The organism is Pseudomonas sp. P105 (assembly GCF_032614175.1).
Taxonomy (GTDB): domain Bacteria; phylum Pseudomonadota; class Gammaproteobacteria; order Pseudomonadales; family Pseudomonadaceae; genus Aquipseudomonas; species Aquipseudomonas rhizophila.
Genome location: NZ_CP126693.1, coordinates 1,738,681 through 1,854,023 on the forward strand (window position 1 = coordinate 1,738,681; position 115,343 = coordinate 1,854,023).

The following is a 115,343-nucleotide window of genomic DNA, read 5'->3' on the forward strand; positions in this document are numbered from 1 at the left end:
CGGCAAGACTAACGTGTCAGTGAACTTGTCCCTGGCTCTGGCAGAGCTTGGCCGACGGGTCATGCTGCTGGACGCCGACCTGGGCCTGGCGAACGTCGACGTGCTGCTGGGGCTCACGCCCAAGCGCACGCTGGCGGACGTGATAGAGGGCCGCTGCGAACTGCGCGACGTGCTGCTGCAAGGGCCGGGCGGGATTCGCATCGTGCCGGCTGCCTCGGGCACCCAGAGCATGGTTCACCTGACCCCGGCTCAACACGCCGGCCTGATCCAGGCCTTCAGCGACATCGGTGACAACCTCGATGTGCTGGTGATCGACACCGCTGCCGGTATCGGTGATTCGGTCGTCAGTTTCGTACGCGCTGCCCAGGAAGTCTTGCTGGTGGTCTGCGACGAACCGACGTCCATCACCGACGCCTATGCCCTGATCAAGTTATTGAACCGTGACTACGGCATGAACCGCTTCCGCGTCCTGGCCAACATGGCCCAGAGCCCGCAGGAAGGTCGCAATCTGTTCGCCAAGTTGACAAAGGTCACGGATCGTTTCCTGGACGTCGCCCTACAATACGTCGGCGCTGTGCCCTACGACGAAAGCGTACGCAAGGCCGTCCAGAAGCAACGTGCGGTTTATGAAGCCTTTCCCCGTTCCAAATGCGCACTGGCGTTCAAGGCTATTGCCCAGAAGGTTGATACCTGGCCACTGCCAGCCAACCCTCGCGGGCATCTGGAGTTTTTCGTCGAGCGTCTCGTGCAACAAACAGCAGGGCCCGTGTTATGACAGCCAGCGGTTACAACCATCTCTACAAGAAATCGGCACGGGACGCCCAGTACGAATTGATTGAGCGATACGCGCCTCTGGTCAAGCGTATCGCCTATCACTTGCTGGCGCGGTTGCCGGCCAGTGTCCAGGTTGAAGACCTGATCCAGGCGGGCATGATCGGCCTGCTCGAAGTGTCGAACAAATACGACGCGAGCAAGGGCGCCAGTTTCGAGACCTATGCCGGTATTCGCATTCGCGGGGCGATGCTCGATGAAGTCCGTAAGGGTGATTGGGCGCCGCGTTCGGTGCATCGCAATACCCGCATGGTCAGTGACGCCATTCGCGCCATTGAAGCTAAAACCGGGCGTGACGCTAAAGATCACGAGGTTGCGGCCGAACTCCAATTGAGTCTCGATGATTATTACGGGATTTTGAACGATACCTTGGGCAGTCGCCTGTTCAGTTTCGACGACCTGCTGCAGGACGGCGAACACGAAGGGCTGCACGAGGACGGCGCGAGTGCTCACATGGAGCCATCGCGTGACCTGGAAGATGAGCGTTTCCAGAGCGCGCTGGCGGATGCGATTGCCAATTTGCCGGAGCGTGAGCGACTGGTCTTGGCGCTGTACTACGACGAAGAGCTGAACCTCAAGGAAATCGGTGAGGTCCTGGGTGTCAGCGAATCGCGGGTCAGCCAGTTACACAGCCAGTGCGCGGCCCGTTTGCGGGGGCGTTTGGGGGAGTGGCGAGCGCGCTGACAGCAGTGTGGGGACACTGCGAACGAGGCTGGCCTGGCATGTGCTGAGCCAGTCTTTCTCTGTTGTCCTCCAGACCGTTGTCGAGTGTTGTGCCGGATTGATTGAAATGGCGCGTTCAGGTGCTGGGCGCGTTTAAGACTGCTTGGAGGTCGAATTGGACAAGAACATGAAAATCCTCATCGTTGATGACTTCTCAACGATGCGGCGGATCATAAAAAACCTGTTGCGTGACCTTGGGTTCACCAACACGGTCGAGGCCGACGATGGCACCACTGCCATTCCGGTTCTCAACAGCGGAAGCATCGACTTTCTGGTGACTGACTGGAACATGCCCGGCATGACCGGTATCGACTTGCTGCGCCATGTGCGCGCCGACGAAAAACTCAAGCACCTTCCGGTGCTGATGGTCACTGCCGAAGCCAAGCGCGAGCAGATCATCGAAGCGGCCCAGGCCGGTGTGAACGGCTACGTGGTCAAACCCTTCACGGCCCAGGCGTTGAAAGAGAAGATCGAAAAAATCTTCGAACGCATCGGTTAACGGCGCCACGGGGGAGCTATGGATAACGAATCTTCAATGGGTGATTTCGAATCGACCCTGAAAAAACATGCCCGCGAACTGGTCGACAGCCTTGAGAAAGGCCGCTTTGGCGATGCGGTTCAAATGATCCATGAGCTCAACCAGACCCGTGACCGCGGTCTGTATCAGGAAGTGGGCAAGCTCACGCGTGAACTGCACAGCGCGATTGTCAATTTTCAGATCGATCCGAACATGCCGCAGGCCGAGGAGGTCTCGCAGATCACCGACGCGACCGAGCGTCTGGGTTATGTGGTCAAGCTGACCGAGGCCGCGGCCAACCGCACCATGGACCTGGTGGAGAACGCAACGCCGCTGGTCAATGGCCTGAGCGATGAAGCCCAGGCCTTGAGCACCGACTGGGGTCGCTTCATGCGGCGCGAAGTCGGGGCTGAAGAGTTTCGCGAGCTGGCCCGTCGGGTCGACGGTTTCCTTACGCGCAGTAGCGCCGAGAACCGCGCCGTGGCGAGCAACCTCAACGACATTCTGCTGGCTCAGGACTATCAAGACCTGACCGGCCAGGTGATCAAGCGGGTGACCCAACTGGTCACCGAAGTGGAAAGCAACCTGCTCAAACTGGTGTTGATGGCCAGCCAGGTAGACCGCTTTGCAGGCATCGAACACGACCGTGAAGCGATGCTCGCTGAAAAAGATCCACAAAAACATCTCTCTCAGGGTGAAGGTCCGCAAATTCATGCCGATAAAAGAGAAGACGTTGTGTCCGGTCAGGACGATGTGGACGATTTGCTGTCCAGCCTTGGATTTTAGGTTTTAGACCTCTAGGAGCACCCATTAATGAGCTTCGGCGCCGATGAAGAGATCCTTCAGGATTTCCTGGTTGAGGCCGGCGAGATTCTAGAGCAACTGTCCGAACAGCTGGTCGAGCTGGAAAGCCGACCTGATGATGCGGATCTGCTCAATGCAATTTTTCGCGGTTTCCACACTGTAAAAGGAGGCGCCGGCTTCCTCCAGCTCAATGAGCTGGTGGAGTGCTGTCACATTGCCGAAAACGTGTTCGACATCCTGCGCAAGGGTGAGCGTCGCGTTGACTCGGAATTGATGGACGTGGTGCTCGAAGCGCTGGATGCGGTCAACAGCATGTTCAGTGAAGTGCGCGAGCGCTCACCGATCACCGCTGCTACGCCTGAGCTGCTCGCCGCGCTGTCGCGCCTGGCCGAGCCGCAGTCGGCTGACGAAGCTGCACCGGTAGCCGCGCCAGTGGTTGAGGAACCGGTCGCCGAGGAATCAGGCGACATCACCGATAACGAATTCGAACAACTGCTGGACTCGCTGAACGCCGTCAAGGCTCAAGCCCAGGCTCCGGCAGCGCCTGCTGCCTCGGCTGCGCCGGCCGCCGATGCCGCCGCCAGCGATGAAATCACCGACGCCGAGTTCGAGTCGCTGCTCGATCAGCTTCACGGCAAGGGCCAGTTCGCCGTGGATGCCGTCGCCCCCCCGAGTGCCCCGGCCGCCCCGAAAGCGGCGGGCGACAACTCCGATATCACCGACGATGAGTTCGAGGCTTTGCTCGATCAGTTGCACGGCAAGGGTAACTTCGCCGTGGACGCACTGGATTCGGCTATCGCCTCCGCGCCGACCCCAGCCAAGCCTGCCGCCGCCGCAGCGGGCAGCGACCTGATCAGCGATCACGAATTCGAATCACTGCTCGACGAACTGCACGGCAAGGGCAAGTTCAGCGAAGTCGGCACCGCCTCAACAGCCACTGCGCCTGCCGCCACTGCCACAGCGGCTGCGCCAGCGGAGAAGGCCGCGGTCAAACCCGCCGCCAAGGCACCGGAACCGAAGGCTGAGACACCCAAGCCTGCTGCCGCCGCCCCGGCGCCAGCCCGCGCACCGGCGGCCGCGCCGGCGGAAAAGCCGGCCAGCGAAGCCGAGACCACTGTTCGGGTCGACACCGCTCGCCTGGACGAGATCATGAACATGGTCGGCGAACTGGTGCTGGTGCGTAACCGCCTGGTGCGCCTGGGCCTCAACAGCCAGGACGAAGCCATGGCCAAGGCCGTGTCGAACCTGGACGTGGTCACGGCTGACTTGCAGACGGCGGTCATGAAGACCCGGATGCAGCCGATCAAGAAAGTCTTCGGGCGCTTCCCGCGCCTGGTTCGCGACCTGGCACGCCAGCTCAAGAAAGAAATCAACCTGGAACTGGTGGGCGAAGAGACCGACCTGGACAAGAACCTGGTCGAGGCTCTGGCCGATCCGCTGGTCCACTTGGTGCGCAACGCGGTCGACCACGGTATCGAGTCGCCGCAAGAGCGCGAAGAGTCAGGCAAGCCCCGCAGCGGCAAGGTGGTATTGGCCGCCGAGCAGGAAGGCGACCACATCCTGCTGTCGATCTCCGACGACGGCAAAGGCATGGACCCGAACGTACTGCGCTCCATCGCGGTGAAGCGCGGTGTGATGGACAAGGATGCCGCCGACCGCCTGAGCGACACCGAGTGCTACAACCTGATCTTCGCCCCGGGGTTCTCGACCAAGACCGAGATTTCCGACGTGTCGGGCCGTGGCGTGGGCATGGACGTGGTGAAAACCAAGATTTCCCAGCTCAACGGTTCGATCAACATCTACTCGACCAAAGGCCAGGGCTCGAAAATCGTCATCAAGGTCCCGCTGACCCTGGCGATCATGCCGACCCTGATGGTGATGCTGGGCAACCAGGCATTCGCCTTCCCGCTGGTCAATGTCAACGAAATCTTCCACCTCGACCTGTCGCGCACCAACGTGGTGGACGGCCAGGAAGTGGTGATCGTGCGGGACAAGGCACTGCCGCTGTTCTACCTCAAGCGCTGGCTGGTCAGCTCCGCCGCTCATGTCGAGCAGGGTGAAGGCCATGTGGTGATCCTTTCGGTGGGCACCCAGCGGATCGGCTTCGTCGTCGATCAGTTGGTGGGCCAGGAAGAAGTGGTCATCAAGCCGCTAGGCAAGATGCTCCAGGGCACCCCGGGCATGTCCGGCGCCACCATCACCGGCGACGGTCGCATCGCGTTGATTCTCGATGTGCCAAGCATGCTCAAGCGTTACGCCGCACGGCGTATTTGATTCTGGAGGGGCGCGGCCCGCAGCCGCGTCTCGTCTAACGGAGTGTTTATGGTAGTTAAAGTCCTGGTGGTGGACGATTCGGGGTTTTTCCGCCGCCGCGTCTCGGAAATTCTCTCGGCGGACCCGAGTATTCAGGTCGTCGGTACGGCGACCAACGGCAAAGAGGCAATCGATCAGGCGCTGGCGCTCAAGCCGGACGTGATCACCATGGACTACGAGATGCCGATGATGGATGGCATCACGGCGGTGCGGCATATCATGCAGCGCTGCCCGACCCCAGTATTGATGTTCTCCTCCCTGACCCATGAAGGCGCCCGGGTGACCCTCGATGCGCTGGACGCCGGGGCGGTGGATTTCCTGCCGAAAAATTTCGAAGACATTTCGCGCAACCCCGACAAGGTTCGGCAGTTGCTGTGCGAGAAGGTCCACAGTATTTCCCGCAGCAACCGGCGTGTCGGTGCCTATAGCACACCTGCGCCAGCCCCGGCTTCATCGGGCAGCTTCAATCCGGCCCCAGCGCGCAGTGCCCCGGCCCCAGCGCCAGCTCGTTCCGCGCCCGCCAGTACGTCATCGTCGCCGGCCCCCAAGCGCAAAGCCTACAAACTGGTCGCTATTGGTACGTCCACCGGCGGCCCGGTGGCGTTGCAGCGGGTCCTGACCCAGTTGCCGGCCAACTTTCCGGCGCCGATCGTGCTGATCCAGCATATGCCCGCGGCCTTCACCAAGGCGTTCGCCGAGCGTCTGGACAAGCTGTGTCGTATCAGCGTCAAGGAGGCCGAGGATGGCGACATCCTGCGTCCGGGCCTGGCGCTGTTGGCGCCAGGCGGCAAGCAGATGATGATCGATGGTCGCGGCGCGGTGAAAATCCTGCCCGGCGATGAGCGGCTCAATTACAAACCGTGTGTGGACATCACTTTCGGCTCCGCCGCTAAATCCTACGGCGACAAAGTTCTGGCGGTGGTGCTCACCGGCATGGGCGCCGACGGTCGCGAGGGCGCGCGCCTGCTCAAGCAGGGCGGTAGCGCCATTTGGGCCCAGGATGAAGCCAGTTGCGTGATCTATGGCATGCCGATGGCGATTGTCAAAGCGGATCTGGCCGACGCGGTGTACGGGCTGGACGACATCGGTAGACACCTGGTCGAGGCGTGCCTGTAATGGATGTGCTCAGCCTGATCGGCATCATCATGGCGTTCGTCGCCATTATTGGTGGCAATTACCTGGAAGGCGGTCACCTGGGGGCCTTGGCCAACGGCCCGGCGGCGTTGATCGTGATCGGCGGCACCGTGGGCGCGGCGCTGTTGCAATCGCCCATGAGCGCCTTCAAGCGCGCCATGCAGGTGCTCATCTGGATTCTGTTCCCGCCGCGCGTCGACCTGGCCGGGGGCATCGACCGCGTGGTGAACTGGAGCCTGACCGCCCGCAAGGAAGGTTTGCTGGGCCTGGAAGGGGTGGCCGACGCCGAACCCGACAACTATTCGCGCAAAGGCCTGCAACTGTTGGTGGACGGCGCTGAGCCGGAAGCCATCCGCAGCATCCTGGAAGTGGATTTCTACACCCAGGAAAGCCGTGACATCGAAGCGGCCAAAGTCTTTGAAAGCATGGGTGGCTATGCGCCGACCATCGGCATCATCGGTGCGGTGATGGGCCTGATCCACGTGATGGGCAACTTGGCCGATCCGTCGCAACTGGGCAGTGGTATCGCCGTGGCTTTCGTCGCGACCATTTATGGTGTGGCCAGTGCCAACCTGGTGCTGCTGCCGATCGCCGCCAAGCTCAAGTCCATTGCGTTGCGCCAGTCGCGTTATCGCGAAATGTTGCTGGAAGGGATCCTGTCGATCGCCGAAGGTGAAAACCCGCGTTCCATTGAGTTGAAGCTTCAGGGCTTCATGGACTGATGGGAGACATGGAAAATGGCACGTCGCAGGCATCGTGAAGAACACGTCAACCATGAACGCTGGCTCGTCTCTTACGCCGACTTCATCACGCTGCTGTTCGCTTTTTTCGTGGTCATGTATTCGATCTCGTCGGTCAACGAAGGCAAGTACAAGGTTATTTCCGAGGCGCTGATCGGCGTGTTTACCGACTCCGATCGTGCCCTCAAGCCCATCCCCATCGGTGATGAGCGGCCCAAGACCACCACGCCGGCCAAACCGCTGGTCAGGGACTCCGAGCAGGTCGATGCCGGTATCGCTGGCGGCAGCGATCCGTTGAAAAGCATTGCCGATGACATCAGCGCGGCGTTTGGTGATCTGATCAGCTCCAATCAGATGACCGTGCGCGGCAACGAGTTGTGGGTTGAGATCGAACTCAATTCCAGCCTGTTGTTTGGCAGCGGCGATGCCATGCCCAGCGACATGGCGTTCAACATCATCGATAAAGTGGCCGCGATCCTCAGGCCTTTCGACAACCCGATCCACGTAGAAGGCTTCACTGACGACCAGCCGATTCGCACTGCGCAGTACCCGACCAACTGGGAACTGTCCTCGGCGCGTTCGGCGAGCATCGTGCGCATGCTCGCGATGCAGGGCGTAAACCCCGGCCGGCTGGCGTCGGTGGGCTATGGTGAATTCCAGCCGGTGGCCAACAATGCCACCGCCGAGGGGAGGGCGCGCAACCGGCGAGTGGTGTTGGTGGTGTCGCGCAACCTTGAGGTGCGCCGCAGCCTGACCGGGACCGGTACGGCCCATGCAACACCGGATGCGGCATTGAAGCGTGCTGGCACACAAACTGCACCGACCCAGCCCAAGTCGCCGGGAAGACAGAGCGCCGTCAATTCTCCGTCACCCGCTTTATAACCGAGCTATTTCTCGGTCGAGCCTTTATCGACCGGGAGGAACAATCCGAATGAGAGTCTGGGCAGTCGCCAATCAAAAAGGTGGTGTGGGTAAAACCACATCTTCCATCGCTTTAGCCGGATTGCTGGCCGAGGCGGGCAAGCGCGTGGTCATGGTCGATCTGGACCCCCACGGCTCGATGACCAGCTACTTTGGTTACGATCCCGACAGTCTGGAGCACAGCAACTACGACCTGTTCCTGCACAAGGGCGGTGTGCCCGAAGGCCTGCCGGGGCAGTTGCTGCTGTCCACCAGCGATGAGCGGATTTCCCTGTTGCCATCCAGCACCGCCCTGGCGACCCTGGAACGGCAGTCCCCGGGACAAAGCGGTCTGGGCCTGGTGATCGCCAAGAGTCTGGCGCAACTGTGGCAGGATTTCGATTACGCGATCATCGACAGCCCGCCGCTGCTGGGCGTGCTGATGGTCAACGCCTTGGCGGCCAGCCAGCAACTAGTTATCCCGGTGCAGACCGAGCATCTGGCAGTCAAGGGCCTGGAGCGCATGGTCAATACCCTGGCGATGATCAACCGCTCACGCAAGCAATCGTTGGCCTTCAACATCGTGCCGACCCTGTTTGATCGTCGCACCCAGGCGTCCCTGGGCACCCTGCGCGTGCTACGGGACATGTACCCGGATGACATCTGGCAAGGCTACATTCCGGTCGACACGCGTTTGCGTGACGCCAGCCGTGCCGGTGTGACCCCTTCGCAATTCGATGGCAAGAGCCGCGGCGTGCTGGCCTACCGGGCGCTGCTCAAGCACCTGCTGGCCCAGCAGCTCGTTTCGCAGCAGGTGGCTTAAGGTGACGAGGCTTACCAAAGGCATTGCACACGCTTGTGAGCGCTCAAGTCCTGGCGCATACATGCCGATAACCTTTTCAAGTGGCGCACTGTTCCCATGAGCCGCCCGATAAAGACAACCTCGCGTCCGCAACTGGCCCTGCAGTCTTATCTGGATGGGCTGCTGCAGGAAGCAACCGAAGAACTGCCAGCGCAACCGAGCGTGATCGAGGCGTTGCCCGAGACCGTCGAAGCCGAAGGTGGACTGGATGAATTTCAGGCGGCCGTGCTCGAAGAGCAGGCCCGTGATGCACACAAAACAGTGATTGCCGCGGCAGTCGAGGCTCCGTTCATCAAGCCTCAGGTGGCAGTGATGCAAGCGCCTGCGCCGATCCTGGCGCCGGTCTCGACCGTTGCACCGTTGCTGCAGGGCCTGGTGACGCCGGTGGTGGAAGTTCATCTGCCACCAAGCAGCCCACCGCCGCCGGTGCCGACCGACGACCGTCCGGCCTGGGCCGCCGAGCCGTTCGAGTGTTTGTTGTTCGATGTGGCCGGGTTGACCCTGGCGGTGCCGCTGGTATGCCTGGGATCGATATATTCCCTGGCCGGGCAGGAACTGACGCCTTTGTTCGGTCAGCCGGAATGGTTCCTGGGGATCCTGCCGAGCCAGGCCGGCAACCTGAAGGTGCTGGATACCGCGCGCTGGGTGATGCCGGACCGTTATCGCGATGATTTTCGCCAGGGCCTGCAATACGTGATTTCGGTGCAAGGGTATGAATGGGGTTTGGCGGTGCATCAGGTCAGTCGCTCGCTGCGCCTGGACCCGAACGAGATCAAGTGGCGCAGCCATCGAGGCCAACGGCCATGGCTGGCCGGTACGGTGATCGAGCACATGTGCGCCTTGCTGGACGTTTCCGAGCTGGCCGAATTGATCGCCAGTGGCGGGGCAAAACACCTGGGCGGCGCCAAGCCGGTTCAGAAACCGAAATAAGACAACCCGTGGCGCACCACGTCACGGGGCAGAACACACACCGCCACAGGCGGTTTTTCGAGGGGTCAGGGTATGAATGATAAGGCGTCGTCTCTCAAGGGTTCCGAAGATCCGATTTTGCAATGGGTGACCTTCAAGCTCGATAACGAAACCTACGGCATCAACGTGATGCGCGTTCAGGAAGTGCTGCGCTATACCGAGATCGCCCCGGTTCCCGGTGCGCCAAGCTACGTGCTGGGCATCATCAACCTGCGCGGTAACGTGGTCACGGTGATTGACACTCGCCAGCGGTTTGGCCTGAACTCCACCGAGGTCAACGACAACACCCGTATCGTGATCATCGAGGCCGACAAGCAAGTGGTCGGCATCCTCGTCGACAGCGTTGCCGAAGTGGTTTACTTGCGTCAGTCGGAGATCGAAACCGCGCCTAACGTCGGTAACGAAGAGTCGGCCAAGTTCATCCAGGGCGTGTGCAACAAGAACAACGAGTTGCTGATCCTGGTCGAGCTGGAGAAGATGATGAGCGAAGAGGAATGGTCGGAACTGGAGAGTATCTGATTTGATTCTTGAGGTAGCAGTCATTGTCCTGTTCCTTTTCTGGGCAGGCACGCTGGCGATGTTTGTCGCGTACATACGCGGCCAGCGGCAGATCGCCGCTCAGCAGGCCCAGGGCGATGCGTTGCGTGATCAACGCATCCGCGACCTGGCCAAACGCGTCGACGATTACCAGAACGGCACCGTGCGCATGGGCGAAGCCCTGCACGAGCTACGCGCCGTGGTCGCTCCGTTGCCGGACAAACTGGCCCAGTTGGAGCAGCGCGACCCCTCCAGCCTGTCCTTCGCCCAGGCCGCTCGCCTGGTGGGCATGGGCGCCAGCGTCGACGAACTGACCCAAGCCTGCGGCCTGACCCAGGCCGAGGCGGAGTTGATGAGCAAGTTGCATAAGGGCGGCTGATAGTTTCAAGCGGCAAGCTGCAAGAAAGATCAAGAGATCGCAGCCTTTGGCAGCGTCTACAGGGTTCACATTCCCCTGTAGGCGTTGCTGAAGGCTGCGATTTTTTTTGGGGTGCGCTTTTGTGGCGAGGGGATTTATCCCCGCTGGATCGCGAAGCGGTCCTGAATCTGGGCGATCCGGCGAGTCAGAGAAAATGAGTCGCTTTTTTTGGGGTTGCTACGCAACCCAGCGGGGATAAATCCCCTCGCCACAGGAACAGCATCGCAGTGATCAATAATCGTCGCCGCGATCGGTCACATCCTTCTCGACACTTGGCGCGTTCGGGTCATAGCCCTGGGGGAATTTGCCTTTCAAGTTCCAGGCAAAGGCAATGATTTCGGCAATGGTGCGATACAACTCTTCCGGGATGCTGTCGCCCAGTTCCATCCGCGCCAACAGCTTCACCAATTCAGCGTTTTCATAGATCGGCACTTCGCTTTCGCGGGCGATCCGCAGGATTTCCTCGGCCAGGGCTTCGTCGCCCTTGGCGGTGAGGGTCGGGGCGTGGAGGCCGTCGTACTTGAGGGCGATGGCCTGGCGTGGTGCGGTGTCGGTTGTCATGCGGTTTCGTCCACCCAGCGTTGTTCCAGTCGCGTCTTGGGGCCTTGGGGCGGGGTGCCGAGGTGGCAATCCAGGTCGCCAACGTTCAGGCCGCAGGTCACCAGGCGTTCACGCAGCGCGGTCAGATTGTTTTCGATCAGGCTGGCGGTGTACGGCCGCTCTGCCCATAGCTGGCTCGACAGGCTGCCGCTGAGCAACTGGGCCTGAATCTGCAGCGGCCCCAGTGGCTCCATGTCGAACGCCAGCTCGACCCGCCAGAGCTGCTGTTTCGGCTCGCGTTCTTCACGGCGTTCCGGTGACTCCTCCCGGGGCGGGGTTTCCTCGCGCTGGAACTTGACCTGCAGCGGCACGATGTCCTGCAGGTTGCGCATGGGGATTTCCAACTGCCAGGTGCTCATCAGCCGACCGTCGTCGGTCAGGCCCGTCTGTTCCAGGCTCGACAATTGATGGCTTTGCAGGCGCGACACGGCAGCGGCGGCCAGGCGCAACAGCTGTTCCAGATCGCCTTCATCGTCCTGGCCTTTCAACAGGCGCGAGGGCAGGGGGAAACTGGTGGGTTGCGGCTTGACGCTGACCTGGCCGAGGGTGCCGAGGGCGTTACGCACGAAGCTGGGCAGCGCCTGGGCCAAGGTGTTGGCGGCGATGATGGCGGCGAGGTTGGTTGAGGCGGGCAGGGCCGGGGTCAGTTGGGCGATCAGTTTCAGCAGATCGCCCTTCATGTCTGGCGCCAGGCTCGGTACTTGCCCGGCCAGCAGTTTGCTTTCCAGGAACGCGCCGCTGGCGGCCATGGCCTGGGCCAGGCCCTTGGGTGTACTCAGTTGCTGGATGTCCGGCAGGCCCGCCAACAGGCGTGTCACCGCAGCGCGCAACTCGACGCCAGTGTCGTCGCTGGCCGGAAGCTTTTGCAGCGCAGTGTTTTGCAGCGCGGTGACCAGGCTGTCCAACGAGCCCTGGCGGCTCATCTGCGTGACCAGTTGCTGACTCACCGCCAGTTGTTCCTGGCGGTTGCTCAAGGGGACAAATTTCAAGGTTTGGGCATCTTGTACCTGAGCGCTCAATAGCGTGCCGATGCGCAGCGGTTGCGGGCTGTCGATGTCCAGGGTACTTCCGGCCTGGGCGGTGTTGAGCAGGCTCACCAGCGACCGGTACACCGCGGGTTGCCCCGGCAACTGCGGCAACGCCTGGCTGGTCAGTACCTTGCCTTGCAGCAGCGTGCCGACCGGCATCTGTGCCGTGTTGATACGGGTCAGGGTGGCGACGCTCGAGGCGATGGCCTGCTGCACGGTAATCGCCAGGTTGCTGGCGGACGGCTGAGTCACGGCCAAGCTGGTGCCTTGGGGCAATGGCTGGGTGCTGGTGGCTTGCACGGTGGTTTGGCGACCGCTCTCCAGGGTGACCTTGAGCAACAGCTGGAAGGTCTGTTCCGCCTGCTTGAGCGACAACACCTCGGCCTTGGCGGTCTGGCCCGCACCGATAAGGCCTTCGACCGGCGTCAGCAATTTGAGCAGCTCGCCCGTGACCGCCGGCATACGGGTTGTTGCCGAGGCCTGAGGCAACGGCGGGATGTTCATGTCGCCTGTCATCTGCGGTCTTACCTTGGGAAACTAATTGAGCACGCCCCCTGGGGCATGACATGTATAATGCCGCCGGTCTTTCAGGGAGTGGCGAAAACCTTGCAATTGTTTGACGCAGCTCTGTGGAACCGGCCGCCAAAGCATCTATGCTGCACCTCTTTAACGGCCGCTGCATTGCCGACTTGAACCGTATAAGGCCCGCTATCCCTTGACCAGTCCTCTCCTGCAAACCGTTGGCCTCGCCTGTGAGCGAGATTTGCGGCAGCTTTTCGAGAATCTCCAATTGAGACTCTTGCCTGGCGATATGGTGCAGATCAGCGGCCCCAACGGCAGTGGCAAGACCAGCCTGTTGCGCCTGTTGGCCGGGTTGATGCAGCCGACCGCCGGCCAAGTGCTGCTCAATGGCCAGCCGTTGCACAGCCAGCGCAGCGAACTGGCCCGCAATCTGCTCTGGATCGGCCATGCCGCCGGCATCAAGGATTTGCTGACGCCTGAAGAAAACCTCAGTTGGCTCTGCGCGTTGCATCGACCGGCCGGGCGCGAGGCGATCTGGCAGGCGCTGGCGACGGTGGGCCTGCGCGGCTTCGAAGACGTGCCGTGCCACACCCTGTCCGCCGGCCAGCAGCGCCGCGTGGCCCTGGCCCGGTTATATCTCGACAGCCCGCCGCTGTGGATTCTCGACGAGCCGTTCACCGCTCTGGACAAGCAGGGCGTGGCGCAGCTTGAGGAGCACCTGGCCGGGCACTGCGAGAGGGGCGGCATGGTGCTGTTGACCACCCACCACACATTGGCGCGGATGCCATCCGGTTATCGCAACATCGATCTTGGGAACTGGGCTGTATGAGTGTGTTTGGCCTGCTGCTTGCCCGCGAGGCGCGCCTGTTGTTCCGCCGTCCGGCCGAACTGGCCAATCCGCTGGTGTTCTTCGCGATTGTCATCGCACTGTTCCCGCTGGCGGTCGGTCCCGGGACTCAATTGTTGCAAACCTTGTCGCCGGGGCTGGTCTGGGTGGCGGCCCTTTTATCGGTCCTGCTCTCGCTGGACGGGCTTTTCCGCAGTGATTTCGAGGACGGATCCCTGGAACAGTGGGTCCTTTCGTCGCACCCCCTGGCCCTTCTGGTTTTGGCCAAGGTACTGGCACACTGGGTTTTTTCCGGCCTGGCACTGGTGCTGCTCTCGCCGCTGCTGGCAATGATGCTGGGCTTGCCCGCTGCCTGCATGCCGGTATTGTTGGTATCGCTGTTGCTGGGCACGCCGGTGTTGAGCCTGCTCGGCGCAGTCGGCGCGGCATTGACGGTGGGGTTGAAGCGCGGCGGCCTGTTGTTGGCGCTGCTGATCCTGCCGCTGTATATCCCGGTGTTGATCCTCGGCAGTGGCGCCTTGCAAGCCGCGCTGCAAGGCATGCCGGCAACCGGTTATCTGCTGTGGCTTGGGAGCCTGACCGCCCTGGCGATAACCCTGACACCCTTTGCAATAGCCGCTGGCCTGAAAATCAGCGTCGGCGAATAATAATGAGGCCTGGTCAAGAACTGACCACTTCTTTTGAAGTAAAGGCAGACCTGGCGACTCGTAATGACGAGTCGCAACCGTGATGGAAACAGCAATGAACTGGACCTGGTTTCATAAGCTCGGCTCACCCAAGTGGTTCTACGGCATCAGCGGCAAACTGCTGCCCTGGTTGAGCATCGCCGCACTGCTGCTGATCGGCATCGGCGTGGTCTGGGGCCTGGCCTTCGCACCGCCGGACTACCAGCAGGGCAACAGCTTTCGCATCATCTACATTCACGTTCCCACGGCGCTGTTGGCCCAGTCCATCTACGTGATGCTGGCGGTGTGTGGCGTGGTCGGGCTGGTGTGGAAGATGAAACTGGCGGACGTGGCCCTGCAATGCGCCGCGCCGATCGGTGCCTGGATGACCGCCGTAGCGCTGGTCACCGGGGCGATCTGGGGCAAGCCGACCTGGGGCTCATGGTGGGTCTGGGATGCCCGACTGACGTCGATGCTGATCCTGCTGTTTCTGTACTTCGGTCTTATTGCGCTGGGCAACGCCATCAGCAATCGTGACAGCGCCGCCAAGGCCTGCGCGGTACTGGCGATTGTCGGCGTGATCAACATCCCGATCATCAAGTACTCGGTGGACTGGTGGAACACCCTGCACCAGGGCGCGACCTTCACCCTCACCGAAAAACCGGCGATGCCTGTGCAAATGTGGCTGCCGCTGTTGCTCACCGTGCTGGGTTTCTACTGTTTCTTCGGCGCGGTGCTGCTGCTGCGCATGCGCCTGGAAGTGCTCAAGCGCGAGTCCCGGGCCAGTTGGGTGAAGGCCGAAGTACAGAACAGCCTGGAGGCCGCTCGATGAGTTTTGCATCATTCGGCGATTTTCTCGCCATGGGCCATCACGGCCTGTATGTCTGGTCCGCCTATGGCATCTGCCTGGCGGTGCTGGCCCTCAACGTGGCGGCGCCGATCCTGGCCCGCAAGCGGTATCTGCAACAAGAGGCGCGTCGTCTGCGCCGGGAGAATGGTCAGTGAATCCGCTGCGCAAAAAACGTCTTGTCATCATTCTTGCCATCCTGGTGGGGGTCGGCGCCGCAGTCGGCCTGGCCTTGAGCGCCTTGCAACAGAACATCAACCTGTTCTACACCCCGACCCAGATTGCCAACGGCGAAGCACCCAAGGACACGCGCATTCGTGCCGGCGGCATGGTGGAGGAGGGGTCCCTGGAGCGTTCCGGGGATTCGCTGGACGTGAAATTCAACGTCACCGATTTCAACAAGACCGTGACCATCACCTATCGTGGCATCCTGCCGGACCTGTTTCGCGAAGGGCAGGGCATCGTCGCCCTGGGTAAGCTCAATGCCGAAGGCGTGGTGGTGGCCGATGAAGTCCTGGCCAAGCACGACGAAAAATACATGCCGCCGGAAGTGACCAAGGCTTTGAAAGACAGCGGCCAGTCGGCGCCCGCTCCCGTGAAGGAGGGTTGATCGATGACCGGTCTGTTTATTCCCGAGCTGGGTCACCTGGCGATGATCCTGGCCTTGTGTTTCTCCATCGTTCAGGCGGTGGTGCCTTTACTCGGTGCCTGGCGTGGCGATCGTTTGTGGATGAGCCTGGCCCAGCCGGCGGCTTGGGGGCAGTTCGCCTTCATGTTGTTCGCCTTCGGTTGCCTGACCTACGCGTTCATGGCTGATGATTTCTCCGTGGCCTACGTTGCCGGTAACTCCAACAGCGCCTTGCCTTGGTACTACAAGTTCAGCGCGGTGTGGGGCGCCCATGAAGGGTCTCTGTTGCTCTGGGCGTTGATCCTCGCCGGCTGGACCTTCGCGGTCTCGGTGTTCTCCCGGCAGTTGCCCCAGGTAATGCTGGCCCGGGTGCTGGCGGTGATGGGGATGATCAGCATCGGTTTCCTGTTGTTCCTGATCGTTACCTCCAATCCGTTCGAGCGCATCCTGCCCCAGGTGCCGATGGACGGTCGCGACCTCAATCCGTTGCTGCAGGACATCGGCCTGATCGTTCACCCGCCGATGCTCTACATGGGCTACGTTGGATTCTCCGTGGCCTTCGCCTTCGCCATCGCCGCGTTGCTGGGCGGTCGTCTCGATGCCGCCTGGGCGCGCTGGTCGCGTCCCTGGACCATCGTCGCCTGGGCCTTCCTGGGCATTGGCATCACCCTGGGTTCGTGGTGGGCCTACTACGAACTGGGCTGGGGTGGCTGGTGGTTCTGGGACCCGGTGGAAAACGCCTCCTTCATGCCCTGGCTGGTGGGCACCGCGCTGATCCACTCCCTGGCCGTCACAGAAAAACGTGGCGTGTTCAAGAGCTGGACCGTGCTGCTGGCCATCGCCGCATTCTCCCTGAGCCTGCTGGGAACCTTCCTGGTGCGTTCCGGCGTACTGACTTCGGTGCATGCCTTTGCCTCTGACCCTGAGCGTGGCGTGTTCATCCTGATGTTCCTGCTGTTCGTGGTCGGCGGCTCGCTGACGCTGTTCGCTGTGCGCGCACCGGTGGTGAAAAGCCAGGTCGGCTTCAACCTCTGGTCCCGGGAAACCCTGCTGCTGGGCAACAACCTGGTGCTGGTGGTTGCCGCGTCGATGATCCTGCTGGGCACGCTGTACCCGTTGGTGCTCGACGCGCTGACCGGCGCCAAGCTGTCGGTCGGCCCGCCGTACTTCAATGCTCTGTTCATTCCGCTGATGGCGATCCTGATGGTGGTGATGGCTGTCGGCATGCTGGTGCGCTGGAAAGACACACCGGTCAAATGGCTGATGGGCATGCTGACGCCCGTGCTGCTGGGCACTGCTGCCCTGGCCGTCATCGCCGGGATCGCGTATGGCGATTTCAACTGGGCGGTGCTGGCGACCTTCGTGCTGGCGGCCTGGGTGTTGCTGGCCGGGGTCAGGGATATCTTCGACAAGACCCGCCACAAGGGCTTGATCAAGGGCCTGCCAACCCTGACCCGCAGCTACTGGGGCATGCAGCTCGCCCACCTGGGTATCGCGGTCTGTGCCTTGGGCGTGGTGCTGTCCAGCCAGAACAGCGCCGAGCGCGACCTGCGCCTGGCGCCCGGAGAGTCCATGGATCTGGGTGGCTATCAGTTTGTCTTCGAGGGTGCCAAACATTACGAAGGCCCGAACTTCACTTCGGACAAAGGCACCGTGCGGGTGCTCCGCGACGGCCAGGAAGTGACCGTGCTGCATCCGGAAAAGCGCCTCTATACCGTGCAGAATTCGGTGATGACCGAAGCCGGGATCGATGCCGGTTTCACCCGCGACCTCTACGTAGCGCTGGGTGAGTCCCTGGGCGATGGCGCGTGGGCTGTGCGGGTCCACGTCAAGCCGTTCGTGCGCTGGATCTGGTTCGGCGGCTTGCTGACCGGCCTGGGTGGCGTGCTGGCGGCCTTGGATCGTCGTTATCGGGTCAAGGTAAAAACCCGGGTGCGTGAAACCCTGGGCATGACGGGAGCCCCTGCATGAAACGTTGGTTGATGCTGTTGCCGCTGGCGCTGTTTTTGTTGATGGCGGTGTTTTTGTACCGGGGGCTCTACCTGAACCCGGCCGAATTGCCCTCGGCGATGATCGGCAAGCCGTTCCCTGAGTTTTCCCTGCCGTCGGTGCAGGGCGACAAGACACTGACGCGGGCGGACCTGTTGGGTAAACCGGCACTGGTCAATGTCTGGGGCACCTGGTGCATTTCCTGCCGGGTTGAACATCCGGTATTGAACAAACTGGCCCAGAACGGCGTGGTGATCTACGGCGTCAATTACAAGGACGTCAACGCCGATGCCTTGAAGTGGCTGGCCGAATTCCACAACCCGTATCAACTGGATATCCGCGATGAAGAGGGCTCCCTGGGCCTGAACCTGGGCGTCTACGGGGCGCCGGAAACTTTTTTCATCGACGCCAAGGGTGTCATCCGCGACAAGTTCGTCGGCGTGATCGACGAACAGGTCTGGCGCGAGAAGCTGGCCGCCAAGTATCAGGCGCTGGTCGACGAGGCCAAGCCATGAAGCGCTGGTTAGCAGCCCTCATCCTCGGGGTGAGCCTGGCTGGCGTGGCCCACGCCGCCATCGATACCTATGAATTCGCCAACGAGGGCGAGCGCGAGCGGTTTCGTGAATTGACCAAGGAGCTGCGCTGCCCCAAGTGTCAGAACCAGGACATCGCCGATTCCAACGCACCGATTGCCGCCGACCTGCGCAAGGAAATTTTCCGCATGCTCGGCGAAGGCAAGGACAACCAGCAGATCATCGATTTCATGGTGGACCGCTACGGGGAGTTCGTACGCTACAACCCGGCCTTGACCTCCAAGACCGCGCTGCTCTGGTTTGGCCCCGCCGGCTTGTTGCTCGGTGGTTTCGTTGTCATCGCGGTGATTGTGCGCCGCCGCCGGGTCCAGCGCACGGCTGCCCCGGACACGCTTTCTGTCGAAGAGCGCCAGCGCCTCGACCAACTGTTGGATAAAACCAAGCATGATTGATTTTTGGCTCGCCGCAGGTCTGCTTCTCCTGGTTGCCCTGAGTTTTCTGTTGATCCCTGTATTGCGCGGTCGCCGCGCCCAGCGCGAAGAGGACCGCACCGCGCTCAACGTGGCGCTGTACCAGGAGCGTGTCGCCGAGTTGCAGGCCGAGCAGGAAGAGGGCGTGCTGAACGCCGCGCAACTGGACACCGGCCGCGCCGAAGCCGCGCGTGAACTGCTCGCCGACACCGAAGGTGCCGATGCGCCGCGCGAGTCTCGCTTGGGGAAACCGTTGCCGTTACTCGCCGCCGTGCTGGTGCCGGTGTTGGGCCTGGGGTTGTATCTGCATTTCGGCGCCAGCGACAAGGTCGAGCTGACCCGTGAGTTCGCCCAGGCACCGCAGTCGATGGAAGAAATGACCCTGCGCCTGGAGCGCGCAGTGGCCGCGCAACCGGATAACGCCGAGGGCTTGTATTTCCTCGGTCGCACCTACATGGCCCAGGACCGACCGGCGGATGCGGCGAAGATCTTCGAGCGCACCGTGGTGGTGGCCGGCCGGCAACCCGAGCTGCTCGGGCAATGGGCTCAGGCGCAGTATTTCGCCGATGGCAAGAAATGGTCGGACAAGGTCCAGGCCCTGACCGACGAAGCGCTCAAGCTCGATCCCAAGGAAGTCACCAGCCTGGGCCTGCTGGGAATCGCCGCGTTCGAAGGCGAGCGCTATCAGCAAGCCATTGATTATTGGGGCCGCCTGCTCGCGCAACTGCCGGAAGGCGACAAGTCCCGTGAGGCGCTGCAGGGCGGTATCAACCGCGCCACCGAGAAGCTTGAGGCCAGCGGCGGCAAGGTCGCCCAAGCGCCAGTGAGCAAGGCTGCGGCATTGCTCAAGGTGCGCGTCGAGCTGGCGCCAGCGCTCAAGGCCAAGGTGCAGCCGGGCGACAGCGTGTTCATCTTTGCCCGCGCCGCTTCCGGCCCGCCGGCGCCGCTGGCGGCCAAGCGCCTGACCGTCGCTGATCTGCCTGTTACCGTGGAACTGGGCGACGCGGACGCCATGATGCCGCAACTGAAACTGTCGAACTTCCCTGAAGTCCAACTGGTGGCGCGCATTTCCCGGGCCGGTCAACCGACCGCCGGTGAATGGATCGGCCGCAGCAAGCCTCTGGCGAGCAGCACCACGGCGCAGCAACAACTGACTATCGACAGCCCGGATAAATAACAGGAATTCGCACCATGACCGCCATCGCTCGTATCACCCTGCTCACGCTCGTCCTGGGCCTGAGTGCTTGTGCGGTCCAGCGTCCGCCGCAGCCGTCGGCGCCGCTGCCTCCCATCCCGTCTTCAGGCCCGGCCACCAAGCCGGGGCCGTCGACCGCCCCAAGCAAGCCCGTCACGCCGAACACACCGGCCAAGCCGTTGCCTCGTACTTCCGCCAGCTTCGCCCCACCACCCGGCGGCAATAGCCACTGGGACGCCAAACTTGGGGTCTATGTGCTGGACAACCACACCAACACCTTCTATCGCCAGCGCACCTATTACCGCTGGAGCAACGGCTGGAGCCGCTCCATCAGCCCGAACGGGCCGTGGGAAGAAACCACCATCGAAGGCGTTCCGGCGGGGTTGGGGCGTCAATTCCACTAAGAGAGACCAGCCTGTGGCGAACCGGCTCGCCCCGGCTGGGCTCGACAGCTGCTACGCAGTTTGGCCGGTGATGAGTTCAAGGTTCGACCTGTCATGCCCGGCGTCGTAGAATGCGCGCCTTTGCGAGCCTTCACCGGCCAACCGCGTATTTATCGGAGCACCTGACCATGACGACTACCCCGACCGGCGACTACCTGGAAACCCTCTACGAAGGCTACGGCCAGCGTTTTCGGATGGACAAGCTGCTGCACGAAGTGCGCACCGAGCACCAGCACCTGGTGATTTTCGAGAACCCGCGCATGGGCCGGGTGATGGCGCTGGATGGCGTGATCCAGACCACCGAAGCCGATGAATTCATCTACCACGAAATGCTGACCCATGTACCGATCCTCGCCCACGGCGCGGCCAAACGCGTGCTGATCATCGGCGGTGGCGACGGCGGCATGTTGCGTGAAGTGACCAAGCACCTGGGCGTTGAGCACATCACCATGGTGGAAATCGACGGCACCGTGGTGGACATGTGCAAGGCGTTCCTGCCCAACCACTCCAAGGGCGCCTACGACGACCCGCGCCTGAACCTGGTGATCGATGACGGCATGCGTTTCGTCTCCACCACCCAGGAGAAGTTCGACGTCATCATCTCCGACTCCACCGACCCGATCGGCCCGGGTGAAGTGCTGTTTTCGGAAAACTTCTACCAGGCCTGTCATCGCTGCCTGAACGAAGGCGGCATTCTGGTGACCCAGAACGGCACGCCGTTCATGCAACTGGGCGAAGTACAAACCACTGCCGGGCGTCTGCGTGGCCTGTTTGCCGACTGGCATTTCTACCAGGCCGCCGTGCCGACCTACATTGGTGGCGCCATGACTTTCGCCTGGGGCTCGACGGATACTGGCTATCGCAAGCTGACCCGCGAGACCCTGCGTGAGCGCTTCATTGGCAGCGGCATTGTTACCCGCTACTACAACCCTGAAGTTCACATCGGCGCGTTCGCCATGCCGCAGTACGTCTTGCAGGCGATCAACAAGCCAAGCAACGACTGATCAGGACTCACAAGCTGTGGCGGGGGTTATATCCCCTGACCACAGAGAGGTTCGACACAGACTCATCGGGCAATCCGGAGTTTTTTGTGTTTACTAATAGCTATTGAACAAATTTTTCACAGGACCTTGCGGACAATCCCGGGCGCCTGTTGCCGTCGGTGAATGAATGGCGATGCTCAGCCATTCATTCAACGCTCGCGCACTCGCGCAGACCCAGGGACCCGGGTGATGGTCGGCATAGGACGCGCCGTTGTTCTATTCGCCCTCAACCCCATTAGGTCCTTACACGACATGGCAATCCCGGACGCCCTGAGTCAGCAACGCACCACGCATCGCCTGCTGCAACCGACCGTCAAATCTCACCTGGCCTACACGTTGCTCTGTGCCCTGGTCATGATGATCATGTTCAGCCTGTTGCGCGTTGCGCTACTGGTCTACAACCGCGAAATGATCCTCGACACCCCGGCCTCGACCTTCGTCGAGGCGTTCGTCAACGGTCTGCGTTTTGACCTGCGTCTGGTGGTCTATCTGTGTATTCCGCTGCTGCTGGCCTTGTTCAGCGCGCGGGCCATGGCGGCTCGTGGTTTTTTTCGTTTCTGGCTGACCGTGACCGCCAGCATCGCGCTGTTCCTCGGTCTGATGGAGATGGACTTCTACCGCGAGTTTCACCAGCGTCTCAACGGCCTGGTCTTCCAGTATGTGCAGGAAGACCCGAAAACCGTGATGAGCATGCTCTGGTATGGGTTCCCGGTGGTGCGCTACCTGTTGGCGTGGGTCGTGGGCACGCTGATCCTCACGATGGCGTTCAAGGGCGCCGACCGCGCGACTCGACCGCGCGGGCCGTTCAGTGGCGGCACCATTGGCACACGCCAGGTGGCTCCGTGGTACGGGCGTGTCGCGGTGTTCATGGTCTGCTTGGTCGTGGCCGTGGGCGCCGCCCGGGGCACCTTGCGCCAGGGGCCGCCGCTGCGCTGGGGTGACGTCTACACCACCGATTCGAACTTTGCCAACCAGTTGGGCCTTAATGGCACGTTGTCACTGGTGGCCGCGGCCAAGAGCCGGATGTCCGAACACCGCGACAACATCTGGAAAGCCACCCTCGAGCAACCGCTGGCCCAGCAGACGGTGCGGGACATGCTGGTGATGCCCGACGACAAACTGGTCGATGCAGACACCGCCGCCGTACGTCGCGACTACACGCCACCGGCCGACAAGACTTTGCCGATCAAGAACGTGGTAGTGATTCTCATGGAAAGCATGGCGGGGCACTCGGTAGGCGCCCTGGGCGCGCCGGGCAATATCACGCCTTATCTGGACAAACTTTCCAAGGAAGGTCTGCTGTTTGACCGCTTCTTCTCCAATGGTACCCACACCCATCAGGGCATGTTCGCCACCATGGCCTGCTTCCCGAACCTGCCGGGCTTCGAGTACCTGATGCAGACACCTGAAGGCAGCCACAAGTTTTCGGGGCTGCCGCAACTGCTCAGTGCCCGCAACTACGACGACGTGTATGTCTACAACGGTGATTTCGCCTGGGACAACCAGTCGGGTTTCTTCAGCGGCCAAGGTATGACCACGTTCATCGGGCGCAATGATTATGTGAACCCGGTGTTCTCCGACCCCACCTGGGGCGTGTCCGACCAGGATATGTTCGACCGCAGCCTGATCGAACTCAAGGCACGGGAAAACGGCAAACCGTTCTATGCGTTGCTGCAGACCCTGTCCAACCACACGCCGTATGCGCTGCCGACACCGTTGCCGGTGGAACCGGTCACTGACCGTGGCAGCCTGAATGCGCACCTGACTGCCATGCGTTATTCCGATTGGGCCTTGGGTCAGTTCTTCGAAAAGGCCCGCAAGGAGCCTTATTTCAAGGAGACGCTGTTTGTCATCGTCGGAGACCACGGCTTTGGTAACGAGCGCCAGATTACCGAAATGGACTTGGGCCGTTTCAACGTACCGATGCTGTTGATCGGCCCGGGTATCCAGGAAAAGTTCGGCCAGCGCAACCACACCGTGGGCACGCAGGTCGATATCGTCCCGACCATCATGGGCCGGATCGGCGGGCAAGTGCGTAACCAGTGCTGGGGCCGCGATCTGTTGAACCTGCCGCCAGGCGACAGCGGATTTGGCGTGATCAAACCGTCGGGCAGTGATCAGACCACGGCGATCATCCGCGACGACAAAATTCTGGTACTGCCAAGGGAAAAGGAGATGGCGCCGAAGCTGTATCGCTACCAACTGGGTACTCAGCCACGCGCGGATGTCATTTCCGACGCGCCGCAGGCTGCCGAAATGAAACTCAAGCTGGAGGCGTTTCTGCAAACCGCCACCAAGAGCCTGCTGGATAACACTGCCGGCGTGACACATGGTGTTCCAGACTGAGAAGTTCCGCCCATAAAAAAGAGGCCTTAACGGGCCTCTTTTTTTTGTCACTTAGTGGTTCATATCTTGCCCAGTAATAGCAGGATCAACAGCACTACCAGTACGACACCGATGATTCCGGACGGACCGTAACCCCAACTTCTAGAGTGCGGGAAGACCGGCAGGCCACCGATCAGCAGGAGGATCAGGATAATGATGAGTATTGTGCCCATTGTTGATTTCCTTATTGGTCAGTTCTGGAGTGATGCAACTTTCAACTACCAGCACGCATGCGTTAAATCCGGGCGGCTTAATAAGTACGACCGTAACGTCCTGTAAAAAATTCAAAGTCTTTTTGAGGCGTGAAAGAACCCGTCTTCGGGAGCAAAGCGGGCTCGCGCTGCAAACGACACCATCTTCCAGAACTGCGTCGCGCCGATCGTGAGCAAGCTTTGCTCCCGCAGGCGGTTCCACTGGGTTGTTCCCCTCAAAACCTATTAAGGTTTGCCCTCGCCATTCAGCACTCTGATGGAGCGTGGGTGCGGCGGGGTCCTTCGCTACACTCGGCGCATCTCTCCCGGAACAACAAGGCTGTTTCCTATGCAAAATCGCATGATGATTACCGGTGCCGGTTCTGGCCTGGGTCGCGAAATCGCGCTGCGCTGGGCCCGCGAAGGCTGGCGCCTGGCCTTGTCGGATGTCAGTGAGCCGGGCCTTCAGGAAACCCTCAGGCTGGTGCGTGACGCGGGCGGCGACGGTTTTGTCCAGCGCTGCGACGTGCGCGACTACAGCCAACTGACGGCGTTTGCCCAGGCCTGCGAAGAGAAGCTCGGTGGCATCGACATCATCGTCAACAATGCCGGTGTGGCCTCGGGTGGGTTCTTCAGTGAACTGTCCCTGGAGGATTGGGACTGGCAGATCGCGATCAACCTGATGGGCGTGGTCAAGGGTTGCAAGGCGTTCTTGCCGTTGCTGGAAAAAAGCCGCGGTAAGATCATCAACATCGCCTCCATGGCCGCCCTGATGCAAGGCCCGGCCATGAGCAACTACAACGTGGCCAAGGCTGGCGTGGTGGCGCTGTCGGAAAGCCTGTTGATCGAGCTGGCACAGCAGGAAATCGGTGTGCATGTGGTGTGCCCGTCGTTTTTCCAGACCAACCTGCTGGACTCCTTCCGCGGCCCGACTCCGGCGATGAAAGCCCAGGTTGGCAAGTTGCTGGAAAGCTCGCCGATTAGCGCTGCCGAGATTGCCGATTACATCTATGAACAGGTCGCCCAGGGCCAGTTCATGATCCTGCCCCACGAGCAAGGGCGCATGGCCTGGGCCATCAAGCAGAAGAATCCGCAATTGCTGTACGACGAAATGACCGTCATGGCCGACAAGATGCGCGCCAAGGCTCGACAGAACCCGAGTTGACCTGAGTGTCCGGCGTCCTCAGGATGGCCGCATTCGGCCCTCCTGATGGACGCTCACATGCTCAACTATTTTTGGTTCTTTCTCGCCGCGCTGTTTGAAATCGCCGGCTGTTACGCGTTCTGGATGTGGCTACGCCAGGGCAAGAGCGCCTGGTGGATTGTGCCGGCCCTGTTGAGTCTTACGCTGTTCGCCCTGTTGCTGACCCGCATCGAAGCGACCTACGCCGGTCGTGCCTACGCCGCTTATGGCGGTATCTATATCATCGCCTCGATCGGCTGGCTGGCCGTGGTGGAGCGAGCGCGGCCGCTGACTTCCGACTGGGTGGGGGTGGCGCTCTGCGTGTTGGGGGCGAGTGTGATTCTGTTCGGTCCGCGGTTTTCCGCCTCTTGAATAAGCCCGCTAGCTGACAGGGTTTTGCAGGACGTTTCCTTCAGTTGCCAGAGTGTTGCTTGTAGGGCGTTACTGAATTCTTGAAGGTGGCTTGAGAACCTCAGGCGGGGCGGGCATGGTCAAGGTCCAGATATTCTTAAGGACAAGAACCATGCTCGTACTTAGCCGCGCTGTGGGTGAACTGATTTCCATCGGTGATGATATTTCCGTCCGAGTGCTCTCGGTCAACGGCACCACTGTTCGTTTTGGCGTGGAAGCGCCACGGCACATCGACGTTCATCGCTCCGAGATATACGAAAAGATTCAGAAAAAAAGGGCCCTGGCCAGTCGCAAGGTCTGCTCAGTCGAATAGATGCTTGGGCACGTCGTGCTTGAGCATCAACTGGCACTGTTCGCTTTCCGGGTCGAAGACGATCATCGCCTGGCCTTTGGTCAAGGCCTGCCGGACCCGCAATACGCGGGTCTCCAGCGGCGTGTCATCGCCATTGTCGGTGCCGTCGCGGGTCACGAAATCTTCGATCAGGCGAGTGAGCGTGTCGACTTCGAGTTGGTCGTAAGGGATCAGCATGGGGTACCTCGGCTAGACAATGTCGCGATGCTACGACCAAAGGGCTTTTGCGGCTAGCCTGGCTTGGGGCTTGCGGTGTCTGTTGCGGCGCTATCGCGAGCAGGCTCGCTCCCACAGTGGGCCTGCGTCGGGCACGAACTTTATGCTCACGAAGGTCTCCTTGTGGGAGCGAGCCTGCTCGCGATGGCGTCATGACGGGCACTGAGATTCTGGAACTGTGCTCAGTTATCCGACCGCTGCCCAATCAAACTATCCACCGACGGCACCCGGGTATCGCTTTCCATCTGCGCATCGTGTTCGAGCTGATGGCTGAAGCGGTCCAGCGAACCCTGGGCCGGTTGGGCGTCGCTGGCGAATACCGGTGGGCTGAGGATGTAGGCGCCCAGCAGGCGGCTCAGGGCGGCCAGGCTGTCGATGTGGGTGCGTTCGTAGCCATGGGTGGCGTCGCAGCCGAAGGCCAGCAGGGCGGTGCGGATATCGTGGCCGGCGGTGACGGCGGAATGGGCATCGCTGAAGTAATAACGGAACAGGTCGCGGCGCGCCGGCAGTTCGTTTTCCCTGGCCAGCTTCAGCAAGTGCCGTGACAGGTGATAGTCGTAAGGGCCCCCGGAATCCTGCATCGCCACGCTCACTGCGTGTTCGCTCGAGTGCTGGCCCGGTGCGACCGGCGCGATGTCGATGCCGACGAACTCGCTGACATCCCAAGGCAGCGCAGCCGCCGCGCCGCTGCCGGTTTCTTCGGTAATCGTGAACAGCGGGTGGCAGTCGATCAGCAGTTCTTCGCCACTGTCGACAATCGCCTTGAGCGCCGCCAGCAGCGCCGCGACCCCGGCTTTATCGTCCAGGTGCCGAGCACTGATATGGCCACTCTCGGTGAACTCCGGCAAAGGATCGAACGCCACATAGTCGCCAATGCCCACCCCCAGTGTTTCGCAATCGGCGCGGGTGGTGCAGTAGGCGTCCAGGCGCAGTTCGATGTGATCCCAACTGATGGGCATTTCGTCCACGGCGGTGTTGAATGCATGCCCGGACGCCATCAGCGGCAGTACGCTGCCTCGGATCACCCCCGTGTCCGTAAACAGGCTGACGCGACTGCCCTCGGCAAAGCGGCTGGACCAGCAACCCACCGGAGCCAGGGTCAGGCGCCCGTTGTCCTTGATGGCGCGCACCGACGCGCCGATGGTGTCTAGGTGAGCCGACACGGCCCGATCGGGGCTGCTCTTGCGGCCCTTGAGGGTGGCGCGGATCGTGCCGCGCCGGGTCATTTCAAACTCGATACCCAACTCTTCGAGCCGCTCGGCGACGTAGCGCACGATGGTGTCGGTGAAGCCGGTGGGGCTGGGAATGGCGAGCATTTCCAGCAGGACTTTTTGCAGGTACTCGAGATCCGGTTCGGGAATTTTGCTAATCATGGAAACTCCTCCAGGAAGGTTTAAGTAAGGGAACCTGTGGCGAGGGAGCTTGCTCCCGCTCGACCGCGAAGCGGTCGCCGTTCAGATTTCCGGCCTGTCCCACAAACCCGGTTATAGATGGAGGGGGCTGCTTTGCAGCCCAGCGGGAGCAAGCTCCCTCGCCACAGAGAAAAGACCTAGGCCACCGCCTGACTATGGGGAAACAATAAATCCACAAAGCGTTCGGCAGTGGGTTGCGGTTCGTGGTTGGCCAGGCCGGCGCGTTCGTTGGCTTCAATGAACACGTATTCGGGCTGATCGGCCGCTGGCACTAACAGGTCGAGGCCAACCATGGGAATATCCAGGGCCCGCGCGGCGCGTACCGCAGCTTCGGTCAGGGTCGGATGGAGGATGCCCGTGACATCTTCCAGCACGCCGCCGGTATGAAGGTTCGCCGTACGCCGTACGAACAGGTGTTTGCCAGCGGGCAGCACACTGTCGTAGTCATAACCTGCCGCGCTCAATGTGCGTTGGGTCTCGGCGTCCATGGGAATCTTGCTTTCACCTCCCGTGGCCGCTTGTCGGCGGCGGCTTTGGGCTTCGATCAGCGCGCCGATGGTGTGCCGACCGTCGCCGATCACCTCCGCCGGCCGCCGGATCGCCGCTGCCACCACTTCAAAGCCAATCACTAGCACGCGCAGGTCCAGGCCTTCGTGGAAGCTTTCCAACAGCACCCGAGTGTCAAACTGGCGGGCCGTTTCAATCGCGCTCTGCACCTCTTCAATCGTGCGCAGATCCACCGCCACACCCTGGCCCTGCTCACCGTCCAGAGGCTTGACCACTACCCGTTCGTGCTCATCGAGAAAGGCCAGGTTGTCATCGGCGTTGCCAGCCAACTGTTGGGCCGGCAAGTTCAAGCCGGCGTTTTTCAGCACCTTGTGGGTCAGGCTTTTGTTCTGGCACAGGGTCATGCTGATAGCGCTGGTCAGGTCGCTGAGGGATTCACGGCAGCGGATCCGGCGGCTGCCGTGGACCAGGGTAAACAATCCACTTTCGGCGTCGTCCACCTGGACTTCGATGCCCCGGCGGTGAGCCTCTTCGACAATGATGCGCGCATAAGGATTGAACTGCGCCTCGGGGCCCGGCCCCAGGAACAACGGCTGATTGATGCAGTTCTTGCGTTTGATGGCGAACGTCGAAAGATTGCGGAACCCGAGCTTGGCGTAGAGACTTTTCGCCAGGCGATTGTCGTGCAGCACCGAAAGGTCCAGGTAACTCAGGCCCCGGCTCATGAAGTGCTCGATGAGGTGGCGCACCAGGACCTCACCGACACCGGGCCGCGAACACTGCGGATCCACGGCCAGGCACCAGAGGCTGCTGCCGTTTTCCGGGTCGTTGAAGGCTTTCTGGTGATTCAGGCCCATGACGCTGCCGATCACCGCGCCGGTGTCATCATCTTCGGCCAGCCAGTAGACCGGCCCGCCCTCATGGCGCGGCGTGAGTCGTTGCGGATCGATGGGCAACATGCCCCGGGCCTGATAGAGCAGGTTGATCGCCTGCCAGTCGGCGTCGCTCTGGGCCCGGCGAATCCGGAAACCGCGAAATACCCGGGTGGCCTGGCGATAGTCGCTGAACCACAGGCGCAAGGTGTCGGATGGATCGAGAAACAGCTGCGCCGGTTCCAGCCCGAGTATTTGCTGGGGGGCGGCGACGTACAAGGCAATGTCGCGCTCACCCGATTGCTCATTGAGCAGCTCTTGGGCCAGGCTTGCCGGGTCCGGGAAGGTGTGGCCGATCAGCAATCGGCCCCACCCGCAGTGCACCGCGATCGGGTCGGCGCCCAGTTCGCTGCCGTCTTCGGCCAGTCGCGCCTGCAGGCGTTCGTAGGAGGGCGCCTGGCCCCGCAGCAGGCGTTGATTGTGGGGTTTCATCGATCAGATTCCTTGCTCGCTGAGCCACAGGTTCAGCGCCGCCAATTGCCACAGCCTTGAGCCGCGCAACGGGGTGAGCTGGCCGTTGGGGTCGGTCAGCAGTCGATCAAGCATCGCCGGGTTGAACAGGCCGCGATCCTGGCTCGGGTCCAGCAGCAGTTCGCGGACCCAGGCCAAGGTGTTGCCTTCCAGATGCTTGAGACCGGGTACAGGGAAATAGCCTTTTTTGCGGTCGATGACCTCGCCGGGGATCACCCGTCGAGCGGCTTCCTTCAGGACCTGTTTGCCGCCGTCGGGCAGCTTGAATTTCGCCGGGACCCGTGCCGAGAGTTCCACCAGTCGGTAATCCAGGAATGGCGTGCGCGCTTCCAGGCCCCAAGCCATGGTCATGTTGTCGACGCGCTTGACCGGGTCGTCCACCAGCATCACCGTGCTGTCCAGGCGCAGGGCCTTGTCCACCGCGGCATCGGCGCCCGGCTGGGCGAAGTGTTCCTTGACGAAATCACCGGCCGCGTCATGGGCCGTCAGCCATTTGGGCTGCACGGTAGCGGCATATTCTTCGTAGCTGCGATCAAAGAATGCAGCGCGATAGGCCGCGTATGGGTCACTGGCGCCGTCCACTTGTGGATACCAGTGGTAACCGGCGAATAGCTCATCGGCGCCCTGGCCGCTTTGCACCACTTTGCAATGCTTGGACACTTCCCGCGACAGCAGGTAGAAGGCGATACAGTCGTGACTGACCATCGGCTCGCTCATGGCCCGAAACGCCGCCGGCAGTTGCTCGATGATTTCTTTTTCGTCGATGCGTAACTGGTGGTGATGAGTGCCGTAGTGCTTGGCGATCAGGTCCGAATACTGGAACTCGTCACCGCGCTCGCCACCGGCATCCTGGAAGCCGATGGAAAATGTGGAAAGGTTTTCCACACCGACTTCCCGCAGCAGGCCCACCAGCATGCTGGAGTCCACGCCGCCGGAAAGCAGCACGCCGACATCCACGGCGGCACGCTGACGAATGGCGACCGCTTCACGGGTGCTGTCGAGCACGCGGTCGATCCAGTCTTGCAGATTCAGGTGCTGTTCGTCGGCCCGGGGACCGTAGGGCAGGGTCCACCAGGTTTTCTGCTCGGTGGAGCCGTCGGCTTCGACCCGCATCCAGGTGGCAGGCGGCAGCTTTTCGACGCCGGCCAGCAGGGTGCGGGGCGCCGGGACCACGGCATGGAAGTTCAGGTAATGGTTCAGCGCCACCGGGTCGAGCATCGGACTGATGTCGCCGCCCTTGAGCAGCGCCGGCAACGCCGAGGCAAAGCGCAGGCGCTGGCCGGTGCGCGACAGGTACAGCGGTTTGACACCGAGACGGTCGCGGGCGATGAACAGCCGCTTGGCGTCGCGTTCCCAGATGGCGAAGGCGAACATGCCGTTGAGCTTGGGCAACAGTGCTTCGCCCCAGGCGTGGTAGCCCTTGAGCAGCACTTCGGTGTCGCCACCGGAATAGAAGGCGTAGCCCAGGCCTTCCAGCTCGGCGCGCAATTCAGGGTAGTTGTAGATCGCGCCGTTGAAGGCCAGGGACAGGCCCAGTTGATTGTCGATCATCGGCTGGGCCGAACCGTCGGACAAGTCCATGATTTTCAGGCGCCGATGGCCCAGGGCAATGGGGCCCTGACTGTGGAAACCCCACGCGTCGGGGCCGCGAGGAGCCAGGTGATGGGTGATTCGCTCTACGGCCGCAAGGTCCGCAGGTTGTTGATCGAAACGTAACTCTCCAGCTAATCCGCACATAAGTCCTTACCGGTTTTTCCGTTGGGGAGGGGTCAAACACCATACGCCAAAATGGCGGGTACTTTGAAACTGACCGGTGGGATTGGTGTGAGTTTTAGATCAATGCGTTATAAGCAGCTGAAGTAGGGGCGCTCGGGCGGCTGAAAAACCACGGCAAAACATCAACCTGTGGGAGCGAGCCTGCTCGCGATCGCGGTGTGCCAGTCACTTGGATGCCAGATGATCTGGCGCAATCGCGAGCAGGCTCGCTCCCACAGGTTTTTGTGGCATACCGGCAATCTGCATTAGGCCTTGCCCCGAACCAGCGCCCGCAACGCAAACCGGTTCGGATGGCAGGCCTCGGCCACGCTTCGGGGCAGGGGCAAAGGTTCGTTGTCCAGCCAGGCGGCAATCAACTCGCCCGACAATGGCGCGGTGATCAGGCCCCGGGAGCCGTGGCCGCTGTTGATGTACAAGCCATCGAGCCAGGGGCATGGGCAGTCCGGCACCTGGCGGGCGTCCTTGCTCAGCGCCGAGTATGCCTGGGTGAAGGCCTGACTCTCGGCCAAGGGGCCGACAATCGGCAGATAGTCCGGACTGGTGCAACGGAACGCCGCACGGCCCTGGAGGTGTGCCGGGTCCAGGGTGCTGGCGTCCAGGCGTTCCACCAGATCAGCGGAGATTTGCTCCAGCATCTGCAGGTTGCCGGCGTGCTCGGCGGCGGTAGGGGTCAGGTCGTCGTTCTTGAAATCGAAACTGGCACCCAGGGTGTGCTCGCCCAACCGTGCCGGAGCCACGTAGCCTTCGGCGCAGACCACCGTGCGCAGCGCCTGGCTGTGGGCGGTTTGCGACAGACGGGTGATTTGCCCGCGAATGCGCTTGAGGGGCAAGTCGGCGGCCGCATCGAAGCGTTTGATCTCGGCGGCGCTGGCGAGGATCACTACCTGTGCGCTGGCCAGGCAACGTTCACCGTCCCAGGCCTGCCACTGACCGTCGACGCGGCGCAGCTCGAGGACTTCATGGTGGGTTTGCACCTCAATCTTGAGGGCGGATGCCTGCCAGCGGCACAGTGCGGGCGGATGCACCCAACCGCCTTGCGGGTAATACAAGCCGCCACAGGCCAGGCCGATACCGGACCGCGCCTCGGCCTGGGATTGATCCAGGACATGCAGCAAATCCTCGGCAAAGGCCTCGGCCAATTGCGTCTGGCGCTCGGCTTCCTTGTCGCTGAACGCCAGTTGCAAGACACCGCAGCCGTCCCAGTCCACACCTCGCTGCAGATGTTCGAGCAGGCGCCGGGTGTAACCGAAACCGCTGAGGATCATCTGCGACAGCGCCGTGCCATGGGCCGAAAGCTTGAGATACAACACGCCCTGCGGGTTACCGGACGCTTCTTCGGCCAACCCGGCATGCCGTTCCAGCAGCGTCACCTGCCAGCCACGGGCCGCCAGGCTGGACGCGCTGGCGCAACCGGCCAGGCCGCCACCGATCACCAGTGCTCGACGCTCGCCGCTGTGCGCCGTGGGGCGGGCGTACCAGGGTTTTACCGGGGGCGGTGCGGGTGCCAGTTGCGGCCAGCCGAGAAACACCCCGCGAAGGATTTCCCATTTATGGCCGATGCCCGGCGTGCGCTTCATCTTGAAGCCGGCCGCGTTCAATAACCGTCGCACCCAGCCGGTGCTGGTGAAGGTGCTGAGGGTCGCGCCGGGGGCAGCCAAGCGTGCCAGTTCGGCAAACAGCTCGGCGGTCCACATCTCGGGATTTTTCGCCGGCGCGAAACCGTCCAGGAACCAGGCATCGATTTGCGCATCCAGCTGCGGTAATTGCTCCAGGGCGTCGCCGATCAACAAAGTCAGGGTCACCCGGCCGTCTCCCAACGTCAGGCGCTGGAAGCCCTGATGGATGGCGACGTACTGCGCAAGCAATTGATCCGCCTGAAGCTTGAGTTGCGGCCACAAATCCAGTGCCCGGCGCAGGTCGGGGGGGCTCAAGGGGAATTTCTCGACACTGACAAAATGCAGCCGCGCCCCGGCCGGTGCGCACTGCTCGAACAACTGCCAGGCGCAGAGAAAATTCAGCCCGGTGCCAAACCCGGTCTCGCCGATCACCAGCCGCCCGTCGTCCGGCAGCGCGGCAAAACGCTCGGTCAGGTTGTTCTGTTCAAGGAACACATAGCGGGTTTCTTCCAGGCCCGACTGGTCGGAAAAATACACATCGTCGAACACCCGCGAGCGCGGGCGACCCTGATCGTCCCAGTCGAGTTGGGCGTGGTGCTGTACGGGTGTCATGGCAGGCTCGGTCAAAACTGGGAGGCCATTCTAGCCGATCGGTATGGGCTTGCTTGACCCATCGCAATACCGCGTTCGTCTGGATGGAATCTGCTGCACCGGCCCGCGTCCAATCCGCTAGTCTTGCCCCATTCCCTGGAAGGAGCTGTCCATGTTCGAATCCGCTGAAATCGGTCACGCCGTCGATAAAGACACCTATGACGCCGAAGTGCCGGCACTGCGTGAAGCGTTGCTCGAAGCCCAGTACGAGCTACACCAGCAGAGCCGTTTTCCGGTCATCGTGCTGATCAACGGCATCGAAGGCGCCGGCAAGGGCGAAACGGTGAAATTGCTCAATGAGTGGATGGACCCGCGGCTGATCGAAGTGCGTACCTTCGATCAGCAGACCGACGAGGAGCTGGCGCGGCCACCGGCCTGGCGTTATTGGCGGATGCTGCCGGCCAAGGGACGCATGGGGATTTTCTTTGGCAACTGGTACAGCCAGATGCTGCAGGGGCGCGTTCATGGCCAGATCAAGGACCCACGACTCGACCAGGCCATCAATGGCGCTGAACGGTTGGAGAAAATGCTCTGCGATGAAGGCGCGCTGATCTTCAAGTTCTGGTTTCACCTGTCCAAGAAACAGATGAAAGCCCGGCTCAAGGGGCTCAAGGACGACCCGCTGCACAGCTGGCGCATCAGCCCGCTGGACTGGCAGCAGTCCCAGACCTACGACAAGTTCGTCAAATACGGTGAGCGGGTCCTGCGCCGCACCAGTCGAGACTACGCCCCGTGGCATGTGATCGAAGGCATGGACAGTTATTATCGAAGCCTTACGGTCGGACGGATCCTGCTTGACGGGATGCGCCAGGCCTTGCACCGCTCGAGGATCAAAGCGGAAAAGGTCAATGTGGCGCCACTGCCGCCGCTGGACGACCAGGTCACGCTGCTGGACAGCCTGGACATGACCCTGCGTCTGGACAAGGCCGATTACGAAGAACAACTGATCGCCGAGCAGGCGCGTTTTTCCGGCCTGTTGCGCGATAAACGCATGCGCCGCCATGCCCTGGTGGCCGTGTTTGAAGGCAACGATGCGGCGGGCAAGGGTGGGGCGATCCGGCGGGTCGCGGCAGCGCTCGACCCGCGCCAGTACAGCATCGTACCGATTGCCGCACCCACCGAGGAAGAGCGCGCCCATCCCTACATGTGGCGGTTCTGGCGGCATATCCCGGCGCGGGGCAAGTTCACCGTGTTCGATCGCTCCTGGTACGGCCGGGTGCTGGTGGAGCGGGTCGAAGGTTTTTGCAGCAAGGCCGACTGGCTGCGGGCCTACGGCGAGATCAACGATTTCGAGGAGCAGATTGCCGACGCCGGAGTCGTGGTCGTCAAGTTCTGGCTGGCCATCGACAAGGAGACTCAACTGGAGCGCTTCCAGGAACGCGAGGAAATTCCTTTCAAACGTTTCAAGATCACCGAGGACGACTGGCGCAACCGTGACAAATGGGATGCCTACCGGGCGGCGGTGTGCGACATGGTCGACCGCACCAGCACCGAGATTTCTCCCTGGACCCTGGTGGAGGCCAACGACAAGCGCTGGGCGCGGGTCAAGGTGTTGCGCACGCTTAATGAAGCGCTGGAGGAGGCCTTCGAGCGCTCGGCAAAGCAGGCTCGCAAGGCGAGCAAGGGCAAATAGTGGGCGATGGGAACGCATACGCGGGGTGAATGATCGTCGCGGTCGGTTATGCAGTGGATTTATGCTCAATTGACTCCTAACCGACAATAACAATTGAGGTACAGCCATGCGTGAAGTGGTGATCGTCGACAGCGTGCGGACCGGCCTGGCCAAGTCTTTTCGCGGCAAGTTCAACATGACCCGTCCGGACGACATGGCGGCTCATTGTGTCGATGCATTGTTGGCGCGCAACGGGATCGATCCGGCCAGCGTCGAGGACTGCATCGTCGGCGCCGGTTCGAACGAGGGCGCCCAGGGCTATAACATCGGCCGTAACGTGGCGGTGCTTTCGCAATTGGGCATCGGCACCGCCGGCATGACCCTCAACCGCTTCTGCTCCTCGGGCCTGCAAGCCATCGCCATCGCCGCCAACCAGATCGCCTCCGGTTGCAGCGAGATCATTGTTGCCGGTGGCGTGGAATCCATCAGCCTGACAATGAAAAGCGTCAATACCGATCACCTGATCAACCCGCTGCTCAAGGAGCAAGTGCCGGGGATTTATTTCCCCATGGGCCAGACCGCCGAGATCGTCGCCCGCCGTTATCAGGTCAGCCGTGAAGAACAGGACCGCTACGCCTTACAGAGCCAGCAGCGTACTGCCCAGGCCCAGGCGGCCGGGCTGTTCGACGACGAGATCGTGCCGATGGCGGTCAAGTACAAGGTCGAGGACAAGAACACCGGTGCGGTGCAGATTCTCGACGGCGTGGTTGATCGCGACGATTGCAACCGCCCCGACACCACCTATGAAAGTCTGGCGGGCTTGAAGCCGGTGTTCGCCGAAGACGGCTCGGTGACGGCAGGCAACTCGTCACAGTTGTCCGACGGGGCTTCGATGACCCTGGTGATGAGCCTGGAAAAAGCCCTGGCCCTGGGACTCAAGCCCAAGGCGTTTTTCCGTGGCTTTACCGTGGCCGGTTGCGCGCCGGACGAAATGGGCATCGGTCCGGTGTTTTCGGTGCCCAAACTGCTCAAGGCCAAGGGCTTGCATATCGATGATATCGACTTGTGGGAACTCAACGAAGCCTTCGCATCCCAGTGTCTCTACAGTCGTAACCGGCTGGAAATCGATAACGAGAAGTACAACGTCAACGGCGGTTCGATTTCCATTGGCCACCCGTTCGGCATGACCGGTTCGCGCCAGGTCGGCCATCTGGTGCGCGAACTGCAACGGCGCAGCCTGCGCTACGGCATCGTGACGATGTGCGTGGGCGGCGGGATGGGGGCGACGGGGTTGTTTGAGGCGGTGAGATAACCGGGCGCTGACAGTTAGCGAGATGATTACTTGTGGCGAGGGGATTTATCCCCGCTGGGTTGCGCAGCAACCCTAAAATCTACAACCGAGGTATATCAGGCTGACAGAGTGGTTTGCTTTGGGGCTGCTTTGCAGCCCAGCGGGGATAAATCCCCTCGCCACAAGGGGGGCTGCTTTGCAGCCCAGCGGGGATAAATCCCCTCGCCACAAGGGGGGCTGCGTCAGCTGCGCTAGCTGGCAACCTGGGTCAGTTGCTGCATCCGCGCGATATACGCTTTTATCTCCCGTTCTGCCGCCTCGCGGCTGGCGAACGGGCCTTCCTGCGTGCCTTCTCGGGTATTGAAATAAAACTCGCCGTTTACCCGGCAGATCCGGTCGCTGCGAAAAATCGTCGTAGGGGCGGGATCCTGGGCGCGTTTGCCAAACATGGCGGTCTCCAAAGGCAGCGGGGCAATGTCATTTGAGCTTATGCGCAGTCCTTGATTTGCGCCTGGCCAGGCGATCGACGGCAACGACCCGTACAGTCCCATGGACGTCCACGGCCTAACTGTCCCTGTGTCCTGAAGCGATCCGCGCCTAGAATGGGGGCTCTTTGTCTTGAGCTGCGAGGGTTGCATGCACATATCGTCCGGTCGCTGGGTCTACGGCCTGTTCCTTGCCCTGCTGACCGCCCTGCTGTGGGGCATCCTGCCGATCAAGCTCAAGCAAGTGCTGCAGGTGATGGATCCGGTCACCGTGACCTGGTTTCGCTTGCTGGTGTCCGGTGGCTTGCTGTTCATCTACCTGACGGCCACTGGCCGTTTGCCCAGTCGCAAGGTGTTGGGCCCCCGGGGCGGCTGGCTGGTGGCGATGGCGGTGTTGGGGCTGGTCGGCAACTACGTGCTGTACCTGATGGGCCTCAATCGCTTGAGCCCCGGCACCGCGCAACTGGTGGTGCAGATGGGGCCGATCATGTTGCTGGTGGCCAGCCTGTTTGTGTTCAAGGAGCGTTTCAGTGTAGGGCAGGGCATCGGCCTGCTGGTGTTGTTGATCGGCTTCACGCTGTTTTTCAACCAGCGCCTCGGCGAGCTGCTGACTTCCCTGAGCGACTACACCGCCGGGGTCTTGATGGTGTTGCTGGCGTCGACGGTCTGGACCTTCTATGCCCTGGGCCAGAAGCAACTGCTGACGGTGTGGAATTCGTTGCAGGTGATGATGGTGATCTACCTGTTCTGCGCGCTGCTGCTCACGCCCTGGGTACATCCGCTGGAGGCGCTGCAACTGAGCCCGTTGCAAGGCTGGCTACTGCTTGCTTGCTGCCTCAATACCCTGATTGCCTACGGCGCCTTTGCCGAGGCCCTGGCTCACTGGGAAGCGTCGCGGGTCAGCGCGACCCTGGCGATCACGCCGTTGGTGACCTTCGCCGCGGTGGCGTTGGCAGCCTGGTGGTGGCCTGACTACGTGCATGCCGAGCAGATCAATCTGTTGGGGTATGGCGGGGCGGTGCTGGTGGTATTGGGATCGGCATTGGTTGCCCTCGGGCCGTCGCTGATTGCCGGGCTCAGGGCCCGGCGTGAGCGACTGGCTGTCGGGCGATGACCGCGACCACAAAAAGAACCGCTCTTTTGTGGGAGCGAGCCTGCTCGCGATAGCGGTCTGGTCGTCGATAATGTCGAGCCGACCGGCCTCATCGCGAGCAGGCTCGCTCCCACAGGTGGGTTGTGTTGAGCGCACGCTTTGCGTCCAACCAAGCACACATCTCAACCCTGGCTTCCGGCCTCCAGCATATTCTCCGGCCGCACCCAGGCATCGAACTCTTCGTCGGTCAGATACCCCAACTGCAAGGCCGCTTCGCGCAGGGTCAGCCCTTCGCCGTAGGCTTTCTTGGCGATTTCGGCGGATTTGTCATAGCCGATGTGTGTGTTCAGGGCGGTGACCAGCATCAAGCCACGTTCCAGATGCGCCGCCATCTGCTCGGCATCCGGTTCGAGCCCGGCGATGCAGTGCTGCTGGAAATTGCTGCAGCCATCGGCCAGCAGACGGATCGACTGCAACAGGTTGTGAATGATCACCGGCTTGAACACGTTCAATTGCAAATGACCCTGGCTGGCGGCGAAACCGATGGTCACGTCGTTGCCCATGACCTGGCAGGCCAGCATCGACAAGGCCTCGCACTGGGTCGGGTTGACCTTGCCGGGCATGATGGAGCTGCCCGGTTCATTGGCCGGCAACTTCACTTCGGCGAAGCCGGCCCGTGGCCCGGAACCCAGCAGGCGCAGGTCATTGGCAATCTTCATCAGGGTCACAGCCAGGGTTTTCAGCGCGCCGGACAAGGTGGTCAGGGGCTCATGGCCGGCCAACGCCGCGAACTTGTTTGGCGCGGTGACGAAGGGCAGGCCAGACAGCGCCGCCAGTTCAGCGGCGATCGCCTCACCGAAGCCGTGGGGCGAATTGAGCCCGGTGCCCACTGCCGTACCGCCCTGGGCAAGTTCGCAAACCGCCGGTAGAGCCGCACGGATCGCCCGTTCGGCGTAATCGAGTTGAGCGATGAAGGCTGACAACTCTTGGCCGAAGGTGATCGGCGTGGCATCCATCATGTGGGTGCGGCCGGTCTTGACCAGTTTCATGTGGCGCGCCGCCAATTCCGCCAGTGCGCCGGACAACTCGGCGATCGCCGGCAGCAATTGCTGATGGACCGCCTGGATGGCGGCGATGTGCATGGCGGTGGGGAAGCAGTCGTTGGAGCTCTGGGAGCGGTTGACGTGATCGTTCGGGTGCACCGGGCTCTTGCCGCCGCGGGGATTGCCCGCCAGCTCGTTGGAGCGCCCGGCGATCACTTCGTTGACGTTCATGTTGCTCTGGGTTCCGCTGCCGGTCTGCCAGACCACCAGCGGGAATTGGTCGTCATGCTGGCCGGCCAGGACTTCGTCGGCGGCCTGTTCGATCAGGCGCGCGATGTCGGCAGGCAAGTCGCCATTGCGGTCATTGACCCGCGCGGCGGCTTTCTTGATCAGCGCCAGGGCGTGCAGCACCGACAGCGGCATGCGTTCGTTGCCAATGGCAAAGTTGATCAGGGAGCGCTGCGTCTGGGCGCCCCAGTAGGCTTCATCCGGGACTTCAACCTGGCCAAGGCTGTCGGTTTCGATACGGCTCATCGGGTCAAACTCCTGTAGGTCTGAATGCGCAGTTTAGGCCCTGAAGGGCGACACGGGTTCCCTCAATCATTTTTCGATCGTTTCGGCCCGTCAATCGGACGCGCAGAGCAATGGGGTTGAGGGCCGGCGTTTATTAGGCGCAGAATGATCGCCCTTGGGGTTTTACCTCGCCTGTAGAAAAGGAAACTCGATGACCCGTCTTCGTGCCATCTGTACCGCAGTTGCTCTGGTGTGTGCCAGCAGTCCTGTTTTTGCCGATACCGCCAGCCACAACGCAAGTGCCGAAGAGTTCCTGACCCTGGCGCACGCCGACAAACTGGGTACCCCGGTGTACATGCAAGTGCAGCAGATGTTTGCCCAGCGCTTTGAGCAGACCAAGGCTCCCGAGTCGAAAAAAGCCACCCTCGAAACCTACCAGGCCAAGGCCAACGCCGCACTGGACCAGGCCATCGGCTGGAAGAAGCTCAAGCCGGACATGGTCAAGCTTTACACCTCCAACTTCAGCGAGCCGGAACTCAAGGAACTGGTGTCCTTCTACCGTTCGCCCCTGGGCAAGAAAGTCCTGGAAAAAATGCCCCAGCTGACCCAGCAATCGGCCCAGTTGACCCAGGCCAAGCTGGAAAGCGCGGTGCCGGTGGTCAACAAGCTGCTGGCGGACATGACCGCCGAGCTTGAGCCCAAAGCCGCCCCTGCCAAGAAAAAGCCGTAAGCGGAGCCCGGTATGAGCATGCAACAACGCATCGAATCGACGCTCGGGCTGTTGCAGCCCGAGCACCTGCAAGTGCTGGATGAAAGCCACATGCACAGCCGTGGGTTACAGACCCACTTCAAGGCCGTGGTGGTCAGCCATCAGTTCGAGGGGCTCAATCGCGTCAAGCGTCATCAGAAGGTCTACGGCACGCTGGGCGAGCTGATGGGTGAGTTCCATGCGTTGGCGCTGCACACCTATACCCCCGAGGAATGGGCGCAGATCGATACAGCCCCGGCTTCGCCCACTTGTGCCGGTGGCAGCAAGCACTGATCTGCAGAGAATGACTGCTGTTGTGACTGCACTCCTGCAACCCCCCTGTTTTTTGTTAGAATCCCCAACGCGCCTCACAGGGCGCGTTTTTTTTCGTATCCGGTTCACCCTTTGCGAGGGTAGCCACCTGGAGAAATACCCATGACACCATCCATTGTCGTGGCGGCACTGTATAAGTTCGTCACCCTTGAAGATTACGTCGAGCTGCGTGAGCCATTGCTCAAGGCCATGCTCGACAACGGCATCAAAGGCACGCTGCTGATCGCCGAAGAAGGCATCAACGGCACCGTTTCCGGCACTCGCGAAGGCATCGACGGATTGCTGGCCTGGCTCAAGAACGACCCGCGCATGATCGACATCGACCACAAAGAGTCGTACTGCGATGAGCAGCCGTTCTATCGCACCAAGGTCAAGCTCAAGAAGGAAATCGTCACCCTCGGCGTCGAAGGCGTGGATCCCAACAAACAGGTTGGCACGTATGTCGAACCGCAGGACTGGAACGCACTGATCAGCGATCCGGAAGTCTTGCTGATCGACACGCGCAACGACTACGAAGTGTCCATCGGCACCTTTGAAGGCGCGATCGACCCCAAGACCACCAGCTTTCGCGAGTTCCCCGAGTACATCAAAGCCAACTTCGACCCGGCCAGGCACAAGAAAGTCGCGATGTTCTGCACCGGTGGCATTCGCTGCGAAAAAGCTTCCAGCTACATGCTCGGCCAGGGTTTCGACGAGGTCTATCACCTCAAGGGCGGCATCCTGAAGTACCTTGAAGAGGTGCCTCAGGAAGAAACCAAATGGCGCGGCGACTGCTTCGTGTTCGATAACCGCGTGACCGTTCGCCATGACCTTAGCGAAGGCGACTACGATCAGTGTCATGCCTGTCGTACACCGGTGAGCGTAGAGGACCGTGCTTCGGAGCACTACGTGCCAGGCATCAGTTGCCCGCATTGCTGGGACAAGCTGAGCGAGAAGACCCGGCGCAGCGCCATCGACCGGCAAAAGCAAATCGAACTGGCCAAGGCCCGCAACATGCCGCATCCGATCGGCTACAACTATAAGCAATCACCTTCCGAGGCTTGAACCATGGCGCCACGCCTGCTCTATGTGATGGACCCGATGTGTTCCTGGTGCTGGGGTTTTGCGCCGGTTGCCGAGGCACTGGTCGAGCAGGCGCAGGCCGCCGGGGTAGAACTGCACCTGGTGGTGGGCGGTTTGCGCACCGGCAGCGGTTCGGCCCTGGAGCCGACCACCCGACGCTACATCCTCGAGCATTGGCAGGCCGTCACCCAGGCCACCGGCCAGACGTTCAAGCTTGAAGGGGCGCTGCCGGACGGTTTTGTCTATGACACCGAACCGGCCTGCCGGGCACTGGTGACGGCCCGTGGCCTGGCGCCGGACCTGGCCTGGAAACTGTTGAAGCTGATCCAGCAGGCGTTTTATGTCGAGGGTCGTGATGTGACCCACGCCAGCGTCCTGGTGGAACTGGCCGAACAGGCTGGACTGCCACGCATCGAGTTCGCCGCAGCCTTTGACCGCGCCGAGCAACATGCGGCCACTGCCGCGGATTTCACCTGGGTGCAGGATCTTGGCATCGCGGGTTTTCCTACGCTGCTGGCCGAGCGTGACGGTCAATTGGCCTTGCTTACCAACGGCTACCAGCCCCTGAGCCAGTTGTCTCCACTGTTGGGCCGCTGGCTGGAGCGCGCGGCCTGTGCCTGACCGGGCGGATGACGCATCCCCTGGGCAGCGCGTCGACCGCTTGAGCTGGGCAGAAATCCGCCGTCTTGCCCTTAAACACAAGAAAGCCCTGTGGATCGCCAACGGCGTGGCCGTGCTGGCGACGCTGTGCAGCGTACCGATCCCGCTGTTGCTGCCGCTTTTAGTGGACGAAGTGCTGCTGGGCCAGGGCGACGCGGCGTTGAAGGTCATGAACCATGCGTTGCCCAGCGGCTGGCAAAGCGCGGCCGGTTATATTGGCCTGATGCTGGTGGTGACCCTGGTCCTGCGATGCGGCGCTTTGCTGTTCAACGTGCTGCAGGCGCGATTGTTCGCCAGGCTGGCCAAGGACATCGTCTATCGCATTCGCGTCCGATTGATCGAACGGCTCAAACGTATTTCCCTGGGCGAGTACGAAAGCCTGGGCAGCGGTACCGTGACCACACACCTGGTCACCGACCTGGACACCCTGGACAAATTCGTCGGCGAAACCCTCAGTCGTTTCCTGGTGGCGATGCTGACACTGGTGGGCACTGCCGGCATTCTGGTGTGGATGCACTGGCAACTGGCGCTGCTGATCCTGTTGTTCAACCCGTTGGTGATCTACGCCACGGTCCAGTTGGGCAAACGGGTCAAGCACCTCAAGAAGCTGGAGAATGACAGCACCTCGCGCTTCACCCAGGCCCTGACCGAAACCCTGGATGCCATCCAGGAGGTGCGTGCCGGTAACCGCCAGGGTTATTTCCTGGGTCGATTGGGGACACGGGCCAGGGAGGTCCGTGATTACGCAGTGAGTTCACAGTGGAAAACCGATGCCTCGAACCGCGCCAGCGGTTTGCTGTTTCAGTTTGGTATCGATATTTTCCGCGCAGCGGCGATGCTCACCGTACTGTTCTCCGACCTCTCCATCGGCCAGATGCTGGCGGTGTTCAGCTACCTGTGGTTCATGATCGGACCGGTGGAGCAACTGCTCAATCTGCAGTACGCGTTTTATGCCGCCGGGGGCGCATTGTCGCGGGTCAACGAGTTGTTGGCCCGTGCCGACGAACCGCAATACACCGGCAGTGTTAACCCGTTCCAGGGGCGTGCCACCGTGGGTATCGAAGTTCAGGGGCTGAGTTTCGGCTACGGCGACGAACTGGTGCTGAACCAGATGAACCTGTCGGTTGCCCCCGGTGAGAAAGTCGCGATTGTCGGGGCCAGCGGGGGTGGCAAAAGTACCTTGGTCCAGTTGCTGTTGGGGCTGTACACGCCGCTGGCCGGGACTATCCGTTTCGGCGGTTCGACTCAGCAGGAAATCGGCCTGGAAACCGTGCGCGACAATGTTGCCGTGGTCCTGCAGCATCCCGCGCTGTTCAACGACACGGTACGGGCCAACCTGACCATGGGCCGCGAGCGCACGGACGAGGCCTGCTGGCAGGCACTGGAAATCGCCCAACTGCACCAGACGATCATAAGTTTGCCCAACGGTCTGGACAGCATCGTCGGCCGTTCCGGCGTGCGTCTGTCCGGCGGGCAGCGCCAGCGCCTGGCCATTGCCCGGATGGTACTGGCCGAGCCCAAGGTGGTGATCCTCGACGAGGCGACGTCGGCGCTGGACGCCGCCACCGAGTACAACCTGCACCAGGCGCTGGCGCGGTTCTTGAGCAACCGGACCACCTTGATCATCGCGCACCGGTTGTCGGCCGTGAAGCAGGCCGACCGCGTGCTGGTGTTCGACGGCGGACAAATCGCCGAGGATGGCGACCATCAGCAACTGATTGCGGACGGTGGTTTATACGCCAAGCTCTACGGGCATCTGCAGCAGCATTGATCGCCAGGGATCAATCGGATTCGGTTGAAGAGCTCATTTCAGTTGCCGGACGCTTACGGCGCTGTCCCCAGATAACGTTCAACGCAGCGGCTCCGCGCTCATGACCGAACTCCTTCATGACAATCGCGCAGGATTCGCAAGGAGGCAGGGTGGTGGCAAGCGTGATCGACTTGATGTCTTCAGGGTTTGGATACTTTTCGCTGATGTAGGCAATCAGTTTGCTTTCGCTGTCCGCAGAAGTCACTCGACTGAGCCTGTCCGAGGTGCCCGGAGCATCCATCAGATGAGGGATAGCGAGCAATTTTCCATCGGCGCTCAGAGTGAGGGAGGCAGGGTTAATCGCGTTCCTGATGCCATCAACATTGAAGTAAGTGGCCTCTTTGACGTTGACTTGCGTATAGCCACTGTGGGATTTGAACAGCGGCAGGTGCTGGGTGTAGTCCTCGATTCCGGAAACACTGACATATATTTCGTTGTTTCCGGATGCCGTGATGACGTGGGCAAAAGCTATGTTCTTTTGATTTTTGGTCGGAAGGGTTTTTTGCAGTTCTCGCATGGCGTCATTGATGGTCACCGCTCGGGTGGTGGATTGAGACGGGCCGGCAATGGACGGCGATGTAAAAAGCGCGTTGAAGATGCTTGCGGTTGATTTTTGTATGGCTTCGGGCGCTTGTGTGGTGGGTTGCCACACGGCTGCTCCGTTAGGCAAATCAGAGACAATCATCCTGGTGCGACGATCGAATAACACCGCCTCGGCGGGGTAGGTACTGACTTTCAGCCACTTCATATTGGAGGGTGGATGGCTCGGTGCGCCAATGGGTATCGAAATTTCATCGATCTTGTCCAGTGCCCGTTCGACCTGGTCTCTGCCGTAGATTCGCGCGGCGTTGTTGGCGTTCAACGAACCGATATAAACCCGTTGCAGCTCTTCTCCCAAAGAGCCGGGCGTCAGGTCGCTTGGGCCAAGCCTTTTCAGGCTCAGAGCAGACTCGACACTCTCAGTGGAGAGCAATCTGGTCATGTAATAATCATCCGTGTTCAAGCGGGTGAATATGTACGTGAACTGCTCATCGATCGAGGGAATGATGAGCGCGCCGGTTTGATGGATATCGTCAATTTTTTCTGCCGAACCGGTTACTTTGATGCCACCGTACAGACCGGTTTGAAATTCCAGGGTCGCCGTAATGGTTTCTCTGGGGATGGGGACTCTGCTGGAGAGACCGATCCATTGCGGTTTGCCTTTGTAGGTGTTGAGCTTGCCGTCCTTGAGTTCATAGATTTTCCCTTCGAAGGCGAGCAGGGCGCGATCGTTGGGATGCTTGGGCGTGGAGGGATAGAACGTTGCGTCACCAAACCAGGGCGCCCAGCTTAACTCAGTGCTGAACTCGCCCGCGGGTGGGCGCTCGGCAGGTTTGTCTTGCACTACATACCTGGTTTTGCACGCCTCATCCGGCGCACGACGAACACGGCACGCCAGTTTCCTGAAGGGTGGATTGTCATCCCGGTGGCTGATGCGACGCAGGGTTCCGGCCTTCAAACGATAGGGCACGCCATCCACATAGAAGAGGCGGCTGCCATCGGCTTCAAGCACTTCTAGTACCCGGGCATTTTCCGGTAACTCAACGAGGGTCTCGGTGTCGGTTTGCGCCCGTGTGTTGAAGTGGGAGCGGCCCGGTGATACGTCAGCACCCAGCCCAGGGCCGTAAGGCCTGGACGATAAAGGGTCAATCAAACGGTAATCGGCGCTGCCTGTGGCTGTGGTGTTGCGCACAGGAACATCGTCAACTCCGCGCACAGTGCTCAACTGGTCATTCATTGTCAGTGGACGCCAGCGGCCCGGGTCCGTGGCTTGGGCCATGCCTTGGACGAAATCGTATTGGCCGGCGCGCCCGGACAACGTCTTGAGACTCAGATAGCCCTTTTTACTGAACCTGTACACGCTCTGGCTGCCTGCCCGTAGCAAGGACGCAATGCCGTCGAGCGGGTTCAGGGTGGCGTTGAGCAAACTACCTGTCAGCGTTGCAAAGGCGGGCAGTGCTTTGCCAATGCTCAACTTGCCCGCGGCGCTGACCAACTTCAGCGAGCCTGACGCAAACTTGCCCATGGGTCGGGCGAATGCAACAAAATCTGTGAACAGGCCAAAGGCTCCACTCACCAGGCGATCACGGTCCCCCGAAACCAAGTCTTCGATACTGCCCCAGAAGGGCACAAACATTTTGAGGATTTCCAGGTTTTTTTCACGCCTGGCCTTTTGACGGTCGAATTCGGTTTCGCCATAACAAATGTCGTAGAGCTGTTTTTCGTCAACGAAAAGCAGCTCCTCGCAAATGTACCGGGCCAGGTCCAGGGTGACTTTCGACTCCAATGTCCGCGGTAGAGTGTGGTTGGCGTCGCTATTGTTCGATTCGCCGAACGTGCCGCCAAGTGGGTCCAGGATGGCTTGGCATTCTTTGTGAGCGCCGGGGAGGGTGCCTTTTACGTGGGCATCCCAATCGAACGGAAGGGTTTTATGGCGAAGAACATCCACACTCACTGCCGAGCCGCGGCTGATTCTCCACTTTTCGATTTTGCGCTCTGCGCCAATATGCTGTGGCTGAATATCCGGTCGTGGGCGGATCACCCCAGCCCGCGGGAGCAGTTCGTAGTACGAGGTCTTGCGCTGGCTCGTCGTTTCCAGAATGAAGCCATTACGCGCGCGCAGGGGCAGCGTCTTATCTTCGGATTCATTGTTTGCTTCAATGCCCGTGGTTTCTTTTCTGAGGGTGTAGACCTTTGTCACGCCGTACTCCAGGGCTTGGCGATCAGCCAGGGGTAGGGATGCGAGCAGGTGGGTGATCAACGTGCGATAGGAACTTCTGATGAAGCTGAGGTAGATGTCGAAATGGGTTTTGAACGTTTGCTCGATATCGGGGAGCTTCCTGTCCTGCTGGGCAATAGCGCTAAAGCCGGGCCCGGCAAAGTTAGTCTGTAGGGTCGTATCGTGGTCGATCTTGAACCAGACATCGGTGATGACTTTTCCATCGGGCCGGGTGACGAACCATTTATGCTCAGTGAGTTGGCCGGCTGCATACACATCCACGAATGTGTAGGTTTGGGGGACGAGTCTTCCGAGGGGGCCGCTGAGCCGAGTCACGGGGGCGGCGTAAGTGCTGGCCTCCTTCACCAGCTTCCTGCCATCCGTCACGAACCGGCCGTCTGCGAAGAGCTTCGCCATTTTAAGCCTGGCGATGTTCAGCCTCTCGGGGGGGCGGCTATCCAGCCAGTTGACCGCCCGGGTCATGCTATCGATGGTGAAGTCGAGCTTTTCTGCAGCGGTCTGTATGTCCTGCAGGGTGTAGTGCCCGTCGGCCTTATGGGCAACCAGGCCGTTTGTCACGGCCCATTCCAGCATGGGTTTCAATCTGGTCAGGGTGACCAGTTTCAGGTCATCAGCCGTGGCTTCACTGGCGTATTGGCCAGGGAAGTCGACCAGTTGCTGGAAACTCAGTCTTTGCAGCAACGTCGGGTCGATCGCGTCAGCCAGATACACACCATGAGCAAAATTTACCCAAACGGTAGAGCTTCGGTAAGGCAGTTGCGACGGTATATCGTGAATCTGGAAGTGCGGCGGGAACACGGGTTGATAAAGACGCGCGAGCAGAATGGATTCGTTCACTGACGCGGCGCGTTTTGAAGACAGCAGATGCGCCTCGAACTCGGCCCGAATCTGCCCATAGCTTTTCCCCCAGTTGGACGAACGTTGCCACGGGTAACCGGCGATACTGTCCGGGCTCTCGTTTTGCCCGTTTTCAAGCCAAAGACGAATGGCGTGGGCGAGCAGCTTGGTGCATATCCCTGCAGCCGTGTCCTCACCGGGTCTGCCGCCAAACCAGCCCAGCACTTGCAATAACCTGGTTGCCAGCTGCCGGGCGTTCGTCGATTGCAGAATAGCCTCCAGATACGCCGAAGGCTTCGCCCGGATTTGCGTCGTCGTCAATGTGTCGATATCCGAAGCGCCGAGGTAGGCCAGCAATGGGGTGTGCGGCGTAGGCAGGAATTGACGCACTGTGTCAGTGATCAGGTTCTCAGTGTGGGGGCTCAGGGCGTCGATGTTTATTCCATGTCCAAGTCCCAGCGTGTGGTGAGCGCGTTTCTCTTCCAGCGCATTCATCGTGGCGTTGCGTTGCTCGGTGTTTTGCCGAGTGCATGGGGTAATACCGTAAAACCAGGTCATTCGTGCAAATGTTACTTGGCCGTCGAAACGAATTTGCCCGCCTAATAGTCGAGCAGTTTTTTCAATCTTTGCAGGCAGCCCGTTCCAAGAGGGGTCGTTGTTCAGTGGAATCTGAATGCTGGTTTCTCTGTTCCTTGACAGTGTCTCGTAGAGGGCTTTGCCGTTTTTTAAAGTGACGATCAAGTGGTAATGAGGGGCGCTCAGCGTTTTGCACAACGCCTGATAGTTTTTATCCTGGATGAGCGTGTGCAGTGCTCGTTGTCCGGTTTCATTTTCCAACGCCATGGGTGAACAAAGCCTGGGCTTGACCAGGCTGTCGGCCAACGTCTGCAGCGGTATCTGATGGTTTCGAACGAGCGATAGCATGGCCTCGTAATCGCCCAGCAAACCCTGATGTTTCTCGGCATAAGAGGGTGTCGGGCTCAGACTCGTTGAAAGGCCGGGGGCGGCGGTAGATTGCATATGGAGGTTTCCTGGTGATTAACGAACGTTTCTCTACGCGCCTCGATAAAGTGCAAGGTCTAGAGAAGTTCCGTATCAAAACAGTCCAGGCAAACCCGGGGTGGTAGATATGTATGGGGTGCAGGAAAGTTGTAACGGCGTTTGGCATTTACCAGGGCTTTATCACCGCTGTTGTCTCAGGCATCCAGGGGCATGGGGTGTCAAATAGTGTCCGGCCTCTTGCGGGGAGCTGCTACGCCTCCTAGTCTTGCGGGAATGAGCGGTCTGAATGCTGATCGCCTACGCCTATGCAAGGGATCTCATGACTCAAGCGCGGACTCTCGGAACCCCCCGGTTGTTGGGCATCGTCTGGCCTTTTATCGCCGTCGTCCTGTTTCAGGCATTGTTGGGGGGTGTCAGTCTTTACGTGTTGTCTGCGGTGCGCGGCTACGTGGCGGGAGAAAGCCTTTGGTCCAAAGGTCAGAAAGACGCCATTTACTACCTCAATCTTTATGCCGACAGTCGTGACGAAACAATCTTTCAGAAGTACCAGCGGGCTATCGCCGTACCTGAGGGTGGGCATGAGCTACGGGTGGCCCTGGACCGTCAGCCGCCGGATCTGGAGGCGGCACGGGCGGGAATCCTCAAGGGCGGCAACCACCCGGACGACGTGTCCAGTCTGATCTGGCTCTACCTGAATTTTCGTCACTTCAGTTACCTGGAAGAGGCTATCGATCTCTGGACGGTGGGCGACGGCTACCTGACTGAACTGGATGACGTCGCCCGCCAGATGCACAGTCGGATTACCGCAGGTCAGGCTTCTGAGGCCGATATTCGTGGCTGGAAGGCGAAAATCTTTGCCATCAACGATTCCGTCACCCCGGCAGCCAAAGCTTTCAGCGATGCACTGGGGGAGGGGTCGCGCTTCATCCTGCGCCTGTTGCTGGTGACCAACTTCGCCACCGCACTGGGGTTGATCGTGCTGGCGCTGTTGCGCACGCATAAACTGCTGGCCCAGCGGCAGGTCTTCGCCAATGCCCTGCAACTGGAAAAGGAGCGGGCGCAGATCACCTTGCAGTCCATTGGCGACGGCGTGATCACCACCGATGTGGAAGGGGCAATCGCCTACATGAACCCCGCCGCCGAAGCGATGACTCACTGGAAGGCCGAGCACGCCACGGGATTGCCTCTGGCCGCCCTGTTCAATTTGCTCGATGACAACGCCCAGAGTGAAGGGCTGACCCTGATCGAGCATATTCTCAGCGGCCGGCTCGGTGGCGGCAGCGAGCATTCCAAACTGATCCAGCGCCTGGATGGCAGCACTGTGTCCGTCACGCTCGTAGGTGCGCCGATCCGCCACGCCGGCAAGGTCAGCGGAGCGGTGCTGGTGTTGCACGACATGACCCAGGAACGCCAATACATCGCCAACCTGTCGTGGCAAGCCACCCATGATGCGCTGACCGGCCTGGCCAATCGCCGGGAATTTGAATATCGCCTTGAGCAAGCCCTGCACAATCTGACGCGCCAGGTGGGGCGCCATGCATTGATGTTCCTCGACCTGGACCAATTCAAGCTGGTCAATGACACCTGTGGTCATGCGGCGGGTGACGAACTGTTGCGGCATATATGCGCACTGTTGCAATCAGGGCTGCGGGAAAACGACACCCTGGCCCGACTGGGGGGCGATGAGTTCGGTATCTTGCTGGAGAACTGCTCGCCGGAGGCCGCGGAAAAGATCGCCGAAGGGCTGCGCCAGACCGTACAGAACCTGCATTTTGTCTGGAAGGGCCGGCCATTCGTGACCACCGTGAGCATCGGTCTGGTGCATATCGCTCAAAGCCCGACGACGCTGGAGGCGTCCCTGCGTGCCGCCGATATGGCCTGTTACATGGCCAAGGAAAAGGGCCGCAACCGCGTCCAGGTCTATCACGCCGACGACTCGGAGCTGTCCCTGCGCTTTGGCGAGATGGCTTGGGTCCAGCGCTTGCACATGGCCCTGGAGGAGAATCGCTTCTGTCTTTATGCCCAGGAAATCGCCGCGCTGGGTCCGGGCGACCATGGCGGCGGGCATATCGAGATCCTGTTGCGCCTGCATGATGAAGCCGGAAGGATGATTCTGCCGGACAGTTTCATTCCTGCGGCAGAACGCTATGGCTTGATGACTTCCCTGGATCGCTGGGTGGTGGAAAACGTCTTCAAGATCATCCGCCAGTGCCTGAACGATTCGCGACAGGGACCGATGGCCATGTGTGCGATTAATCTGTCAGGCACAACTATCGGAGATCAGGCATTCCTTGATTTCCTGCGTAAACAGTTCGCGGCCTACTCGATTCCACCAGAAATGATTTGTTTTGAAATAACCGAGACCAGTGCTATTTCGAATTTGGGCAGCGCCATCCGCTTTATCAATGAACTCAAGAGCTTGGGTTGTTACTTTTCGCTCGATGACTTTTGTGCCGGAATGTCTTCATTCGCTTACCTGAAACATTTACCTGTAGACTTCCTGAAGATCGACGGGAGTTTCGTAAAGGATATGCTGGACGACCCGATTAACCGTGCAATGGTCGAGGTGATCAATCACATCGGCCACGTCATGGGTAAGCGCACGATTGCCGAGTTTGTTGAAACTACCCAGATCGAGCAGGCGTTGCTGGAGATTGGGGTGGACTACGCTCAAGGGTATGTGATTGAACGCCCGCAGTTGTTTACCTGTGATACGTTGCAATGCAGGCCGGCCCGGCCGCAGCCGCTGTTATTCAAGGCCCCCGGCACGTTCCGCTGAACCTCTTGTTGATCCGGAAAAAATCACAATCAAAAGGAGCCCGACAGTGATCGACACATTCAACCGAACAGGCCCGCTCATGGACGCCACAAGCTATCCGAAATGGGCACAACAGCTCATTACCGATTGCAGCGAGAGCAAGCGCCGGGTTGTCGAACACGAGCTGTATCAACGCATGCGCGATAACAAGCTCAGTGCCAAGACCATGCGCCACTACCTTATTGGTGGTTGGCCGGTCGTTGAACAGTTCGCCTTATACATGGCACAGAACCTCACCAAGACACGCTTTGCCCGCCATCCCGGCGAGGACATGGCGCGTCGCTGGCTGATGCGCAACATTCGTGTCGAACTCAACCATGCCGATTACTGGGTCAACTGGAGCGCCGCCCATGGCGTGACCCTGGAAGATCTGCAAGCGCAGCAAGTGCCACCCGAACTCCATGCGCTGAGCCACTGGTGCTGGCATACGAGTTCTTCGGACTCGCTGATCGTGGCCATCGCCGCGACCAACTATGCCATCGAGGGGGCAACCGGGGAGTGGTCGGCACTGGTGTGTTCCAGCGGTATCTACGCGGCGGCTTTCGCCGAGGAAGACCGCAAGCGAGCCATGAAGTGGCTGAAGATGCACGCCCAGTACGATGATGCCCATCCCTGGGAAGCCCTGGAAATCATCTGCACCCTGGCGGGCATGAACCCCAGCAAGGCCTTGCAGATCGAACTGCGCCAGGCTGTCTGCAAGAGCTACGACTACATGTACCTCTTCCTGGAGCGCTGCATGCAACTGGAGCAATCGGAATCGGTGGGGAAAACCTCATCGACCCGTGAGCGCCTGGCGTTGGCCGGGAGCTGATACCCGATAGCCAACCCAGGTGGGAGCGAGCCTGCTCGCGAAGGGGTCAGGGCAGTCAACGGGGAGGTTGATTGCCTGATCGCCACTGCGAGCAGGCTCGCTCCCACATTTTTCGACGGTGTTCACAGAATCTGTCATTGCTGGTTTTCAACCCGCCATCGCCAGCCGGTTGCGGCCCTCGCGCTTGGCCACGTACAACGCGTTGTCGGCCCTGCGCAGCAGGCTTTCGACTGACTCACCCGGCAGCAACGTCGCGCAACCCAGGCTCACCGTCAGTTCGATCCGCGTACCTGCGGCAAAATAATCCTGCGCCTGGGCGGCATGACGCAGTCGTTCTCCGACCAAGGCCGCGGCGTCCCGGCTGGTGTTCGAGAGCAGAATCAGGAATTCTTCGCCGCCGAACCTGAACACCATGTCCACATTGCGCAGCTGATTCTTGATGGCCTCGGCTACGCCCTTCAACACCTCATCGCCGATACCGTGTCCATGACTGTCGTTGACGCGCTTGAAATGATCGATGTCCAGCATCAACAGTGACAGCGGTTGCAAATGACGCTTGGCCATATCAATTTCACGGATCAGCGTCTGGTCCATGGCGATGCGGTTGCCGGTGCCGGTCAGTGGGTCACGCAGGGCACTTTGGGTCGCGGCGCGGTAGAGCAGAGCATTGCGCAACGGAAACAGCAGCGTCGACAACACAGACTCAAGATCGGCTTGTTCGGTCTCGGTGAAGCGTTGGTTGCGGCGAAACACCAGCTCGCCCAAGTACTCGCTTTCATGGCTGAGGTTGTAGGTGAGGGTGTGATGCCCGCGTTGCCCCAGCTCCAGGCGCAGATCGCTGGGGCTGTGGCGGTAGATCAGCGCGTCCAGCGGCACCAGCCGCTGAACCTCACGAAAAAACAGCCCCAGGATCCGTTGCGGCTCCAGGCTGGTCTGCAATTGCTGGCTCAGCTGCTGACGCAACTGCGAAAGATTGACAGAGCGTGCCACCAGCGGTGACGGCTGGCCAAAGCCCAGGCGCTGCAGTTTGGCGCTGTCGAAATCAATCGCGTTGATCTGGGTTGGCGTTTTCATATGGCGTGAGCCCCTAAGCAAATCTGTCCTGACAGGTTGGGTGAGGCGGCTTTGGGCGGCGCGTCGTACTGGTCCTTCAGTCCCGTAGGACATCTGATTTGAGTTTAGTCCGCTTTACCTGGCAGGCATAAGTCTCATCTCAACATCCATTACCCGCCGAACATGGCGTGTTTGAGGATCTTTAGAGCGAAAGTCGTGCCATTCGGTTCAGTAGAATAAAAACCGATTGTAAATCAATGTATTGACTACAAACGGCGAGCGCGTCGTCGGCATGGGGCGACATGGACTTGGCGGTTCGCCTGGCTACGTATCGGGCGCAGGGACGTCGCGACGGTAAACCGACGCGACGCGAAGGTGAACAATTATTGGGCGTTGAACGCCTGACCGTTGACGCCTGTGCTATCCGGCCCCATGAGGTACAGGTAGACCGGCATGATTTCTTCAGGCGTAGGGTTGTTGAGCGGGTTTTCCCCCGGATAGGCCTGGGCGCGCATGCTGGTGCGGGTGGCGCCGGGATTGATGCTGTTGGCGCGCATGGGTGCGACGGTCTCGACTTCGTCGGCCAGGGTTTGCATCAGCCCCTCGGTGGCAAACTTGGAGACACCATAAGCCCCCCAGTAAGCCCGTCCCTTACGCCCGACGCTGCTGGAGGTGAACACCACGGACGCGTCCTTGGACAGCTTGAGCAGCGGCAGCAAGGTGCTGGTGAGCATGAACATGGCGTTGACGTTCACCTGCATCACCCGCATGAAGTTCTCGCCGGACAACTGCTCCAGCGGCGTACGCGGGCCGATGATCGAGGCGTTGTGCAGCAGGCCGTCCAGATGGCCGAATTCGGTTTCAATCATCGCCGCCAGTTCATCGTACTGATGGGGCAGGGCGGTTTCGAGGTTGAACGGGATTACCACCGGCTGTGGATGCCCGGCCGCTTCGATTTCATCGTAGACCTGGGTCAGGTTGGCTTCGGTCTTGCCCAGCAGCAATACAGTAGCGCCGTGGGCGGCATAGGCCTTGGCGGCTGCGGCGCCGATGCCGCGACCAGCGCCGGTGACCAGGATGACCCGGCCATTGAGCAGGTCGGGGCGGGCGGAATACTCAAACATAAAAAAACCTCAACAATTAAAGCAGCACGGTTCCTGTGGCACAGAACTGTCATGGCGAGTGAGCTTTTGTGGCGAGGGAGCTTGCTCCCGCTCGGCGGCGAAGCCGTCGCCAGCTGACTCAGGGACCGCTTCGCGGTCCAGCGGGAGCAAGCTCCCTCGCCACAAGAGCGGTCAGCTCAGCAACTGCACAACGCGTTATCCAGCACTTCACGCAGCGCCGAGGGGTGATCGATCACCACATCTGCGCCCCAATGGTTCGGGTTGTCGTCCGGGTGAATGTAGCCGTAGGTCACCGCGCAGGTCCTGGTGCCGGCGCTGCGGCCAGACTCGATGTCCCGCAGGTCGTCGCCCACGAACAATACGCTGGCCGGATCCAGGTCGAGCATCTTGCACGCCAGGGTCAGCGGTTCGGGGTCCGGCTTGCTGTTCTTTACATGGTCGGGGCAGATCAGCACTTTCGAGCGTTCGGCCAGGCCTAGCTGCTGCATGATCGGCTCGGCAAAGCGCACCGGTTTGTTGGTGACCACCCCCCAGATCAGGTTGGCGGCCTCAATGTCGGCCAGCACCTGGGCCATGCCGTCAAACAGGTGGCTGTGCACCGCGCAGCCCTTGAGGTAGCGGTCGAGGAATTCCTGGCGCAGTTCCTCGAAACCCGGCGACTCCGGGTCCATGGAGAAGGTCACCGCGACCATCGCCCGGGCGCCGCCGGAAATTTCGTCGCGAATATGCTGCGTGTTCATCGGTGGCAGGCCACGGTCGGCACGCATGGCCTGGCAGATGGCGATGAAGTCCGGCGCGGTGTCGAGCAGCGTGCCGTCCATGTCGAAGAGAACCGCTTTGAGACGCATCGACTTACTCCTCGCGCAAGGTCTGGATCATGTAGTTGACATCAACGTCGGCGGCCAGCTTGTAGTGCTTGGTCAGCGGGTTGTACGTCAGGCCGATGATGTCCTTGACGGTCAGCCCGGCCATGCGGCTCCAGGCCCCCAGCTCCGAAGGCCGGATGAATTTCTTGAAGTCGTGAGTGCCACGTGGCAACAGCTTCATAATGTATTCGGCGCCGATGATGGCGAACAGGTAGGCCTTCGGATTGCGGTTGATGGTGGAGAAGAACACCTGTCCACCGGGCTTGACCATGCGAAAGCACGCGCGGATGACCGATGATGGATCCGGTACGTGCTCAAGCATTTCCAGGCAAGTGACCACATCGAACTGCTCGGGCATTTCCTCGGCCAGGGCTTCGGCGGTGGTCTGCCGGTATTCCACGCTGACGCCGGATTCCAGTTGATGCAGTTGCGCAACCGCCAGCGGTGCTTCGCCCATGTCGATGCCCATCACCGTCGCTCCGCGCTGGGCCATGGCTTCGCTGAGGATGCCGCCGCCGCAGCCGACATCGAGCACCTTCTTGCCAGCCAGGCTGACTCGCTCGTCAATCCAGTTGACCCGCAGCGGGTTGATATCGTGCAGCGGTTTGAATTCGCTTTCACGGTCCCACCAGCGATGGGCCAGGGCTTCGAATTTGGCGATTTCAGCGTGGTCGACGTTGCTCATGTGCAGATCCTCGAAAAACTTGAAAAATCGTAGGGCCCGAGCCGTGGCTCAAGGGACCTGGTTATTCGTTGTGGCCGCTGATGCGACGACCCCATGCCTGTGCCGTGGCACTGAGCTGCGATTCGTCCAGGCGGGTCAGGCGGCCGTCCTCAAGCAAGGGCTTGCCGGCCACCCACAGATGTTTCACGCAGTCGCGACCGGTGGCGTAGATCAGTTGCGACACCGGGTCATAGACCGGCTGCTGGGCCAGTCCCGACAAGTCAAAGGCCACCAGGTCGGCGGCCTTGCCGACTTCCAGCGAGCCGACCGTCGCTTCGATGCCCAGTGCCCGGGCGCCATTGAGCGTGGCCATGCGCAACGCCCGGTGGGCGTCCAGGGCCGTGGCCGAACCGGCGACGGCCTTGGCCAGCAATGCGGCGGTACGCGTCTCGCCCAACAGGTCCAGATCGTTGTTGCTCGCCGCCCCGTCAGTGCCGACCGCGACATTGACCCCGGCCTGCCACAAGCGCTCCACCGGGCAGAACCCGCTGGCCAGCTTCATGTTCGATTCCGGGCAGTGGATCACGCTACAGTTGCTTTCTACCAGCAACGCCTGGTCTTCATCGCTGACCTGAGTCATGTGCACCGCCTGAAAGCGTGGCCCCAGCAGGCCCAGGCGCCCCAGCCGGGCCATGGGTCGCTCACCGGTGTTATCCACAGCCTGCTGTACTTCGAAGGCGGTTTCGTGAACATGCATATGAATGGCCGCGTCCAGTTCTTCGGCGATCACCCGGATTTTTTCCAGGTTCTCGTCGCCGACGGTGTAGGGCGCATGGGGGCCGAATGCCACTTTGATTCGTGGATGATGCTTGAGGTCGCCAAACAATTCGATGCCCTGACGAATGGCATCGTCGGCGCTGGCGGCACCGGGGATCGGAAAATCGAGGATCGGAATGGCGATTTGTGCGCGGATACCGCTGTTATGCACACGCTCGCTGGCAACCTTGGGGTAGAAATACATGTCCGAGAAACACGTGATGCCGCCCTTGAGCTGCTCGGCGATCGCCAGGTCAGTGCCGTCGCGAACAAAATCTTCGTCGACCCATTTGCCCTCGGCCGGCCAGATGTGTTGTTCAAGCCAGGTTATCAAGGGCAGGTCGTCGGCCAGGCCGCGGAACAGGGTCATCGCCGCATGGCCGTGGGCGTTGATCAGTCCGGGGCTCAGGAGCATGCCCGGCAGTTCGCGGACCTGGGCTGCGTCACACTTGAGGGCTTCTGCCCGTGGACCGATGAACACGATGCAGCCGTCGCGGATGCCCAGGCCATGATCCTTGAGCACGACACCGGCGGGTTCGACAGGCACCAACCAGGTCGGCAGCAGTAATAAGTCGAGCGCAACGGCAGGCTTGGGCATCGTGGAACGGTTCCATGGCGTATAAAGGATGGCGAAGTATACCCGAGCGTCTTCGCGGAGGGATCGCTATAATCGGCGGCTTTTGTTCATGAGTGCGGGGTGTGGGATGCGCGATCGACTGTTGGCTGCGGAGAAGGTGAAGGCCATCGATTGGCGTGATGGCGCCCTCTATCTGTTGGATCAGCGTATTTTGCCGTTCGAGGAAACCTGGATCGCCTATACCTCGGCGGCCGGCGTGGCCGAGGCCATTCGCTCGATGGTGGTGCGGGGCGCGCCGGCCATCGGCATCAGTGCGGCCTATGGCGTGGTGCTGGCAGCGCGGGCGCGGGTGGCCGAGGGCGGGGACTGGCAGACGGCGCTGGAAGCTGATTTTGCCCTGCTGGCCGACTCGCGGCCGACGGCGGTGAACCTGTTTTGGGCGCTTGACCGGATGCGCGACCGGCTGGGGCGCTTGAAAGAGCATGCCGAACCGCTGGCGGCCCTTGAGGCCGAAGCCATCGCAATCCATGAAAGCGACCGCGAAGCCAACCTGACCATGGCTCAGTTGGGTGTCGACCTGATCCGCAAGCATCAGGGCAACGCCCAGGCCATCCTGACCCATTGCAATACCGGCGCCCTGGCCACCGGCGGCTTTGGCACGGCCCTTGGCGTGATCCGGGGGGCGTTTATCGAGGGCATGGTCGAGCGCGTCTACGCCGACGAAACCCGTCCGTGGCTGCAAGGCTCGCGCCTCACCGCGTGGGAGTTGGCCAATGAAGGCATCCCGGTGACCCTCAATGCCGATTCCGCCGCCGCCCACATCATGAAGACAAAGGGCGTGACCTGGGTCATCGTCGGCGCCGACCGCATCACGGCCAATGGCGACGTGGCGAACAAGATCGGCACCTATCAACTGGCGGTCTGCGCCATGCACCATGGCGTGCGCTTCATGGTGGTGGCGCCGAGTTCGACCATCGATATGAACCTGGCCAGCGGCGAAGACATTCCGATTGAAGAGCGCGACGGGCGCGAACTGCTGGAGGTTGGTGGCAAGCGGGTCGGGGCGGAGGTGGATGCCTTCAACCCGGTGTTCGACGTCACCCCGGCGGACCTGATCGACGCCATTGTCACCGAGAAAGGTATCGTCGAGCGCCCGGATACGGCGAAGATGGCGCAGTTGATGTGTCGCAAGCGGTTGCACTGAAGGCTTTAAGTGTCGGATCTGCCGCTATCGCGAGCGGGCTCGCTCCCACATTGGATCGGTGTTGTGGCCGGAATCTTCGGCATACACAGATCCCCTGTGGGAGCGAGCCCGCTCGCGATGAGGCCCTAAAAGTCAGCAAATGAGTCTGAATTGAACCTCAAATCTGCTTTCGGCAAGCCTCTAAGCCCCTCTCGTCCCATATCAGCCTGTCACCGGTCAACTAACTATGCTCCATGCGCATCAGGGGGATAGGTGCGTGGCGGCTCTTGTGATAACATCCGGCGGTTTCCAGGGCTGCCTCACGAGGTGGCCTTTACTGCGCAGATCCATGGCATAACTCGTTGATTTGTCGTAAGTCGCTGCATGGCACTTGTTCTGCAGCGGCGAGCTTCGTTCGTCCCATCTGGATGTGACGAGGTTTCACCAGAAAAAGGAATCAGGCTTCTCATGGGCGAACTGGCCAAAGAAATCCTCCCGGTCAATATCGAAGACGAGCTGAAACAGTCCTACCTCGACTACGCAATGAGCGTAATCGTCGGGCGGGCGCTGCCGGATGCGCGCGATGGCTTGAAGCCCGTGCACCGGCGCGTGCTGTTCGCGATGAGCGAGCTGGGCAACGACTTCAACAAGCCGTACAAGAAATCAGCCCGTGTCGTCGGTGACGTGATCGGTAAGTATCACCCCCACGGTGACACCGCCGTGTACGACACCATCGTCCGGATGGCCCAGCCATTCTCCCTGCGCTACTTGCTGGTAGACGGCCAGGGCAACTTCGGTTCCGTGGACGGCGACAACGCCGCGGCCATGCGATACACCGAAGTGCGCATGACCAAGCTGGCCCACGAACTGCTGGCCGACCTGCATAAAGAAACCGTGGACTGGGTGCCGAACTACGACGGCACCGAAATGATCCCGGCGGTCATGCCGACCCGTATCCCGAACCTGCTGGTCAACGGCTCCAGCGGTATCGCCGTGGGCATGGCGACCAACATCCCGCCGCACAACCTCGGTGAAGTCATCGACGGTTGCCTGGCCCTCATCGACAATCCCGAGCTGACGGTCGATGAGCTGATGCAGTACATCCCCGGTCCTGACTTCCCGACCGCTGCGATCATCAACGGTCGCGCCGGCATCATCGAAGCCTACCGCACCGGTCGCGGCCGCATTTACATGCGCGCCCGCTCGACCATCGAAGACATCGACAAGGTCGGTGGTCGCCAGCAGATCGTCATCACCGAACTCCCATACCAGCTGAACAAGGCCCGTCTGATCGAGAAGATCGCCGAGCTGGTGAAAGAGAAGAAGCTTGAAGGCATCACCGAGCTGCGGGACGAGTCCGACAAGGACGGCATGCGCGTCGTGATCGAACTGCGTCGCGGCGAAGTGCCCGAGGTGATCCTCAACAACCTCTACGCCCAGACCCAACTGCAAGCGGTGTTCGGCATCAACATCGTGGCGCTGATCGACGGCCGTCCGCGGATCTTGAACCTCAAGGATCTGCTGGAAGCCTTCGTGCGTCACCGTCGCGAAGTGGTCACCCGCCGCACCGTGTTCGAGCTGCGCAAGGCCCGCGAGCGTGGTCATATCCTCGAAGGCCAGGCCGTTGCCCTGTCGAACATCGACCCGGTCATCGCCCTGATCAAGGCCTCGCCAACGCCGTCGGAAGCCAAGGAAGCGCTGATCAGCACGCCTTGGGAATCCACCGCGGTAGTGGCGATGGTCGAGCGTGCCGGCGCCGACTCGTGCCGTCCGGAAAATCTCGACCCGCAATACGGCCTGCGCGATGGCAAGTACTTCCTGTCCCCGGAACAGGCGCAAGCCATCCTGGAACTGCGTCTGCACCGCCTGACCGGCTTGGAACACGAGAAGCTGCTGGCTGAATACCAGGAAATCCTCAACCAGATCGGCGAGCTGATCCGCATCCTCAACAGCGCCACGCGCCTGATGGAAGTGATCCGCGAAGAATTGGAAGTGATCCGCGCCGAATACGGCGACGTGCGCCGCACCGAGATTCTCGATGCGCGCCTGGACCTGACCCTGGGTGACATGATCCCGGAAGAAGAGCGCGTGGTGACCATTTCCCACGGCGGCTACGCCAAGACCCAGCCGTTGGCCGCCTATCAGGCCCAGCGTCGCGGTGGTAAAGGCAAGTCGGCCACAGGCGTCAAGGACGAGGACTACATCGCTCACCTGCTGGTTGCCAACAGCCACACCACGCTGTTGCTGTTCTCCAGCAAGGGCAAGGTGTACTGGCTCAAGACCTACGAAATCCCCGAAGCGTCCCGTGCCGCCCGTGGTCGTCCGCTGGTCAACCTGCTGCCGCTCGATAGCGATGAGTACATCACTACCATGCTGCCGGTGGAGGAATACACCGAAGGTCACTACATCTTCATGGCCACCGCCAAGGGCACCGTGAAGAAGACTCCGCTGGAATCCTTCAGTCGTCAGCGCAGTGTCGGCCTGATCGCCCTGGAGCTGGACGAGGGCGACGTGCTGATTTCCGCTGCCATCACCGACGGTGAGCGTGAGGTCATGCTGTTCTCCGACGGCGGCAAGGTTACTCGTTTCAAGGAATCCGACGTTCGCGCCATGGGCCGTACCGCCCGCGGTGTGCGCGGCATGCGCCTGCCGGAAGGCCAGAAGCTGATTTCCATGCTGATCCCCGAAGAAGGCAGCCAGATCCTCACCGCTTCGGCGCGTGGTTATGGCAAGCGCACGGCCATCAGTGAGTTCCCTGAGTACAAGCGTGGCGGCCAGGGCGTGATCGCCATGGTCAGCAACGACCGTAACGGTCGTCTGGTCGGCGCTGTCCAGGTGCTCGATGGCGAGGAGATCATGTTGATCTCCGACCAGGGCACCTTGGTGCGCACGCGGGTGGCCGAAGTGTCGAGCCTGGGTCGTAACACCCAGGGTGTGACGCTGATCAAGCTGGCTAGTGACGAAACGCTGGTCGGGCTTGAGCGGGTGCAGGAGCCATCGGAAGTCGAAGGCGAGGAGCTGGAAGGCGAGGAGGGCGTGGCGTTCGACGGTACTCTTGCTACCGACGTTGACGACATGACCGGCGACCAACCGCTCGACGCTGCCGCAGACGAAGAAGAACCGCAGGACTAAGCGGACATGCAGGGGGCGGATGAAGATTCGCCCCCTTGTTGTTTGTCCCGTTTGAAAATTTGCGACACTGCACATGACGCGCAACTGTGGGAGCGAGCTTGCTCGCGATTTCGGTGGATCAGCAGCATTGATATTGACTGACACACTGCAATCGCGAGCAAGCTCGCTCCCACATTGGGCCCTATGTGCAGAACACAAGATTGATGTGACCACCAGATCAGAGCGAGATTGGATGTGAGCAAGAGAGCCTATAACTTCTGTGCCGGCCCGGCGGCGCTTCCTGAAGCGGTCCTGAAGCGTGCCCAAGGTGAACTTCTCGACTGGCATGGCAAGGGCCTGTCCGTCATGGAAATGAGCCATCGCAGCGATGAGTTCGTGTCCATTGCCACCAAGGCCGAGCAGGACTTGCGTGATCTGCTGAACATCCCCTCCAACTACAAGGTGCTGTTCCTGCAGGGCGGCGCCAGCCAGCAGTTTGCGCAGATCCCGCTGAACCTGCTGCCTGAAAGCGGCAAGGCCGACTACATCGACACCGGGATCTGGTCGCAGAAAGCCATCGAAGAAGCCTCGCGCTACGGCCGCGTCAATGTCGCGGCCACTGCCAAGCCCTACGACTATTTCGCCATTCCCGGCCAGAACGAGTGGAACCTGTCCAAGGACGCGGCCTACGTTCATTACGCGCCGAACGAAACCATCGGCGGCCTGGAATTCAACTGGATTCCGGAAACCGGCGACGTGCCATTGGTGGCTGACATGTCTTCGGACATCCTCTCGCGCCCTGTGGATATCTCCCGTTTCGGCATGATCTACGCCGGCGCCCAGAAGAACATCGGTCCCAGCGGCATCCTGGTCAGCATCATTCGCGAAGACCTGCTGGGACGCGCCCGTTCCTTGTGCCCGACCATGCTCAACTACAAGGTCGCCGCCGACAATGGCTCGATGTACAACACCCCGCCGACCCTGGCCTGGTACCTGTCCGGCCTGGTATTCGAGTGGCTCAAAGAACAGGGCGGTGTCGAGGCCATCGGCAAGCTCAACGAAGTGAAGCAGCGCACGCTCTATGACTTCATTGACGCCAGCGGCCTCTACAGCAATCCGATCAACAAGACTGATCGTTCGTGGATGAACGTACCGTTCCGCCTGGCCGACGATCGTCTCGATAAGCCGTTCCTGGCCGGTGCTGACGAGCGCGGGCTGCTGAACCTCAAGGGGCACCGTTCGGTCGGCGGCATGCGCGCTTCCATCTACAACGCCGTCGATATCAACGCGGTCAATGCGTTGATTTCCTACATGGCAGAGTTCGAGAAGGAACATGGTTGATGTCTGAGCAAGAACTCAAGGCGCTGCGCCTGCGCATCGATGCCCTGGACGAAAAGGTCCTGGAGCTGATCAGCGAGCGCGCGCGCTGCGCCCAGGAAGTGGCGCGGGTGAAAATGGCCTCCCTGGCCGAAGGCGAAGTGCCGGTGTTCTATCGCCCGGAGCGTGAAGCGCAGGTACTCAAGCGCGTCATGGAGCGCAACAAGGGGCCTCTGGGCAACGAAGAAATGGCGCGGTTGTTTCGCGAGATCATGTCTTCGTGCCTGGCCCTCGAGCAGCCTTTGAAAGTCGCTTACCTGGGCCCTGAAGGCACCTTCACCCAGGCTGCCGCCATGAAGCATTTCGGCCACGCCGTGATCAGCAAACCGATGGCGGCCATCGACGAAGTCTTCCGTGAAGTGGCGGCGGGCGCGGTGAACTTCGGCGTGGTGCCGGTGGAAAACTCCACCGAAGGCGCGGTCAACCACACGCTGGACAGTTTCCTTGAGCACGACATGGTGATCTGCGGCGAAGTCGAGCTGCGCATCCACCATCACCTGCTGGTGGGGGAGAACACCAAGACCGACAGCATCAGCCGAATCTACTCCCACGCCCAGTCCCTGGCCCAGTGCCGCAAGTGGCTGGATGCCCATTACCCGAATGTCGAGCGCGTGGCGGTCTCCAGCAACGCCGAGGCGGCCAAGCGGGTCAAGGGTGAATGGAACTCGGCGGCGATTGCCGGCGACATGGCAGCCGGCCTCTACGGCCTGACCCGCTTGGCGGAAAAAATCGAGGATCGCCCGGACAACTCCACGCGATTCCTGATGATTGGCAGCCAGGAAGTGCCGCCGACCGGCGACGACAAGACGTCGATCATCGTCTCCATGAGCAACAAGCCCGGCGCGCTCCATGAGCTGCTGGTGCCGTTCCATGACAATGGCATCGATCTGACGCGGATCGAGACCCGTCCGTCGCGCAGCGGTAAATGGACCTACGTGTTTTTCATCGATTTTGTCGGCCACCACCGCGATCCACTGGTAAAAGGTGTGCTGGAAAAAATCAGTCAGGAAGCAGTGGCACTCAAGGTGCTGGGTTCCTACCCCAAAGCAGTTCTTTAATGGCGGATAGCTAATGAGTGGCAACTTCCTCGCTCTGGCTCAGCCAGGCGTGCAACAACTCTCGCCTTACGTTCCAGGCAAGCCGGTGGACGAATTGGCTCGTGAGCTGGATCTGGACCCGGCCAGCATCGTCAAGCTGGCAAGCAACGAAAACCCTTTGGGGGCGAGCCCCAAGGCGCTGGAGGCGATCCGGGACGAGCTGGCCGAGCTGACTCGTTATCCCGACGGTAACGGTTTCGCCCTCAAGAGCCTGCTGGCCGAGCGCTGTGGCGTGGAGTTGAGCCAGGTCACCCTGGGCAACGGTTCCAATGACATTCTCGAGCTGGTGGCGCGTGCCTACCTGGCGCCAGGTCTCAATGCCGTGTTCAGCGAGCATGCGTTTGCGGTCTACCCGATCGCCACCCAGGCCGTCGGCGCCGACGCCCATGTGGTGCCGGCCAAGGATTGGGGGCACGACCTGCCGGCCATGCTGGCGGCCATCGACGCCAACACGCGGGTCGTCTTCATCGCCAACCCAAACAACCCGACCGGCACCTGGTTCGACGCCCAGGCGTTGGACGACTTCCTGCAGGACGTGCCCGAGCACGTGCTGGTGGTGCTGGATGAGGCCTACATCGAATACGCCGAAGGCAGCGATTTGCCCGATGGCCTGGATTTTCTCGCCGCCTACCCGAACCTGCTGGTCTCGCGCACGTTCTCCAAGGCCTATGGCCTGGCGTCTTTGCGGGTTGGCTATGGCTTGTCCACCGCCGTGGTGGCCGATGTGCTCAACCGCGTGCGTCAGCCATTCAACGTCAACAGCTTTGCCTTGGCCGCTGCCTGCGCTGCGCTCGGGGACGACGCCTACCTGGCCGAAAGTCGCCGCCTGAACGAGACTGGCATGCAGCAGTTGGAAGCCGGATTCCGCGAGCTGGGCCTGAGCTGGATTCCATCGAAAGGCAACTTCATCTGCGTCGACCTGGGCCGTGTCGCAGCCCCGGTGTTCCAGGGCTTGCTGCGCGAGGGTGTGATCGTGCGTCCGGTGGCCAACTACGGCATGCCGAACCACCTGCGCGTCACCATTGGCCTGCCGGCGGAAAACGGCCGCTTTCTCGAGGCGTTGAGCAAGGTTCTGGCTCGTGGTTGATGTCACTTCACTGCAACTTGCTGCACCTATGATCGGTCGCCTGGTGGTGGTCGGTCTGGGGTTGATCGGCGGCTCTTTCGCCAAAGGCCTGCGCGAAAGCGGTCTGTGTCGTGAAGTGGTGGGTGTCGATCTGGACCCGCAGTCGCGTCGGCTGGCGGTGGAACTGGGAGTGGTGGATCGCTGCGAGGACGACCTGACGGTTGCTTGCCAGGGTGCGGACGTGATCCAGTTGGCCGTGCCGATCCTCGCAATGGAGAAGCTGCTGGCACGCCTGGCGACCATGGACCTGGGGCAGGCGATTCTCACGGACGTCGGCAGTGCCAAGGGCAATGTCGTGCGGGCGGCCACCGAAGCCTTCGGCGGGATGCCGGCGCGCTTTGTGCCCGGTCATCCGATTGCCGGTTCCGAGCAGAGCGGGGTGGAAGCCTCCAACGCCGAACTGTTTCGTCGTCACAAAGTGATATTGACGCCTCTGGAGCAGACCGATCCGGCTGCGCTGGCAGTGGTGGATCGCCTGTGGCGCGAGCTGGGTGCGGACGTCGAGCACATGCAGGTCGAGCGCCACGATGAAGTATTGGCCGCCACCAGCCATTTGCCACACCTGTTGGCGTTCGGTCTGGTGGATTCATTGGCCAAACGCAATGAAAATCTTGAGATCTTCCGTTACGCTGCCGGCGGTTTCCGCGATTTCACGAGAATCGCCGGTAGCGACCCGGTCATGTGGCACGACATCTTCCTCGCCAACCGCGAAGCTGTCCTGCGCACACTCGATACATTTCGCAGCGACCTCGACGCCTTGCGCGACGCGGTCGATGCAGGGGACGGGCACCAATTGCTGGGCGTTTTCACACGCGCCAGGGTGGCCCGCGAGCATTTCAGTAAAATCCTGGCCCGTCGGGCCTATGTGGACGCTATGAACTCCAACGATCTGATTTTCCTGGCACAACCTGGTGGCTCCCTGAGTGGGCGTATTCGTGTACCGGGCGATAAATCGATTTCCCATCGTTCGATCATGCTCGGCTCCCTGGCTGAAGGCGTGACCGAAGTGGAAGGCTTTCTCGAAGGTGAAGACGCCCTGGCGACGCTGCAAGCGTTCCGCGACATGGGCGTGGTCATCGAAGGCCCGCATCACGGTCGCGTGACCATCCATGGTGTCGGCCTGCACGGCCTCAAGCCGGCCCCGGGCCCGATCTACTTGGGCAACTCCGGCACGTCGATGCGCCTGCTGTCCGGCCTGCTGGCCGCCCAGGACTTCGACAGCACCCTGACCGGCGACGCTTCGCTGTCCAAGCGGCCGATGAATCGCGTGGCCAACCCCCTGCGGGAAATGGGTGCGGTGATCGAGACGGCGGCCGAAGGTCGTCCGCCAATGACCATTCGCGGTGGCAACAAGCTCAAGGGCCTGACCTACACCATGCCGATGGCCAGCGCCCAGGTGAAATCCTGCCTGCTGTTGGCCGGTCTCTATGCCGAAGGCAAGACCACTGTCACCGAGCCGGCCCCGACCCGCGACCACACCGAGCGCATGCTGCGCGGCTTCGGCTACCCGGTCACGGTCAACGGTGCCACGGCCTCCGTCGAGTCCGGCAGCAAACTGACCGCGACCCACATTGAAGTGCCGGGCGATATCTCGTCCTCGGCGTTCTTCCTTGTGGCCGCCTCGATTGCCGAAGGCTCCGAGCTGGTGCTTGAGCATGTGGGCATCAACCCGACCCGTACCGGTGTGATCGACATCCTGCGCCTGATGGGCGCTGACATCACCCTGGAAAACCAGCGTGAAGTGGGCGGCGAGCCGGTTGCAGACCTGCGCGTACGAGCAGCTAAACTCAAGGGTATCGAGATTCCCGAAGCGCTGGTGCCACTGGCCATCGACGAGTTCCCGGTGCTGTTCGTGGCGGCGGCCTGTGCCGAAGGGCGCACCGTACTGACCGGCGCTGAAGAGCTTCGGGTCAAGGAATCGGATCGTATCCAGGTGATGGCTGACGGCCTGATCACGTTGGGCGTGAAATGCCAGCCGACGCCGGACGGCATCATTATCGACGGCGGCCAGATCGGCGGCGGCGAAGTCCATGGTCACGGTGATCACCGTATCGCCATGGCCTTCAGTGTTGCGTCTTTGCGCGCCAGTGCGCCGATCCGCATCCATGATTGCGCCAACGTCGCGACGTCGTTCCCGAACTTCCTGGCACTGTGTGCCCAGGTCGGTATTCGAGTAGCACAAGAGGCACAGTCGTGAACATCAAGGCACCGGTTATCACCATCGATGGCCCAAGCGGTTCGGGCAAGGGCACCATCGCCGGAATACTGGCCAAACAATTGGGCTGGAACCTGCTTGATTCGGGCGCCTTGTATCGTCTGCTGGCGTTCGCCGCGGCCAATCATGGCGTCGATCTGACCAACGAAGAGTTGCTCAAGGCCCTGGCTGCGCATCTGGACGTGCAGTTCATCGCGGCGACCGACGGTCAGCTGCAGCGCATCATTCTGGAGGGTGACGAAGTCAGCAATGTCATTCGTACCGAAAGCGTCGGGGCCGGGGCCTCCCAGGTCGCCGCGCTGCCGGCGGTGCGCGAGGCGTTGCTGCAGCGCCAGCGCGCTTTCCAGGAGCCGCCCGGATTGGTGGCCGATGGGCGCGACATGGGGACCGTGGTGTTTCCCGATGCCCCGCTGAAGATTTTCCTCACCGCCAGTGCCGAGGAGAGGGCTCGTCGCCGATATTTGCAGTTGAAGGGCAAAGGCGAGGATGTTAGTCTGTCGAGTCTGCTAGATGAGATCCGTGCACGCGACGAGCGTGACACCCAGCGCGCAGTAGCCCCGCTCAAGCCGGCGGCTGACGCGATACAGCTGGATTCCACGGAGTTGTCCATCGATCAGGTGTTGCAACGCATCATGAGCGAAATCGCCATCCGCGATATCGCCGGGTGACCAGGAAGCTCCGCAGGGGACCAGTCATAGTCCTGCGGTGCTTCTTTTATATGAAACTAACCCACACCGTCTGGGGTGTGGAGGCGGGCGTATTCTTCGCCCTAATCAACAGGAATTAAAATGAGCGAAAGCTTTGCGGAACTCTTTGAAGAAAGCCTGAAAACCCTGAACCTTCAGGCAGGCTCCATCATCACCGGTGTTATCGTTGATATCGATTACCAAGCTCGCTGGGTAACCGTTCACGCTGGTCTGAAGTCTGAAGCACTCATCCCGCTTGAGCAGTTCTACAACGACGCTGGCGAACTGAACATCAACGTCGGTGACGAAGTTCACGTTGCGCTGGACTCGGTTGAAGATGGCTTCGGTGAAACCAAGCTGTCCCGTGAAAAAGCCAAGCGCGCTGAATGCTGGATCGTTCTGGAAGCGGCTTTCGCAGCTGAGGAAGTGGTCAAGGGCGTTATCAACGGTAAGGTTAAAGGCGGCTTCACTGTCGACGTTAACGGCATCCGTGCGTTCCTGCCAGGTTCCCTGGTTGACGTCCGTCCAGTGCGCGACACCACGCACCTGGAAGGCAAAGAGCTGGAATTCAAGGTCATCAAGCTGGACCAGAAGCGCAACAACGTTGTCGTTTCCCGTCGCAGTGTCCTGGAAGCCGAGAACTCCGCCGAGCGTGAAGCTCTGCTGGAATCGCTGCAGGAAGGCCAGCAGGTCAAGGGTATCGTCAAGAACCTCACCGATTACGGCGCATTCGTCGATCTGGGTGGCGTCGATGGCCTGCTGCACATCACCGACATGGCCTGGAAGCGTATCAAGCATCCTTCGGAAATCGTCAACGTTGGCGACGAGATCGATGTCAAGGTTCTGAAGTACGATCGCGAGCGCAATCGTGTTTCCCTGGGCCTCAAGCAGCTGGGTGAAGATCCATGGGTTGCTATCAAAGCCCGTTACCCAGAAAGCACCCGCGTCACCGCTCGTGTTACCAACCTCACCGACTACGGCTGCTTCGCTGAGCTGGAAGAAGGCGTTGAAGGTCTGGTACACGTTTCCGAAATGGACTGGACCAACAAGAACATCCACCCTTCGAAAGTCGTACAAGTCGGCGACGAAGTGGAAGTCATGGTTCTGGACATCGACGAAGAGCGTCGTCGTATCTCCCTGGGCATCAAGCAGTGCAAATCTAACCCATGGGAAGATTTCTCTGGCCAGTTCAACAAGGGCGATAAAATCTCCGGCACCATCAAGTCGATCACCGATTTCGGTATCTTCATTGGTCTGGACGGCGGCATCGACGGTCTGGTTCACCTGTCCGACATCTCCTGGAACGAAGTGGGCGAAGAAGCCGTACGCCGCTTCAAGAAGGGCGACGAGCTGGACACCGTTATCCTGTCGGTTGACCCAGAGCGCGAGCGCATCTCCCTGGGCATCAAGCAACTGGAAAGCGATCCGTTCTCCGAGTACGTTCAAGAGAACGATAAAGGCGCAATCGTTAAGGGCATCGTGAAAGAAGTTGACGCTAAAGGCGCCATCATCACCCTGGCCGACGATATCGAAGCGACTCTGAAAGCCTCCGAAATCAGCCGTGACCGCGTTGAAGACGCGCGCAACGTTCTGAAAGAAGGCGAAGAAGTAGAAGCCAAGATCATCAGCGTTGACCGCAAGAGCCGCGTAATCCAGCTCTCCATCAAGTCGAAAGACGATGCTGAAGAGAAAGAAGCAATCCAGAGCCTGCGCGACAAGCCAGCTACCTCTGACATTGCTGCTGGTCCTACCACTCTGGGCGACCTGCTGCGTGCACAAATGGAAAAGCAGAACTGAGTTCTGTCAGACCATAGAAAAAGGGCGACTTCGGTCGCCCTTTTTTGTGGGCGCGATTCGGCAAAAACTGGCCTGTTTGTAAGTTGGCTCCTCTGTCTGGCTCGGCAGTGAAACCAATCCTGCAATCAAACTGTCTCTTTCTTTAAGCAGATCAATCACCTACTCAGGGCTAGACTGCGGATGCCCTAGTCTCCCCGGGCTCATGTGGGAGCGGGCCTGCTCGCGATAGCGTCAGGTCAGATACCACCCAGTCGGGTGCAGGCTATTTAAGGAGACGAATGAACAGGCTCATCCTGGTATTCGCGGTATTGGCCTTGGCAGGTTGCACCACAAGTGCCAAGACCCATGCAGTGCGTGGCGTCAGTGGCATTGAGGTCGATTGTTCCGGCCTGGGATCGGGCTGGGAAAAATGCCACAAGCGCGCTGCGAAGGAGTGCAAGGGCGCAGGGTACAAAGTCATCACTCGCTCCGATGATGCCAAGGATGAAGATCAATACCCATTCGGCTTCAATCCAGCAGGCTACCTGACCCGCACAATGTTGGTCATTTGTCGCTGAATGCGCTCAAGTGCAAGGCTTGTGCAGAAATGGGGCAAATACGACAGGGTGAAGATATGTCAAGACTTGGGCTGTTCAAAATCTTCCGGTCATGCTAAAACCTTTTCAAGCGATTTTCCTAGCTGCTTGAAAAAGAAGGGAAAAATATGACGAAGTCGGAGTTGATCGAACGAATTGTCACCCATCAAGGGCTACTCTCATCTAAAGATGTAGAGCTGGCCATCAAGACCATGCTTGAGCAAATGTCCCAGTGCCTGGCGACCGGAGACCGCATCGAGATCCGTGGCTTCGGCAGCTTCTCTCTCCATTACCGTGCGCCGCGTGTCGGTCGCAATCCCAAAACCGGCCAATCCGTGAGCCTGGACGGTAAATTTGTTCCGCATTTCAAGCCGGGCAAGGAACTCAGGGATCGCGTCAATGAGGAGGAGGGGGATGACCTGTAAGGAGGCGTCTATGCAAGGGGGAATTCATGCGCAGCTTTAAACGTTTTTCTCTTGTCGTGCTCGCGTTGCTAGTGGCCGCAGCCATCGTTCTGTTCGTGCTTGAAAATACCCAACCTGTCGCGCTGTTGTTCCTGGGCTGGTCGGCTCCGCAACTTCCTGTTTCAGTTTGCGTGCTAGTGTCACTTCTCGCTGGTATGATGGTTGGCCCGTTGCTCGCGTGGTTCATGGGGGTGCGTAGGCGATTGAAATAAATGGATGTGTGGCCCAGCAGTCTTGGTAAGGATCACTGTCTACAATTTTTTCTGACTTTGGGTGCGTTTTGTTCGTATTTAATCTAACTCAGTTTGCCGCTCAGTCCGACGCGGCCTTGCCCGTCTTGCCTTTTGATGCGTTTGGTGTGTACACAAACGCGCTGCCAAGCGAGGCTTTCCATGCAAAATGATCGTATTGATGCGCGTCGTGATGATGAAATTGATCTGATCGAACTTGTTCGGGGGCTCTGGGCTCAGAAGTGGTTGATTCTGGGTATCACTCTTCTGGTTACTGTTGGGGCCGGCCTTTACGCCTTCCTTAGCAAGCCTGTCTATGAAGCCAAGCTTTTTATCATGCCACCTACTCAGAATGATATTGCTGAGTTGAATTATGGTCGTGGGAAAAGTACGGAGTTGAATATTTATTCCATCAAGTATGTTTACGATGTATTTGCTCGGAATCTTCAGGGTGAGTCTCTTCGTCAGAAATTTTTTAATGAGGTCTATCTTCCGTCTCTGAGTGAGGCTGAACGAAAGGGGGCGCTTGATCGCCTATACGAGCGTTTTTCCCGAGAACTGGCGATACGGGGGCCTGGTAAGGGTACGCCTGATCGCTTTTCGATTACAGTTCAGGGTGTAGATCCTGTTCGAGCCACGGAATGGGCAAGGAATTATGTCCAGCGTGCCAGTGAGGCTGCAGAGTCGGAGTTGATCAAGAACGTCACGGCTGAAGCGTCGGTCAGGGCTCGAAATTTGGAGCAGAGGATTGTCAGCTTGCGCGAGAATGCGCAGCGCGTACGCGAGGATCGGATTCAACAGCTGCGCGAAGCGTTGAAGATTGCTGAGTCCATCGGTCTGACATCCCCAGCCATTAACTCCACCGCCGCAGTTGATATCACCGTAGAAACGGGCAATAAGATGGATTACCAGCGGGGCAGTAAGGCATTGGCGGCGGAAATCAATGCGTTAGAGTCCAGGTCTTCCGACGATGCTTTTATTAAGGATTTACGGTCGTTGCAAATGAGATACAACTTCTATCGTAAATTGAACATTGATCCTGAGGGTCTTTCGGTTTACCGGCAGGACGGAAGTGTTGAAGTGCCGCAGAGTCCGATCAAGCCAAACAAGGTGTTGATTGTGATATTAGGATTTATTGCTGGCTTAGTCTTGGGTGGGTTGATTGCATTTTTCCGACTCTTCTTGGTTCGTGACTTACCCAGAGGATAAAAATGTCCGTTGAATCCTGTCTGCTTATGAAGCATGCACAAATCGCTTGTTAATATTATGGACCTGCCATCGCTGAAAAAAAACGCGATGGCGGGTTTTTTAACATCTGTGTTTTTGGGGCTCGAACGCATTTGGCTCATCAGTATGATCGGACGATTTGTTTGGTTTTTATCCTGTGTCTTCCGACCCGAAGCGGAGCAGACATCGCGTAAATAATCGTCAGGATGAACGTGGCAAGGGCGGCCATTCGTCGTAGTGATGCTTGCCACCTTGGCTGAGAGCGGTGGATGAGACAAGTCCGGATATACTTGAGTTTCTAATTTGGAGTTTTTGGTGTGAAGACATTGTGTGTTTTTGGTACTCGTCCCGAGGCGATCAAGATGGCCCCGCTGGCCCTTGCGCTTGCAGCTGATGGGCGCTTCGAGGCCAAGGTCTGTGTTACTGGTCAACACCGTGAAATGTTGGATCAGGTTTTGGGGTTATTTGCGATCCAGCCCGACTATGATTTGAATATCATGAGGGCTGGCCAGGATCTGACGGACGTCACTATGTCGATCCTGCAGGGTATGAAAACTATATTTGCCGAGTTTCAACCGGATGTCGTCCTGGTCCACGGCGATACTGCCACGACTTTTGCTGCAAGCCTTGCCGCATACTATCAGCAGATTCCAGTGGCGCATGTCGAGGCTGGTTTGCGCACCGGTAATCTTTATTCGCCGTGGCCAGAAGAGGGTAACCGCAAATTAACCGGTGCCTTGGCTAATCTACATTTTGCTCCAACGTCGACTTCTCAGGCTAACCTGTTGCGCGAAGGTATCAGCCCCGACAGGATTGTGGTTACTGGGAACACCGTCATCGACGCGTTGTTGGATGTGGTCAATCGACTTGATCAGGACAGCGATCTCAGAGCTCGGGCTGCTGCACCAGCCGCGTTCCTCGACCCAGATCGCAAGTTGATTTTGGTGACAGGTCACCGACGGGAGAGTTTTGGCGGGGGCTTCGAGCGGATCTGCCAGGCGTTGACTGAAGTTGCCAAGGCTCATCCCGACGTAGATATTGTATACCCCGTACATCTGAATCCTAATGTACGCGAGCCGGTCAACCGGCTGCTAGCAGGGATTAACAATGTTCACTTGATCGAACCGCTGGAATATCTGCCTTTCGTTTACATGATGAGTCGCTCGCATATCATCCTCACCGATTCGGGTGGTATCCAGGAAGAGGCGCCATCACTGGGTAAGCCGGTCCTGGTCATGCGAGACACTACAGAACGGCCCGAGGCTGTTGCTGCGGGAACGGTGAAACTGGTAGGTACGCAAACGGAGCACATCGTCGAAGAACTCAATCGACTACTGGAAGACCCCGTCGCGTACGCTAGCATGAGCTATGCCCATAATCCGTATGGCGAAGGTGATGCATGCAAACGTATCTTGGCCGCTTTGCTGACATTGGGCAAATAATCAAGTCATCCGTCATTCAGGCGCCAGGAGCTGTTTCCGCATTAGGTGACACGTGTTGGATCTGGCCCTGTTTCTCAGTTCAAGCTGCAGTAAGGAACATCATGTCGTTTCAAACCATCTCCGTTGTCGGCCTCGGCTATATCGGGCTTCCTACCGCAGCCGTATTCGCTTCGCGCAAGAAGCAGGTCATCGGTGTCGACGTCAATCCGAATACGGTTGCGATTATCAACAAGGGCAGTATTCATATTGTCGAGCCCGATCTTGACATGGTAGTACACGCCGCAGTGACTAATGGTTATCTGCGCGCGACGACGGTACCGGAACCTGCGGACGCATTTTTGATCGCCGTTCCAACGCCTTTCAACGAGGATTACACCCCGGATCTTGGGTACATCGAGTCTGCTAGCAAGGCCATTGCGCCGGCGCTGAAGAAGGGCGACTTGGTTATTTTGGAGTCCACTTCGCCTGTAGGTGCGACGGAGCAGATGTCGGCTTGGCTAGCTGCCGCGCGTCCTGACTTGAGCTTTCCTCAGGACCGCGGAGAAGACTCCGATATTCGTATTGCCCATTGCCCCGAGCGGGTGCTGCCTGGTTATGTTCTGCGTGAGCTTGTGCAGAATGATCGTGTGATTGGTGGCATGACACCGAAATGCTCTGCGGCGGCAGTAGCGCTCTATCAGATATTCGTCGAAGGTGAGTGCGTGATCACTAATGCGCGGACAGCGGAAATGTGCAAGCTGACCGAAAACAGTTTTCGTGACACCAACATTGCGTTTGCCAATGAGCTGTCGATGATATGCGACAAGTTGGAGATAAATGTCTGGGAGTTGATTCGCCTGGCTAACCGCCACCCCCGCGTCAATATTCTGCAGCCCGGGCCGGGAGTCGGGGGACACTGTATTGCGGTTGACCCTTGGTTCATTGTAAGCAAAACGCCAGATGAAGCGCGTTTGATTCGAATGGCGCGCGAGGTCAACGACAGCAAGCCTGAATGGGTACTGGAAAAAACTAAACTGTCGGTTGCCGAGTTTCTCCAGGCAAACCCGCACAAGACTGCTCTCGATGTGACGATTGCCTGTCTGGGCTTGGCGTTTAAACCAGATATTGACGACTTGCGCGAAAGCCCGGCCGTCGCGATCACACAGAAAATTCTTGCCACTCACCCAGGACCGGTTATTGCCGTTGAACCTAATATTGAAGAGTTGCCGAAGCAACTGGCCGGTCAACTTCAGTTAGTGACTATCGAGTCGGCAATCGCAAATGCCGATGTCATCGTGCTTCTGGTTGATCACAAGGCTTTCAAAAAAATTCCCTCGAGTATTCTGGCCTCTCACGAGGTTGTTGATACGCGTGGCGTCTGGTCTGCTTGAACGCAAGTTGACCGATCCACTTGCTAAAAGCGTGCATTTGCGGACGTAGAGCTAAGCGAACAGGGCGGTTGATGGCTAAGTTCCGAAAGTCGACTCGCCCTGAGCACCCGCCTGGAATATTGAGGAAGGCTTCATCATGAAATTGTTTCAGTCCACCTTGAAGGGCCTCATATTGGTTGCATGTGAGCCTTCCTCATCAGGCACTGGAAGCGGGAAGCACTGTAGTGCGTATTAACCAAAATCTGACAAATGGTCTAGCACTGGTTTCAATACAAGGTGCCAACGCCCTATTTCCGCTTCTGGTGTTTCCTTTTTTGCTTACCGTGCTGGGCAAAGACGCTTTCGCTGAGCTGGTTGTGGCTGAAGCGATGGCGTTCTATGTATTGACCGTATGCCTGTACAGCTTCGATACCAGTGGAGTGCATTCGATTGTCGAAGCCAGAAAGCAAGGTGGCGCATCGGCGGAAGCTGAATGTTTTTTCAATATTCTTGGGGCGCGCATCGTGCTGTTTATGGCTTCTGCTCTACCATTGGCTGGCGCTTACTACGCCTTTGCTGATGGAGGGGCGGCGGTTCTGCTGGTGTGGTTGTGCTTCGTGTTGGGTATGATTCTTCAGTGCAACTATTATTTCCAGACGGTTGAAAATAACGTCCCGTTGGCAGTTTTTGTATTGATTTCACGATTTTGTGCGGTATTTGCGACCTATTTTTTTATTGACGGTGCTGCTGATATTTTACTTGCGTCAATGATATTGGCGGGCAGTTTTCTGGCATCCGGTGTTGCAGCCTTTATTTTTTTGCTTTCCCGTTTAGGTGCCGGACGTATAGGTTCAGCTAGTGTTAACGGAATAATCTCTTTGCTCCGCGAGGGGCGGCATTTGTTTTTCGGCAATATATCAGTAGCGCTCTTTCGAGGGGCAAACATTCTGATTCTGGCAGGTGTTTCCAATAGCGCTGCGGTCTCTGCCTATGCTGTGGCTGAGAAGGTGATAAAGAGTATTCAGGCGTTGGCGCGGCCTCTTAATCAACTATTTATGCCTAAGGCTATGAAAGCTTGGTCGCTGCTGGCAATTGAGCAGAAAACTCATTTACGGGCGTTTAAGCTAATCTGGGATAATACGCGCCTACAGATTTATATGATGCTCGTTATACTACCGCTCGGTGTGCTCACTATCCATGTCGGCCACACCCAGGGCATATTGCCAGGGTTTAATGATGAGGCAATTATCCTTATTGTTCTGATGGCGCCAGCTGTTATCTTTGGTGTTGCGAACGCTATGTTCGGAGTCGTTGGGTTGAGCCTGATAGGTGCGCAAGCTTATTTTGCTGTTACCGTATTTGCGGTAGGGGCATCATTTTTTCTGTTTTCACTGGTGGCGTCGTATTTTTTTGACGCCTTTGGGTCTGCGCTAGCTTTTGTTTTGGCGGAAATTTTTTTGTTGATAGCATTTATTTATAAGTATAAGAAAGTGGCTGGTGAATAGCATGGTAGTAGGTTGTGTCGGAAAGTAGTGGGTTTTTATGAAGAGAGGTAACTCGCTTTGGATTATGGGTGCTGCTGTTACTAACTATTCTATATGTATGGTGTCTTGATGCGAATTATATTTGGAAAGCCTTTTTTGGGTGAGAGGGCTTATGCAACAAGTAGTATATTTGCTATGGTGGTGCTATTTGTACCAACCAATTCGTTCTATGTTTTTTATGCGGCGCTCGCTTTTGGTTTGTTGTTGCTCGCTTTTGGTGCTGGGGGGAGATTTCCTTGGCGCTCCCAAAGTCTTTATATTTATGTTGGGTGTATGTGTTTTTTTTTGATGTTGTCTTTGTTTAGGGTGATGTATTTTGCTAATGCTGAGGACTTTAAAGAATTATTGAAGGTTTTTGTTTTTGGTACAGTGATTTTTTTTGGGGTGCGCTTGAGAGGGCGTGATCTTGAAGTTTTGTTTTCCGTGTTTGTTGTTGTTAATCTTCTTGTTTCGTTTTTACAGTATTTGGGGGTTTATAGTTTTGGGGTCCGCGAGCTTACTGATTTGTATAACACGAAGCATCATATTGATAATTCTCTAAGTTATAGTTCTCCGCGTGCTCTTGGTTTGTCCGCTGGGCCTGGCCAGCAAAGTGTTTTAAGTTTGTTTTTGTTTTCTTACTTTCTTGTGCTCTATTTTTTTGGGGGCGGGGGTTATAAACGAATTTTTTTGTGCGTGTTCGCACTTTTTACTATGGTTCTCAGTCAGTCTAAAACTGCATTAATCGCAGTTGGCATAGGTAGTGCTTTTGTTGTGTTGTTGTTTGTTGCTCATGCTAGTTATAAAAGTAAGTTGGTGGCGGTGTTGTTTTTCGCTGTCGTTGTGGTTGGTGCGATATTATTTAAGGATCAAATTTTGTTTTTGTTTCCTGAATATGTTCGGTTGTCAGAGCAAGGGGGGGAGATTTCTTCTTTGCAGTCTCGCTTCGAAAATTGGCAGCAAATGCTGAATGTGTTTTTTGTGGAAAACTCATTTGTACTTTATTTGTTTGGTGTGGGACGCTCTGGTTTGGAACACTACGGGGTTAATGATTTGCCCTATGATAGTGATTATATATATGTGTTGGTTAACTATGGGCTTGTCGGGCTGGCTTTTTTTGTGGGGGTGTTAGGATCGTTTCTAATGCGAGGTTTTTTATTTTTTTCAAGTGAAGGCTTGTATGGGAAGATTTTAATGGTTACGCTTATTTACGCTCTAATATCTGCGGTGGCGTTGAATTTTTTCTTTGAACCGAGAGTCTTGGTTCTGTTTGCGATTATTTTTTATAAGTATTTGACTGTTCGTGAAGTTGGATATGTATAAGGGTCTGGTTTTGATGAGGGGTTCGCTGATATGCTAAAAAAAATTTGCATTGTTCCAGTTTGTTATAATGCTCACGAGGATGCAGTGCGATTTTTGGATTCCGTTGATCTCGCATTTCGTGCTTGTCCTGACTTCGCTCTTGAGGTTGTTCTAGCGGATAATTCAACCATTGCGCCTTCTATGAATATCGCTTCCCGGCAGTATGCGTACTCATTTACGTATATGAAGAATGATAATGTTGGTTATTTCCCTGCATTTAATAAAGCTTTTGCGAACCAAGCTCGTAGGGCTGAAGACTATGATTTTGTTATTGTGTGCAACGTTGATTTAGTTGTCGCCGAGGATTTTTTTTCAGTCCTGCTGACTCAGTCAGTGGGCAGTGAGACGGGATTGGTCGCCGCAGGTATCTTTTCCGATAGAGATGGTCGCGACCTGAACCCGAAGATTGCACGTCGTCCCACCGCGCGCAAAATTAACTTTATGCGTATAGTGTGTTCGAGTGTCGTTCTGTTCCGCGGTTACATGAAATTAGCGCGCATGCGTGAGCGAGCGCGTTCCCGCACGCAACAACGTGATCGCAGGATAGCTGGCACGACAAAGGTGGTCGTTCCGACCCGGTCTCCGATGTATGGAGCGCATGGTTCGTTCATGGTATTCACCCGACGTTACTTTACCAAAGGCGCAGATGTTGCCTATCCACGTTTTTTGTTTGGGGAGGAGGTATTTGTTGCCGAACAACTGCTTAGGCATAATCTTAGTATTCAACATGTTCCCGGGTTGCGAGTTTTTGATAAAGAACACGCCTCGACATCAAAGGTGAATTTTGACTTCATTTGTGGTGAGCATAAAAAGTCATACGATTACCTTTATACTCATTTTTATAAGGGGCGGGTGTAGTGATTGGAGTGGCGGCGTTTTCAGCGGTTGTTGCATTGTGAGTTTAAGGGGAGGCGTACCTTTTTGGGTATTACTTTCATTAGCGTGCTCAAGGTTTTGACGATGGTATCTGTTTTAGTGGATACTTTGATAATCGGTAGGACGAACCTGTACGCATCTATCAGCGTCGTAAGGGCGCCAATTGGTGAATGGTTTGCTCCTCTCCGTTGGTTAAATTAGTTACTTTCATGGCTTGATCCCCGTTCTGTAGCATGGCTGTCTAGATGCGGGTTAGGATTTTGAGCATTCCGGTAGCAACCTGATGGCCAAGAGGGTTCTGACGAGATAGGGCAATTTGGGGCAATCGGTTTATCCGTACCTGTGTCGCTTTTCCGGCCGGGAAGGGCCAGCTTCATGCAGCAGATACGCAGGTTTTTTCAATAGCATCAGGTTACCGACTTGCTGTGATGGTGAAGAAGCGTCCGAATTATTGCTCAATATCAATGGTTCGTGTATTACGCCTGTGAAACGCTTGATTTTTTTTTGTTTTTCGATGGCCAAGCCTTCAGATCGGACATCTAATCCAGTTCTGGCTCTCTGGCGTCGCCCGTGATAACACCTTGTTCGCTTATTCAATCGGTAACAAGGTGAATGACCTTTCTACCGAAGTTTATCGCTTGGGTTGTGAATAATATTTTTGTGCTGAGGGTGGTATGAAGCAGATTCTTCAAGATATGGCCAAGGGCGGCACAACCGTGACGGTTGCCCCCGCGCCGCAGGCATCCCGTGAGCATGTGATCATTAATAGCAGTGTGTCGCTTATATCGGCGGGTACGGAGCGGATGCTGGTCGGTTTCGGCAAGGCGTCCTATTTGGACAAAGCCCGCCAACAGCCTGAGAAAGTCAGGATGGTGCTGGAGAAGGTCAAAACTGATGGTCTCATGACCACGATTGAAGCTGTGCAGTCCAAGCTTGCCCAGCCACTTCCTCTTGGTTACTGCAATGTGGGTGTGGTTGCAGAGGTTGGAGTTGGGGTGGAGGGTCTCAAGGCGGGGGATCGAGTGGTTTCCAACGGCCCCCACGCCGATGTCGTGAAGGTGGCGAAGAATCTTTGCGCCCGTATTCCTGACACGGTTGACGATGAGTCGGCGGCGTTCGTGGTGGTGGCGAGTATTGGTTTGCAGGGCATTCGCTTGGCACAACCCACGCTGGGTGAAGCCTTTGTGGTTACTGGGGTGGGCCTGATTGGCTTGCTCACAGTGCAGCTGCTACGGGCGCATGGCTGCCGGGTGCTGGCGATCGATTTCGATGAAGCGAAACTTGAACTCGCTCGTAAGTATGGCGCGCAGGTTTGCAACCCAGGTAAAGGCGAAGATCCTGTGGCTGCAGGCATGGCCTTCAGTCGTGGTCAAGGTGTCGATGGGGTAATCATTACTGCCTCGACCAAATCCAACGACCCGGTGACCCAGGCAGCGCGGATGAGCCGTAAGCGCGGGCGAATCATCCTCGTGGGGGTGACTGGCCTGGAGCTCAATCGCGCTGATTTCTATGAGAAAGAATTGAGCTTCCAAGTTTCCTGCTCCTATGGGCCTGGACGTTACGACCCCGAGTATGAAGAACAGGGGCAAGACTATCCGTTGGGATTCGTGCGCTGGACGCAGCAGCGTAATTTCGAAGCAGTACTGGACATGCTTGACAGCGGGCAGTTGGAAGTGAAGTCGCTGATTACCCATCGCTTCGCATTCGAGGACGCGCCAGATGCATATGCCGCCCTGACGCAGGATAAGTCTGGCCTCGGAATGCTGCTGTTATACACCGCAGAGACGGCCGAACGTGCCGTGCGCCAGGTACCGCTTTCAAGCGCTGGCACGTTTGATGCGCAGCGCCCAGTCATGGGGTTCATCGGTGCTGGCAACTATGCTTCTCGGGTACTGATTCCTGCATTCAAGGCCGCTGGCGCGCAGCTCCATACGATTGTCACTGCCGGTGGCATCAACAGTGTCATCCATGGTGAAAAAGCCGGTTTCGCCCAAGCCTCGACTGATATGGACAAGATGTTGGCGGATTCGGCGATCAATACCGTTGCAATCGTGACTCGCCATGACAGCCATGCACGGTTCGTGTCCAAGGCCCTGCTGGCTGGTAAGCACATATTTGTCGAAAAACCTCTGGCAATTACAGAGACCGAACTGGATGAGGTACGGGCCGCCTATCAGGTGGCCCATCAGCAAGGTAGCGGGCCACAGTTAATGGTGGGCTTCAACCGTCGCTTTGCGCCTCAAGTGCAGAAAATGAAGAGTCTGCTGGAGGCCGTAAAAGAGCCTAAAACATTCATTATGACTATGAATGCCGGCGCCATTCCTTCCAGCCATTGGACCCAGGACATTGCTACTGGTGGCGGCCGGATCATTGGTGAGGCTTGTCATTTTATTGATCTGATGCGCTACTTGGCAGGTTGTCAGATCGTTTCCATCCAGGCTCGACGGATGGGCGACTCCGCGGCGGTTGAAGTATGCGAGGACAAGGCGTCCATAACCCTGGGTTTTGAAGATGGCTCGTTTGGAACGATCTTGTACTTGGCGAACGGTGCTGCCAGCTTCCCCAAAGAACGAGTCGAAGTGTTCACTGCCGGTCGAGTACTCCAACTGGACAACTTTCGTAAACTGAAAGGATATGGTTGGCCTGGTTTCAGTAAGCTCAATCTGTGGAAGCAAGATAAGGGCCAACGCCAATGTGCAAGCGCATTCCTGCAGTCCATTGAGAAGGGCACAAAGCCGATTATCGCTTTCGAGGAAATCATTGAAGTTGCTCGGGTATCTGTGGAAGTAGCCGCTCTATTGCGTAACCAGAAAGGTTGATCGCGGGTATGGTATTTCACAGGGTCAGTCGATTGTTCAATACCGTCCGGTATCTCACATTGAGGCAGGTGGTGTTTCGTCTGTACTATCGTTTTGCTCGGGTTCGCTCACGTGAATACCGTAATGTTGTTGCCCGGTCTTGGGGCTCCGCCTGGTCAGCGCCGGCATGGAGCAAACTATCGACTGGGGATGGCGTTGACTTCACTTTCCTTGGGGTAAAAGGGCGGGTACGGAATCCGGCAGATTGGCATGCAGGGCACCACAGTAAGCTCTGGCTTTACAATCTGCACTACCTCGACGATTTGAATGCGAAAGATATTGATACGATGCCGGGGCTCGCAGAGTCCCTTATTCAGAACTGGACCGGCGCGAATCCCCCGGTCACCGGCGACGGTTGGGAACCTTACCCACTTTCGTTGCGCATCGTTAACCTCGTCAAGTGGCTTGCTCGCAATGAATCTCTGGCTGGATCTCGGTTAGATAGCTTGGCCGCCCAGGCGGATGCATTGGCGCAGCAAGTGGAATATCACATCCTGGGCAATCATCTGTTCGCCAATGGTAAGGCCCTTGTGTTTGCCGGCGCCTATCTGTCGGGCGCCGAGGCAGATGGCTGGTTGGCCAAGGGTTTGCAGATTCTTGATGAGGAAATCTCTGAGCAGTTTTTGCAAGACGGCGGCCATTTTGAACTATCGCCGATGTATCACGCGACGCTTCTGTGGGACATGTGTGATCTGGTCAATCTTGCCCAACGTTCGGGATTACCAGTCTTGGGCGCATGTTTGCCCCATTGGCAGGCTGTGGTTGCGCGAGGCTTGGTATGGTTGCGTAGCATGCTGCATCCAGATGGCAAGATCGGTTTTTTCAACGATGCCGCATTCGGAATTGCTCCTGACGCGATACACATTGAGGGCTACGCCGCGTTGCTTGGTATCCCGGCTGTCCCGAGTATCCGGGGGCCGGTTGCTTTCCTCAATTCAGCTACCGGATACGCCGTCGTAACGCCGAGGGTGGGTGTAAAGGCTTTGCTTGATTTGGCTCAGGTTGGCCCCGACTATCAACCTGGGCATGCACATGCTGATACGCTGAGTTTTGAGCTGAGCGTCTTTGGGCAGCGCCTGGTGGTTAACTCGGGTACGTCTCAGTATGGGGAAGGCGCCGAACGCCAGCGGCAACGCAGCACTTGTGCTCACAGTACAGTTGAAGTCGCTGGACAGAATTCTTCTGAGGTCTGGGCCGGATTTCGCGTTGCCAAGCGTGCAAGACCTACCATTGAGCGCTTTGACCTACAGGATGGGTTGGCCTGCATTCAGGCTAGTCACGATGGCTATCGGCGTCTTAGCGGCAGTCCGCTTCATCGACGAACCTGGACTTTTACCGCAGAAGCGCTGGAGATGATGGATCAAGTGACAAGCGACCAATTTGTCGCAGTATCCCGTCTTTACATTCATCCCGATGTGACGTTCTCTCAGGAGGCTTCCGGTTTCGTTGCCAACATGGGCGCTGGCAAAAAAGTCGTGATCGAGCTATCGGGTGCTGATCAGGTGCGCATTATTGCTTCGACTTGGCATCCCGAATTCGGTTGCACAGTAGTCAATCAGTGCATTGAAGCAGTATTCAGCAGTCGCTCGCTGACCACGCATATACGTTGGAGTTGATTTTGAAAGTATTGCTGTTGAGTTTTTACTACCAACCTGACTTGTCGGCTGGCTCGTTTCGCACTACCGCGCTCGTGAATGCGTTACTTGATACCCTGCCAGAAGACGCCAGCGTTGAGGTCATCACCACCCAGCCCAACCGCTACAACAGCTTTTCACTTGAGGCGCCGTTGCTCGAACAGCATCCGAGATTGACGGTCCGACGTATCGCGCTGTCGGAGCACAACAGCGGTATGGTTGATCAATCACGGGCTTTTTTTGGTTATCTCAAGGCTGTTCTCAAGATCACCCGTAAACAGGAATATGATGTTATATATGCGACTTCGTCGCGCCTGATGACTGCGTCGTTGGGGGCGTTGGTAGCCAAGCGAACAGGATCCCCGTTGTATCTGGATATACGGGATATTTTTGTCGACACGATCAAGGACGTGCTTCCGGCTAAAGTGACATGGCTACTCAAACCTTTGTTTTCTATGGTTGAGCGTTTGACCATTAACGCTGCTACGCGCGTGAATGTGGTATCTGCGGGTTTTTTGCCGTATTTTCAGAGTCGTTATCCGCGAAGCCAGTTTGTCGTTTTCACGAATGGTATTGATGAAGAGTTCATTGAGACTCAACCCTTGGAAGTAAAACCAAGTGAAGAGGGTGAGTTGACCGTGCTTTATGCCGGTAACATGGGTGAAGGGCAGGGGCTGCACACAATAATTCCGCAAGTTTCCCAACGCTTTAAGGGACGCCTGAAGTTTCGCTGCATTGGTGACGGCGGGCGTCGAGCACAGCTACAGAGCGCGATTGAGTCCGCCGCGTGCAGCAATGTTGAAATACTCCCGCCTGTTCGCCGTGATGCGCTCATTGCGGCGTACCAGGAAGCTGATGTGCTGTTTCTTCATTTGAACGATTACGAGGCTTTTCGCAAGGTCCTGCCGTCAAAACTCTTTGAGTATGCAGCTTTGGGTAAGCCGATCTGGGCCGGCGTGGCCGGCTACTCGGCTGAGTTTATTCGCCTGCATGTACCGAATGCTGCGGTGTTTAGCCCCTGTGACGTTGAGGGGGCTGTCACGGCATTTGCGTCCTTAAGCATGGTGACCCAGCCTCGACATGAATTTGTCGAGCGTTTTGCTCGTACGAAAATTATGCAGGCATTGGCGCAAGATATTGTGTTATCGGCAGGAGGTATATCGAAATGAAGGTGTTCCTGACCGGGATCACCGGGTTTGTCGGTCGTGCCGCATCAAAACGATTGGTGAAAGCAGGCCATCAGGTTCGTGCGGCCTTACGCGATGCCAACGTGACCTTGGACGATGGCGTTGAGTCAGTGGTTTTCGATGATTTGGCAACTCATGACTGGGCTCCCTCGCTCAGGGGGCAGGCGGTGGTCGTGCATTGCGCCGCACGTGTTCACGTGATGAGCGAGCAATCAGTTGATCCACTAAGCGAGTTCCGCAAGATCAACGTAGAGGGAACTCTCAATCTCGCCAGGCACGCGGCAAATGTGGGCGTGACGCGATTTATCTTTATCAGCTCGATCAAGGTCAATGGTGAAGGGACTGAGCCAGGTCGGCCTTATACTGCCGATGATGTTCCAGAACCTGTTGACCCTTACGGTATTTCCAAGTGGGAAGCCGAACAAGGCTTGCGAGATATCGCTGCTACGACCGGGATGGAAATAGTGATTATCCGTCCGGTACTGGTCTATGGCCCGGGCGTGAAAGCTAATTTCCTAAACATGATGCGCTGGCTGGACAAGGGCATTCCGTTGCCCTTTGGTTCGATTCATAACAGCCGCAGTCTCGTGGCGCTGGATAACCTCATTGATCTATTGGTCACGACCATCGACCATCCCGGAGCTAGGAATCAGACGTTTCTCGTTAGCGATGGTGAAGACCTTTCCACCTCTGCGCTATTGTGTCGTATGGCGAATGCGTTGGGACGCCCTGCGCGTCTTTTACCGATCCCCAGCGCAATTTTGAGCATCACCGCTAACCTGATGAGTAAGCAATCACTCGCTCAACGGCTGTGCGGTTCTCTGCAGGTAGATATCAGTAAAACCTGCTCCTTGCTTCAATGGGCGCCACCCGTTTCAGTGAACGAAGCACTGAAAGTCGTAGCTGAGCACTATAAGGAAAGTAAAAAATAATGATTTTCTGGTGGCTGATTCCTGTCGTCCTTTTTTTATCTTTTGTGTTAACTGCCGGTCTGAGACGTTACGCGCTTGTTCGTAGCATTATTGATATTCCTAATGCCCGAAGCTCCCATTCCGTACCAACTCCGCGTGGAGGAGGGGTCGCTATTGTCCTGGCGTTTCTGCTGACTTTGCCGATTTTGGGATGGACACAATTTGTCCCGATTGAAGGAGTGATCGCAATAGGAGGGGCGGGCGCCTTGATTGCTGTGGTCGGGTTTATGGATGATCACGGCCACATCGCCGCGCGCTGGCGCTTATTGGGACACTTTAGTGCTGGGGCGTGGGCGTTGTTCTGGTTGGGAGGACTGCCCGAAGTCCGGGTATTTGGCATGGTCTTTGATCTGGGTTGGGCCGGAAGCATTTTGGCTACTTTTTATTTAGTATGGATGCTCAATCTATATAATTTCATGGATGGTATCGATGGCCTTGCCAGTGTCGAAGCGATTTGTGCATGTATGGGTGCCTGTCTGATTTATTGGTTGGTTGGAATGAACGAGCTAATTTGGATCCCCTTGTTGCTTGCTATGGCCGTGCTAGGATTTTTGTGTTGGAACTTTCCGCCAGCTAAAATTTTTATGGGGGATGCGGGCAGCGGTTTTCTGGGAATTGTGTTGGGGATCATATCAATTCAAGCCGCCGGAGCTTCATCGCAACTGCTTTGGGCTTGGCTGATTTTGCTGGGTGTATTTATTGTGGATGCTACGTTCACCTTGATCCGCCGACTGGTGCGCGGCGAAAAAGTTTATGAGGCACATCGCAGTCATGCCTATCAATTCGCATCTCGGCGATTCGGCAAACATTTGCCGGTCACTTTGGCCGTTGGGGCGATCAATGTGTTCTGGTTGCTACCACTCGCAGCATGGACGGTGTTGTCTCAGGTCGAAGGTTCCCTGGCACTGGTTATTGCCTATGTACCGTTAATTGCGCTGGCGATTAAGTTTAATGGCGGTGGGCTGGAAACTACCGAGGTACGTCCTTGAGATTTTGGGTGGCGCGTTTCATTGCGATGTAGATTGTATTTTTATGGTGAAGCCAGGTCCTGGGAGGGCAATGTCGTCGTGCGCTGGGGGATATTGATGTGATCACCCCGGAAAAAACTGCGAATGACATGCTCTGCCAGAAAAAACAGTTACTATACAGATCGCTCCGTTGGTTACTTTAGGAAGTACGTGAGAAAGTGGATATTATAGGTGTATTTGCTGCGTTAGCAGCAGTTATGGTCGCGTTATTATCGACCCACTTGATTGCGAATAAATTGGTAACGGTTTCTTCCTCTGGTCGATTCGTAACTATCGATGGTTTGCGAGGCTATCTAGCTTTTTTTGTGTTCCTTCATCATTCTTGTATATGGTACTACTATTTGCAGTCGGGTAATTGGGCGTTACCTCCCTCTAGGCTTTTTGTGCATTTTGGGCAGGTTTCAGTTGCTTTGTTCTTCATGATTACAGGATTTCTTTTTTTTAATAAGCTATTAGAGGGCCGGAAGGGCGGTTTTGATTGGCTTCGCTTATACGTTTCTCGCTTCTTGAGGCTAATGCCTCTTTATCTTTTTTTTATTGTTATATTATTCATTATAGTGTGGGTGGTCACTAAGGATGGGCCAGCGCAGCCATTGGAAAAAAATCTAATAGGTGCGCTGAAATGGATTGGATTCAGAGTTTTTGGAGCGCCCGATTTAAATGGTTTGTTAGGTACGAGGTATATTAATGCCGGAGTTACATGGACGCTACCCTATGAATGGTTTTTCTATTTATTTTTGCCAGTTATTGCGCTGGTGGTAGGGAGTCGACCGCCTTTCCAGTACTTGTGTCTAACAGTTTTAGCGATATATATATTTAATTTATATGGCTATAGCGTTGATTTTGGCTGGTTGTTTTTAGGTGGGATGGGGGCGTCTATTCTTGTCCGCTACGACCGCTTTACTACTTTTGCTGCTTCAAAATTGGCGGCCTGTATTGTGGTTGGGGCTCTCGCATTCACGGTGATGCACTATCCGACAATTTATAGTGGAAGCGAGCCGAGGCTGTTGTTGGTGGTCGCATTCTGTCTAGTGGCTGGAGGGAATAATCTCTTCGGGCTGCTCGAGCTTAAAGTTTCACGTGCTATGGGTGAAATGGCTTATAGCATTTACCTGCTTCATGGCGTTTTGTTGTTTGTGCTTTTCAAGTTTGTGTTTGGGAGTGTGAGTGCTCGCCAATTGACACCCTTACAATATTGGGCGGTAATAGTATCAATTGTTCCTGTCCTGATACTTTTTTGCGGTTTGACTTTCAGGTTGATAGAAAAACCTGCAATGAGGAGTGTTGGCGGACTGACCGACTGGATTAGGTCGAAGAAAAAAATCCATTTAGAGAGTGAGAACGCGCCTTAATCTGAGTGGCCTTCGCCAACCCCCTTTTGCTCACGGCTGATGCTTCTGTATCACTCTACGTTAAGTAGGTCCGCGCTCTACCATGCGACTAATAATGCATTATTTTTGCATAGGCCGCTTCGGTATTAAACATCCAGGCATGAGTCGCATGAGGTAATTCCCCATGCACAGATCTATCAGCGGCAGGTGACCATCATTCCTACCAGCCCCTGCTTTTTCGACGTTAGAATTGGCTTGCATGAAACCGTTGCCCTGGAAAAGTCGGGAGATCAGCTTTAGATATAGGTCAATGGCTCTGAATCCAGTTGTTGTTCATAGTTAATCGCGAACTGTCTTTCAGGAAGTCACTTAAATATCCGGCTATGCATAATGAGATAGTCAGAAGCTTGCGAGGATAAATGTGCTGTATCCCAAGCCGTAGGCACGGGCCCGTGTTTTGTATTCAGGTAAGTTATGCAACCGTCGGGATTGCACAAAATTCGTCTGATCGATACAAATTCTGCACCATGCTCTTGGCTTATTTTTCTAATTTCTTCATCTACTCCATTATCGCTTATTAAATGGAGTCGCTCTCTATCAGGAATGCTCGTTCCATTCAGTAATGCATTTTTTAAAAGGATGTCAGTAAGCACTCCGCTCCAAACAGGGGTCGGCCCAAAAACAATAATTTTTTTGATGCCCTGTTTGCGTAAAAGGCTTAATGTTTCATTTAATGATTTCCAGTTATATCTGGACCATCGAGCGGCAAGAATAATCTCGTCAGGTTGATTTTTTACAATCCATTCCTCCACAAGTTTGTTAATGTTCTTGCAGTTTGGTCGCTCGTTAATTTCAATCCCGATAAATGGGGGGCAGCCACTGGCTGTAAATTGTGCAATCCTTCTGTTTTCTGGCAAGTTGTTCAGCACCCCGGGGTACAGGTGCGCTGCATGAGAGTCTCCCCAGAGTAATATCGTTTTTGAAGTATTTGTCCCGGAAGTAACACAATTATTGAAGGCTTCGTAGGTTTGCTTGGGCCGAAGGAAGCACTGCCCTTCTCTGTATTCCTCAGGAAGGAATCTATATTTAGCTAAATCAGAGGCGCTTGCTGGGAATCGATTTGGATAACCTTCAGCATTACGAATTAAGTCGCCGAGCAAGACCACAAATAAAATCAGTGTTAACGAAACCAAACATGCTGGATTGAGTTTGCTAGGCAGAAAAGAGGTTCTTGCCTTTGTCTCTATTAACTTGAAGGATATTTCGGCCAAAATCAATGTCAAGGAAATCCCAGCCATTACTGTAAGCATGGAGTTTGGGAAGTCCAAGAACTTTATTGCGACTACCACCGGCCAGTGCCACAGGTAAATAGAGTAGGAGCGATCACCAATGTATTGAATCAGCCTGCCGGACGTCCAGTAAGAATTTGACCCTGAATAGATAATTAATGCTGTGGCAATGACCGGGAAAAGCGTTGTGATATTGGGCCAGGCCGATTTGGTGTTTAGTATGGTGGCGGAAAAGATTATAACCACGAAACCAAAGGTCGTCAGGACTTTGGTTTCTGTTTTTTTTCTTGCTGTAAAAAAATACACTAGACTGCCAACTAGCATTTCCCAAGCTCTGGAGAATGTAGAGTAAAACGCTGCATCGGGATTTGAATTGGCCAAATACAAACAATATCCAAACGACATGGCGCATGCAGCGAAAATCGCTGAGAATTGCCATCTCCTACTTTTTCGAAAAAGCCAAATTGTGCTCATGTATAATGGTAGCGCAATGTAAAATTGCCACTCCACAGATAAAGACCATGTATGAAGAAGAATTTTTTCGTGCGAGCTGGAATCGAAATATCCACTTTGAGTCAGAAATAAAGCGTTTGAATAAAATCCTATTGCCGCGATTACTTGGTTGGCGAGTGCTTCATATTTGGTCGGGGATAAGTAGAGCCAGCCTGCTGCTATGGCGGTGAGGCATAACATAAGTAGCGCAGGTAGTATTCTTCTGGCTCTAGCGAGATAAAATGTTATTATCTCCTTTGGGATGGTTCGAGCAGAGCTTTTTTCTAATTTTTCTATTAGTATGCCTGCCATCAAAAAGCCAGATATCACAAAAAATATATCTACTCCTAAGAAGCCCCCGCTAAAAACAGGCACGCCAAAGTGGAACAGTACAACCAAGGTGACAGCCCATGCGCGTAGGCCATTTATGTCTTGTCTAAAAACCATTTATAATTTTTCACCTGTCAATGTTTAACTGATTTGCAAAACTACTTTCGCGTGCCTGTCCCATTGGCGAGCTATACAATCGGTGTCTTGTTTTTGTGGGGCATACTCTTGACTTTTCTATACAAGGCCGAGTCGTCACAGGGGGCGGCTGAAAGCCGCGAGGGCGCATTGATCTGTCTATGACGAGACTGCGAATCCCAAGCGTACCAAGGGATTCTAGCGCTGATGGTTCGTGCGTTGATAGCTTGCAAGTGAGTTTTACTTTTTGCTGAGATACCTAGGCTGCGCTAGGTGCATATGATCAAGTGGGAGGGTGCGCCGGGTCCGGTTCTGGCGTATCTTCTTCTAGTAATATTGGTGGGCATGTTTTGCCTCGGCGAGTTGGAGAGATTCCTTCTCATTTTACAGGATCGGCAGGCCTTGTTAGCAGTTGGTTCCGTCGACGCTCTACGAGGAGGCTGCCACCAATGGGGAACGGATATTGTTTAAGGAGCTAGCGAAGGTGCGTGATGGGATCATGAGTAAATTTAGAACGGCTCTACTAGGCTTGCCGAGGCGTCACAAACGCGCAATTCAGGTCGCCACAGATGTGGTGTTGGTTTGGGCCGCCCTATGGTTGGCGTTCCTCGTTCGACTGGGTGTCGAGGCGTTGGCCAGCCCGATCGAAACGCACCTATGGCTTTTCGTATCCGCTCCGCTGATCGCTATCCCGATTTTCATTCGCTTTGGCATGTACCGCGCTGTCATGCGTTATTTCGGTAATGACGCGCTGATCACCATCTGTAAGGCCGTCAGCCTTTCGGCCCTGTTATTGGCGTTGGTGGTGTATTGGTACAGCAATCACACCAACGTGGTCCCACGCTCCATCATTTTCAACTATTGGTGGCTCAGCCTGATCATGATTGGCGGGATGCGCCTGATGATGCGCCAATATTTCCTCGGCGACTGGTTCACCGCAGCCCAGCATGTACCCTTCACTAACCGTGACGACGGCTTACCCAAAGTTGCTATATACGGGGCAGGTGCCGCCGGTAACCAGCTCGTCGCGGCATTGCGCATGGGGCGGGTGATGCGTCCGGTCGCGTTCATCGACGATGATCGCAGCATCGCAGACCGTGTGATCGCCGGGCTGCAGGTCTACCAACCCAAACATATTCAAAAGATGATCGATGCGACCGGTGCGCAGGAGATTTTGCTGGCGATCCCGTCTTCGTCACGAGGTCGTCGTCGTGAAATATTGACGTTGCTGGAAGGTTTCCCGCTGCATGTGCGCAGTGTTCCCGGCTTCATGGATCTGGCGAGTGGCCGGGTCAAGGTCGACGACATTCAGGAAGTGGATATTGCGGATCTTCTTGGGCGAGATCCTGTGCCTGCTCAAGCCGATTTGCTTGAGCATTGCATCGCCGGGCAGTCGGTTCTGGTCACTGGCGCGGGAGGTTCGATTGGTTCTGAGCTTTGTCGACAAATTCTCGCACTCAAGCCAACTACGCTGCTGTTGTTCGAGCATAGTGAGTTCAATCTCTACAGTATTCTGTCTGAACTCGAGCCGCGAATTGCTCGGGAATCATTGTCTGTCCGCTTGCTACCCATCTTGGGGTCGGTGCGCGATCAGCACAAGTTACTGGACGTGATGAAGACCTGGAATGTCGACACGGTCTATCACGCCGCCGCTTATAAGCATGTGCCGATGGTCGAACACAACATCGCCGAAGGCGTCCTGAACAATGTGATCGGTACGTTGAATACGGCACAGGCTGCGTTGCAGGCAGGCGTATCGAACTTCGTGCTGATCTCTACGGATAAAGCGGTGCGCCCGACCAATGTAATGGGCAGCACCAAGCGCCTTGCAGAGCTGACCTTGCAGGCCCTGAGCCGTGAACTGGCGCCAGTGCTGTTTGGCGATAAATCCAATGTCTCGCGGGTTAATAAAACCCGCTTCACCATGGTCCGGTTCGGCAATGTACTGGGCTCGTCAGGGTCGGTTATTCCCCTATTCCATAAGCAGATCAAGTCCGGCGGCCCTTTAACCGTTACGCATCCCAAGATCACGCGTTATTTCATGACCATTCCCGAGGCCGCGCAGTTGGTGATTCAGGCCGGTTCCATGGGCTTGGGTGGAGATGTATTCGTTCTGGATATGGGCGAGCCGGTGAAGATTGTCGAGCTGGCGGAGAAGATGATTCACCTGTCCGGCTTGAGTGTTCGTTCGGAAAAGAACCCTCATGGTGACATTTCGGTCGAGTTCACAGGTCTGCGTCCTGGCGAGAAGTTGTACGAGGAGTTGCTGATTGGCGATAACGTCGTTGCAACCTCGCACCCTATGATCATGAGTGCCAACGAAGATCACCTGCCTTGGGATGTGCTTAAGGCCCGCCTGACGGAGCTGCTGGCTGCCATCGAACACGATGACTACGCGAGAGTCCGTCAGTTGCTGCGTGACACCGTCAGTGGCTACGCCCCGGACGGTGAGATCGTCGACTGGATCTACCAGCAGCGCCGCCTCGAACCCTGATTGTTACACACCCTGTAACGTACACACTTTTGACAGTCCCCTATCGTCGCCTAAGTTTGAGAAGCAGCTTCGGAAAAGCTGCTTCTCTCTTAACGATGTCATGGAGCGTCACTTATGCGTACAGGCTATTTCTACTCTCTGGTTTTTGCCCTTCTGACCAGCGCCTCTATAGCTGTTATCGCTGCGCCCGCGGTCAAGCTCGAGACGACGGCGCCGCCGCAGGCACTGGAACTGTCGGCTAAACCGCAAGGCGCCAAGGTGGATCTGAACGTGGCGGACGCCGCTACGCTGCAACGCGAGCTGGCGGGGATAGGCAAGGCCAAGGCTGATGCGATTGTTGCGTTTCGCGAGAGTAATGGAGCCTTCTCTTCAGTAGAGGAGTTGCTGGAGGTCAAGGGGATTGGCAAGGCGATTCTCGACAGGAATCGTGACAAGCTGGAAGTGAACTGAGGTGTGATGGTGAAAGAGGCCGGTCGAAATATGACTGGCCTTTTTGCATTTTGGCTCAATGCCACTTAAAACGATGATCGGATGCGTCTTGGTCTAGGTTCGACCATCCGCCTTTTGGAGCTTCGTCCCCGCCAACCACCTCAGATCAAGGACCCACCCCATGCACAAAAACTACCCAGCCGCCTACCAAGTCAGCAAAGGCTCGGCCCTGCAAGTGGACAAACCCTTCTACGACCGCATCCGAACCCAGCAGGACAAGCGCACCCTGATCGAACAGTTCGAGGTCCCCATCCGTACCGGCCGCGCTTGGCACGTACCCGCCGGGCATGTGTTCCGTGTTACGACTCCGGTGGGCCCGCAGGTAGGGGACTTCAACGTGTGGAATGCCCACGATCCACGGGAACGCCTGTGGGCTGCGCGCACGCGTCAGCTGCAGGGCGCTCATGTCAGCACTCATGATCGGTTGTGGTCGAACCTGCCATTCTTGCGTCCATTGGTGACCATTACCGATGACAGTCTGGCCGATTATGGCATCGACGAGCACGGTGGACGGTTGCACGATCTGCTGGGTACGCGCTGTGATCCGTACGTGAACAGGATGCTCACCGGCGAGGATTTTCACCATCATTGCCACTCGAACCTGACCCGTGCCGTATTACCCCATGGCCTGACCGAGTTCGATGTGCACGATGTGTTGAATATTTTCCAATGTACTGGGCTCAATCATGATGACATGTACTTCATGAAGGCCTGTCCGGCGAAGAAGGGCGATTATTTGGAGTTTTTTGCCGAGATCGATTTGCTGTGTGCCTTGTCCACTTGCCCCGGCGGCGATCTGTCGCTCGCGATGTGGGGGCCGGATGCGCAGGATCCCCTCAGTGTCTGCCGTCCGCTGGGGGTGGAGATCTATCGATTGGAGGATTCCTTGCTGGCGGGCTGGAGCCAGCCTGAGCGGGCGGCGTACAAGGGGTTGCATGGCTTGCAGATTGCCAAGGCTGATTGGGAACAGTGATGTAGCAAGCGCTGGCTTTTGTGGCGAGGGAGCTTGCTCCCGCTGGGCTGCGTAGCAGCCCCAACAGTCAAAACCCGATTAGCCTGACACTCCGCGCCAGCAGATTCAGGGCCGCTTCGCGCCCCAGCGGGAGCAAGCTCCCTCGCCACAAAAGCGTCATGCAATCAGCACTGTAGCGGCTCAACGATCCTTGGCCTCCTTCGCATCCATCTCGGCATTGCGCTCGGCAACACGCTTGCGTTGTTCATCCGTCAGTTCGACCTTGTGGGCGGTGTCACGCAGCATCATCAAGCCACCCACGATCGAGCCGATTGCAACAATCAGAATTAACCAGGCGTACCAGGGCATAGGGTTCTCCTTGAGGGGGCGATGGACGACGAACGTTTCGCCTGTCCACCGCACCTACCACTTATGAGCGAAGGTTGTTCGCAGTGGTTCCATATTACGCCCGTTGTGCCGGGTTCACCTCAAAGCCCGGTGAGCATCGCATCGGCCGGGGCATCGGCGCGCAGTTGTGCGGTCAGCACAAAGTACAAGAAGCCTACCGCCATGAAACCGAGGAAGATCAGCCCGATCAGGGCATTGAACCAGGCCATCGCTACCAGGCACACCACTGCCAGTACCAGGGCGATACCCGGGATGATCGGATAGCCTGGCGCGCGGAAGGTGCGTTCCAGGTTGGGTTCGGTTTTACGCAGTTTGAACAGGCTGAGCATGCTCATGATGTACATGACGATCGCGCCGAACACCGCCATGGTGATCATGGCGGCGGTCAGGGTCATGCCGCCGAGGTTGATCAGGCCGTCGCTGTAGATCGCCGCGATGCCGATCAGGCCGCCGGCGATGATGGCCCGGTGCGGGGTCTGGAAGCGTGAGAGTTTGGCCAGGGAGGCGGGCAGGTAGCCGGCGCGGGCGAGGGCGAAGAACTGGCGCGAGTAGCCGAGGATGATGCCATGGAAGCTGGCCACCAGGCCGAACAGGCCGATCCACACCAGCATGTGCAACCAGCCGGAGCTCTCCCCGACTACGGTTTTCATGGCTTGGGGCAGCGGGTCGTTGATGTTGGACAGGGTGCGCCAGTCGCCCACGCCACCGGCGAAGAACATCACGCCCATGGCCAGGAACACCAGGGTCAGGATGCCGCTGATGTAGGCCTTGGGAATTGTGCGTTTCGGGTCCTTGGCTTCTTCGGCGGCCATGGCCGCGCCCTCGATGGCCAGGAAAAACCAGATGGCGAAGGGGATTGCGGCGAACATCCCGGCGATGGCCGGCGCGCCGAACACATCGGAACCGGCCCAGCCGTTCAAGGCGAAGCTACTGAAGCTGAACGCCGGGGCGACTACGCCCATGAACACCAGCAGTTCGGCCACCGCCAGCACGCAGACGATCAGTTCGAAGGTTGCCGCCAGTTTCACCCCGAGGATGTTCAGGCCCATGAACACGATATAGGCACCGACCGCCGCGTGTTTCGGGTCCAGGGCCGGGAACTGCACGTTCAGGTAGGCACCGATGGCCAGGGCGATGGCCGGTGGTGCGAAGACGAATTCGATCAGCGTCGCCAGGCCGGCGATCAACCCACCTTTCTCTCCAAAGGCCCGACGGCTGTAGGCGAACGGTCCGCCAGCGTGGGGGATGGCGGTGGTCAGCTCGGTGAAGCTGAAGATGAAGCAGGTGTACATGGCCGCAACCATGAATGATGTCACCAGAAAGCCCAGCGTTCCGGCAACGCCCCAGCCGTAGCTCCAGCCGAAGTACTCGCCGGAGATCACCAGCCCGACGGCAATGCCCCATAAATGCAGGGTGCCCAGGGTGGGTTTGAGTTGTGTGTTCATCGGTGGCTCCCCCTCGATCCATAGCAAAAGCGCTGGGGTGGGGCAGTGCAGTGGGCGTGCCAGTATGGCGGCGGTGGTCGTAATGGGTGAAATTGTGTCGTATCGAGGATGTTCGCTGCCTGATGGCTCGATTTTGTGCTCCAGTTCGGAGCGTCAGCGCCGGGGCGGGCCTCATCGCGAGCAGGCTCGCTCCCACATTTGATCTGTTGTGAATAGAGAATTTGCCTCCACTGAAGATCCCCTGTGGGAGCGAGCCTGCTCGCGATGAGGCCCACCCAGCCAATCACCAACCCCTTTTTTACACATTCTTTATCCCCCAACCCCTCTCTCGATCTCGTTCCTTTACGCCCTCCCTGCCGACAATCACTCCACACACGGCATGACGCCGTACGACGGAGAAATCCCATGAGCCTTCTGGACGGGGTGTCGCTGCTGCTGGCAGCGGCGCTGTTCATTTATCTACTGATTGCGCTGTTGCGCGCGGATCGGAACTAGGAGTGGCTATGCACGGTTATGACTACGGGCTGATCCTCGCCTTCTTTGCGCTGGTGCTGATCCCTGCACCGTTTCTGGGGCGTTTCTACTACCGGGTGATGGAAGGCCAGCGCACTTGGCTTTCACCTGTTCTTGGCCCGGTGGAACGTGGTTGCTATCGCTTGGCCGGCGTCGATCACACCGTTGAGCAGAGCTGGCAGAAATACACCCTGGCCTTGCTCGCTTTCAACCTGGCCGGCTTTTCGCTGTTGTTCGCCATTCTGCTGTTACAGGGGCATTTGCCACTCAACCCCGAAAAAGTGCCGGGTATGGAATGGACCCAGGCATTCAATACGGCGGTGAGTTTCACCACCAATACCAATTGGCAGTCCTACAGCGGTGAAGCGTCGTTGAGCTACCTGAGCCAGATGCTTGGCCTGGCTGTGCAGAACTTTGTCAGTGCAGCTACCGGCCTGGCCGTGCTGGTGGCGCTGTGTCGCGGAATCGGGCGCAAATCCGCTGCAACGCTGGGTAACTTCTGGGTCGACATGACCCGCGCCACCCTCTACGGGCTGTTACCGCTGTGCCTGTTGCTGGCCCTGTTCCTGGTGTGGCAGGGCGTGCCGCAAACCTTCGCGCACTATGTGCATGGGTTGACGATGCAAGGCGCGGATCAAGTGATTCCATTGGGCCCGGCCGCGAGCCAGATCGCGATCAAGCAACTGGGCACCAACGGTGGTGGTTTCTTCGGCGTCAATTCGGCACACCCCTTCGAAAACCCGACGGCCTGGAGCAACCTGTTCGAAGTTGCCTCGATCATCCTGATTCCCGCCGCGCTGGTGTTCACCTTCGGCCATTACGTCAAGGACCTGCGCCAGAGTCGGGCGATCATCGCCTGCATGCTAGTACTGTTTCTGATCGGCGGCGCTACCTCGTTGTGGGCCGAATCCCAACCCAATCCGGCGCTGCATAACGCTTCGGTGGAGCAGACCGCGCCACTGGAGGGCAAGGAGGTGCGCTTTGGCACCACGGCCACGGTGCTGTGGTCCGTCACCACCACGGCGGCCTCCAATGGCTCGGTCAATGGCATGCATGACAGCCTCAATCCTCTGAGCGGCATGGTCTCGCTGGTGAACATGATGGTCGGCGAAGTCATTTTCGGCGGCGTCGGCGCGGGGCTCTACGGGATGCTGCTGAACGTGCTGATCGCGGTGTTCCTGGCTGGATTGATGATTGGCCGTACCCCGGAATACCTGGGCAAGAAACTCGCAGCCAGAGAAGTGCAACTGCTGGTGGTGACCCTGTTGGTCATGCCGGTGAGCGTGTTGGGGCTGGGGGCCATTGCTGCGAGCCTGCCCGGACCTGCTGCAGCGGTGAGCAACCCTGGTGCCCATGGCTTCAGCCAGTTGTTGTATGCCTACACCTCGGCGGGTGCGAACAACGGTTCGGCCTTCGCCGGTTTTGGTGCCAACACACCCTTTCACAATCTGATGCTGGGCCTGGGCATGTTGATCGGTCGTTTCGGCTACATCCTGCCGGTGCTGGCCTTGGCCGGTAGCCTGGCGCTGAAGAAAACCGCGCCGATCGGCCCGAACAGCTTCCCGACCCACGGCCCGCTGTTCGTGACCCTGCTCACCGTGACCATTTTGTTGGTGGGCGGCCTGACCTTCCTGCCGACCCTGGCCCTGGGGCCGATTGCCGAACACCTGAGCCTGGGTTTCTGAGGATCTGATGATGAATATGCCAATGAGCAAAACCGTCGTCGCCAAGGCGTCGGAGCAACCGAAAACCGCTATTTCGGCCTTGTGGCGGCCAGCGCTGCTGCAAGCTTTCGTCAAGCTCGATCCGCGCCAGTTGCACCGCGCCCCGGTGATGCTGGTGGTGGAGCTGACCGCAATTCTCACCACGGTGTTGTGTTTCGTTCCGGACAGCAGCGTGCCGACTTTTGTCGCCGCGCAAATTGCCCTGTGGCTGTGGTTCACGGTGCTGTTCGCCAACTTTGCCGAAGCCCTGGCCGAAGGTCGCGGCAAGGCCCGGGCAGACAGTCTCAAGGCCGGTAGCGAAGGCCTGAGCGCACGTCGCCAGACGGCCAACGGCTTTGAGGTGATAGCCGCCACCCGCCTGCGAAAAGGCGACGTGGTACGCGTCGAGGCGGGGGAGATGATTCCTGGCGATGGTGAAGTGATCGAAGGCATCGCTGCAGTGAACGAGGCGGCGATTACTGGCGAATCGGCCCCGGTCATCCGCGAGTCCGGCGGCGACCGTTCAGCCGTCACCGGCAACACGCGCCTGGTCTCCGACTGGCTGCTGGTGCGCGTCACCAGTAACCCCGGTGAATCCACCCTGGACCGTATGATCGCCCTCGTCGAAGGCGCCAAGCGGCAGAAGACGCCCAACGAAGTGGCGTTGGATATTCTGCTGATCGGCCTGACGCTGATCTTCCTGCTGGTGGTGGTGACGCTGCAGCCGTTCGCGCATTTCGCCAACGGTAATTTGCCGCTGGTGTTTCTGGTGGCGCTGCTGGTGACGTTGATTCCCACCACCATCGGCGGGCTGTTGTCGGCCATCGGCATCGCCGGGATGGATCGACTGGTACGCCTGAACGTGATCGCCAAGTCCGGCCGCGCCGTGGAAGCGGCGGGGGACGTGCATGTGCTGATGCTGGACAAGACCGGCACCATCACCTTCGGCAATCGTCGTTGTGCCGCGGTTCACGCCGCGCCCGGCGTGAGCGTCAAGGAACTGACCGAAGGTGCGTTATTCGCTTCGTTGGCCGACGACACGGCGGAGGGCAAGTCCATCGTCGAGTACCTGCGGGGTTTGCATTCGCAACCCGAGCCTGGCGCCGAACTGCTTACCGCTGTGCCGTTCAGTGCTGAAACCCGATTGTCCGGTGTCGACTATCAGGGCCGGGTGTACCGCAAAGGGGCCGTGGATTCGTTGCTGAGTTTTATCGGCCTGTCGAAAAGCGAACTGCCACCTGCACTGGCACGGGAGGTGGACAAGATCGCCCAGAGCGGCGGTACCCCCTTGCTGGTGTGCGTTGACGGCAAGCTGCTGGGGGCGATTCATCTGAAGGACGTGGTCAAGCCCGGTATCCGCGAGCGCTTTGCCGAGCTGCGCAAGTTGGGGATTCGCACGGTGATGGTCACCGGCGACAACCCACTGACCGCCGCCGCCATTGCTGCCGAGGCCGGCGTCGATGACGTGCTGGCCGAGGCCACACCGGAGAAAAAACTGGCGCGCATCCGTCATGAGCAGAATGACGGTCGTCTGGTGGCGATGTGTGGTGACGGTGCCAACGATGCGCCGGCCCTGGCCCAGGCTGACGTCGGCATGGCGATGAACGACGGCACACAGGCGGCGCGAGAGGCGGCCAACATGGTCGATCTGGACAGCGACCCGACCAAGTTGCTGGACGTGGTGCAAATCGGCAAGGAACTGCTGGTGACCCGTGGGGCCTTGACGACGTTTTCCATCGCCAACGACATCGCCAAGTACTTCGCCATCCTGCCGGCGCTATTTGCCTCGATTTATCCACAACTGGGTGTGCTGAACGTGATGCACCTGAGCAGCCCGCAAAGCGCGATTCTGTCGGCCATTGTGTTCAACGCCTTGATCATCGTGGTGCTGATCCCGTTGGCGTTGCGTGGCGTTCGGGTGCAGGCCGCCAGCGCGGCGGCGCTGCTGCGGCGCAATCTGCTGATCTATGGCCTGGGTGGGATCGTGGTGCCGTTCGTGGGGATCAAGGCGATCGACATGTTGCTGACGGCGTTGGGGTTGGTTTGAGCGGATAACCAACGCTCGCCTTCACCTTGTGGGAGCAATTGCTCCCACAGGTACTTGTTTCATTCAATTCGAGGATTTCTGGATGTTCACTCTGATACGCCCGGCCTTGAGCCTATTGCTTCTGATGAGCCTGATCACCGGCGTTGCGTACCCCTTGCTGGTTACGGGCGTGGCGCAAGTCGCGTTTCCCGCCCAGGCCAACGGCAGCCTGATCGTTGATGCCGACGGCAAGGTCCGCGGCTCTCTGTTGATCGCCCAGGATTTCCAGGGCGATGCCTGGTTCCATCCACGTCCATCGGCGGGTGCTTTCGCCACGGTAGCCAGCGGCGCCAGCAACTTTTCCCCGAGCAATCCGGCCCTGGCCGCACGGGTGATCGGTGACGCCCAGGCCTTGCAAGTGCCGGGTCAAGGCCCAGTGCCGTTGGCGCTGCTGACCACCTCGGGCAGCGGACTGGATCCCCACTTGCCACCGGCAGCGATTGCCTATCAACTGGCGCGTGTCGCCGCCGCACGCAATCTGCCGGTATCGTCCGTGCAGCAACTGCTCGACGCTCACATCGAGCAACCGCTGGTGGGGCCGCCGGTGGTGAATGTGCTGGCGTTGAACCTGGCGCTGGAAAAACTGTAGCCCCCTGTGGAAGTGGCACCTGTGGGAGCAAAGCTTTGCTCCCACAGGGCGTTTGATCAACATCTGAAAGAGAACCCGAACACATGAGCGACTCCGGCCGCGCCGATGCACTGTTAGCCAAGCTGCCCCGCAATGACCGGGGCCGGCTCAAGGTCTTCCTGGGTGCGTCGCCGGGTGTGGGCAAGACCTACGCCATGCTGCAGGCGGCCCACACGCAACTGCGCCAAGGTGTCAGGGTGGTTGCCGGCGTGGTGGAGACTCACGGCCGCAGTGAGACTGAAGCGCTGCTCGGCGGTCTGGTGCAGCAGCCGCTGGTGCGTTCGGAGTATCGCGGGGTGATGCTCGAGGAAATGGACCTTGATGGTCTGCTTGCGGCTCGCCCGGCCTTGGTGCTGGTGGACGAACTGGCCCACAGCAACGCGCCCGGCAGCCGACATGCCAAGCGCTGGCAAGACATTCAGGAGTTGCTGGCCGCCGGCATCGATGTCTACACCACCGTCAACGTCCAGCACCTGGAAAGTCTCAACGATCAGGTGCGCGGTATCACCGGTGTGCAAGTTCGCGAGACGCTGCCCGACTGGGTCCTGCAGGAGGCCGATGAACTGCTGTTGATCGACCTGCCACCGCGCGAGCTGCTGGAGCGCCTGCGCGATGGCAAGGTTTATGTGCCGGAACAGGCGCGCGCTGCGATCGATGCATTTTTCAGCCAGACCAACCTCACCGCATTGCGTGAGCTGGCCATGCAAACTGCCGCTGCACAGGTGGACAACGATCTTGCCCAGGGCTATCGCCAACTGGGCCAGGCGGCTCCGGCGGTGCGGGGACGATTGTTGGTGGGGGTTGACGGTGATGCCCAGGCCGAACGTCTGGTACGCCACGCCAGCCGCGTCGCCCAGCGTCGGCATCTTCCCTGGAGCCTGGTGCATGTGGACAACGGCAGCACGCGGGACGAGCCATCGCGCCAGCGCCTGCAAAATGCCCAGCAATTGGCCGAACGCCTGGGTGGGGAAGTGGTGCTGCTACGGGCCGGTGAAGTCGCCAGGACCTTGATCCAGCACGCCACCGAACGTCGCGCCACGCTGGTGCTGGTGGGGCAGTCCAGGCGGCGTCTGCGCCGGCGGCTGTTCGGTGGTGGCTTGGCTTCGCGTTTGCTGCGCGATGCCAGGGGGCTGGAAATCAACGTACTGGATCGCGATGAACAGCCCCCTGCGGCCCGTGAGCGTTCAAACGCCGCCCTGGCTGGTTTCGACTACGTGCTGGCGCTGTTGGCGACGGCGGCGGCCAGTGCGCTGGCTTGGGGGGTCTCCGGGCTTCTTCCCTTGCCTAACATCTCCCTGGTGTTTCTGATGGCGGTGTTGCTGGTGGCGGTTCGCAGCAGCCTCGGCCCTGCGCTGGCCTGCGCGGCGCTGTCGTTCCTGGCCTATGACTTTCTGTTCATCCCACCGAATTTTTCCTTCACCATCCAGCGTGAAGAAGACGTACTCACTCTGGTGTTCTTCTTGCTCATGGCGGCCCTGACCGGCAACCTTGCGGCCCGCCAGCGACGACAGTTGCAGGCGCTGCGCGAGACCCAGCAGGAAACCGGCGAGCTGCTTGATCTGTCCCGCAAACTCACCGCCGCGACCGACCGCCAGGCGGTGATCAGCGCCGCCGCGCAACACCTCAACGGCTGGCACGACCTGCAACTATGCCTGCTCAACCGTGACGGCCAGGACGGCTGGAAGGTTGAGACAGCTGAACCATTGACCTTCACTGAAGCTGAGCGCGCGGCCGCCGATTGGGCTTGGCAACACGACCAACCGGCCGGCGCCGGCACCGGGACGCTGCCGTCCGGGCGCTGGTGGTGGTGGCCGTTGTCGACAGAGGAGGGCCCGCTGGCGTTGCTGGGCGTTTGCCCGAAAGAAGGCAAGCCGTTGAGCGGCCAGCGGCGTCGTCTGCTGGCGGCCCTCAGTCAACCACTGGCGCAGGCCCTGGCTCGGGCGCAACTGGCCCAGGATCTGGAAGCGGCGCGCCTGCACGGTGAAACCGAGCAACTGCGCAGTGCGTTGTTGGCGTCGGTGTCCCACGATTTGCGCACGCCGCTGACCTCCATGCGCGGTAGTATCGACAGCCTGTTGGCGTTGGGAGAGGCGATCCCGCTGGCCGATCGCCGCGAACTGCTGGAAGGCACCCGTGATGAAGCTGAGCGCCTGGATCGCTACATCCAGAACTTGCTGGACATGACTCGTCTCGGCCATGGGGCTCTGAAGCTGGCGCGGGACTGGGTGTCGCCGGCCGATATTGTCGGCAGCGCGTTGAACCGGTTGCGGGCGGTGCTGGCACCGTTGACGGTGGGCATCGAAGTGCCGGCCGAGTTGCCGTTGTTGTATGTTCACGCGGCGTTGATCGAACAGGCCTTGGTGAACGTGCTGGAGAACGCCGCACGATTTTCACCGACTCACGGGCGATTGCTGCTCAGCGCAGGGGCGACGGACAGCGAAGTTTTTTTCGCCGTGGCCGACGAGGGGCCCGGGATCCCTGAAGAAGAGCGCGAGAAAATCTTCGACATGTTCTATACCGCTGCGCGCGGGGATCGCGGCGGGCAGGGCACGGGGCTGGGGCTGGCGATCTGTCAGGGCATGGTCGGTGCCCATGGCGGGCGGATCAGCGTGGACACCGGCCTGGACGGGCGCGGAACCTGCATCACCCTGCACCTGCCATTACAGACACAACCGGGCATGGACGATGAAGCCTGAACGGCGCTGGGTTACTCTCTTTTCACCTGATTGCATTGAACGGACCTCATGAGCCAGACCGCGACCCTTTTGGTCATCGATGACGAACCGCAGATTCGCAAATTCCTGCGCATCAGCCTGACTTCCCAAGGCTACAAGGTGCTCGAAGCCGGCACCGGCGCCGAAGGCCTGGCCCAGGCGGCGCTGAACAAGCCCGATCTGCTGGTGCTCGACCTGGGCCTGCCGGACATGGACGGCCAGCAGGTACTGCGCGAGTTTCGCCAATGGTCCACGGTGCCGGTGCTGGTGCTCTCGGTGCGGGCCAGCGAAGCGCAGAAAGTCGAGGCGCTGGACAACGGCGCCAATGATTACGTCACCAAGCCGTTCGGCATCCAGGAGTTTCTGGCGCGCATTCGTGCCTTGTTGCGTCAGGCCCCGGCAGGCGAGGCGCGGGAAGCGGCGCTGACGTTTGGTCCGCTGACGGTGGACCTGGCTTATCGCCGGGTTCTGCTCGATGGCACTGAAGTGGCCCTGACCCGCAAGGAATACGCCGTGCTGGCGCAATTGGCGCGCCATCCCGGGCGGGTCATTACCCAGCAGCAATTGCTCAAGGACATTTGGGGCCCGACCCACACCGAAGACACCCATTACCTGCGGATCGTGGTCGGTCATCTGCGGCAAAAACTGGCGGACGACCCGACCCGGCCCCGGTTCATTGCGACCGAGGCGGGGGTTGGGTATCGGTTGTTGGGGGAGGGTGGACTTTGAGTTTGATGTTGGCTGAGCTGCCGTCATCGCGAGCAGGCTCGCTCCCACAGGCGTTGTGATGTTCTTGAATCCGCAGATCTAGTGTGGGAGCGAGCCTGCTCGCGAAGAGGCCCTCACCGCCACGAGCGCTCTATCAGTTCTGCTCATTCTCATAGCGATCCAACGTATCGCTGGCAATCTCCCGCCCCAGGGCGATCAGCTCCGGCGCCTTGTAGAACTCGAAAAACCGGCACACCCGTTTCGGCACGTTGATCAGCACATCCGGTGGATACCCGGCGATTTTGTATTGGGCCAGGGACGTCTGCATCACCTCGAAACTCTGGTTGATCAGATCCAGCAGCGAGGCCGGGCCAACGTTGTCGATGATGAACGAACCGGTCGCCGATTTCGGCGCACCTTCGGATTCCGGCGCGGCGGCCGGTTGTTGGCCCTCGGGCTCGGCGGATTCCAGCCATGGATTGATCTCGGCGGCTTCAGCTTTTAGCGCCTCCTGTTCCAGCAGCAGCAACTGCTCGGCTTGCTTGCGACGGAACGGTAGACGCGAGCCCAGGGAACTGACGAGGGTGTCGAAGCGACGCTTGAACGCTGCCGGGCGCTGGATGACCGGCAGTCGGTACTGTTTCTGGTTGGTGGCGTTGAGGTTGACCGCGATGATCAGGTCGCAATGGCTCGACACCACCGGCACGATGGGTAACGGATTGAGCAGGCCGCCATCCACCAGCATGCGGTTGCCTTGCATCACGGGGGTGAACAGGCTGGGAATCGCCGCCGAGGCGCGCATTGCCTGGTGCAGGCAACCTTCCTGGAACCAGATTTCCTGCTGATTGGTCAGGTCGGTGGCCACGGCAGTGTAGGGAATACGCAGGTCTTCGATATTGAGTTCGCCGACGATCTTGCGAATTTGCCCGAAGACTTTCTCGCCGCGAATCGCCCCCAGGCGAAAGCTGACGTCCACCAGTCGCAGCACATCCAGGTAATCCAGGCTTTCAATCCAGTTACGATAATCGTCGAGCTTGCCCGCGGCATAGATTCCGCCCACCACGGCACCCATGGAGCAGCCGGCGATGCAAGCGATGTCGTAGCCACGTCGTTCGATTTCTTCGATCACCCCGATATGGGCGTAGCCCCGGGCGCCACCCGATCCCAGTACCAATGCGACACGTTTTGTCATGACCCGGCCTCTTGTAAAACAGACTTTAACAATGCACTTATCGACGGCTGGGCTCAATCGTTGTGGCGCAGGTGTCGTTTTTTGATACGCCGTGCCGGCATTTGCGTATGCTCGCCCACACTTGTATTTACGCGGTCGGGCATTGGCACTTTTTGCGGGCTGGACCGTCTTACTTGCACGACTGTTGACCTGACTTGAGGTGTAATTGATGAAAGCCCGGATTTGTCTGCCCCTGGTGGCATCCTTGATGGTTTTGGCCCTGGCCGGTTGTGCCGGCAAGACCGCTTACCGCGATAGCTGCGGCAGCCAGCTCGACAGTGCCTGGCGCGAACTGGACCTGGCCAAGGCCGAAGGTTTTGCCGGCACCGTGAGTTATTCCAAGGCCCTGTCGTTGTTGACCGGCGCCAAGACCCAGCAGCAGTTCGAAGCGTTTGAGGGGTGCACCAAAAAGGCCGAGAAGGCCCGTTTCTACATCCGCGAATCCCGCGCAGGGCGTTAATAGCAGCGACAAGCTGTCAGCGGCAAGCTACAAGTTAGGGGAGCACTCTGCTCCTCACTTGAAGCTTGCAGCTTGACGCTCAACGCTACGTACGGAGTACGTCCCCATGATTGATCGGCTGGTGGCCCGGATACTGGGCCTGGAAGTCCGGCTGCTGGCCTGTCAGGCCCGCCTCAATGCCCATACCGACAGTGAAGCCCTGCATGACCTGCGGACCACGGTTCGCCGTTTGCGCAGCTTGCTTCGTCCGTTGCGCGGTTTGCCCGGTGTCGAGCAGCTGGAAACGGCGGCCTCGGCGGTCGGAGCGCTGACCACGCCCCTGCGTGACCGGGAAGTGCTGGCCGCCTACCTTGAGCAGCACGGCAAGATCGAAGCCGCGCGGCGGCGCCAGGTGCAAATGGCCGATGCTTATCCCGCCGTTGCCGGCAGCCCGGAGCTGGCCCAATTGCTGATGGTGCTTGATGCTTTCCCGCGCTTCATTCGCGCGGCGCAACGTCAGGACCTGCTTAAAGGTCTGCGCAAACGCATCGAAAAGCGCCTGGACAAACAATGGAAGAAACTCGGCGAAGCCTTGGGCGATCCGGCCCATGATCGCCACCGTTTGCGGCTGCTGATCAAGCGTGTGCGCTACGCCATCGAAGCCTACCCCGAACTTGACCGCCTACCCGAAGCGGCCATGCCACGGCTCAAGTCCGCCCAAGGCGCCTTGGGGGACTGGCACGATTGCTGGCAATGGCTGGCCAGGGCCAAGCAGGAAAGCGACTTGCAATCCTGCGTGCCGGTCTGGCTCAGCACCATGGAAAAGGCCGAGGCCAAGTCCGATAAAGTGCTCGATAAACTCGTTGCCAGTTGCTTCAAAAAATCCTGAGTCCTGCAGATATTCCCTTGTGGGAGCGAGCCTGCTCGCGATAGCGCCGCGTCAGTCACCAGTTATTCAAGCTGACTCACCGCTATCGCGAGCAGGCTCGCTCCCACAGTAGATTGGCGGGGGTTGGGATGCCGCGGCCTATCTGTCAGTCTCTTTGGCCAGAATGAGCGCTGTGCCACCCGTCTGGGCTGGTTAAGATTCCTGCATCTTTTTCCCATGTTTTCGAGGTTGTCATGCGCTTTTCCGATTTGATCGATGCCGTGCGCCGTCAGCCTGACTGCGTGATCATCGCGCCTGAATGGGGCCAGGGACGCGCCAGTTTTGGCGGTCTGGTGGCGGCGCTGCAATATGAAGCGATGCGTGCGCGGGTTCCGGCGGATCGCCCGGTGCGTTCGCTGGCGATCACCTTCGTCGGGCCGGTAGCGGCCGACGTACCCGTCAGTTTCGAAGTCGACGTATTGCGTGAAGGCAAGGCGGTCAGCCAAGTATTGGGGCGAGCGGTACAGAACGGTCAGGTAGTGACCGTGGTACAAGGCAGCTTCGGCGCCTCGCGCTCTTCCGTGGTGGCGGTCCAGGCCGACCCCGCGCCTGAGTTCAAAAGCGTGGAGCAATGCCAGGAACTGCCCTACATCAAGGGCGCTACGCCGGAATTCATGCGTCACCTGGCGCTGTGCTGGAGTGTTGGTGGCCTGCCGTTTACCGGCAACAAATCCCGCAGCATGGGGGGCTGGGTGCGCTTGCGTGGTGATGTCAAAGAGGAGCCGCTGAACGAGGGGCACATCCTGGCATTGGTCGATGCCTGGCCTCCGGCGTTGCTACCCCATCTCACTCAAATGGCACCGGGCAGTACGCTCACCTGGACCATTGAGTTCGTCCAGCCACTGCTGGAACTCACGACACTGGACTGGTGTAAATACCTGGCCGAGATCGAGCATGCTCAGGACGGTTACGGCCATGTCGCCGCCAGGTTCTGGAGCGCGGATGGTCGCTTGATCGCCCTGAGCCGGCAGACAGTGACAGTTTTCGCCTAAGGCTCTTCATGACCGTGGCACTGCAACACGAGTGCGGCAATCATGCCGAGGGAGCCGATGGCGACATTGGCCAGGCTGAGGCTGAACACCCCCGATACCATCAGCAAAAACGCGACGATGAACAGCGGTACGGCAATCTGGTGCAACACCGGATTGCTCGGGTGACCATGATGGTCAAGGCAGGTGCGCCATTGCCAGGCCGGGAAGTGGGGGTGACGTTTGCCCATGATGCTGATCCTTGAGTTCGCTAACCGAGTAACCCAAGCGTAAGCCCGGCCGGGCAGCGCGACGAATCGCGGTTGGCTATCGACGTGATAGGTGGCCATAGCCTTGCTCCCACAGATAAACCCCAGGCCGCAAGAACTCTCCCAGGCAGGTCAATTGGCAGCGGGGTCCTAAAGCCTGAGCTGCCCGATCGCCTTGTTCAGCTCACCGGCCAACGTTGCCAGTTCATGGCTGGTGGTGGCCGAGTCCACCGTCTGGCGCACGGTGTTTTCAGTCACGTCACGAATACTCACGACCGCCCGGTTCATTTCCTCGGCAACCTGGCTTTGCTGCTCGGCCGCCACGGCGATCTGGGTGTTGCTCTCGCGCATCTGCGCCACCGCCCCGGTGATTTGCTCCAGAGCCTCACCGGCTTCCCGGGCCTGTTGCACGCAATCGTCGGCCTTGTAGGAGCTTTCCTGCATGAAATCCACCGCGTCCCGGGTTCCCGCCTGCAAGGCCGACACCATGGCGGTGATTTCATCCGTAGAGGTCTGTACCCGCTTGGCCAGGTTGCGTACTTCGTCGGCCACCACTGCAAACCCTCGACCCATTTCCCCGGCTCGCGCCGCCTCAATGGCCGCGTTGAGCGCCAGTAGATTGGTCTGTTCGGCGATGCTGTGGATCACGCTGACCACGCTGTTGATCTTCTGGCTGTCCTCGGCCAGGCGCTGGATCATTTCGGCGGTCTGCTGCACGCCGCGGGAGAGCCCGGTGATCGACTGTTGCACCCGGCTGACTACTTCGCGGCCATTGCCGGCCAAGGTATCGGCGCTTTTCGACAGGTCGCGGGTGGCGCCGGCATGTTGGGCGATGTGATAAACCGTAGCGGACATCTCGTTGATCGCCGTCGCCGCCTGATCGGTTTCGCTTTGCTGGCCGAGCATGCCGTGGCGAACATCGTTCATGCTCGATGCCAGGCGTGCTGCACCGCTGTCCAGTTGCCGAGCAGTGCTGGCAACGGTGTCAACCACACGTTGATATCCGGCTTGCATGGCATTGAACGCCGCCGCCATCTGGCCCACTTCGTCCTTGCAGGCCAAGGGGACGCGGGCGGACAGGTCACCGGTTTTTTCCACGTGCAGCATCACATCCTTCAGGGTGTTGAGCTGGCTGAGCAGAAACCGGATTAGCAGCTGCGATGCGCCCAGCATGGCCAGCATCAACACGAACACCGCCACGGCGTATTGGCTGAAGCGTTCCCTGAACACCTGGCTCAGGCTTGCGCCTTGGGCCAGCACGGCCAACTGTTGGCCGTCACCGCCACGGATTACTTCGGCGCCCAGCAGTGGGTTGTCGCCCAACAGGGGGCTGGCCGAGAGTGCTACCCAGCCGTTGGCCTCTGCTATTGAAGGCAATGATTGATCGTTCAATGTGGGAATTTGGCCGCGCTGGAATGCCAGCAGGTGATCGGCCTTGGGCAATGGCTGCCCGGCAGGCCAGGCACTGAGCAAGCGTGCCTGGGCCTGGGCGTTTGCCTGGGCCGCATGGTTGCGCGCCTGTTGTTCGAGCTGCACCGCGTAGAGTACGAGCAGCAAGGTCGTGACAAAGGCGACCGCATTGACCGCCCAGAATTTGTACTTCAGTGAGATATTGCTAAGCCAGGCACCCATGGAAGGTCTTCTCTGATAGCGGAAACAGTTTTGGCAAGGTGCCATTATTGTGCCGCTATCCAAGGTGCGGGGTGTTGATATGGGTCAACAGACAACGCCTATCCCCTGTGGGAGCGAGCCTGCTTGCGATAGCGGTGTATCAGTCGGCCTATGGGCAAGCTGATCCACTGCTATCGCGAGCAGGCTCGCTCCAACAGGTTTTCATTGGGTCAGGAGAGGGTGGGCAAGCCAAAAAACGCGCGGGCACAGGCGGTGCTATGGGCAGCGAGGTCTTCCTGGCTTTCGCCCCGGTGCAAGGCGACTTCGCGCAAGGTTTCCGTCAGGTAGGCCGGTTCGTTTCGACCATTCTTGGGTTTGGGGCGCAGTGTGCGAGGCAACAGGTACGGTGCATCGCTTTCAAGCATCAAGCGAGTGCGAGGAATTTCCCGTACCAATGGATGCAAATGGGTGCCCCGGCGCTCGTCGCAGATCCAGCCTGTGATGCCTATATGCAAGTCCAGGTCGAGATAGCTGAACAGGGCCTTTTTCTCACCGGTAAAGCAGTGCACCACCGCTGCGGGCAATTGGTCGCGAAAATCCCGCAGGATTTCCAGCAGTCGCTGATCGGCATCACGTTCGTGAAGAAAGACCGGCAATTGCAACTCCACCGCCAGGGCGAGGTGTTCTTCCAGGACTTTTTCCTGCTGCGGGCGCGGGGAGAAGTCCCGGTTGAAATCCAGCCCGCATTCACCCACTGCGCGAACGCGGTCTTGTTTCAGCAGGTCTTTGAGGTGCCTGGCGCTATCGGCGGTCCAGTCGCTGGCGCTATGGGGGTGAACACCGGCGGTGGAAAACAGCCGTTCCCCGGCGTCATCGAGGCGCTGGCACAGCTCAAACGCCTGTTCGCTGCCCTCGACGCTGGTACCGGTCAAGACCAGTTGGCAGACACCGGCTGCATAGGCGCGCTCAAGTACGGCCTCGTGTTTGTCGGTAAAACTGGGGTTGGTCAGGTTGACGCCGATATCGATGAGTTGCATGGTGCTACCTCGACCCAAAGGCCGCAAAGCATATCAGAGCTGTAGATTTATAAGAAAAGCCAAGAACTACAACGAGTTGAGGCTGTCTGTTGAGGCCGTCAGACCGGTCGGGTTGGTATAAACGCCAGCACTGTGCCAGTCTTTCGCACTTTTCAGCGCCCCAGGTGCTCTGTTTCTGTCGACCCCAGCTTCGATATTTCAAGGCTGCGGGTCGCGGTATCCTTTCGGAGAGTGGATGACACGTCCCCAAGTGTTGCTGCTGCTGTGTTGTTCGCTGTTGCTGCCGATGCCGGCCGAGGCGCGGCTGCCCGGCCCGGTACAGGTGGTAGCGCCGACTACGGTGCGCGACCTTGCGCAAATCCGCAGCAGCCGGGTGCTGAAAGTTTTGGTCAACCAGAGCCGCAACAGTTCTGGCGAAGTCAAGGGGCAACCCATTGGCGTCGAATATCATCGCTTACGTGCCTTCGAGCAATACCTCAACGGCCACGCTCGGGATGACCAGAAAATCACCCTCAAGATCATTCCCAAGGCCAAGGACCAACTGCTGGGCGCCTTGCAGCGCGGAGAAGGCGATCTGGTCGCGCCCGGCGAGTTGCTCGAGCCCCTGGCTGGCCTTGCGGTCAGCGCCAGCAATCCGATTCGCACCGACGTGCCGTTGCTTCTGGTGGGAGCCAAGGGCCAGCGGCGCTACACACGTGTAGAGCAACTGTCGGGCAAGACCCTGGCCCTGCCCAACGGTAGCGCCGCAGGGGAAGCGCTGAGTCAGATCAACCAGAAGTTGGCGCTGCGTAAATTACCGCCGGTGAAGATCGAGTGGGTCGACCCGACCCTGGCGGTGGAAGATGTGCTGGAAATGGTTCAGGCCGGGATTTTCCATCTGACCATCGTCGAGCAGCCCATTGCCGAACGCTGGAGCAAGATCCTGCCCAAGCTGCGTTTCGACCGGCAGGTGCTCATTGGCGAGCCGGCTGACGAGTATTGGTTTGTCCGTCGTGACGCCGCCATGCTGCGAGCGAGCATCGACCGCTTCCTGACGACTTATAAGGCGCCTTCCAATCAGGACGCGGCGTTTCTGCGCATCTATCGCCGCTTGTACCGGGTTCACTATCCGCTGGCCCGTGCCAATCGCCAGCGTCTTGAGAAACTGCGCCCAGTGCTGCAAAAACATGCCACGGCCCAAGGCATGGATTGGCTGAACCTGGCGGCGCTGGCGTTCAAGGAGTCTTCCCTGAAACCCAATGCCCGCAGTGGCAGCGGCCCTACGGGTCTTATGCAGATTACCCCGTCAGCAGCCCAGAGGGTCGGGGTGCGCAACATCCAGAACCTGGACGCCAACGTGCAGGCTGGCGCCAAGTACCTGGCCTTGATACGCCGAAAGTTTTTCGCCAGCCCCAAGCTCAATGAGCGCGAGCGAATGGCCTTCGTCCTGGCCGCCTACAACATGGGGCCTGAGCGTGTCCAAGGCATGCGGGCCGAGGCCAGGCGGCGGGGACTCAATCCCAATCAGTGGTTCTTCCAGGTCGAACGCATCGCCATGGAGCAGGTGGGAATGGGCGCAGTAAGCTACGTTAATAGTGTGAACAAATACTATCTGGCATTTGATCGTGAACGGGAGTCGCTGGAGCCCAGGGAACAAAAGGTTGTTGTGCGTAAATGATCGAGTAAACTGATTGGTATCACAGATTTTTTCCGCTTTTATCATGCATTTTGTTGATTAATATAGCGGCCAATCCACTTATCCCAAGGAATGAACCTAATGAGCACTTTCATCAACAAAGTTCTGTTTACTCGCGCTGGCTATGGCCTGACTGTCCTGCGCATCGTTGTCGGGATCATCTTCGCCGCCCACGGCTCCCAGAAACTCTTCGGTCTGTTCGGTGGCTACGGCCTGACGGGGACGGCGCAGTGGATGGAAAGCATTGGCCTGACCCCCGGTTATCTGATGGCGACACTGGCCGGCGGCACCGAGTTTTTCGCCGGGCTGGCCTTGATCATCGGTCTGCTGGCCCGTCCAGCGGCGCTGGGACTGGCCTTCCTGTCGCTGGTGGCGATTTTCTCCGTGCACATCGGCAACGGTCTGTTCATGGCCAACAACGGTTATGAGTTTGCCCTGGCTTTGCTGGCAGGCAGCGTTGCGGTGCTGATCGAAGGTGCTGGCAAGTTGTCGGTCGACCAGGCCATCGCCCGCTGATTGCATACCTGCATCATTGAAGGCCCGTCTGGAACGGGCCTTTTTTGTGCGCGCAGATTCTTGACACTGGCCGGTCAGCTTCTCTAGGATGCCGCTCATGCGCCGATTTAAACAGCTACTTGCGGGGCGCCAGGTGACTCATTCAGTCACCGATAGAAGCCGGTTACACGGGGCTTCGAAATACCGCTAAAGCGCTGGTTCGGTGTTGCCTCTCACCTGCCATGCAGACTTTTGAGGCAGAGACACGACACGATGAACGCATCCAGCCCCCTTGTACGTCTTGCGCCGATCACGGCGAACCTTCTGCAACGCAATCCAAAAATCCTTCTGGGCGGTACTCACCAGCCTACGTTATTGCGCTATCTCGACGGCTGGCCGCGACGCAACCACGGGCCGGCGGCGTTCCTTATCCAGTTTGTCGAAGACGGTGAGTCTCTGGCGCGTTTTGCCGACGACAGTTTCGATCTGGCCGTTATCCAGTCCCCCAGTGCGGCGCACGCCAGCGAAATGATCCGGCAGTTGACCCGCGTGGCCCGACAGGGGCTGATTACCCGCCGCTGAGGTGAGCTGAGATGACTTGGTTTTTCGGGCCTTGGGCCGGTGAAGCTTTATATGTATTCAATGTGAGTGACATATAAAAGTTGTTCACCTGCGGGTGTCTGAACCTTGATCTCAGCATCCAGCGCTTTGCCGATCAACGCCCGCGCCAATGGCGAGTCGATGCTGATGAGGTTCTTTTTCAAGTCCAGTTCGTCGGGGCCGACGATGCGATAGCGAGACTCTTTGCCGTCCTCATCTTCAACCGTGACCCAAGCGCCGAAATACACTTTGTTCGGGTCACTGGGTTTTTCACTGACCACCTTGAGGGCTTCCAGGCGCTTGGTGAGGAAACGCACGCGGCTGTCGATTTCCCGCAGCATTTTCTTGCCATAGGTGTATTCGGCGTTTTCCGAACGATCCCCCTGGGCCGCCGCCTCGCTGACTGCTTGGGTCACCTGAGGGCGGCGCACATGCCACAGTTCATGAAATTCAGCGCGCATCCGCGCCTCGCCCTCAGGGGTGATCAACGCGGTGCCGGCGGTGCGGGGTGGGCGATAACGGCTCATGGCAACTTCTTGTGGTGGCGAAGCCGGGAGTCTATCAACCCTCGCGCAAGACTGTCAGCGGGCTGGCATTGAGGGCTCGACGCGTGCCGAACACACCGGCAGCCCCGATCAATAACGCTCCCACCAAAGGCAGTACCAGCAACCATGGATGCGGATGCCAGGGCAGGTCGAACGCGTAACGGTAAAGCACCAGGCTCACCAGTTCCGAACCCAAGGCCGCGAGCAAGCCACTGACCGCACCCAACAGCCCGAACTCGATGCGCCGGGCCTTGACCAACAGGGCTCGTTCGGCACCCAGGGCGCGGAGCAGCGCACCCTGGTGGATCCGTTCATCGAGGGTGGCTTGCAGGCCGGAGAACAGCACGGCCATTCCCGCAGCCAGTACAAACAGCAACACATATTCCACGGCCAGGGTGACCTGGGCCAGGATGCTGCGCAACTGCTCGAGCAGGGCTTCGACTTGCAGGATCGTCACCGCCGGGAAGGCCCGGGACAGGTCGACAATCTGCTGGTCGTGGCCCGCCGCCAGATAGAAGCTGGTGAGATAGGTGGCCGGTAGATCCTTCAGCGTGCCGGGTTGGAATATCATGAAAAAGTTAGGCTGAAAGTTGTCCCAGTTGATTTCTCGCAAGCTGGTGACCTTCGCCTCGCGATTGACGCCGCCCACGTTGAAAACCAGACGGTCCCCCAGCTGGATCTTGAGGTTCTCGGCCACCTTGCCTTCTACCGAAACGCCCGGAATATCGTCCGGCGGTTGCTGCGGCCACCAGGTCCCGGCCGTGACGACGTTGCCCGCCGGCAGGTCCGCAGCCCAGGTCAGGCTCAGGTCGCGCTGCAGGGCCCGGTCACCGGCCGAGTCCTTGGTGACAA

The 115,343-nt window shown here is 58.8% G+C and carries 99 protein-coding genes and 1 pseudogene (2 of these 100 only partly in view); 75 read left to right on the forward strand and 25 right to left on the reverse strand.

Annotated features, from left to right (window positions below):
• The 12 genes from fleN to QOM08_RS07950 all read left to right on the forward strand — a co-directional run.
• Positions 1-775 carry the 3' portion of a flagellar synthesis regulator FleN gene (gene fleN, locus QOM08_RS07895; protein ID WP_003184001.1) on the forward strand. It extends 56 nt beyond the left edge of the window, so 775 of the gene's 831 nt are visible here — the last part of the coding sequence; its start codon lies off the left edge, out of view; its stop codon occupies positions 773-775.
• Complete coding sequence (gene fliA / locus QOM08_RS07900; RefSeq protein WP_003184000.1) at positions 772-1,515, forward strand: RNA polymerase sigma factor FliA; 744 nt, start codon at positions 772-774, stop codon at positions 1,513-1,515. Before fleN ends, fliA begins: the two co-directional genes overlap by 4 nt.
• A 166-nt stretch (positions 1,516-1,681) precedes the next feature.
• The gene (locus tag QOM08_RS07905; RefSeq protein ID WP_003183998.1) at positions 1,682-2,053 is read left to right on the forward strand and encodes a chemotaxis response regulator CheY; all 372 of its coding nucleotides are present in this window, start codon (positions 1,682-1,684) and stop codon (positions 2,051-2,053) included.
• Between the two features lie 18 nt (positions 2,054-2,071).
• Entirely contained in the window at positions 2,072-2,857 is a 786-nt protein-coding gene (locus QOM08_RS07910) for a protein phosphatase CheZ (RefSeq protein WP_047226262.1), read from the forward strand.
• 27 nt (positions 2,858-2,884) lie between these two features.
• Positions 2,885-5,149, forward strand: coding sequence for a chemotaxis protein CheA (locus tag QOM08_RS07915; protein ID WP_188251137.1), 2,265 nt, complete (start codon positions 2,885-2,887; stop codon positions 5,147-5,149).
• Positions 5,150-5,197: 48 nt separating this feature from the next.
• On the forward strand, positions 5,198-6,304 hold the full coding sequence (locus QOM08_RS07920) for a chemotaxis response regulator protein-glutamate methylesterase (protein ID WP_188251138.1): 1,107 nt from the start codon (positions 5,198-5,200) through the stop codon (positions 6,302-6,304).
• A complete protein-coding gene (locus tag QOM08_RS07925) occupies positions 6,304-7,044 on the forward strand; it encodes a flagellar motor protein (protein ID WP_018606553.1) in 741 nt (246 codons plus the stop codon). Before QOM08_RS07920 ends, QOM08_RS07925 begins: the two co-directional genes overlap by 1 nt.
• A 15-nt stretch (positions 7,045-7,059) precedes the next feature.
• A complete protein-coding gene (gene motD / locus QOM08_RS07930) occupies positions 7,060-7,944 on the forward strand; it encodes a flagellar motor protein MotD (protein ID WP_047226265.1) in 885 nt (294 codons plus the stop codon).
• Between the two features lie 49 nt (positions 7,945-7,993).
• Positions 7,994-8,785 carry a ParA family protein gene (locus QOM08_RS07935; protein ID WP_047226266.1) on the forward strand — a complete coding sequence of 264 codons (792 nt, stop codon included), beginning with the start codon at positions 7,994-7,996 and terminating at the stop codon, positions 8,783-8,785.
• Between the two features lie 96 nt (positions 8,786-8,881).
• Complete coding sequence (locus tag QOM08_RS07940) at positions 8,882-9,754, forward strand: CheW domain-containing protein (RefSeq protein WP_188251139.1); 873 nt, start codon at positions 8,882-8,884, stop codon at positions 9,752-9,754.
• Between the two features lie 72 nt (positions 9,755-9,826).
• Complete coding sequence (locus tag QOM08_RS07945; RefSeq protein ID WP_024778681.1) at positions 9,827-10,312, forward strand: chemotaxis protein CheW; 486 nt, start codon at positions 9,827-9,829, stop codon at positions 10,310-10,312.
• A gap of 1 nt (position 10,313) precedes the next feature.
• Positions 10,314-10,709, forward strand: a complete 396-nt coding sequence (locus QOM08_RS07950) for a DUF2802 domain-containing protein (protein ID WP_047226268.1) — start codon at positions 10,314-10,316, stop codon at positions 10,707-10,709.
• A gap of 270 nt (positions 10,710-10,979) precedes the next feature.
• Here QOM08_RS07950 and QOM08_RS07955 read toward each other — a convergent pair whose 3' ends face one another.
• The gene (locus QOM08_RS07955) at positions 10,980-11,309 is read right to left on the reverse strand and encodes an EscU/YscU/HrcU family type III secretion system export apparatus switch protein (protein ID WP_047226269.1); all 330 of its coding nucleotides are present in this window, start codon (positions 11,307-11,309) and stop codon (positions 10,980-10,982) included.
• Positions 11,306-12,892, reverse strand: coding sequence for a flagellar hook-length control protein FliK (locus QOM08_RS07960; RefSeq protein WP_316912783.1), 1,587 nt, complete (start codon positions 12,890-12,892; stop codon positions 11,306-11,308). Before QOM08_RS07960 ends, QOM08_RS07955 begins: the two co-directional genes overlap by 4 nt.
• Before the next feature lie 199 nt (positions 12,893-13,091).
• Here QOM08_RS07960 and ccmA point away from each other — a divergent pair, with 199 nt between their 5' ends.
• The 12 genes from ccmA to QOM08_RS08020 all read left to right on the forward strand — a co-directional run bounded on the left by ccmA (position 13,092) and on the right by QOM08_RS08020 (position 23,904).
• Positions 13,092-13,727 (forward strand): cytochrome c biogenesis heme-transporting ATPase CcmA, encoded by a 636-nt coding sequence (gene ccmA, locus QOM08_RS07965; protein ID WP_316912784.1) that lies wholly within the window; start codon positions 13,092-13,094, stop codon positions 13,725-13,727.
• A complete protein-coding gene (ccmB, locus tag QOM08_RS07970; RefSeq protein ID WP_047226272.1) occupies positions 13,724-14,392 on the forward strand; it encodes a heme exporter protein CcmB in 669 nt (222 codons plus the stop codon). The genes ccmA and ccmB overlap by 4 nt, the downstream gene beginning before the upstream one ends.
• 94 nt (positions 14,393-14,486) lie before the next feature.
• On the forward strand, positions 14,487-15,242 hold the full coding sequence (locus QOM08_RS07975; protein WP_047226273.1) for a heme ABC transporter permease: 756 nt from the start codon (positions 14,487-14,489) through the stop codon (positions 15,240-15,242).
• Positions 15,239-15,415, forward strand: a complete 177-nt coding sequence (ccmD, locus tag QOM08_RS07980) for a heme exporter protein CcmD (protein ID WP_007939192.1) — start codon at positions 15,239-15,241, stop codon at positions 15,413-15,415. The genes QOM08_RS07975 and ccmD overlap by 4 nt, the downstream gene beginning before the upstream one ends.
• Positions 15,412-15,867, forward strand: coding sequence for a cytochrome c maturation protein CcmE (gene ccmE / locus QOM08_RS07985; protein ID WP_076385818.1), 456 nt, complete (start codon positions 15,412-15,414; stop codon positions 15,865-15,867). Before ccmD ends, ccmE begins: the two co-directional genes overlap by 4 nt.
• A 3-nt stretch (positions 15,868-15,870) precedes the next feature.
• Entirely contained in the window at positions 15,871-17,856 is a 1,986-nt protein-coding gene (locus QOM08_RS07990) for a heme lyase CcmF/NrfE family subunit (RefSeq protein WP_047226275.1), read from the forward strand.
• The gene (locus QOM08_RS07995) at positions 17,853-18,389 is read left to right on the forward strand and encodes a DsbE family thiol:disulfide interchange protein (RefSeq protein ID WP_047226276.1); all 537 of its coding nucleotides are present in this window, start codon (positions 17,853-17,855) and stop codon (positions 18,387-18,389) included. The genes QOM08_RS07990 and QOM08_RS07995 overlap by 4 nt, the downstream gene beginning before the upstream one ends.
• Complete coding sequence (locus QOM08_RS08000) at positions 18,386-18,859, forward strand: cytochrome c-type biogenesis protein (protein ID WP_139050810.1); 474 nt, start codon at positions 18,386-18,388, stop codon at positions 18,857-18,859. Before QOM08_RS07995 ends, QOM08_RS08000 begins: the two co-directional genes overlap by 4 nt.
• The gene (gene ccmI / locus QOM08_RS08005) at positions 18,852-20,054 is read left to right on the forward strand and encodes a c-type cytochrome biogenesis protein CcmI (protein ID WP_047226278.1); all 1,203 of its coding nucleotides are present in this window, start codon (positions 18,852-18,854) and stop codon (positions 20,052-20,054) included. Before QOM08_RS08000 ends, ccmI begins: the two co-directional genes overlap by 8 nt.
• A gap of 14 nt (positions 20,055-20,068) precedes the next feature.
• Positions 20,069-20,476: a lipoprotein gene (locus QOM08_RS08010; protein WP_047226279.1), complete on the forward strand. Its 408-nt coding sequence runs from the start codon at positions 20,069-20,071 to the stop codon at positions 20,474-20,476.
• 167 nt (positions 20,477-20,643) lie between these two features.
• A complete protein-coding gene (speE, locus tag QOM08_RS08015) occupies positions 20,644-21,519 on the forward strand; it encodes a polyamine aminopropyltransferase (RefSeq protein WP_316912785.1) in 876 nt (291 codons plus the stop codon).
• A gap of 291 nt (positions 21,520-21,810) precedes the next feature.
• Complete coding sequence (locus QOM08_RS08020; RefSeq protein WP_139050808.1) at positions 21,811-23,904, forward strand: LTA synthase family protein; 2,094 nt, start codon at positions 21,811-21,813, stop codon at positions 23,902-23,904.
• A gap of 59 nt (positions 23,905-23,963) precedes the next feature.
• On the opposite strand, the gene QOM08_RS08025 is transcribed toward QOM08_RS08020, so the two are convergent.
• A complete protein-coding gene (locus QOM08_RS08025) occupies positions 23,964-24,116 on the reverse strand; it encodes a DUF3309 family protein (protein WP_018606531.1) in 153 nt (50 codons plus the stop codon).
• A gap of 367 nt (positions 24,117-24,483) precedes the next feature.
• On the opposite strand from QOM08_RS08025, the gene QOM08_RS08030 reads away from it, so the two are divergent.
• From QOM08_RS08030 to csrA, 3 genes are all read left to right on the forward strand, one after another.
• Positions 24,484-25,299, forward strand: a complete 816-nt coding sequence (locus QOM08_RS08030; RefSeq protein ID WP_076385809.1) for an SDR family oxidoreductase — start codon at positions 24,484-24,486, stop codon at positions 25,297-25,299.
• A 57-nt stretch (positions 25,300-25,356) separates the two neighbouring features.
• Positions 25,357-25,689, forward strand: a complete 333-nt coding sequence (locus tag QOM08_RS08035) for a YnfA family protein (protein ID WP_139050807.1) — start codon at positions 25,357-25,359, stop codon at positions 25,687-25,689.
• A gap of 151 nt (positions 25,690-25,840) precedes the next feature.
• Positions 25,841-26,041 (forward strand): carbon storage regulator CsrA, encoded by a 201-nt coding sequence (gene csrA, locus QOM08_RS08040; protein WP_047226284.1) that lies wholly within the window; start codon positions 25,841-25,843, stop codon positions 26,039-26,041.
• Here the strand turns inward: csrA and QOM08_RS08045 are convergent.
• The 5 genes from QOM08_RS08045 to mnmC form a co-directional block, all read right to left on the reverse strand.
• Positions 26,030-26,257, reverse strand: coding sequence for a YheU family protein (locus QOM08_RS08045; protein WP_047226285.1), 228 nt, complete (start codon positions 26,255-26,257; stop codon positions 26,030-26,032). The two genes, csrA and QOM08_RS08045, sit on opposite strands and share 12 nt — an antisense overlap.
• A gap of 221 nt (positions 26,258-26,478) precedes the next feature.
• On the reverse strand, positions 26,479-27,669 hold the full coding sequence (locus QOM08_RS08050) for an osmoprotectant NAGGN system M42 family peptidase (protein ID WP_047226286.1): 1,191 nt from the start codon (positions 27,667-27,669) through the stop codon (positions 26,479-26,481).
• Positions 27,670-27,845: 176 nt separating this feature from the next.
• Positions 27,846-29,579 (reverse strand): N-acetylglutaminylglutamine synthetase, encoded by a 1,734-nt coding sequence (gene ngg / locus QOM08_RS08055; RefSeq protein WP_316912786.1) that lies wholly within the window; start codon positions 29,577-29,579, stop codon positions 27,846-27,848.
• 3 nt (positions 29,580-29,582) lie between these two features.
• A complete protein-coding gene (locus tag QOM08_RS08060; RefSeq protein ID WP_316912787.1) occupies positions 29,583-31,355 on the reverse strand; it encodes an N-acetylglutaminylglutamine amidotransferase in 1,773 nt (590 codons plus the stop codon).
• A 284-nt stretch (positions 31,356-31,639) separates the two neighbouring features.
• A complete protein-coding gene (gene mnmC, locus QOM08_RS08065; protein ID WP_316912788.1) occupies positions 31,640-33,622 on the reverse strand; it encodes a bifunctional tRNA (5-methylaminomethyl-2-thiouridine)(34)-methyltransferase MnmD/FAD-dependent 5-carboxymethylaminomethyl-2-thiouridine(34) oxidoreductase MnmC in 1,983 nt (660 codons plus the stop codon).
• A gap of 151 nt (positions 33,623-33,773) precedes the next feature.
• Between mnmC and pap the strand changes: the two genes are divergently transcribed.
• Together pap and QOM08_RS08075 are read left to right on the forward strand one after the other, a co-directional pair.
• Complete coding sequence (gene pap / locus QOM08_RS08070) at positions 33,774-35,294, forward strand: polyphosphate:AMP phosphotransferase (RefSeq protein ID WP_047226290.1); 1,521 nt, start codon at positions 33,774-33,776, stop codon at positions 35,292-35,294.
• 106 nt (positions 35,295-35,400) lie between these two features.
• Positions 35,401-36,585 carry a thiolase family protein gene (locus QOM08_RS08075; protein ID WP_139050802.1) on the forward strand — a complete coding sequence of 395 codons (1,185 nt, stop codon included), beginning with the start codon at positions 35,401-35,403 and terminating at the stop codon, positions 36,583-36,585.
• 230 nt (positions 36,586-36,815) lie between these two features.
• Here the strand turns inward: QOM08_RS08075 and QOM08_RS08080 are convergent, their stop codons facing one another.
• A complete protein-coding gene (locus tag QOM08_RS08080) occupies positions 36,816-37,013 on the reverse strand; it encodes a DUF6316 family protein (RefSeq protein WP_047226415.1) in 198 nt (65 codons plus the stop codon).
• Positions 37,014-37,200: 187 nt separating this feature from the next.
• Here QOM08_RS08080 and QOM08_RS08085 point away from each other — a divergent pair, with 187 nt between their 5' ends.
• Positions 37,201-38,163: a DMT family transporter gene (locus tag QOM08_RS08085; protein WP_047226292.1), complete on the forward strand. Its 963-nt coding sequence runs from the start codon at positions 37,201-37,203 to the stop codon at positions 38,161-38,163.
• A 161-nt stretch (positions 38,164-38,324) separates the two neighbouring features.
• On the opposite strand, the gene QOM08_RS08090 is transcribed toward QOM08_RS08085, so the two are convergent.
• Positions 38,325-39,719 carry a class II fumarate hydratase gene (locus tag QOM08_RS08090; RefSeq protein WP_139050801.1) on the reverse strand — a complete coding sequence of 465 codons (1,395 nt, stop codon included), beginning with the start codon at positions 39,717-39,719 and terminating at the stop codon, positions 38,325-38,327.
• Between the two features lie 190 nt (positions 39,720-39,909).
• Here QOM08_RS08090 and QOM08_RS08095 point away from each other — a divergent pair, with 190 nt between their 5' ends.
• The 5 genes from QOM08_RS08095 to QOM08_RS08115 all read left to right on the forward strand — a co-directional run bounded on the left by QOM08_RS08095 (position 39,910) and on the right by QOM08_RS08115 (position 44,272).
• Positions 39,910-40,428 carry a DUF2059 domain-containing protein gene (locus QOM08_RS08095; protein WP_047226294.1) on the forward strand — a complete coding sequence of 173 codons (519 nt, stop codon included), beginning with the start codon at positions 39,910-39,912 and terminating at the stop codon, positions 40,426-40,428.
• Between the two features lie 12 nt (positions 40,429-40,440).
• Positions 40,441-40,740 (forward strand): BolA family protein, encoded by a 300-nt coding sequence (locus QOM08_RS08100; protein WP_047226295.1) that lies wholly within the window; start codon positions 40,441-40,443, stop codon positions 40,738-40,740.
• Between the two features lie 141 nt (positions 40,741-40,881).
• Positions 40,882-41,823, forward strand: a complete 942-nt coding sequence (locus tag QOM08_RS08105) for a rhodanese-related sulfurtransferase (protein WP_092397619.1) — start codon at positions 40,882-40,884, stop codon at positions 41,821-41,823.
• A gap of 36 nt (positions 41,824-41,859) precedes the next feature.
• Positions 41,860-42,462, forward strand: a complete 603-nt coding sequence (locus tag QOM08_RS08110; RefSeq protein WP_171061403.1) for a DsbA family protein — start codon at positions 41,860-41,862, stop codon at positions 42,460-42,462.
• Complete coding sequence (locus QOM08_RS08115; RefSeq protein ID WP_316912789.1) at positions 42,455-44,272, forward strand: ABC transporter ATP-binding protein; 1,818 nt, start codon at positions 42,455-42,457, stop codon at positions 44,270-44,272. The genes QOM08_RS08110 and QOM08_RS08115 overlap by 8 nt, the downstream gene beginning before the upstream one ends.
• A 10-nt stretch (positions 44,273-44,282) precedes the next feature.
• Here QOM08_RS08115 and QOM08_RS08120 read toward each other — a convergent pair whose 3' ends face one another.
• A complete protein-coding gene (locus QOM08_RS08120; RefSeq protein ID WP_316912790.1) occupies positions 44,283-48,947 on the reverse strand; it encodes a deaminase domain-containing protein in 4,665 nt (1,554 codons plus the stop codon).
• A gap of 301 nt (positions 48,948-49,248) precedes the next feature.
• Here QOM08_RS08120 and QOM08_RS08125 point away from each other — a divergent pair, with 301 nt between their 5' ends.
• The gene (locus QOM08_RS08125; RefSeq protein ID WP_316913219.1) at positions 49,249-51,708 is read left to right on the forward strand and encodes an EAL domain-containing protein; all 2,460 of its coding nucleotides are present in this window, start codon (positions 49,249-49,251) and stop codon (positions 51,706-51,708) included.
• 79 nt (positions 51,709-51,787) lie between these two features.
• Positions 51,788-52,558, forward strand: a complete 771-nt coding sequence (locus tag QOM08_RS08130; protein ID WP_370695177.1) for a TenA family transcriptional regulator — start codon at positions 51,788-51,790, stop codon at positions 52,556-52,558.
• Positions 52,559-52,705: 147 nt separating this feature from the next.
• Here QOM08_RS08130 and QOM08_RS08135 read toward each other — a convergent pair whose 3' ends face one another.
• From QOM08_RS08135 to QOM08_RS08155, 5 genes are all read right to left on the reverse strand, one after another.
• Positions 52,706-53,632, reverse strand: coding sequence for a GGDEF domain-containing protein (locus QOM08_RS08135; protein ID WP_047226301.1), 927 nt, complete (start codon positions 53,630-53,632; stop codon positions 52,706-52,708).
• A 362-nt stretch (positions 53,633-53,994) separates the two neighbouring features.
• Complete coding sequence (locus QOM08_RS08140) at positions 53,995-54,735, reverse strand: YciK family oxidoreductase (protein ID WP_047226302.1); 741 nt, start codon at positions 54,733-54,735, stop codon at positions 53,995-53,997.
• A 176-nt stretch (positions 54,736-54,911) separates the two neighbouring features.
• On the reverse strand, positions 54,912-55,583 hold the full coding sequence (gene mupP, locus QOM08_RS08145) for an N-acetylmuramic acid 6-phosphate phosphatase MupP (protein ID WP_047226303.1): 672 nt from the start codon (positions 55,581-55,583) through the stop codon (positions 54,912-54,914).
• 4 nt (positions 55,584-55,587) lie between these two features.
• Positions 55,588-56,286, reverse strand: coding sequence for a bifunctional 2-polyprenyl-6-hydroxyphenol methylase/3-demethylubiquinol 3-O-methyltransferase UbiG (gene ubiG, locus QOM08_RS08150; protein ID WP_047226304.1), 699 nt, complete (start codon positions 56,284-56,286; stop codon positions 55,588-55,590).
• A 61-nt stretch (positions 56,287-56,347) separates the two neighbouring features.
• A complete protein-coding gene (locus QOM08_RS08155) occupies positions 56,348-57,679 on the reverse strand; it encodes a TRZ/ATZ family hydrolase (RefSeq protein ID WP_316912791.1) in 1,332 nt (443 codons plus the stop codon).
• Positions 57,680-57,785: 106 nt separating this feature from the next.
• Here QOM08_RS08155 and mtnA point away from each other — a divergent pair, with 106 nt between their 5' ends.
• The 23 genes from mtnA to QOM08_RS08270 all read left to right on the forward strand — a co-directional run bounded on the left by mtnA (position 57,786) and on the right by QOM08_RS08270 (position 88,328).
• Positions 57,786-58,862 carry an S-methyl-5-thioribose-1-phosphate isomerase gene (gene mtnA, locus QOM08_RS08160; protein WP_076385788.1) on the forward strand — a complete coding sequence of 359 codons (1,077 nt, stop codon included), beginning with the start codon at positions 57,786-57,788 and terminating at the stop codon, positions 58,860-58,862.
• A gap of 447 nt (positions 58,863-59,309) precedes the next feature.
• Complete coding sequence (gyrA, locus tag QOM08_RS08165; RefSeq protein ID WP_047226307.1) at positions 59,310-61,973, forward strand: DNA gyrase subunit A; 2,664 nt, start codon at positions 59,310-59,312, stop codon at positions 61,971-61,973.
• A gap of 234 nt (positions 61,974-62,207) precedes the next feature.
• Positions 62,208-63,293: a 3-phosphoserine/phosphohydroxythreonine transaminase gene (gene serC, locus QOM08_RS08170; protein WP_316912792.1), complete on the forward strand. Its 1,086-nt coding sequence runs from the start codon at positions 62,208-62,210 to the stop codon at positions 63,291-63,293.
• Positions 63,293-64,387, forward strand: coding sequence for a prephenate dehydratase (gene pheA / locus QOM08_RS08175; protein ID WP_003199233.1), 1,095 nt, complete (start codon positions 63,293-63,295; stop codon positions 64,385-64,387). The genes serC and pheA overlap by 1 nt, the downstream gene beginning before the upstream one ends.
• A gap of 13 nt (positions 64,388-64,400) precedes the next feature.
• Positions 64,401-65,513, forward strand: a complete 1,113-nt coding sequence (gene hisC, locus QOM08_RS08180; protein WP_139050796.1) for a histidinol-phosphate transaminase — start codon at positions 64,401-64,403, stop codon at positions 65,511-65,513.
• Between the two features lie 28 nt (positions 65,514-65,541).
• Positions 65,542-67,749 (forward strand): bifunctional prephenate dehydrogenase/3-phosphoshikimate 1-carboxyvinyltransferase, encoded by a 2,208-nt coding sequence (locus tag QOM08_RS08185; protein ID WP_316913220.1) that lies wholly within the window; start codon positions 65,542-65,544, stop codon positions 67,747-67,749.
• Positions 67,746-68,435 carry a (d)CMP kinase gene (cmk, locus tag QOM08_RS08190; RefSeq protein ID WP_047226311.1) on the forward strand — a complete coding sequence of 230 codons (690 nt, stop codon included), beginning with the start codon at positions 67,746-67,748 and terminating at the stop codon, positions 68,433-68,435. Before QOM08_RS08185 ends, cmk begins: the two co-directional genes overlap by 4 nt.
• Positions 68,436-68,555: 120 nt before the next feature.
• Positions 68,556-70,250 (forward strand): 30S ribosomal protein S1, encoded by a 1,695-nt coding sequence (gene rpsA, locus QOM08_RS08195; protein WP_014337228.1) that lies wholly within the window; start codon positions 68,556-68,558, stop codon positions 70,248-70,250.
• A 278-nt stretch (positions 70,251-70,528) separates the two neighbouring features.
• Positions 70,529-70,807, forward strand: coding sequence for a hypothetical protein (locus tag QOM08_RS08200; RefSeq protein WP_076385780.1), 279 nt, complete (start codon positions 70,529-70,531; stop codon positions 70,805-70,807).
• Between the two features lie 146 nt (positions 70,808-70,953).
• Positions 70,954-71,250: an integration host factor subunit beta gene (gene ihfB / locus QOM08_RS08205; RefSeq protein WP_047226313.1), complete on the forward strand. Its 297-nt coding sequence runs from the start codon at positions 70,954-70,956 to the stop codon at positions 71,248-71,250.
• 26 nt (positions 71,251-71,276) lie between these two features.
• On the forward strand, positions 71,277-71,501 hold the full coding sequence (locus QOM08_RS08210; RefSeq protein ID WP_316912793.1) for a LapA family protein: 225 nt from the start codon (positions 71,277-71,279) through the stop codon (positions 71,499-71,501).
• Between the two features lie 180 nt (positions 71,502-71,681).
• Positions 71,682-72,728, forward strand: coding sequence for an LPS O-antigen chain length determinant protein WzzB (locus tag QOM08_RS08215; RefSeq protein WP_316912794.1), 1,047 nt, complete (start codon positions 71,682-71,684; stop codon positions 72,726-72,728).
• Positions 72,729-73,108: 380 nt separating this feature from the next.
• Positions 73,109-74,188 carry a non-hydrolyzing UDP-N-acetylglucosamine 2-epimerase gene (gene wecB / locus QOM08_RS08220; protein ID WP_410479137.1) on the forward strand — a complete coding sequence of 360 codons (1,080 nt, stop codon included), beginning with the start codon at positions 73,109-73,111 and terminating at the stop codon, positions 74,186-74,188.
• Positions 74,189-74,289: 101 nt separating this feature from the next.
• Complete coding sequence (gene wecC, locus QOM08_RS08225) at positions 74,290-75,558, forward strand: UDP-N-acetyl-D-mannosamine dehydrogenase (RefSeq protein WP_316912796.1); 1,269 nt, start codon at positions 74,290-74,292, stop codon at positions 75,556-75,558.
• Positions 75,559-75,782: 224 nt separating this feature from the next.
• Positions 75,783-77,042, forward strand: coding sequence for an oligosaccharide flippase family protein (locus QOM08_RS08230; protein WP_316912797.1), 1,260 nt, complete (start codon positions 75,783-75,785; stop codon positions 77,040-77,042).
• A 108-nt stretch (positions 77,043-77,150) separates the two neighbouring features.
• Positions 77,151-78,383 carry an O-antigen ligase family protein gene (locus tag QOM08_RS08235; RefSeq protein WP_316912798.1) on the forward strand — a complete coding sequence of 411 codons (1,233 nt, stop codon included), beginning with the start codon at positions 77,151-77,153 and terminating at the stop codon, positions 78,381-78,383.
• A gap of 30 nt (positions 78,384-78,413) precedes the next feature.
• Positions 78,414-79,280: a glycosyltransferase gene (locus tag QOM08_RS08240; RefSeq protein ID WP_316912799.1), complete on the forward strand. Its 867-nt coding sequence runs from the start codon at positions 78,414-78,416 to the stop codon at positions 79,278-79,280.
• Positions 79,281-79,972: 692 nt separating this feature from the next.
• Positions 79,973-82,117: a bi-domain-containing oxidoreductase gene (locus QOM08_RS08245; protein ID WP_316912800.1), complete on the forward strand. Its 2,145-nt coding sequence runs from the start codon at positions 79,973-79,975 to the stop codon at positions 82,115-82,117.
• Positions 82,118-82,188: 71 nt separating this feature from the next.
• Positions 82,189-83,772 carry an alginate lyase family protein gene (locus QOM08_RS08250; RefSeq protein ID WP_316912801.1) on the forward strand — a complete coding sequence of 528 codons (1,584 nt, stop codon included), beginning with the start codon at positions 82,189-82,191 and terminating at the stop codon, positions 83,770-83,772.
• Positions 83,773-83,774: 2 nt separating this feature from the next.
• Positions 83,775-84,959, forward strand: coding sequence for a glycosyltransferase family 4 protein (locus QOM08_RS08255; RefSeq protein WP_316912802.1), 1,185 nt, complete (start codon positions 83,775-83,777; stop codon positions 84,957-84,959).
• On the forward strand, positions 84,956-85,909 hold the full coding sequence (locus QOM08_RS08260; protein ID WP_316912803.1) for an SDR family oxidoreductase: 954 nt from the start codon (positions 84,956-84,958) through the stop codon (positions 85,907-85,909). Before QOM08_RS08255 ends, QOM08_RS08260 begins: the two co-directional genes overlap by 4 nt.
• The gene (locus QOM08_RS08265) at positions 85,909-86,937 is read left to right on the forward strand and encodes a glycosyltransferase family 4 protein (RefSeq protein WP_316912804.1); all 1,029 of its coding nucleotides are present in this window, start codon (positions 85,909-85,911) and stop codon (positions 86,935-86,937) included. Before QOM08_RS08260 ends, QOM08_RS08265 begins: the two co-directional genes overlap by 1 nt.
• A gap of 197 nt (positions 86,938-87,134) precedes the next feature.
• Positions 87,135-88,328, forward strand: a complete 1,194-nt coding sequence (locus QOM08_RS08270) for an acyltransferase (protein ID WP_316912805.1) — start codon at positions 87,135-87,137, stop codon at positions 88,326-88,328.
• A 344-nt stretch (positions 88,329-88,672) separates the two neighbouring features.
• Here the strand turns inward: QOM08_RS08270 and QOM08_RS08275 are convergent, their stop codons facing one another.
• Entirely contained in the window at positions 88,673-90,535 is a 1,863-nt protein-coding gene (locus QOM08_RS08275; protein WP_316912806.1) for an acyltransferase family protein, read from the reverse strand.
• Between the two features lie 517 nt (positions 90,536-91,052).
• Here QOM08_RS08275 and QOM08_RS08280 point away from each other — a divergent pair.
• The 3 genes from QOM08_RS08280 to QOM08_RS08290 all read left to right on the forward strand — a co-directional run bounded on the left by QOM08_RS08280 (position 91,053) and on the right by QOM08_RS08290 (position 94,509).
• Positions 91,053-93,047 carry a nucleoside-diphosphate sugar epimerase/dehydratase gene (locus QOM08_RS08280; RefSeq protein WP_316913221.1) on the forward strand — a complete coding sequence of 665 codons (1,995 nt, stop codon included), beginning with the start codon at positions 91,053-91,055 and terminating at the stop codon, positions 93,045-93,047.
• A 114-nt stretch (positions 93,048-93,161) separates the two neighbouring features.
• A complete protein-coding gene (locus tag QOM08_RS08285) occupies positions 93,162-93,497 on the forward strand; it encodes a helix-hairpin-helix domain-containing protein (protein ID WP_316912807.1) in 336 nt (111 codons plus the stop codon).
• A gap of 160 nt (positions 93,498-93,657) precedes the next feature.
• A complete protein-coding gene (locus tag QOM08_RS08290; protein ID WP_173407181.1) occupies positions 93,658-94,509 on the forward strand; it encodes an urea carboxylase-associated family protein in 852 nt (283 codons plus the stop codon).
• Between the two features lie 180 nt (positions 94,510-94,689).
• Here QOM08_RS08290 and QOM08_RS08295 read toward each other — a convergent pair whose 3' ends face one another.
• Together QOM08_RS08295 and eat are read right to left on the reverse strand one after the other, a co-directional pair.
• Entirely contained in the window at positions 94,690-94,857 is a 168-nt protein-coding gene (locus QOM08_RS08295) for a DUF2897 family protein (protein ID WP_014337248.1), read from the reverse strand.
• 119 nt (positions 94,858-94,976) lie between these two features.
• Positions 94,977-96,341, reverse strand: a complete 1,365-nt coding sequence (gene eat / locus QOM08_RS08300) for an ethanolamine permease (RefSeq protein ID WP_047226332.1) — start codon at positions 96,339-96,341, stop codon at positions 94,977-94,979.
• Positions 96,342-96,746: 405 nt separating this feature from the next.
• On the opposite strand from eat, the gene kdpF reads away from it, so the two are divergent.
• The 6 genes from kdpF to QOM08_RS08330 all read left to right on the forward strand — a co-directional run bounded on the left by kdpF (position 96,747) and on the right by QOM08_RS08330 (position 104,714).
• Positions 96,747-96,836, forward strand: a complete 90-nt coding sequence (gene kdpF / locus QOM08_RS08305; protein ID WP_047226333.1) for a K(+)-transporting ATPase subunit F — start codon at positions 96,747-96,749, stop codon at positions 96,834-96,836.
• Positions 96,837-96,844: 8 nt separating this feature from the next.
• Positions 96,845-98,539 (forward strand): potassium-transporting ATPase subunit KdpA, encoded by a 1,695-nt coding sequence (gene kdpA, locus QOM08_RS08310; RefSeq protein ID WP_316912808.1) that lies wholly within the window; start codon positions 96,845-96,847, stop codon positions 98,537-98,539.
• Between the two features lie 10 nt (positions 98,540-98,549).
• Complete coding sequence (kdpB, locus tag QOM08_RS08315; RefSeq protein ID WP_316912809.1) at positions 98,550-100,604, forward strand: potassium-transporting ATPase subunit KdpB; 2,055 nt, start codon at positions 98,550-98,552, stop codon at positions 100,602-100,604.
• 82 nt (positions 100,605-100,686) lie between these two features.
• Positions 100,687-101,232 (forward strand): potassium-transporting ATPase subunit KdpC, encoded by a 546-nt coding sequence (gene kdpC / locus QOM08_RS08320; protein ID WP_316912810.1) that lies wholly within the window; start codon positions 100,687-100,689, stop codon positions 101,230-101,232.
• A gap of 83 nt (positions 101,233-101,315) precedes the next feature.
• Positions 101,316-103,967 carry a sensor histidine kinase KdpD gene (locus QOM08_RS08325; protein ID WP_316912811.1) on the forward strand — a complete coding sequence of 884 codons (2,652 nt, stop codon included), beginning with the start codon at positions 101,316-101,318 and terminating at the stop codon, positions 103,965-103,967.
• A 48-nt stretch (positions 103,968-104,015) separates the two neighbouring features.
• Positions 104,016-104,714, forward strand: a complete 699-nt coding sequence (locus QOM08_RS08330; RefSeq protein WP_047226338.1) for a response regulator — start codon at positions 104,016-104,018, stop codon at positions 104,712-104,714.
• Between the two features lie 133 nt (positions 104,715-104,847).
• Here QOM08_RS08330 and QOM08_RS08335 read toward each other — a convergent pair whose 3' ends face one another.
• Complete coding sequence (locus QOM08_RS08335; protein WP_047226339.1) at positions 104,848-105,885, reverse strand: patatin-like phospholipase family protein; 1,038 nt, start codon at positions 105,883-105,885, stop codon at positions 104,848-104,850.
• A 208-nt stretch (positions 105,886-106,093) separates the two neighbouring features.
• Here QOM08_RS08335 and QOM08_RS08340 point away from each other — a divergent pair, with 208 nt between their 5' ends.
• The 3 genes from QOM08_RS08340 (at position 106,094) to QOM08_RS08350 (ending at position 108,283) form a co-directional block, all read left to right on the forward strand.
• Positions 106,094-106,384, forward strand: coding sequence for a hypothetical protein (locus QOM08_RS08340; RefSeq protein WP_039588883.1), 291 nt, complete (start codon positions 106,094-106,096; stop codon positions 106,382-106,384).
• 106 nt (positions 106,385-106,490) lie between these two features.
• Positions 106,491-107,252, forward strand: coding sequence for a CHAD domain-containing protein (locus QOM08_RS08345; protein WP_076385730.1), 762 nt, complete (start codon positions 106,491-106,493; stop codon positions 107,250-107,252).
• A gap of 233 nt (positions 107,253-107,485) precedes the next feature.
• Positions 107,486-108,283, forward strand: a complete 798-nt coding sequence (locus QOM08_RS08350; protein WP_047226341.1) for an acyl-CoA thioesterase — start codon at positions 107,486-107,488, stop codon at positions 108,281-108,283.
• 8 nt (positions 108,284-108,291) lie between these two features.
• Here the strand turns inward: QOM08_RS08350 and QOM08_RS08355 are convergent.
• The 3 genes and pseudogenes from QOM08_RS08355 to QOM08_RS08365 all read right to left on the reverse strand — a co-directional run.
• Positions 108,292-108,510: pseudogene (locus QOM08_RS08355) on the reverse strand (terminase); the annotation flags it as partial.
• Positions 108,511-108,678: 168 nt separating this feature from the next.
• A complete protein-coding gene (locus QOM08_RS08360; RefSeq protein WP_047226342.1) occupies positions 108,679-110,160 on the reverse strand; it encodes a methyl-accepting chemotaxis protein in 1,482 nt (493 codons plus the stop codon).
• A gap of 209 nt (positions 110,161-110,369) precedes the next feature.
• The gene (locus QOM08_RS08365) at positions 110,370-111,176 is read right to left on the reverse strand and encodes a TatD family hydrolase (protein ID WP_316912812.1); all 807 of its coding nucleotides are present in this window, start codon (positions 111,174-111,176) and stop codon (positions 110,370-110,372) included.
• A gap of 235 nt (positions 111,177-111,411) precedes the next feature.
• Here QOM08_RS08365 and QOM08_RS08370 point away from each other — a divergent pair, with 235 nt between their 5' ends.
• The 3 genes from QOM08_RS08370 (at position 111,412) to QOM08_RS08380 (ending at position 113,928) form a co-directional block, all read left to right on the forward strand.
• A complete protein-coding gene (locus tag QOM08_RS08370; protein WP_316912813.1) occupies positions 111,412-112,833 on the forward strand; it encodes a transglycosylase SLT domain-containing protein in 1,422 nt (473 codons plus the stop codon).
• A 99-nt stretch (positions 112,834-112,932) separates the two neighbouring features.
• Positions 112,933-113,367: a DoxX family protein gene (locus QOM08_RS08375; protein WP_047226345.1), complete on the forward strand. Its 435-nt coding sequence runs from the start codon at positions 112,933-112,935 to the stop codon at positions 113,365-113,367.
• 252 nt (positions 113,368-113,619) lie between these two features.
• Positions 113,620-113,928, forward strand: a complete 309-nt coding sequence (locus QOM08_RS08380) for a hypothetical protein (protein WP_047226346.1) — start codon at positions 113,620-113,622, stop codon at positions 113,926-113,928.
• A 47-nt stretch (positions 113,929-113,975) separates the two neighbouring features.
• Here QOM08_RS08380 and greB read toward each other — a convergent pair whose 3' ends face one another.
• Positions 113,976-114,473 carry a transcription elongation factor GreB gene (greB, locus tag QOM08_RS08385; RefSeq protein WP_047226347.1) on the reverse strand — a complete coding sequence of 166 codons (498 nt, stop codon included), beginning with the start codon at positions 114,471-114,473 and terminating at the stop codon, positions 113,976-113,978.
• A gap of 34 nt (positions 114,474-114,507) precedes the next feature.
• On the reverse strand, positions 114,508-115,343 hold the final stretch of the coding sequence (locus tag QOM08_RS08390; RefSeq protein ID WP_316912814.1) for an ABC transporter permease. Its footprint extends 1,669 nt past the window's final position; 836 of the gene's 2,505 nt are visible here — the last part of the coding sequence; its start codon lies beyond the right edge, outside the window; it ends in the stop codon at positions 114,508-114,510.

Excerpts from the sequence above, each read along its gene's own strand:
- QOM08_RS08235 (WP_316912798.1), top strand. The coding sequence starts at position 77,151 with ATGCGAATTATATTTGGAAAGCCTTTTTTGGGTGAGAGGGCTTATGCA.
- pheA (WP_003199233.1), top strand. The coding sequence starts at position 63,293 with ATGTCTGAGCAAGAACTCAAGGCGCTGCGCCTGCGCATCGATGCCCTG.
- QOM08_RS08155 (WP_316912791.1), bottom strand. The coding sequence starts at position 57,679 with ATGCCCAAGCCTGCCGTTGCGCTCGACTTATTACTGCTGCCGACCTGG.
- QOM08_RS08340 (WP_039588883.1), top strand. The coding sequence starts at position 106,094 with ATGAAAGCCCGGATTTGTCTGCCCCTGGTGGCATCCTTGATGGTTTTG.
- fliA (WP_003184000.1), top strand. The coding sequence starts at position 772 with ATGACAGCCAGCGGTTACAACCATCTCTACAAGAAATCGGCACGGGAC.
- kdpF (WP_047226333.1), top strand. The coding sequence starts at position 96,747 with ATGAGCCTTCTGGACGGGGTGTCGCTGCTGCTGGCAGCGGCGCTGTTC.
- ccmI (WP_047226278.1), top strand. The coding sequence starts at position 18,852 with ATGATTGATTTTTGGCTCGCCGCAGGTCTGCTTCTCCTGGTTGCCCTG.
- hisC (WP_139050796.1), top strand. The coding sequence starts at position 64,401 with ATGAGTGGCAACTTCCTCGCTCTGGCTCAGCCAGGCGTGCAACAACTC.
- QOM08_RS08135 (WP_047226301.1), bottom strand. The coding sequence starts at position 53,632 with ATGAAAACGCCAACCCAGATCAACGCGATTGATTTCGACAGCGCCAAA.
- QOM08_RS07910 (WP_047226262.1), top strand. The coding sequence starts at position 2,072 with ATGGATAACGAATCTTCAATGGGTGATTTCGAATCGACCCTGAAAAAA.
- QOM08_RS08020 (WP_139050808.1), top strand. The coding sequence starts at position 21,811 with ATGGCAATCCCGGACGCCCTGAGTCAGCAACGCACCACGCATCGCCTG.
- QOM08_RS08290 (WP_173407181.1), top strand. The coding sequence starts at position 93,658 with ATGCACAAAAACTACCCAGCCGCCTACCAAGTCAGCAAAGGCTCGGCC.
- ccmD (WP_007939192.1), top strand. The coding sequence starts at position 15,239 with ATGAGTTTTGCATCATTCGGCGATTTTCTCGCCATGGGCCATCACGGC.
- QOM08_RS08060 (WP_316912787.1), bottom strand. The coding sequence starts at position 31,355 with ATGTGCGGATTAGCTGGAGAGTTACGTTTCGATCAACAACCTGCGGAC.
- QOM08_RS07945 (WP_024778681.1), top strand. The coding sequence starts at position 9,827 with ATGAATGATAAGGCGTCGTCTCTCAAGGGTTCCGAAGATCCGATTTTG.
- QOM08_RS08085 (WP_047226292.1), top strand. The coding sequence starts at position 37,201 with ATGCACATATCGTCCGGTCGCTGGGTCTACGGCCTGTTCCTTGCCCTG.
- mupP (WP_047226303.1), bottom strand. The coding sequence starts at position 55,583 with ATGCGTCTCAAAGCGGTTCTCTTCGACATGGACGGCACGCTGCTCGAC.
- QOM08_RS08075 (WP_139050802.1), top strand. The coding sequence starts at position 35,401 with ATGCGTGAAGTGGTGATCGTCGACAGCGTGCGGACCGGCCTGGCCAAG.
- QOM08_RS08035 (WP_139050807.1), top strand. The coding sequence starts at position 25,357 with ATGCTCAACTATTTTTGGTTCTTTCTCGCCGCGCTGTTTGAAATCGCC.
- QOM08_RS08095 (WP_047226294.1), top strand. The coding sequence starts at position 39,910 with ATGACCCGTCTTCGTGCCATCTGTACCGCAGTTGCTCTGGTGTGTGCC.
- QOM08_RS08260 (WP_316912803.1), top strand. The coding sequence starts at position 84,956 with ATGAAGGTGTTCCTGACCGGGATCACCGGGTTTGTCGGTCGTGCCGCA.
- QOM08_RS07905 (WP_003183998.1), top strand. The coding sequence starts at position 1,682 with ATGAAAATCCTCATCGTTGATGACTTCTCAACGATGCGGCGGATCATA.
- mnmC (WP_316912788.1), bottom strand. The coding sequence starts at position 33,622 with ATGACACCCGTACAGCACCACGCCCAACTCGACTGGGACGATCAGGGT.
- QOM08_RS08350 (WP_047226341.1), top strand. The coding sequence starts at position 107,486 with ATGCGCTTTTCCGATTTGATCGATGCCGTGCGCCGTCAGCCTGACTGC.
- QOM08_RS08285 (WP_316912807.1), top strand. The coding sequence starts at position 93,162 with ATGCGTACAGGCTATTTCTACTCTCTGGTTTTTGCCCTTCTGACCAGC.
- QOM08_RS08030 (WP_076385809.1), top strand. The coding sequence starts at position 24,484 with ATGCAAAATCGCATGATGATTACCGGTGCCGGTTCTGGCCTGGGTCGC.
- speE (WP_316912785.1), top strand. The coding sequence starts at position 20,644 with ATGACGACTACCCCGACCGGCGACTACCTGGAAACCCTCTACGAAGGC.
- QOM08_RS08295 (WP_014337248.1), bottom strand. The coding sequence starts at position 94,857 with ATGCCCTGGTACGCCTGGTTAATTCTGATTGTTGCAATCGGCTCGATC.
- QOM08_RS08200 (WP_076385780.1), top strand. The coding sequence starts at position 70,529 with ATGAACAGGCTCATCCTGGTATTCGCGGTATTGGCCTTGGCAGGTTGC.
- QOM08_RS08245 (WP_316912800.1), top strand. The coding sequence starts at position 79,973 with ATGAAGCAGATTCTTCAAGATATGGCCAAGGGCGGCACAACCGTGACG.
- wecB (WP_410479137.1), top strand. The coding sequence starts at position 73,109 with ATGGCCCCGCTGGCCCTTGCGCTTGCAGCTGATGGGCGCTTCGAGGCC.
- wecC (WP_316912796.1), top strand. The coding sequence starts at position 74,290 with ATGTCGTTTCAAACCATCTCCGTTGTCGGCCTCGGCTATATCGGGCTT.
- ubiG (WP_047226304.1), bottom strand. The coding sequence starts at position 56,286 with ATGAGCAACGTCGACCACGCTGAAATCGCCAAATTCGAAGCCCTGGCC.
- QOM08_RS07975 (WP_047226273.1), top strand. The coding sequence starts at position 14,487 with ATGAACTGGACCTGGTTTCATAAGCTCGGCTCACCCAAGTGGTTCTAC.
- QOM08_RS08325 (WP_316912811.1), top strand. The coding sequence starts at position 101,316 with ATGAGCGACTCCGGCCGCGCCGATGCACTGTTAGCCAAGCTGCCCCGC.
- QOM08_RS08080 (WP_047226415.1), bottom strand. The coding sequence starts at position 37,013 with ATGTTTGGCAAACGCGCCCAGGATCCCGCCCCTACGACGATTTTTCGC.
- QOM08_RS08045 (WP_047226285.1), bottom strand. The coding sequence starts at position 26,257 with ATGCTGATCCCTTACGACCAACTCGAAGTCGACACGCTCACTCGCCTG.
- kdpA (WP_316912808.1), top strand. The coding sequence starts at position 96,845 with ATGCACGGTTATGACTACGGGCTGATCCTCGCCTTCTTTGCGCTGGTG.
- QOM08_RS07995 (WP_047226276.1), top strand. The coding sequence starts at position 17,853 with ATGAAACGTTGGTTGATGCTGTTGCCGCTGGCGCTGTTTTTGTTGATG.
- eat (WP_047226332.1), bottom strand. The coding sequence starts at position 96,341 with ATGAACACACAACTCAAACCCACCCTGGGCACCCTGCATTTATGGGGC.
- QOM08_RS08025 (WP_018606531.1), bottom strand. The coding sequence starts at position 24,116 with ATGGGCACAATACTCATCATTATCCTGATCCTCCTGCTGATCGGTGGC.
- kdpC (WP_316912810.1), top strand. The coding sequence starts at position 100,687 with ATGTTCACTCTGATACGCCCGGCCTTGAGCCTATTGCTTCTGATGAGC.
- ihfB (WP_047226313.1), top strand. The coding sequence starts at position 70,954 with ATGACGAAGTCGGAGTTGATCGAACGAATTGTCACCCATCAAGGGCTA.
- QOM08_RS07935 (WP_047226266.1), top strand. The coding sequence starts at position 7,994 with ATGAGAGTCTGGGCAGTCGCCAATCAAAAAGGTGGTGTGGGTAAAACC.
- QOM08_RS07955 (WP_047226269.1), bottom strand. The coding sequence starts at position 11,309 with ATGACAACCGACACCGCACCACGCCAGGCCATCGCCCTCAAGTACGAC.
- gyrA (WP_047226307.1), top strand. The coding sequence starts at position 59,310 with ATGGGCGAACTGGCCAAAGAAATCCTCCCGGTCAATATCGAAGACGAG.
- greB (WP_047226347.1), bottom strand. The coding sequence starts at position 114,473 with ATGAGCCGTTATCGCCCACCCCGCACCGCCGGCACCGCGTTGATCACC.
- ccmB (WP_047226272.1), top strand. The coding sequence starts at position 13,724 with ATGAGTGTGTTTGGCCTGCTGCTTGCCCGCGAGGCGCGCCTGTTGTTC.
- QOM08_RS08215 (WP_316912794.1), top strand. The coding sequence starts at position 71,682 with ATGCAAAATGATCGTATTGATGCGCGTCGTGATGATGAAATTGATCTG.
- csrA (WP_047226284.1), top strand. The coding sequence starts at position 25,841 with ATGCTCGTACTTAGCCGCGCTGTGGGTGAACTGATTTCCATCGGTGAT.
- QOM08_RS08090 (WP_139050801.1), bottom strand. The coding sequence starts at position 39,719 with ATGAGCCGTATCGAAACCGACAGCCTTGGCCAGGTTGAAGTCCCGGAT.
- QOM08_RS08010 (WP_047226279.1), top strand. The coding sequence starts at position 20,069 with ATGACCGCCATCGCTCGTATCACCCTGCTCACGCTCGTCCTGGGCCTG.
- QOM08_RS08100 (WP_047226295.1), top strand. The coding sequence starts at position 40,441 with ATGAGCATGCAACAACGCATCGAATCGACGCTCGGGCTGTTGCAGCCC.
- QOM08_RS08120 (WP_316912790.1), bottom strand. The coding sequence starts at position 48,947 with ATGCAATCTACCGCCGCCCCCGGCCTTTCAACGAGTCTGAGCCCGACA.
- motD (WP_047226265.1), top strand. The coding sequence starts at position 7,060 with ATGGCACGTCGCAGGCATCGTGAAGAACACGTCAACCATGAACGCTGG.
- QOM08_RS08000 (WP_139050810.1), top strand. The coding sequence starts at position 18,386 with ATGAAGCGCTGGTTAGCAGCCCTCATCCTCGGGGTGAGCCTGGCTGGC.
- QOM08_RS08050 (WP_047226286.1), bottom strand. The coding sequence starts at position 27,669 with ATGATTAGCAAAATTCCCGAACCGGATCTCGAGTACCTGCAAAAAGTC.
- QOM08_RS08335 (WP_047226339.1), bottom strand. The coding sequence starts at position 105,885 with ATGACAAAACGTGTCGCATTGGTACTGGGATCGGGTGGCGCCCGGGGC.
- mtnA (WP_076385788.1), top strand. The coding sequence starts at position 57,786 with ATGCGCGATCGACTGTTGGCTGCGGAGAAGGTGAAGGCCATCGATTGG.
- QOM08_RS07925 (WP_018606553.1), top strand. The coding sequence starts at position 6,304 with ATGGATGTGCTCAGCCTGATCGGCATCATCATGGCGTTCGTCGCCATT.
- QOM08_RS08280 (WP_316913221.1), top strand. The coding sequence starts at position 91,053 with ATGAGTAAATTTAGAACGGCTCTACTAGGCTTGCCGAGGCGTCACAAA.
- rpsA (WP_014337228.1), top strand. The coding sequence starts at position 68,556 with ATGAGCGAAAGCTTTGCGGAACTCTTTGAAGAAAGCCTGAAAACCCTG.
- QOM08_RS07990 (WP_047226275.1), top strand. The coding sequence starts at position 15,871 with ATGACCGGTCTGTTTATTCCCGAGCTGGGTCACCTGGCGATGATCCTG.
- QOM08_RS08375 (WP_047226345.1), top strand. The coding sequence starts at position 112,933 with ATGAGCACTTTCATCAACAAAGTTCTGTTTACTCGCGCTGGCTATGGC.
- QOM08_RS07940 (WP_188251139.1), top strand. The coding sequence starts at position 8,882 with ATGAGCCGCCCGATAAAGACAACCTCGCGTCCGCAACTGGCCCTGCAG.
- QOM08_RS08140 (WP_047226302.1), bottom strand. The coding sequence starts at position 54,735 with ATGTTTGAGTATTCCGCCCGCCCCGACCTGCTCAATGGCCGGGTCATC.
- QOM08_RS08125 (WP_316913219.1), top strand. The coding sequence starts at position 49,249 with ATGACTCAAGCGCGGACTCTCGGAACCCCCCGGTTGTTGGGCATCGTC.
- QOM08_RS08110 (WP_171061403.1), top strand. The coding sequence starts at position 41,860 with ATGTGTTCCTGGTGCTGGGGTTTTGCGCCGGTTGCCGAGGCACTGGTC.
- QOM08_RS08370 (WP_316912813.1), top strand. The coding sequence starts at position 111,412 with ATGACACGTCCCCAAGTGTTGCTGCTGCTGTGTTGTTCGCTGTTGCTG.
- pap (WP_047226290.1), top strand. The coding sequence starts at position 33,774 with ATGTTCGAATCCGCTGAAATCGGTCACGCCGTCGATAAAGACACCTAT.
- QOM08_RS07960 (WP_316912783.1), bottom strand. The coding sequence starts at position 12,892 with ATGACAGGCGACATGAACATCCCGCCGTTGCCTCAGGCCTCGGCAACA.
- QOM08_RS08345 (WP_076385730.1), top strand. The coding sequence starts at position 106,491 with ATGATTGATCGGCTGGTGGCCCGGATACTGGGCCTGGAAGTCCGGCTG.
- QOM08_RS08275 (WP_316912806.1), bottom strand. The coding sequence starts at position 90,535 with ATGGTTTTTAGACAAGACATAAATGGCCTACGCGCATGGGCTGTCACC.
- QOM08_RS07920 (WP_188251138.1), top strand. The coding sequence starts at position 5,198 with ATGGTAGTTAAAGTCCTGGTGGTGGACGATTCGGGGTTTTTCCGCCGC.
- QOM08_RS08130 (WP_370695177.1), top strand. The coding sequence starts at position 51,788 with ATGGACGCCACAAGCTATCCGAAATGGGCACAACAGCTCATTACCGAT.
- QOM08_RS08330 (WP_047226338.1), top strand. The coding sequence starts at position 104,016 with ATGAGCCAGACCGCGACCCTTTTGGTCATCGATGACGAACCGCAGATT.
- ngg (WP_316912786.1), bottom strand. The coding sequence starts at position 29,579 with ATGAAACCCCACAATCAACGCCTGCTGCGGGGCCAGGCGCCCTCCTAC.
- QOM08_RS08105 (WP_092397619.1), top strand. The coding sequence starts at position 40,882 with ATGACACCATCCATTGTCGTGGCGGCACTGTATAAGTTCGTCACCCTT.
- QOM08_RS08210 (WP_316912793.1), top strand. The coding sequence starts at position 71,277 with ATGCGCAGCTTTAAACGTTTTTCTCTTGTCGTGCTCGCGTTGCTAGTG.
- kdpB (WP_316912809.1), top strand. The coding sequence starts at position 98,550 with ATGAATATGCCAATGAGCAAAACCGTCGTCGCCAAGGCGTCGGAGCAA.
- QOM08_RS07915 (WP_188251137.1), top strand. The coding sequence starts at position 2,885 with ATGAGCTTCGGCGCCGATGAAGAGATCCTTCAGGATTTCCTGGTTGAG.
- QOM08_RS08265 (WP_316912804.1), top strand. The coding sequence starts at position 85,909 with ATGATTTTCTGGTGGCTGATTCCTGTCGTCCTTTTTTTATCTTTTGTG.
- QOM08_RS08240 (WP_316912799.1), top strand. The coding sequence starts at position 78,414 with ATGCTAAAAAAAATTTGCATTGTTCCAGTTTGTTATAATGCTCACGAG.
- QOM08_RS08360 (WP_047226342.1), bottom strand. The coding sequence starts at position 110,160 with ATGGGTGCCTGGCTTAGCAATATCTCACTGAAGTACAAATTCTGGGCG.
- QOM08_RS08365 (WP_316912812.1), bottom strand. The coding sequence starts at position 111,176 with ATGCAACTCATCGATATCGGCGTCAACCTGACCAACCCCAGTTTTACC.
- QOM08_RS08185 (WP_316913220.1), top strand. The coding sequence starts at position 65,542 with ATGATCGGTCGCCTGGTGGTGGTCGGTCTGGGGTTGATCGGCGGCTCT.
- QOM08_RS08380 (WP_047226346.1), top strand. The coding sequence starts at position 113,620 with ATGAACGCATCCAGCCCCCTTGTACGTCTTGCGCCGATCACGGCGAAC.